The 110,971-nt window shown below is 66.5% G+C and carries 114 protein-coding genes and 1 pseudogene (2 of these 115 only partly in view); 67 read left to right on the top strand and 48 right to left on the bottom strand.

Translation table 11 applies throughout. The annotated features are described in order from the left end of the window. From EJO66_RS21105 to EJO66_RS21090, 4 genes are all read right to left on the bottom strand, one after another. Positions 1 to 392, bottom strand: the 5' end (the start) of a protein-coding gene (locus tag EJO66_RS21105; RefSeq protein WP_124961259.1) for a TRAP transporter large permease. It extends 901 nt beyond the left edge of the window; only the first 392 of its 1,293 coding nucleotides appear in the window; the start codon lies at positions 390 to 392; its stop codon lies off the left edge, out of view. Beyond that, positions 389 to 901 carry a TRAP transporter small permease gene (locus EJO66_RS21100; protein ID WP_125965992.1) on the bottom strand — a complete coding sequence of 171 codons (513 nt, stop codon included), beginning with the start codon at positions 899 to 901 and terminating at the stop codon, positions 389 to 391. The genes EJO66_RS21105 and EJO66_RS21100 overlap by 4 nt, the downstream gene beginning before the upstream one ends. Positions 902 to 938: 37 nt before the next feature. After that, positions 939 to 1,934 carry a TRAP transporter substrate-binding protein gene (locus EJO66_RS21095; protein WP_125965991.1) on the bottom strand — a complete coding sequence of 332 codons (996 nt, stop codon included), beginning with the start codon at positions 1,932 to 1,934 and terminating at the stop codon, positions 939 to 941. Between the two features lie 98 nt (positions 1,935 to 2,032). Continuing rightward, entirely contained in the window at positions 2,033 to 2,863 is an 831-nt protein-coding gene (locus tag EJO66_RS21090) for a phosphogluconate dehydrogenase C-terminal domain-containing protein (RefSeq protein WP_125965990.1), read from the bottom strand. Between the two features lie 292 nt (positions 2,864 to 3,155). On the opposite strand from EJO66_RS21090, the gene EJO66_RS21085 reads away from it, so the two are divergent. After that, positions 3,156 to 4,142, top strand: coding sequence for a serine hydrolase domain-containing protein (locus EJO66_RS21085; RefSeq protein WP_125965989.1), 987 nt, complete (start codon positions 3,156 to 3,158; stop codon positions 4,140 to 4,142). Positions 4,143 to 4,356: 214 nt separating this feature from the next. Continuing rightward, positions 4,357 to 4,788 (top strand): DUF3592 domain-containing protein, encoded by a 432-nt coding sequence (locus EJO66_RS21075; protein WP_125965988.1) that lies wholly within the window; start codon positions 4,357 to 4,359, stop codon positions 4,786 to 4,788. A 105-nt stretch (positions 4,789 to 4,893) separates the two neighbouring features. On the opposite strand, the gene EJO66_RS21070 is transcribed toward EJO66_RS21075, so the two are convergent. From EJO66_RS21070 to EJO66_RS21050, 5 genes are all read right to left on the bottom strand, one after another. Continuing rightward, positions 4,894 to 5,355 (bottom strand): anthrone oxygenase family protein, encoded by a 462-nt coding sequence (locus EJO66_RS21070; RefSeq protein ID WP_125965987.1) that lies wholly within the window; start codon positions 5,353 to 5,355, stop codon positions 4,894 to 4,896. A 23-nt stretch (positions 5,356 to 5,378) separates the two neighbouring features. Then, on the bottom strand, positions 5,379 to 5,786 hold the full coding sequence (locus tag EJO66_RS21065; RefSeq protein WP_125965986.1) for a nuclear transport factor 2 family protein: 408 nt from the start codon (positions 5,784 to 5,786) through the stop codon (positions 5,379 to 5,381). Positions 5,787 to 5,865: 79 nt separating this feature from the next. After that, positions 5,866 to 6,843: a Bug family tripartite tricarboxylate transporter substrate binding protein gene (locus tag EJO66_RS21060; RefSeq protein ID WP_125965985.1), complete on the bottom strand. Its 978-nt coding sequence runs from the start codon at positions 6,841 to 6,843 to the stop codon at positions 5,866 to 5,868. Between the two features lie 58 nt (positions 6,844 to 6,901). Then, positions 6,902 to 7,885, bottom strand: a complete 984-nt coding sequence (locus tag EJO66_RS21055) for a Bug family tripartite tricarboxylate transporter substrate binding protein (RefSeq protein WP_125965984.1) — start codon at positions 7,883 to 7,885, stop codon at positions 6,902 to 6,904. Between the two features lie 43 nt (positions 7,886 to 7,928). Next, positions 7,929 to 8,882 (bottom strand): 2-hydroxyacid dehydrogenase, encoded by a 954-nt coding sequence (locus EJO66_RS21050; RefSeq protein WP_125965983.1) that lies wholly within the window; start codon positions 8,880 to 8,882, stop codon positions 7,929 to 7,931. A 112-nt stretch (positions 8,883 to 8,994) separates the two neighbouring features. Here EJO66_RS21050 and EJO66_RS21045 point away from each other — a divergent pair, with 112 nt between their 5' ends. Further along, positions 8,995 to 10,149 (top strand): citrate/2-methylcitrate synthase, encoded by a 1,155-nt coding sequence (locus tag EJO66_RS21045; RefSeq protein ID WP_125965982.1) that lies wholly within the window; start codon positions 8,995 to 8,997, stop codon positions 10,147 to 10,149. Here EJO66_RS21045 and map read toward each other — a convergent pair. From map to EJO66_RS21030, 3 genes are read right to left on the bottom strand one after another with little or no spacing between them, the layout of a single operon-like run. Further along, positions 10,113 to 10,925, bottom strand: a complete 813-nt coding sequence (gene map, locus EJO66_RS21040) for a type I methionyl aminopeptidase (RefSeq protein ID WP_125965981.1) — start codon at positions 10,923 to 10,925, stop codon at positions 10,113 to 10,115. The genes EJO66_RS21045 and map overlap by 37 nt on opposite strands. Then, positions 10,925 to 11,179 carry a ParD-like family protein gene (locus EJO66_RS21035; protein ID WP_125965980.1) on the bottom strand — a complete coding sequence of 85 codons (255 nt, stop codon included), beginning with the start codon at positions 11,177 to 11,179 and terminating at the stop codon, positions 10,925 to 10,927. Before EJO66_RS21035 ends, map begins: the two co-directional genes overlap by 1 nt. Next, on the bottom strand, positions 11,179 to 11,373 hold the full coding sequence (locus EJO66_RS21030) for a hypothetical protein (protein ID WP_125965979.1): 195 nt from the start codon (positions 11,371 to 11,373) through the stop codon (positions 11,179 to 11,181). The genes EJO66_RS21035 and EJO66_RS21030 overlap by 1 nt, the downstream gene beginning before the upstream one ends. Between EJO66_RS21030 and EJO66_RS21025 the strand changes: the two genes are divergently transcribed. Further along, positions 11,372 to 12,013, top strand: coding sequence for a dihydrofolate reductase family protein (locus EJO66_RS21025; RefSeq protein ID WP_125965978.1), 642 nt, complete (start codon positions 11,372 to 11,374; stop codon positions 12,011 to 12,013). The genes EJO66_RS21030 and EJO66_RS21025 overlap by 2 nt on opposite strands. Positions 12,014 to 12,083: 70 nt before the next feature. On the opposite strand, the gene EJO66_RS32825 is transcribed toward EJO66_RS21025, so the two are convergent. From EJO66_RS32825 to EJO66_RS21000, 5 genes are all read right to left on the bottom strand, one after another. Continuing rightward, entirely contained in the window at positions 12,084 to 12,665 is a 582-nt protein-coding gene (locus tag EJO66_RS32825; RefSeq protein WP_206168872.1) for a hypothetical protein, read from the bottom strand. Continuing rightward, the gene (locus EJO66_RS32820) at positions 12,580 to 13,491 is read right to left on the bottom strand and encodes a GAD-like domain-containing protein (RefSeq protein ID WP_206168871.1); all 912 of its coding nucleotides are present in this window, start codon (positions 13,489 to 13,491) and stop codon (positions 12,580 to 12,582) included. Before EJO66_RS32820 ends, EJO66_RS32825 begins: the two co-directional genes overlap by 86 nt. Positions 13,492 to 13,596: 105 nt before the next feature. Then, the gene (locus EJO66_RS32615; protein WP_164547874.1) at positions 13,597 to 14,139 is read right to left on the bottom strand and encodes a hypothetical protein; all 543 of its coding nucleotides are present in this window, start codon (positions 14,137 to 14,139) and stop codon (positions 13,597 to 13,599) included. Positions 14,140 to 14,190: 51 nt separating this feature from the next. Continuing rightward, complete coding sequence (locus tag EJO66_RS21005) at positions 14,191 to 15,456, bottom strand: MFS transporter (protein ID WP_125965975.1); 1,266 nt, start codon at positions 15,454 to 15,456, stop codon at positions 14,191 to 14,193. A gap of 258 nt (positions 15,457 to 15,714) precedes the next feature. After that, positions 15,715 to 16,149, bottom strand: coding sequence for a Cif family virulence factor (locus EJO66_RS21000; RefSeq protein WP_240648650.1), 435 nt, complete (start codon positions 16,147 to 16,149; stop codon positions 15,715 to 15,717). A 139-nt stretch (positions 16,150 to 16,288) separates the two neighbouring features. Here EJO66_RS21000 and EJO66_RS20995 point away from each other — a divergent pair, with 139 nt between their 5' ends. The 17 genes from EJO66_RS20995 (at position 16,289) to EJO66_RS20915 (ending at position 32,162) form a co-directional block, all read left to right on the top strand. Continuing rightward, positions 16,289 to 17,470, top strand: coding sequence for a CaiB/BaiF CoA transferase family protein (locus tag EJO66_RS20995; RefSeq protein ID WP_125965974.1), 1,182 nt, complete (start codon positions 16,289 to 16,291; stop codon positions 17,468 to 17,470). Positions 17,471 to 17,535: 65 nt separating this feature from the next. Continuing rightward, the gene (locus tag EJO66_RS20990) at positions 17,536 to 18,549 is read left to right on the top strand and encodes an AraC family transcriptional regulator (protein WP_125965973.1); all 1,014 of its coding nucleotides are present in this window, start codon (positions 17,536 to 17,538) and stop codon (positions 18,547 to 18,549) included. 98 nt (positions 18,550 to 18,647) lie between these two features. Then, on the top strand, positions 18,648 to 20,150 hold the full coding sequence (locus EJO66_RS20985; RefSeq protein ID WP_125965972.1) for a class I adenylate-forming enzyme family protein: 1,503 nt from the start codon (positions 18,648 to 18,650) through the stop codon (positions 20,148 to 20,150). After that, positions 20,150 to 20,569, top strand: a complete 420-nt coding sequence (locus EJO66_RS20980) for a PaaI family thioesterase (protein ID WP_125965971.1) — start codon at positions 20,150 to 20,152, stop codon at positions 20,567 to 20,569. Before EJO66_RS20985 ends, EJO66_RS20980 begins: the two co-directional genes overlap by 1 nt. A 46-nt stretch (positions 20,570 to 20,615) precedes the next feature. After that, a complete protein-coding gene (locus EJO66_RS20975; RefSeq protein WP_125965970.1) occupies positions 20,616 to 21,596 on the top strand; it encodes a tripartite tricarboxylate transporter substrate binding protein in 981 nt (326 codons plus the stop codon). Between the two features lie 17 nt (positions 21,597 to 21,613). Then, positions 21,614 to 22,432, top strand: a complete 819-nt coding sequence (locus EJO66_RS20970) for an SDR family oxidoreductase (protein ID WP_125965969.1) — start codon at positions 21,614 to 21,616, stop codon at positions 22,430 to 22,432. Beyond that, on the top strand, positions 22,429 to 22,863 hold the full coding sequence (locus EJO66_RS20965; protein WP_125965968.1) for a PaaI family thioesterase: 435 nt from the start codon (positions 22,429 to 22,431) through the stop codon (positions 22,861 to 22,863). The genes EJO66_RS20970 and EJO66_RS20965 overlap by 4 nt, the downstream gene beginning before the upstream one ends. A 109-nt stretch (positions 22,864 to 22,972) precedes the next feature. Next, the gene (locus EJO66_RS20960; protein WP_206168875.1) at positions 22,973 to 24,157 is read left to right on the top strand and encodes a lipid-transfer protein; all 1,185 of its coding nucleotides are present in this window, start codon (positions 22,973 to 22,975) and stop codon (positions 24,155 to 24,157) included. Then, positions 24,154 to 24,597, top strand: a complete 444-nt coding sequence (locus EJO66_RS20955) for a MaoC family dehydratase N-terminal domain-containing protein (RefSeq protein WP_124961282.1) — start codon at positions 24,154 to 24,156, stop codon at positions 24,595 to 24,597. Before EJO66_RS20960 ends, EJO66_RS20955 begins: the two co-directional genes overlap by 4 nt. 8 nt (positions 24,598 to 24,605) lie before the next feature. Continuing rightward, positions 24,606 to 25,034 (top strand): MaoC family dehydratase, encoded by a 429-nt coding sequence (locus tag EJO66_RS20950; protein ID WP_240648647.1) that lies wholly within the window; start codon positions 24,606 to 24,608, stop codon positions 25,032 to 25,034. 22 nt (positions 25,035 to 25,056) lie between these two features. Beyond that, a complete protein-coding gene (locus EJO66_RS20945; protein ID WP_124961284.1) occupies positions 25,057 to 25,896 on the top strand; it encodes an SDR family NAD(P)-dependent oxidoreductase in 840 nt (279 codons plus the stop codon). After that, a complete protein-coding gene (locus tag EJO66_RS20940; RefSeq protein WP_124961285.1) occupies positions 25,893 to 27,059 on the top strand; it encodes an acyl-CoA dehydrogenase family protein in 1,167 nt (388 codons plus the stop codon). The genes EJO66_RS20945 and EJO66_RS20940 overlap by 4 nt, the downstream gene beginning before the upstream one ends. After that, positions 27,056 to 28,747 carry a long-chain-fatty-acid--CoA ligase gene (locus EJO66_RS20935; RefSeq protein ID WP_125965965.1) on the top strand — a complete coding sequence of 564 codons (1,692 nt, stop codon included), beginning with the start codon at positions 27,056 to 27,058 and terminating at the stop codon, positions 28,745 to 28,747. The genes EJO66_RS20940 and EJO66_RS20935 overlap by 4 nt, the downstream gene beginning before the upstream one ends. Beyond that, entirely contained in the window at positions 28,744 to 29,547 is an 804-nt protein-coding gene (locus tag EJO66_RS20930; RefSeq protein WP_124961287.1) for an enoyl-CoA hydratase/isomerase family protein, read from the top strand. The genes EJO66_RS20935 and EJO66_RS20930 overlap by 4 nt, the downstream gene beginning before the upstream one ends. Continuing rightward, positions 29,544 to 29,933 (top strand): Zn-ribbon domain-containing OB-fold protein, encoded by a 390-nt coding sequence (locus tag EJO66_RS20925; RefSeq protein WP_124961288.1) that lies wholly within the window; start codon positions 29,544 to 29,546, stop codon positions 29,931 to 29,933. The genes EJO66_RS20930 and EJO66_RS20925 overlap by 4 nt, the downstream gene beginning before the upstream one ends. After that, a complete protein-coding gene (locus EJO66_RS20920; protein WP_125965964.1) occupies positions 29,930 to 31,111 on the top strand; it encodes a thiolase in 1,182 nt (393 codons plus the stop codon). The genes EJO66_RS20925 and EJO66_RS20920 overlap by 4 nt, the downstream gene beginning before the upstream one ends. Positions 31,112 to 31,157: 46 nt before the next feature. Beyond that, entirely contained in the window at positions 31,158 to 32,162 is a 1,005-nt protein-coding gene (locus EJO66_RS20915) for a tripartite tricarboxylate transporter substrate binding protein (RefSeq protein ID WP_125965963.1), read from the top strand. Between the two features lie 27 nt (positions 32,163 to 32,189). On the opposite strand, the gene EJO66_RS20910 is transcribed toward EJO66_RS20915, so the two are convergent. After that, the gene (locus EJO66_RS20910; protein WP_124961291.1) at positions 32,190 to 33,002 is read right to left on the bottom strand and encodes a class I SAM-dependent methyltransferase; all 813 of its coding nucleotides are present in this window, start codon (positions 33,000 to 33,002) and stop codon (positions 32,190 to 32,192) included. Between the two features lie 93 nt (positions 33,003 to 33,095). Further along, complete coding sequence (locus EJO66_RS20905) at positions 33,096 to 34,181, bottom strand: alpha/beta fold hydrolase (RefSeq protein WP_125965962.1); 1,086 nt, start codon at positions 34,179 to 34,181, stop codon at positions 33,096 to 33,098. Positions 34,182 to 34,292: 111 nt separating this feature from the next. Here EJO66_RS20905 and EJO66_RS20900 point away from each other — a divergent pair, with 111 nt between their 5' ends. Next, a complete protein-coding gene (locus tag EJO66_RS20900; protein WP_124961293.1) occupies positions 34,293 to 34,940 on the top strand; it encodes a glutathione S-transferase family protein in 648 nt (215 codons plus the stop codon). 125 nt (positions 34,941 to 35,065) lie between these two features. Continuing rightward, positions 35,066 to 35,596, top strand: coding sequence for a cytochrome c (locus EJO66_RS20895; RefSeq protein WP_223262437.1), 531 nt, complete (start codon positions 35,066 to 35,068; stop codon positions 35,594 to 35,596). A gap of 39 nt (positions 35,597 to 35,635) precedes the next feature. Here the strand turns inward: EJO66_RS20895 and EJO66_RS20890 are convergent, their stop codons facing one another. After that, complete coding sequence (locus EJO66_RS20890) at positions 35,636 to 36,526, bottom strand: NmrA family NAD(P)-binding protein (RefSeq protein WP_164547873.1); 891 nt, start codon at positions 36,524 to 36,526, stop codon at positions 35,636 to 35,638. A gap of 110 nt (positions 36,527 to 36,636) precedes the next feature. Between EJO66_RS20890 and EJO66_RS20885 the strand changes: the two genes are divergently transcribed. The 3 genes and pseudogenes from EJO66_RS20885 to EJO66_RS33390 form a co-directional block, all read left to right on the top strand. Continuing rightward, the gene (locus tag EJO66_RS20885) at positions 36,637 to 37,560 is read left to right on the top strand and encodes a LysR family transcriptional regulator (RefSeq protein ID WP_125965961.1); all 924 of its coding nucleotides are present in this window, start codon (positions 36,637 to 36,639) and stop codon (positions 37,558 to 37,560) included. Positions 37,561 to 38,195: 635 nt separating this feature from the next. Beyond that, on the top strand, positions 38,196 to 38,552 hold the full coding sequence (locus EJO66_RS20875) for a hypothetical protein (RefSeq protein ID WP_125965960.1): 357 nt from the start codon (positions 38,196 to 38,198) through the stop codon (positions 38,550 to 38,552). 1 nt (position 38,553) lies between these two features. Next, positions 38,554 to 38,786 (top strand): annotated as a pseudogene (locus tag EJO66_RS33390) (hypothetical protein); the annotation flags it as partial. Between the two features lie 148 nt (positions 38,787 to 38,934). On the opposite strand, the gene EJO66_RS20870 reads toward EJO66_RS33390, so the two are convergent. Next, a complete protein-coding gene (locus EJO66_RS20870) occupies positions 38,935 to 39,834 on the bottom strand; it encodes a LysR substrate-binding domain-containing protein (protein WP_124960068.1) in 900 nt (299 codons plus the stop codon). A gap of 105 nt (positions 39,835 to 39,939) precedes the next feature. On the opposite strand from EJO66_RS20870, the gene EJO66_RS20865 reads away from it, so the two are divergent. Continuing rightward, positions 39,940 to 41,106, top strand: a complete 1,167-nt coding sequence (locus tag EJO66_RS20865; protein ID WP_124960067.1) for a mandelate racemase/muconate lactonizing enzyme family protein — start codon at positions 39,940 to 39,942, stop codon at positions 41,104 to 41,106. Positions 41,107 to 41,133: 27 nt separating this feature from the next. Next, positions 41,134 to 42,111 (top strand): tripartite tricarboxylate transporter substrate-binding protein, encoded by a 978-nt coding sequence (locus EJO66_RS20860; protein WP_124960066.1) that lies wholly within the window; start codon positions 41,134 to 41,136, stop codon positions 42,109 to 42,111. Between the two features lie 30 nt (positions 42,112 to 42,141). Here the strand turns inward: EJO66_RS20860 and EJO66_RS20855 are convergent, their stop codons facing one another. Beyond that, positions 42,142 to 43,125: a tripartite tricarboxylate transporter substrate-binding protein gene (locus tag EJO66_RS20855; RefSeq protein ID WP_124960065.1), complete on the bottom strand. Its 984-nt coding sequence runs from the start codon at positions 43,123 to 43,125 to the stop codon at positions 42,142 to 42,144. A 187-nt stretch (positions 43,126 to 43,312) separates the two neighbouring features. Here EJO66_RS20855 and EJO66_RS20850 point away from each other — a divergent pair, with 187 nt between their 5' ends. Beyond that, complete coding sequence (locus EJO66_RS20850) at positions 43,313 to 43,873, top strand: MarR family winged helix-turn-helix transcriptional regulator (RefSeq protein WP_125965959.1); 561 nt, start codon at positions 43,313 to 43,315, stop codon at positions 43,871 to 43,873. Positions 43,874 to 43,983: 110 nt separating this feature from the next. Continuing rightward, complete coding sequence (gene yccS, locus EJO66_RS20845; protein WP_124960085.1) at positions 43,984 to 46,143, top strand: YccS family putative transporter; 2,160 nt, start codon at positions 43,984 to 43,986, stop codon at positions 46,141 to 46,143. Positions 46,144 to 46,156: 13 nt separating this feature from the next. On the opposite strand, the gene EJO66_RS20840 is transcribed toward yccS, so the two are convergent. Continuing rightward, complete coding sequence (locus tag EJO66_RS20840; protein ID WP_124960063.1) at positions 46,157 to 47,065, bottom strand: amidohydrolase family protein; 909 nt, start codon at positions 47,063 to 47,065, stop codon at positions 46,157 to 46,159. A 203-nt stretch (positions 47,066 to 47,268) separates the two neighbouring features. Here EJO66_RS20840 and EJO66_RS20835 point away from each other — a divergent pair, with 203 nt between their 5' ends. The 7 genes from EJO66_RS20835 to EJO66_RS20805 all read left to right on the top strand — a co-directional run bounded on the left by EJO66_RS20835 (position 47,269) and on the right by EJO66_RS20805 (position 55,291). Then, the gene (locus EJO66_RS20835) at positions 47,269 to 47,919 is read left to right on the top strand and encodes an aspartyl/asparaginyl beta-hydroxylase domain-containing protein (RefSeq protein ID WP_124960062.1); all 651 of its coding nucleotides are present in this window, start codon (positions 47,269 to 47,271) and stop codon (positions 47,917 to 47,919) included. Positions 47,920 to 47,961: 42 nt separating this feature from the next. Beyond that, on the top strand, positions 47,962 to 49,710 hold the full coding sequence (locus tag EJO66_RS20830) for a hypothetical protein (RefSeq protein ID WP_125965958.1): 1,749 nt from the start codon (positions 47,962 to 47,964) through the stop codon (positions 49,708 to 49,710). Between the two features lie 62 nt (positions 49,711 to 49,772). Next, positions 49,773 to 50,861 (top strand): hypothetical protein, encoded by a 1,089-nt coding sequence (locus tag EJO66_RS20825; RefSeq protein ID WP_125965957.1) that lies wholly within the window; start codon positions 49,773 to 49,775, stop codon positions 50,859 to 50,861. A 48-nt stretch (positions 50,862 to 50,909) separates the two neighbouring features. Then, the gene (locus EJO66_RS20820) at positions 50,910 to 51,281 is read left to right on the top strand and encodes an HAD family hydrolase (RefSeq protein ID WP_124960059.1); all 372 of its coding nucleotides are present in this window, start codon (positions 50,910 to 50,912) and stop codon (positions 51,279 to 51,281) included. After that, positions 51,278 to 52,837, top strand: a complete 1,560-nt coding sequence (locus EJO66_RS20815; RefSeq protein WP_124960058.1) for a phosphotransferase — start codon at positions 51,278 to 51,280, stop codon at positions 52,835 to 52,837. The genes EJO66_RS20820 and EJO66_RS20815 overlap by 4 nt, the downstream gene beginning before the upstream one ends. 3 nt (positions 52,838 to 52,840) lie before the next feature. Further along, positions 52,841 to 53,557: a glycosyltransferase family 2 protein gene (locus tag EJO66_RS20810; protein ID WP_124960057.1), complete on the top strand. Its 717-nt coding sequence runs from the start codon at positions 52,841 to 52,843 to the stop codon at positions 53,555 to 53,557. 33 nt (positions 53,558 to 53,590) lie between these two features. Further along, entirely contained in the window at positions 53,591 to 55,291 is a 1,701-nt protein-coding gene (locus tag EJO66_RS20805) for an AGE family epimerase/isomerase (protein ID WP_125965956.1), read from the top strand. 8 nt (positions 55,292 to 55,299) lie between these two features. Here the strand turns inward: EJO66_RS20805 and EJO66_RS20800 are convergent, their stop codons facing one another. From EJO66_RS20800 to EJO66_RS20760, 9 genes are all read right to left on the bottom strand, one after another. Beyond that, complete coding sequence (locus tag EJO66_RS20800; RefSeq protein WP_125965955.1) at positions 55,300 to 56,877, bottom strand: amidase; 1,578 nt, start codon at positions 56,875 to 56,877, stop codon at positions 55,300 to 55,302. Positions 56,878 to 56,932: 55 nt separating this feature from the next. Then, positions 56,933 to 57,625: an urea ABC transporter ATP-binding subunit UrtE gene (gene urtE, locus EJO66_RS20795; RefSeq protein WP_047786803.1), complete on the bottom strand. Its 693-nt coding sequence runs from the start codon at positions 57,623 to 57,625 to the stop codon at positions 56,933 to 56,935. Further along, positions 57,619 to 58,377 (bottom strand): urea ABC transporter ATP-binding protein UrtD, encoded by a 759-nt coding sequence (gene urtD / locus EJO66_RS20790; protein ID WP_125965954.1) that lies wholly within the window; start codon positions 58,375 to 58,377, stop codon positions 57,619 to 57,621. The genes urtE and urtD overlap by 7 nt, the downstream gene beginning before the upstream one ends. After that, entirely contained in the window at positions 58,374 to 59,498 is a 1,125-nt protein-coding gene (gene urtC / locus EJO66_RS20785) for an urea ABC transporter permease subunit UrtC (RefSeq protein ID WP_125965953.1), read from the bottom strand. Before urtC ends, urtD begins: the two co-directional genes overlap by 4 nt. 3 nt (positions 59,499 to 59,501) lie before the next feature. Then, positions 59,502 to 60,395: an urea ABC transporter permease subunit UrtB gene (urtB, locus tag EJO66_RS20780; protein WP_124960052.1), complete on the bottom strand. Its 894-nt coding sequence runs from the start codon at positions 60,393 to 60,395 to the stop codon at positions 59,502 to 59,504. Positions 60,396 to 60,465: 70 nt separating this feature from the next. Next, positions 60,466 to 61,713 carry a transporter substrate-binding domain-containing protein gene (locus EJO66_RS20775; protein WP_164547872.1) on the bottom strand — a complete coding sequence of 416 codons (1,248 nt, stop codon included), beginning with the start codon at positions 61,711 to 61,713 and terminating at the stop codon, positions 60,466 to 60,468. Between the two features lie 266 nt (positions 61,714 to 61,979). Then, on the bottom strand, positions 61,980 to 62,579 hold the full coding sequence (locus EJO66_RS20770) for an ANTAR domain-containing response regulator (protein ID WP_047786799.1): 600 nt from the start codon (positions 62,577 to 62,579) through the stop codon (positions 61,980 to 61,982). An 11-nt stretch (positions 62,580 to 62,590) separates the two neighbouring features. Further along, entirely contained in the window at positions 62,591 to 63,736 is a 1,146-nt protein-coding gene (locus EJO66_RS20765; protein ID WP_124960051.1) for a transporter substrate-binding domain-containing protein, read from the bottom strand. Between the two features lie 148 nt (positions 63,737 to 63,884). Next, positions 63,885 to 64,838, bottom strand: coding sequence for a GlxA family transcriptional regulator (locus EJO66_RS20760; RefSeq protein ID WP_124960050.1), 954 nt, complete (start codon positions 64,836 to 64,838; stop codon positions 63,885 to 63,887). 108 nt (positions 64,839 to 64,946) lie between these two features. Between EJO66_RS20760 and EJO66_RS20755 the strand changes: the two genes are divergently transcribed. After that, positions 64,947 to 65,945: an SLAC1 anion channel family protein gene (locus EJO66_RS20755; RefSeq protein WP_124960049.1), complete on the top strand. Its 999-nt coding sequence runs from the start codon at positions 64,947 to 64,949 to the stop codon at positions 65,943 to 65,945. 52 nt (positions 65,946 to 65,997) lie between these two features. On the opposite strand, the gene EJO66_RS20750 is transcribed toward EJO66_RS20755, so the two are convergent. Then, a complete protein-coding gene (locus EJO66_RS20750) occupies positions 65,998 to 66,924 on the bottom strand; it encodes a protein NO VEIN domain-containing protein (RefSeq protein ID WP_124960048.1) in 927 nt (308 codons plus the stop codon). Between the two features lie 84 nt (positions 66,925 to 67,008). Continuing rightward, positions 67,009 to 68,007 (bottom strand): LysR family transcriptional regulator, encoded by a 999-nt coding sequence (locus EJO66_RS20745; protein ID WP_124960047.1) that lies wholly within the window; start codon positions 68,005 to 68,007, stop codon positions 67,009 to 67,011. 102 nt (positions 68,008 to 68,109) lie between these two features. Between EJO66_RS20745 and EJO66_RS20740 the strand changes: the two genes are divergently transcribed. The 4 genes from EJO66_RS20740 to EJO66_RS20725 all read left to right on the top strand — a co-directional run bounded on the left by EJO66_RS20740 (position 68,110) and on the right by EJO66_RS20725 (position 71,581). Next, positions 68,110 to 69,315: a pyridoxal phosphate-dependent aminotransferase gene (locus tag EJO66_RS20740; protein WP_124960046.1), complete on the top strand. Its 1,206-nt coding sequence runs from the start codon at positions 68,110 to 68,112 to the stop codon at positions 69,313 to 69,315. 17 nt (positions 69,316 to 69,332) lie between these two features. Then, positions 69,333 to 70,325 carry a Bug family tripartite tricarboxylate transporter substrate binding protein gene (locus EJO66_RS20735; RefSeq protein WP_125965952.1) on the top strand — a complete coding sequence of 331 codons (993 nt, stop codon included), beginning with the start codon at positions 69,333 to 69,335 and terminating at the stop codon, positions 70,323 to 70,325. A 10-nt stretch (positions 70,326 to 70,335) separates the two neighbouring features. Beyond that, complete coding sequence (locus tag EJO66_RS20730) at positions 70,336 to 71,025, top strand: RraA family protein (RefSeq protein ID WP_125965951.1); 690 nt, start codon at positions 70,336 to 70,338, stop codon at positions 71,023 to 71,025. Positions 71,026 to 71,305: 280 nt separating this feature from the next. Continuing rightward, on the top strand, positions 71,306 to 71,581 hold the full coding sequence (locus tag EJO66_RS20725) for a hypothetical protein (RefSeq protein WP_125965950.1): 276 nt from the start codon (positions 71,306 to 71,308) through the stop codon (positions 71,579 to 71,581). A 481-nt stretch (positions 71,582 to 72,062) separates the two neighbouring features. Here EJO66_RS20725 and EJO66_RS20715 read toward each other — a convergent pair whose 3' ends face one another. Further along, positions 72,063 to 72,386 (bottom strand): hypothetical protein, encoded by a 324-nt coding sequence (locus EJO66_RS20715; protein WP_240648638.1) that lies wholly within the window; start codon positions 72,384 to 72,386, stop codon positions 72,063 to 72,065. Positions 72,387 to 72,431: 45 nt separating this feature from the next. Between EJO66_RS20715 and EJO66_RS20710 the strand changes: the two genes are divergently transcribed. Continuing rightward, positions 72,432 to 72,635, top strand: a complete 204-nt coding sequence (locus tag EJO66_RS20710) for a type II toxin-antitoxin system VapB family antitoxin (RefSeq protein WP_125965949.1) — start codon at positions 72,432 to 72,434, stop codon at positions 72,633 to 72,635. Then, positions 72,632 to 73,012, top strand: coding sequence for a type II toxin-antitoxin system VapC family toxin (locus tag EJO66_RS20705; RefSeq protein ID WP_124960041.1), 381 nt, complete (start codon positions 72,632 to 72,634; stop codon positions 73,010 to 73,012). Before EJO66_RS20710 ends, EJO66_RS20705 begins: the two co-directional genes overlap by 4 nt. A 91-nt stretch (positions 73,013 to 73,103) precedes the next feature. Here the strand turns inward: EJO66_RS20705 and EJO66_RS20700 are convergent, their stop codons facing one another. Then, on the bottom strand, positions 73,104 to 76,706 hold the full coding sequence (locus tag EJO66_RS20700; protein WP_125965948.1) for an indolepyruvate ferredoxin oxidoreductase family protein: 3,603 nt from the start codon (positions 76,704 to 76,706) through the stop codon (positions 73,104 to 73,106). 92 nt (positions 76,707 to 76,798) lie between these two features. Between EJO66_RS20700 and EJO66_RS20695 the strand changes: the two genes are divergently transcribed. From EJO66_RS20695 to EJO66_RS33030, 6 genes are all read left to right on the top strand, one after another. Further along, positions 76,799 to 77,317, top strand: a complete 519-nt coding sequence (locus tag EJO66_RS20695; protein WP_124960039.1) for an Lrp/AsnC family transcriptional regulator — start codon at positions 76,799 to 76,801, stop codon at positions 77,315 to 77,317. A gap of 175 nt (positions 77,318 to 77,492) precedes the next feature. Further along, a complete protein-coding gene (locus EJO66_RS20690; RefSeq protein ID WP_124960038.1) occupies positions 77,493 to 77,726 on the top strand; it encodes a hypothetical protein in 234 nt (77 codons plus the stop codon). A 365-nt stretch (positions 77,727 to 78,091) separates the two neighbouring features. Beyond that, positions 78,092 to 80,290, top strand: a complete 2,199-nt coding sequence (gene pabB, locus EJO66_RS20685) for an aminodeoxychorismate synthase component I (protein ID WP_124960037.1) — start codon at positions 78,092 to 78,094, stop codon at positions 80,288 to 80,290. Continuing rightward, complete coding sequence (locus EJO66_RS20680; RefSeq protein ID WP_240648635.1) at positions 80,283 to 81,146, top strand: DMT family transporter; 864 nt, start codon at positions 80,283 to 80,285, stop codon at positions 81,144 to 81,146. Before pabB ends, EJO66_RS20680 begins: the two co-directional genes overlap by 8 nt. A gap of 171 nt (positions 81,147 to 81,317) precedes the next feature. Continuing rightward, the gene (locus tag EJO66_RS33035) at positions 81,318 to 81,716 is read left to right on the top strand and encodes a nucleotidyl transferase AbiEii/AbiGii toxin family protein (protein ID WP_223262338.1); all 399 of its coding nucleotides are present in this window, start codon (positions 81,318 to 81,320) and stop codon (positions 81,714 to 81,716) included. Continuing rightward, complete coding sequence (locus tag EJO66_RS33030; protein ID WP_240648633.1) at positions 81,682 to 82,227, top strand: nucleotidyl transferase AbiEii/AbiGii toxin family protein; 546 nt, start codon at positions 81,682 to 81,684, stop codon at positions 82,225 to 82,227. Before EJO66_RS33035 ends, EJO66_RS33030 begins: the two co-directional genes overlap by 35 nt. On the opposite strand, the gene EJO66_RS20670 is transcribed toward EJO66_RS33030, so the two are convergent. Further along, positions 82,224 to 83,108 (bottom strand): type IV toxin-antitoxin system AbiEi family antitoxin domain-containing protein, encoded by an 885-nt coding sequence (locus EJO66_RS20670; RefSeq protein ID WP_124960036.1) that lies wholly within the window; start codon positions 83,106 to 83,108, stop codon positions 82,224 to 82,226. The genes EJO66_RS33030 and EJO66_RS20670 overlap by 4 nt on opposite strands. A gap of 738 nt (positions 83,109 to 83,846) precedes the next feature. On the opposite strand from EJO66_RS20670, the gene EJO66_RS20665 reads away from it, so the two are divergent. Further along, on the top strand, positions 83,847 to 84,509 hold the full coding sequence (locus tag EJO66_RS20665; protein ID WP_124960035.1) for an acyl-homoserine-lactone synthase: 663 nt from the start codon (positions 83,847 to 83,849) through the stop codon (positions 84,507 to 84,509). On the opposite strand, the gene EJO66_RS20660 is transcribed toward EJO66_RS20665, so the two are convergent. Next, positions 84,486 to 85,193 (bottom strand): autoinducer binding domain-containing protein, encoded by a 708-nt coding sequence (locus EJO66_RS20660; protein ID WP_124960034.1) that lies wholly within the window; start codon positions 85,191 to 85,193, stop codon positions 84,486 to 84,488. The two genes, EJO66_RS20665 and EJO66_RS20660, sit on opposite strands and share 24 nt — an antisense overlap. Before the next feature lie 310 nt (positions 85,194 to 85,503). On the opposite strand from EJO66_RS20660, the gene EJO66_RS20655 reads away from it, so the two are divergent. Then, entirely contained in the window at positions 85,504 to 86,487 is a 984-nt protein-coding gene (locus tag EJO66_RS20655; RefSeq protein WP_124960033.1) for a helix-turn-helix domain-containing protein, read from the top strand. 54 nt (positions 86,488 to 86,541) lie between these two features. On the opposite strand, the gene EJO66_RS20650 is transcribed toward EJO66_RS20655, so the two are convergent. Both EJO66_RS20650 and EJO66_RS20645 read right to left on the bottom strand, forming a co-directional pair. Continuing rightward, on the bottom strand, positions 86,542 to 87,441 hold the full coding sequence (locus tag EJO66_RS20650) for a ParB/RepB/Spo0J family partition protein (protein WP_124960032.1): 900 nt from the start codon (positions 87,439 to 87,441) through the stop codon (positions 86,542 to 86,544). Continuing rightward, positions 87,438 to 88,226 (bottom strand): ParA family protein, encoded by a 789-nt coding sequence (locus EJO66_RS20645; protein WP_124960031.1) that lies wholly within the window; start codon positions 88,224 to 88,226, stop codon positions 87,438 to 87,440. The genes EJO66_RS20650 and EJO66_RS20645 overlap by 4 nt, the downstream gene beginning before the upstream one ends. Before the next feature lie 237 nt (positions 88,227 to 88,463). Between EJO66_RS20645 and EJO66_RS20640 the strand changes: the two genes are divergently transcribed. The 14 genes from EJO66_RS20640 to EJO66_RS20575 all read left to right on the top strand — a co-directional run bounded on the left by EJO66_RS20640 (position 88,464) and on the right by EJO66_RS20575 (position 102,595). Next, positions 88,464 to 89,024, top strand: coding sequence for a hypothetical protein (locus EJO66_RS20640; protein ID WP_223262336.1), 561 nt, complete (start codon positions 88,464 to 88,466; stop codon positions 89,022 to 89,024). 4 nt (positions 89,025 to 89,028) lie between these two features. Further along, positions 89,029 to 89,361: a TrbC/VirB2 family protein gene (locus EJO66_RS20635; protein ID WP_124960030.1), complete on the top strand. Its 333-nt coding sequence runs from the start codon at positions 89,029 to 89,031 to the stop codon at positions 89,359 to 89,361. Between the two features lie 12 nt (positions 89,362 to 89,373). Beyond that, on the top strand, positions 89,374 to 89,742 hold the full coding sequence (locus EJO66_RS20630) for a VirB3 family type IV secretion system protein (RefSeq protein WP_124960029.1): 369 nt from the start codon (positions 89,374 to 89,376) through the stop codon (positions 89,740 to 89,742). Between the two features lie 14 nt (positions 89,743 to 89,756). Next, positions 89,757 to 92,264, top strand: coding sequence for a VirB4 family type IV secretion/conjugal transfer ATPase (locus EJO66_RS20625; RefSeq protein ID WP_125965947.1), 2,508 nt, complete (start codon positions 89,757 to 89,759; stop codon positions 92,262 to 92,264). Then, positions 92,257 to 92,991 carry a TrbJ/VirB5 family protein gene (locus EJO66_RS20620; RefSeq protein WP_124960027.1) on the top strand — a complete coding sequence of 245 codons (735 nt, stop codon included), beginning with the start codon at positions 92,257 to 92,259 and terminating at the stop codon, positions 92,989 to 92,991. The genes EJO66_RS20625 and EJO66_RS20620 overlap by 8 nt, the downstream gene beginning before the upstream one ends. Positions 92,992 to 93,010: 19 nt before the next feature. Continuing rightward, positions 93,011 to 93,253, top strand: coding sequence for a hypothetical protein (locus EJO66_RS20615; protein WP_125965946.1), 243 nt, complete (start codon positions 93,011 to 93,013; stop codon positions 93,251 to 93,253). Positions 93,254 to 93,271: 18 nt separating this feature from the next. Then, entirely contained in the window at positions 93,272 to 94,324 is a 1,053-nt protein-coding gene (locus EJO66_RS20610; RefSeq protein WP_124960025.1) for a TrbL/VirB6 family protein, read from the top strand. A gap of 154 nt (positions 94,325 to 94,478) precedes the next feature. Continuing rightward, positions 94,479 to 95,201, top strand: a complete 723-nt coding sequence (locus tag EJO66_RS20605) for a VirB8 family type IV secretion system protein (protein ID WP_124960024.1) — start codon at positions 94,479 to 94,481, stop codon at positions 95,199 to 95,201. After that, complete coding sequence (locus tag EJO66_RS20600) at positions 95,198 to 96,040, top strand: TrbG/VirB9 family P-type conjugative transfer protein (protein WP_124960023.1); 843 nt, start codon at positions 95,198 to 95,200, stop codon at positions 96,038 to 96,040. Before EJO66_RS20605 ends, EJO66_RS20600 begins: the two co-directional genes overlap by 4 nt. After that, positions 96,037 to 97,374 (top strand): type IV secretion system protein VirB10, encoded by a 1,338-nt coding sequence (gene virB10, locus EJO66_RS20595; RefSeq protein ID WP_124960022.1) that lies wholly within the window; start codon positions 96,037 to 96,039, stop codon positions 97,372 to 97,374. Before EJO66_RS20600 ends, virB10 begins: the two co-directional genes overlap by 4 nt. Next, positions 97,343 to 98,491 carry a P-type DNA transfer ATPase VirB11 gene (gene virB11 / locus EJO66_RS20590; RefSeq protein ID WP_124960021.1) on the top strand — a complete coding sequence of 383 codons (1,149 nt, stop codon included), beginning with the start codon at positions 97,343 to 97,345 and terminating at the stop codon, positions 98,489 to 98,491. Before virB10 ends, virB11 begins: the two co-directional genes overlap by 32 nt. Then, positions 98,484 to 100,412, top strand: coding sequence for a type IV secretory system conjugative DNA transfer family protein (locus EJO66_RS20585; RefSeq protein WP_240648630.1), 1,929 nt, complete (start codon positions 98,484 to 98,486; stop codon positions 100,410 to 100,412). Before virB11 ends, EJO66_RS20585 begins: the two co-directional genes overlap by 8 nt. A gap of 67 nt (positions 100,413 to 100,479) precedes the next feature. Next, positions 100,480 to 101,688, top strand: coding sequence for an LPD7 domain-containing protein (locus EJO66_RS20580; RefSeq protein WP_240648628.1), 1,209 nt, complete (start codon positions 100,480 to 100,482; stop codon positions 101,686 to 101,688). Between the two features lie 220 nt (positions 101,689 to 101,908). Continuing rightward, positions 101,909 to 102,595, top strand: coding sequence for a TraX family protein (locus EJO66_RS20575; protein ID WP_223262333.1), 687 nt, complete (start codon positions 101,909 to 101,911; stop codon positions 102,593 to 102,595). A 75-nt stretch (positions 102,596 to 102,670) separates the two neighbouring features. On the opposite strand, the gene EJO66_RS20570 is transcribed toward EJO66_RS20575, so the two are convergent. The 3 genes from EJO66_RS20570 to EJO66_RS20560 all read right to left on the bottom strand — a co-directional run bounded on the left by EJO66_RS20570 (position 102,671) and on the right by EJO66_RS20560 (position 105,452). Continuing rightward, positions 102,671 to 103,777: a relaxase/mobilization nuclease domain-containing protein gene (locus EJO66_RS20570; RefSeq protein ID WP_124960018.1), complete on the bottom strand. Its 1,107-nt coding sequence runs from the start codon at positions 103,775 to 103,777 to the stop codon at positions 102,671 to 102,673. After that, positions 103,770 to 104,351 carry a hypothetical protein gene (locus EJO66_RS33025; RefSeq protein WP_223262332.1) on the bottom strand — a complete coding sequence of 194 codons (582 nt, stop codon included), beginning with the start codon at positions 104,349 to 104,351 and terminating at the stop codon, positions 103,770 to 103,772. The genes EJO66_RS20570 and EJO66_RS33025 overlap by 8 nt, the downstream gene beginning before the upstream one ends. 528 nt (positions 104,352 to 104,879) lie before the next feature. After that, positions 104,880 to 105,452 (bottom strand): helix-turn-helix domain-containing protein, encoded by a 573-nt coding sequence (locus EJO66_RS20560; protein ID WP_124960017.1) that lies wholly within the window; start codon positions 105,450 to 105,452, stop codon positions 104,880 to 104,882. Between the two features lie 254 nt (positions 105,453 to 105,706). Between EJO66_RS20560 and EJO66_RS20555 the strand changes: the two genes are divergently transcribed. Continuing rightward, positions 105,707 to 105,973: a helix-turn-helix domain-containing protein gene (locus tag EJO66_RS20555; protein ID WP_124960016.1), complete on the top strand. Its 267-nt coding sequence runs from the start codon at positions 105,707 to 105,709 to the stop codon at positions 105,971 to 105,973. On the opposite strand, the gene EJO66_RS20550 is transcribed toward EJO66_RS20555, so the two are convergent. From EJO66_RS20550 to EJO66_RS20530, 5 genes are all read right to left on the bottom strand, one after another. After that, a protein-coding gene (locus EJO66_RS20550) for an IS5 family transposase (protein WP_206168869.1) occupies positions 105,970 to 106,780 on the bottom strand; the annotation gives its coding sequence in 2 pieces (ribosomal slippage) (positions 105,970 to 106,441 and positions 106,440 to 106,780; 813 coding nt in all). The genes EJO66_RS20555 and EJO66_RS20550 overlap by 4 nt on opposite strands. Before the next feature lie 570 nt (positions 106,781 to 107,350). Then, positions 107,351 to 108,319 carry a Bug family tripartite tricarboxylate transporter substrate binding protein gene (locus tag EJO66_RS20545; RefSeq protein WP_124960015.1) on the bottom strand — a complete coding sequence of 323 codons (969 nt, stop codon included), beginning with the start codon at positions 108,317 to 108,319 and terminating at the stop codon, positions 107,351 to 107,353. A 145-nt stretch (positions 108,320 to 108,464) separates the two neighbouring features. After that, positions 108,465 to 109,502, bottom strand: coding sequence for a 4-hydroxy-2-oxovalerate aldolase (gene dmpG / locus EJO66_RS20540; protein ID WP_125965944.1), 1,038 nt, complete (start codon positions 109,500 to 109,502; stop codon positions 108,465 to 108,467). A gap of 13 nt (positions 109,503 to 109,515) precedes the next feature. Then, complete coding sequence (locus tag EJO66_RS20535; protein ID WP_125965943.1) at positions 109,516 to 110,475, bottom strand: acetaldehyde dehydrogenase (acetylating); 960 nt, start codon at positions 110,473 to 110,475, stop codon at positions 109,516 to 109,518. A 266-nt stretch (positions 110,476 to 110,741) separates the two neighbouring features. After that, positions 110,742 to 110,971 carry the 3' end of a glutathione S-transferase family protein gene (locus tag EJO66_RS20530; protein WP_125965942.1) on the bottom strand. It continues 382 nt past the right edge of the window, so the window shows 230 of its 612 coding nt (coding positions 383-612); the start codon falls outside the window, past its right edge; the stop codon is at positions 110,742 to 110,744.

Raw genomic sequence — 110,971 nt, 5'->3', positions numbered from 1 at the left:
CCGGCCTTGTCCATCATCTTGATGAGCATCGAGCCCGGGCCCGCGGCGTCGGCCAGCGCCGAGCCCGAGATGCCCGAGAAGAAGGTCAGCGACACCACGTTGGTATAGCCCAACCCGCCGCGCTTGTGGCCGACGAACTGGCCGGCAAAGCGCAGCAGCACCTCTGTGAGCGAGCCGCCGCTCATGAGCTCGGCCGCGAGGATGAAGAAGGGCACGGCCATCAGCGGAAAACTGTCCATGCCGGTGAACGTTTCCTTCAGCAGCACCATCAGCGGAAAGTTCTCGGCCAGCACCAGCGCGGCGGCCGTGGCCAGACCCAGCGCAAAGGCCACGGGCACGCCGATGGCCAGGAAGAAGCAGGCCGACAGCACCAGGACGAGGGAAGCGCTCATAGCGAGGCACTCGCGTTGGCGTCGAAGTGGCCGTCCGCCGCGAACTCGCGCCGCAGCGCATAGCCGCGCACGATGAACAGCAGGTGCACGGTAAGCAGCACGCCGCCGATCACCATGGCGCTGTAGACGTAGGCGAACGGAATTTGCGTGACCGGCGTGAGCTGGAACATGGTGCGCTCCATGTACAGCCAGCCGTACCAGACCATGAAGCCGAAGAAGGCGAACAGCAGCAGGGCCACGAGCGCGCGCAGCGCCACGGCGGCCGGGCGCGGCAGCGCATCCTGCAGGTTCTCCACGGCGATGTGGCCGCCGTAGCGCAGCACCGGGCCCGCGCCGAGGAAGGTCAGCCAGATCATGAGGTAGCGCGCGACCTCCTCCGCCCATTCGAGCGAGGCGTTGGTGAGGTAGCGCAGCGCCACGTTGACGAAGATGATCACCGACATGGCGGCCAGCAGAAGGATCAGCGCCCAGCGGTTGGCACCGAGCAGGTAGCGTTCGAATGTTTGCATGGTTTTGGCGAACGTAGGCGCGGCGCGGCCGGTGGCGTCAGTGCACGTCCTGGATCTTCTTGATGTTGTCGGCGCCGAATTCCTTCGCATAGGCGGCGTAGGCGGGCTTGAGCGCATCCTGGAAGGCCTTCTTGTCGACGTTGCGCACGACCTGCATGCCCTCTTTCTCGAGCTGGGCCACGCCGGTGGCGTCGTCCTCGTCGACCTTCTTGCGCTGCGCGGCCACGCTCAGGCGCGCGGCCTCGGCAAACACCTTCTTGTCGGCATCGCTGAGCTTGTTCCAGACCTTCGGGGTGAGCAGCAGCAGCGCGGGCGAGTACACGTGGCCGGTGAGCGAAAGGTGCTTCTGCACCTGCGAGAACTTGGCCGTGGTGATGATGGGGATGGGATTCTCCTGCCCGTCCACCGTGCCCTGCTGCAGCGCGCCGAACACTTCGGGGAAGGACATGGGCGTGGGCTGCATGCCGAAGGTGCGGTAGCCGTCCATGTGCACCTTGTTCTCCATGGTGCGAACCTTCAGGCCCTTGGTGTCCTCGGGCTTGAGGACCGGGCGCTTGCTGTTGGTGAGGTGGCGAAAGCCGTTCTCCGTCCAGGCCAGCGCGACCAGGCCCTTGCTCGGGAACTTGGTCAGCATGTCCTGGCCGATCGGGCCGTCGAACACCTTGCGCGCATGCTCGTAGTCGCGAAACAGGAAGGGGATGTCCACCACCTTGATCTCGGGCACGAAGTTGCCCACGGGGCCGGTGGAGGTGATCACCGCGTCCTGCGTGCCGAGCTGCACGGCCTCGATCTGCTCGCGCTCGCCGCCGAGCGCCGAGCTCGGGAACTGCTGGCACTTGTAGCGCGCCTGCGTGCCCTTCTCGATCTCGGCACAGAAGGTGGTGGCGCCCACCCAGTAGTGCGAGCCCTGCGCCGGCGTGTAGCCGATCTTGAGCACGGTCTGCGCCTGCGCGCCGGCGGCTGCGGCCAGGGTCAGGAGCGCGGCGGCCAGGGGCGCAGCCAGGGTACGGCGAAAGCGGAAGCGATGGGTCACGGTGTCTCCTCGTGGGGTTGTCGATCGGGTGGATGCGGCCGCGCGCCCGTGTCGGCGCTTTGCGGCGGGTGCCGGAAAAACCTGCGGCGCGCGTGCGCTCAGGTGATGCGCTCGATGCTCTTTGCGATCTCTTCGCGGTCGAACACCTTGAGCCAGTCGTCCCGCAGCAGGCGCGGCTTGCCGAAGGTGATGGCCTTGTTGCAGGCATCGGAGAACACGCCGGGGATCTCCTTGAAGATCACGGCGGCGAGGATCGTCATGTGGCCCAGCAGGAAGTCGCGTGCGCAGTCGTGCGGCACGCCGCGCGCGACCACCGCGTCCATGGCCTCGCGCATGGTGTCCAGCAGCGTGGCGCAGACGGTCTCGGACAGGCCGGGCTCCAGCAGCGCCATCTGCTCGACCGTGACGCGGTACGAGCGCAGGATCGGCGCGTAGATGGTCCTGGCGATCTCCTCGCCCAGGTCGAAGTCGGCCGGCGCGCCCTGCATGAGCGCGCTCACCACCGATTGCGGTGCGTGCGCGCCGCCGAAAAAGTCGGGCTGGCCGCTCTGGTGCAGCGCGTCGCTGAAGATCGGCGGGTGGCAGGGATGGGCGACGAAGTACACCAGGTCGGGCCGCTGCGGCAGGTGCCCGGCAAAGGGCGCGGCCGCATCCAGCGTCATCACCATGGTGCCGGGGGCGAGCTGCGGCGCGATCTGCGCGGCGACCTTACCGATGGCGGTGTCAGGTATGGCGAGGATCACCACCTGCACGTTGTCCAGCGCGCGCACCGGGTCCGCGCATTCCACGCCCAGTTCGTCGCGCAGGCGCTGGCGCCCGACGTCGCTGACCTCCACGTGGCGCACCTCGAAGCGGGAGTTGCGCAGGTTCTTCGCGAGCCGAACGCCCATTTTTCCGCCGGCGCCCAAGAGGGCGATGGAAGTCTTCATACCGAATTTCTCCTGAGGGGTCATATAGTGGTGTGATGGTATGATGACCTCATGAGTTGATGAGACGGGACTAACCCGTAGCCGTCGGGCACTCGGCAGCAGTGCTGCCGCTGGAGATGGCAAGATCCCGGCCACGATCCGGCTCGACATGGCAGGTCCCAAGCAATTCCACAGCCAGCGAAGACGCAGCGTGCTCATGACGGGCGGCGCCGCAGCTGCACTTGCCTGCATGGGACGGGGATTCGCAGCAACGCCATTCCAATGGACGCGAGGCAGTCCGGAGTCCAGCGGAATGGCGCCGGATCTTGCGGCGCGCCTGGACCAGGGCGTGAAAAGCGGCGAGTTCGCGAATCTGCATGCCGTCTTCATTGCGCGCAAAGGCCGGGTCGAGATGGAGCGCTACTTCGAAGGCCCGGACGAACGCTGGGGTACGCCGCTGGGCACGGTTGCATTCAGCGCCGACACCTTGCACGACCTTCGTTCCGTCAGCAAGAGCATCGTAGGCTTGCTCTACGGCATCGCACTCGCCGAAGGCAAGGTTCCCGCGCTCGATGCGCCGCTGCTGGATGCCTTTCCCGCGTACCCCGACCTGGCCAGCGACGAACGCCGGCGCGCGCTGCGCATCTCCCATGCCCTCGCGATGACGATGGGCCTGGAATGGAACGAGGACCTGCCCTACACCGATCCGCGCAACAGCGAAATTTCGATGGAGCGCAGCAAGGATCGCTACCGCTATGTGCTGGAGCGCCCCATCGTTGCCAAGCCGGGCGAGCGGTGGCGCTACTCGGGCGGCGCAACGGCCGTGCTGAGCCATCTCATCGCCAAGGGTGCGGGCGTGCCGCTGCTCGATTACGCACGCGACAAGCTGTTCTCGCCCATGGGCATCGAGAACGTCGAGTGGACCCGTGGTTTCAACGGAGAAGCGGCCGCCGCATCGGGTCTGCGCATGCGCGCGCCGGATCTGGCTCGCGTTGGCCAGCTGCTGCTCCAGCGCGGCGAGTGGAACGGCCGGGCGCTGGTTCCGAAGGATTGGATCTCCGAGTCGCTGACGCCGCGCGCCGACGCTTTCGAAGGCCTCCGATATGGCTACCACTGGTATGTGATCCAGCGCCAGGATGGCTCGCCAGCCTACATGGCGATCGGACTCGGAGGCCAGCGGCTGGTCGTCATTCCAGCGCTCGAACTGGTGTATGTCATCTTCATGGGCAACTATTACCGGGAAGACCAGCTCAAGCCGCTCTTTGCGGTGCAGAAGCTGATCCACGCGTCGCTGCGCTGAAGAACACGGAGAGCCCCGGAGAAAGCTGGCGCCGGTTGGCGTAGTAGAGGTGGTAGCCCGGGAAGGTCGGTCACCAGTCCTGCAGGACCGGAACCAGCCGCCCCTCCTTGATGGCCAGGCGCGCTGGAGGCTGAAGGGGGACGTTCGCTGCGGCCACATAATTGCATGCGTCTTTCCCGACGCAGAAAATCAGAGTGCCCGCACCCTCCATCGAATGAAGATCGAAACCTGCGCCAAGTTTGTTCTTTCCCTCATCGGCATTGCACTGCTCACGCTGTCGGGATTTCTGTTCTATCAGCGGCTCGCTTTCATCGCCTCTGCCGATCGTGCCGAGGGCGAGGTGACGGACCTGGAGCACGTGCGAAGCAGCAGCAAGAACAACCCCGACGGCACCTGGCGGCCGCGCGTGCAGTTCCGGGAGCCGTCCGGCGCGCTCATCGACTTCACATCGTCGAGCAGCAGCGGCACGCCGCGCTACGAGGTCGGAGAATCCGTCGGCGTGTTCTTCCAGCCCTCCGATCCGCGCGACCTGCTGCTCGACGATTGGTTTGAACTGTGGGGCGGCACGCTCATCGCGGGTGTCATCGGCGCGGTCTTTAGCGGGTTTGGCTGGCTGGTCCACAGGGTGACGAGCCAGGCCGCGTGATTCAAGAAGGGCCTTGCCTCGAAGCCCGCTGGCGAGACCGCGCGGACATCGGGATGCCCCGTCGAGTGGAAGCGCTAGGGATTTCAGTTCGACGCAGCGATGGCTTCAACGCCTGCGGTCACCAAGCACCGCGAGCAGGACCAAGCCGAGGCTGGCAATGCCAGCCGACGCGCGCACCATGTGCCATCGCCACCAGACGTCGCGCAGCTGCGCCCACTCCGCCGGCGGACTCTGCGGGTTCCAGGTCATGACAATCGCGTTGATCGGCTGGTTGCCGAAGCGCGTGACCAAGGCGGCGGCCAGCAGGCAGACGACAGCAGCAACCAGCAGGTAGCGGGCACGCGCATCATCCTTCGCCAGGATCGCAAGCCAGACGGTGAGAACGATGCACGCGGCGCCGATGGCGGGCATCAAGGTGTTGAGCGACCGGATCGCGTTCTGCTGCTGTTCGACGTAGGCCGACGCCGAGAGCGCCGCCGGGCTGTAGCCGGCCCAGATGCCGAACATCGTGCCGACGAGCAGCGCCAGCAGCAGCAAGAGAATGAAGCGTAGGGCGTTCGCTGTCATGATTCCTCTTTTCGGGGCAAGCGTCACCGCGGCGGCGCCGCCGCAGCGGGCGGACGGTTCTTGCGATAGGAGTTCTTCAGAAGAATCTTGCCGGCACGAAAAGTAAACAGATCGCAGCCTTGGACTTCGATGCGGGCTCCGTCCGTGCGTGTTCCCGTGAACGTCCACTCCGACACGCCGCGGTCCCCATGGACAAAATGGCGCGCGCTCCCCCAGTGGGCATCGGGAAAGACAGCCCAGACTTCCGCAAAGGCAGCTCGCACCGCCGCACTGCCGACGTATCGGGTGCCGCAGGCCTCGGCGCCGGCGGAGGCTTCGAAGACGCAGTCGGCTGTCATGAACGACATGAGCGCATCGACATCGTGCCGGTTCCATGCATCGGCAAATGCCTGCAACACTTCCGTGGTCACTTCGGGATTCACCGTTTGCATGATGGGCACCTCCGGCCGGCGGGCGGCTTGAAGGCCGAGATTAGTCCGATCGAATCCGGCCATCAAGCTCTCGGGGCCCTCACTCCGCCTGGATCCCCGCCTCCTTCACCACCCTGCCCCACTTGACAAGGTCGGACCTGATCAGTGCGGCGTATTCCTGCGGCGTGCCGCCCTGTATCTCGATGCCGGCAGCCTCCAACTTCGCCCGCACATCGGGCAGCTTGAGCGCCGCGTTGATCTCGGCATTCAGCTTGGCGATGACGGCCTTGGGCGTGCCGGCCGGCGCCAGGAAGCCGCCGTTCGTGTTGGCGTCGTAGCCCTTCAATCCCTGCTCGTCCGCGGTCGGCACATCGGGCAGCGAGCTTGTCCGCTTGCGCGTCGACACCGCCACGGCGCGCACGTTGCCGGCCTTCACCTGCGGCTGGATGGCACTGATGGTGTCGATGAAGAGCGCCGTGCGTCCGGCCAGCAGGTCCGGGTGCGCGGCGGACGAGCCCTTGTAGGGCACCAGCAGCATCGGCGCGCCGCTGGCCATGCGGAACATCTCGGCCGCCATTTCCTGCGCGCTGCCGCGCCCGGAGGTGGCAACCTTGGCCTCGTCCGGATGGGCCTTCATCCACGCCACCAGCTCGGGCAGCGTCCGGGCCGGAAGCTGCGGGTAGATGGCGAACACCAGCGGAACCTCGTGGCTGTAGACGATGGGCTCAAAGCTTTTTTCCGGATCCCAGCCGAGGTTCTTGAACAGGAACTTGTTGATGTTGTGGCTGCCGCCGACGATGCCGATCGTGTAGCCATCGGGCGCCGACTTGGCGAGAACGTCGGTGCCGAGGTTGTTGGAAGCGCCGGGCCTGTTGTCGACGATCACCGGCTGGCCCATCGACACCGCGAGCTTGTCGCCGACGACGCGGGCAATGGTGTCGATGGCGCCGCCCGGCGGCGCGGGCACGACGATCTTGATGGCGCGCGCCGGATAGGCCGCCTCGGCCGATGCGGCGATCGGCATTGCCGCGAGCGACGCCGAGACGGCAAGGATCTTGACCAGGGATGTGAGCTGCATGGATGTCTCCTCTTCGGGGTGGGTCTGTCGTCTCTTTTGAAAGGCCGGCTCGCCGCGCTCACTCGATCGTGATCTTGCGGCTGCGGATGATCTGGGCGTAGCGGCGCTTGTCGTCGTCGATCAGCCGCGCGAACTCCTGCGGCGATGTCGCGCGTGGCACGCCGCCCAGCCCGACGAAGCGCGCCTTGACCGATTCGTCGGCCAGCACGGCGCGCAGGTCGGCGGCGATCCTGTCCACCACCTCGGGCGGCGTGCCCGCCGGTGCGAGCAGGCCGATCCAGGAGATCGCGTTGAAGCCGGGCGCCACGCTTTCGGCGAGCGTGGGCACTTCGGGAAACGCCGGCACGCGCTTGTCGCCGGTGACGGCCAGCGCACGCAGCTTGCCCGCCTTGATGTGGCCGGAGGCCTCCAGCACGGTCATGAACGACAGCTGCACATGGCCCGCGAGCAGGTCGGCGACGGCCGGCCCGCCGCCGCGGTAAGGCACATGCAGGACGAAGGAGCCCGTCTGGTCCTTGAACATCTCGGCCGCCAGGTGCGGCGCGCCGCCGGCGCCCGAGCTGCTGTAGCTCATCTGGCCCGGCCTGGCCTTGGCCAGCGCCACGAATTCGGCCGCCGTCCTCGCCGGGACCGACGGATTCACCATCATCGCCAGCGGCAGCTCGGCCACCAATGAGACTGGCGCAAAGGCCTTGTCGGCGTCGTAGGGCAGCTTGGGATACAGCAGGGGATTGATCGCCTGTGTCCCGATATTGCCCAGCAGCAGCGTGTAGCCGTCCGGCCTGGACTTGGCGACGAAGTCGGCGCCGATCTGCCCGGCGGCGCCGCCCTTGTTCTCCACGATCACGGGCTGGCCCCAGCGCCGGCCCAACTGCTCGGCGATGACGCGGCCGCCGGTGTCCGTCCCGCCGCCCGGCGGGAACGGAACCACCAGCGTGACGGGGCGCGAAGGAAAAGTCTGCGCGAAGCCCGGCGCCTGGATGGCGCAGAGGGCAAGGGCAAGGGGAATGGCAAGGCGTCGAATGAACAAAGTTGTCTCCATTTATAGGTTTGATGTGCGGCCGCTGCGCCGCGAAGGCAGGTACTCAGGTGGTCAGGCTCATGGCCGGTCGCTCGCCGGCCAGGGCCTGGGCGACGCTCGCCATCACCATCTCGGCCATGGCGGTGCGGGTCTCCCAGGTGGCGCTGGCGCGGTGGGCCTGCAGGGTCACGCGCTCGCACTGGCGCAGCGCCGGCGGCACGCGCGGCTCGTCGACGAACACGTCCAGCCCCGCGCCCGCAATGCGGCCGTCAAGCAGCGCTTGCGTGAGGTCGGCTTCGTTCACGAGCCGGCCGCGTGCGACGTTGACCAAGAAGCCGCGCGGCCCCAGCGCGTCGAGCACGGCCGCGTCGACAATGCCTTCGGCCTGGTCCGCGGCTGCGCACAGCACCAGCGCATCCGATTCGCGCGCCAGGTCCACCAGGCTCGGCATGAAGCTGTACGCGACATCTTCCATCGCGCGCAGGTCGGTGTAGTGGATGGCGCAGCCGAAGGCACCCGCCCGCACCGCGACGGCGCGGCCCACCCGGCCCATTCCGACGATGCCGATGCGCATGCCGCTGAAGCGGCGGGCAAGCGGAATGGCGCCGGGCTGGGGATGGAGCTCCCACTGGCCGTCCCGCACGAAACGGTCGCCCGCACACAGGTTTCGGCAGGCCGCGATCAGCAAGCCGATGGCCAGATCGGCCACGTCTTCGGTGAGCGCACCCAGTGTTGCGGTGACGGGCAGGCCGCGCTCCCGGCAGTACGCCAGGTCCACCGCGTCGGTGCCCACGCCATTGACGGCCACCACCTTGAGGCTGGGCAGCTGCTCCAGCATGGCACGCGAAATGCCGGTGTGCCCGCCGGTGATCACGGCGTCGATCGACGCGCCGTGTTCACGCAGCCAGCCCTCTGGGTCGGGCAGCTCGAAGTGCTTGTGCACGGCGTAGAGCGAGGCGAGCTTGTCGTTGATCGCGGGGATCAGGATCGGATTGAGTTGAAGGACTTGGGGTTTCATATCGCTGTTCGGGAACGCTCTTCACGGAGCTGGGCCCATGCTATGAATAGATTGACATGCTGGTCAATCTTGATACATATAATCAATAGAAATTGACTCTGATGACCCGCCCATGGCTTCCTGGATTTCAATGACCGAGGCGTGCAAGCTCCTGGGCGTGCAGCCCCAGACGATCTACGCCTACGTGAGCCGCGGCAAGCTCGAGGTCATGCCCGACCCGGCCGACACGCGGCGCCGGCTCTACCGCGCCGAGGACGTGGCCGGCCTGGCCAAGCGCAAGCAGGCCGGCCGCAAGCACGAGACGGTGGCCGCCAACACGCTGTTCGGGTCGGAGCCCAGCATTCCCACGGCCCTGTGCGCGTTCTCCCGCGGGCGGCCGTACTACCGGGGCCGGGATGCGGTGCGCATGGCCCGGACCGCCACACTGGAAGACGCGGCGCAACTCTTGTGGGGCGCCGAGCCTGCCGTCGATTTCTCCTGCACGGCATCCCTGCGTTCCGGCAAGCCCGGGCGCGGCGCGGCCTTCGTCGCCTTGGCCAGCCTGGCAGCCGCCGGGCATTCCACCGGTGGGCGCCTGACCCGCGTGCTGCATGCCGAAGGCCAGGATCTGGTGGGCCGGCTGGCCAACGCGTTCGGCGCGTCGCCGGGCCACGAAGCGCTGCATCTGCGCTTTGCGAAAGGATGGAAGCAACCTGCCAGGGTGGCCGATCTGCTGCGAACGGCCCTGGTGCTCCTGGCCGATCACGAACTGACCAGTTCGGCCTTTGCCGCGCGCATTGCCGCTTCGACGGGCGCCTCGCTGCCCGCATGCCTGCTGGCCGGATTGACCACCCTCTCCGGCCCCTTGCACGGCGATGCCTCGGGCCGCGTGCGCGCGCTGTTCAGCGAGGTGGAACGGCTGGGCGAGGACCAGGTGCTGGCCCACCACCTCTCGAACGGCTTGCCGCTGGCCGGATTCGGCCATCACCTCTACCCCGACGGCGACCCGCGTGCGGCCGCGTTGCTGGCCTTGTTCGAGCCGCCCAGGGTGATCGCGCGCTTCATCGCAAAGGTGACCAAGCTGACCGGCTTGCAGCCCAACATCGACGTCGCGCTGGCCGCCATGGCCGCTCACCATCGGCTTCCCGTCGATGCGGCCTTCGGCCTGTTCGCAACCGCGCGCAGCGTCGGACTGCTGGCGCACAGCCTGGAACAGCTGGGCACGGCGCAGGTGATCCGCCCGCGCGGGCGCTATGTGGGGCCGGTGCCCGAGGCGGCTGGCGCGTAGCTGCCCGTGCCTCCCGGCCAGGCCGTCAGCACTTCATACCCCTCGGGCGTGACGGCCACCATGTGTTCCCACTGGGCAGACAGCGACCGGTCCCTGGTCACGACGGTCCACCCATCGGGCAGTTGCCTGGTTTCACGCCTGCCTGCGTTGAGCATCGGCTCGATGGTAAAGACCATCCCCGGCTCCAGCTCGAGACCTTCCCCGCGCTGCCCGTAGTGCAGCACCTGCGGTTCATCGTGGTAGATCCGCCCGATGCCGTGCCCGCAGTATTCGCGCACCACGCTGAATTGCTCCCGGCGAGCGACCGACTGGATCGCATGGCCGATATCGCCCAGCGTCGCTCCAGGCCTGACCTGCCGGATTCCGGCCAGCATGGCCTCGTACGTCGTCTCCACCAGGCGCCGAGCCAGCACGCTGGGGGCTCCGACGAAGTACATGCGGCTGGTGTCGCCGAACCAGCCATCCTTGATGACCGCGACATCGATGTTGACGATGTCGCCCTTCTTCAGGATCCTGGTCGAAGATGGGATGCCATGGCAAACCACCTGGTTGACGGAAGTGAGGATGGTCTTGGGATAGCCCTGGTAGCCCACGTTGGCGGGAATGGCGCCCTGCACGTTCACGATGTGGTCGTGGCAGATCCGGTCGAGCGCCTCCGTGCTCACCCCCGGCACCACGTAAGGCTCGACCATGTGCAGCACCTCCGCGGCAAGCCTGCCGGCGCGCCGCGCCATCTCGAGTTCCTCGGCGGACTTGATGGGAACGCCGTGCGCCACTAGTGTTTTCCCGTCGCGGATCCGCGGGGCTTGCCAGGCTGGCTGGTGACAGCCGCGGCAATGTCCAGGCCGCCCGCGAGTTCAGCCTGTATCAGCAGCTGGCAGATTTCACGGTAGTCCAGTTCCGGATGCATCTCGGTCAGCATGCCGACCCGCATCCAGTGCTCTGCCTGTGCATTGATGGACCTGCTCAGGGCGTTCCCCGCCACCCGCAGGTTCTCATGCATCAGGTCCGAAATTTTCACGATGCCCATCACTTGCCTTTATATGAAATGTGCGTGAATTGTATATGTTTCGTATTGTCCCCGGAAGTATCCACGCGGATGAGCTCGACGAGGCCCGCGGGCGGTGCGTCCTTGGCAGAAACCGCGGCTTCATTGGCATTGCCGCGCGGCCCTGCAATTCCTAGACTCGCTCTCTTCGGCCACGCCTGCAGGAGGCGCAGCATGTCAAGGCTTCGATTCAGGATCTCGATGTCGCTGGACGGTTTCGTCGCCGGTCCGAACCAGAGCCTGCGGGAGCCGCTCGGCGTCGGCGGCGAGCAATTGCACGAGTGGGTGTTCCCGCTCGAGGCCTGGCGGCGTCCACATGGCCTGGAGGGCGGCGTGGTGAACGAGAGCACGCCGGTGGTGGAGGAAGAGCTCGCCGGCATCGGCGCGACCATCATGGGCCGCAACATGTTCGGCGGCGGCCCGGGACCGTGGAGCACGACCGCCCCCTGGAACGGCTGGTGGGGCCGCAATCCGCCGTTTCACCACCCGGTGTTCGTGCTGACGCATCACGCGCGCGACCCGTTGGTCATGGAAGGCGGCACGAGCTTCAGCTTCGTGACCGACGGCATCGAGAGCGCGCTGGACCAGGCCCGCCGCGCGGCGGGCGGGAAGGACGTGGCGCTGGCAGGCGGCGCACGCGCTGCGCAGCAATACCTGAAGGCCGGCCTGGTCGACGAAATGCAGCTTCACCTGGCGCCCATCCTGCTCGGCGGTGGCGAGCGTCTGTTCGACGATGCCGAGGCCCTGCGCGCCCTTGCGCTGGTGAAAACGGTCGCGGCGCCGGACGTGATTCACATGAAATTCGTGAGAAGGTGAAAGCGTGCCATGACGCTGCGTCGTTCCGGGGCCGCCAGTGCGACGGCTGTCCAACATCGGTTTGCACGCTTCAATCCGCCCGGCTGACAAGGACGTCGCCTGTCTCGGGCCCGTTGACGATGGCGCCTGCCGCGTCGCGCTGCACCTTGATGCCAACGCCGCAACGCTCCGGGTCCATTTGCCACACCCAGCCGTAAAGAGCACGCGGGCTGTCCTTGGGCGACATGAGCGGCATGTTCATTCGCAGCCCGCCGTTGCTTCCCAGATCCACCCAGGCCATCACGGTGGAGTCTTCCGGGTCGCTGTCGGCGCCGACCTCGACGATCGTGGCCCTCAGCGGCTCGCGGTGCACCAGGGCCTGCAGCGCAGCCGGCAGGTCCTCGAACGGTGGCGCGTCCATCCCGTCGGAGTTCTCGACGGGAAAAGGATCGTCCAGCCGCACGGGCCGGAAATAGTGCTCGGAGCTGCCCATCGTTGCGCGCCCGCCGATGGCCGTTGCCATGTCCTCGAGGCGGGTGGCCTGCAACAGCAGTGGCTGTCCGCCGCAGCGCATCAGGTACAGGCCATCATCGTCGGCATCGCTGCCCAGCGACTTGCTGGTGAACACCAGGTCGAGCCGCAGCAGGCAGTCGCCTTCTTCGGTATCGAGCACCCGATACCGCCCGCTGTAGTGCCGAATATCCGATGCTTCGCCCGTCTTGTGATCGTTCTTCCAGAAGAGCAGCTGATAGCTGCCCTGCGCGTCGAGCGCGATCAGTCGGCGCCAATCGATGTAAGTCGACAGATAGAGCCCCCCCCGGGTGGCCGTCTTTTCTCTCCACGTCCTTGAAGGCCGCGCGATATTTGTCGGGCAAGGCTGCCCGGATGCTGTCCGGGGGCGGCGCTGGCGGCGCCTGCTCGTGGTCGACCTGTGCGCGAAGCTTCTGGTGAAGCGCGAGCGCATCCGTCCTGGCGATCTTCAGCATCTGCATGGACAACAGCATCGGGTCGACGTGGTACGCCTCACCGGGAGCGAGCGTGCCTGCTTCTTGTTGCGCGGTTTCGAGCATGGCCGGTTGGATGAATTCATCGGCCTGACTCGGGTCGCTCAGAACCTTGTTGAACAGATCCGCCAGGTCCCAGCTCAGGATGCTGACGCTGCGGGTCACCGGATTCAGCGCCGCAACGTCCTCGTCCGAAGCCGTGAGCTTCCTGTAAAAAAGAAGTGTGCCGAATGGTGTCAGCGCAATGGGCACACGCAAGGTGGCATCGGGTGGCGACACGATCCATCGGTCCAGCGTGGATTGCCAGGCCTGCGGATCGATCAGGCAGATCTGCCGACGGCCGTAGCGCCCGAGGCCGTGCTTGCGCCACAACTCGAGCAGCGCGGCGGGCAGCTGCCCCTCGTATCGGCCCAGCAGTCCCTTCGTCGCCGGTGCGCAGTCCGCGTGCGGAGGGTTCGCCTTGATGAATGGATGGAGCTTGATACGGCCGAACATGGATTTCTATTTCGGTAAGAAGGTACGAATTTTTCGCAGAGGCACACGCCTCTTGGCGAGGGGAGGCGCAGGTCGGCCAGAAACGGCCGACGGGCATCGCCGAATTCAGAAGCCGTTGGCTTCACCGCCGGGCAGATTGAAGGAGTCGGGTCCCGGGAATTTCTTGTCAGGCTTGTGAATCGGGCGCCTGTGAAGGGACGCGAAGCTCATGCAGCATGCGGCCCCGATCACAGGAATCAACCACACCAGAGCCAACTGGAGCCTGCGTTGCAGCGGCGAATAAAAACCGCTGCGCAATACAACGACCGTTGCGATCAGATTTCCCGCGAGCACTGCGATGGCAATGAAAGCAAGTACGACGTACACATGTCTGGGCAATGTGGATTCTCCAAGAGCTGAATGAATGTAGCCAGGGGTGCTGGCGGACGTCAACCGATGAAATTCCTGAGGAAGTAAAAGCAGTGCGGGAGCGCCTCGCTCGCGCCTTCCCGGCCCGCAGGAAACCCGTCCGGCGCACGGGCATTCGAGGCGGGCCGAAAGCTTGAAAACCGACGGTCCGAACCAGATCGGGCGCGAGAACGGGCGGCGGCGCATCGTGGTGTACGCGAACACCGGCGGCTCGGACATGGTCCGCGTGATCGCGGACATCCGCGCGGTGATACACGGCACTGTTGCAGCAAACGCTCCCGCCTCGGGCGGCTATTCCCCGTCCACGCGGTCCCGGCGCATGGCGCGCCAGAGTGCCAGGTCGTAGCTGATCTTCAGCAGCCCGCAGGCGATGAGCGGCAGCGAGATCCATCCGGCCGCGAACAGCGCGCCGCTGATCGTCGGGCTGATGGCTGCCGCCAGGCTCCGCGGCACGGCGGTGAAACTCGCCGCGGCGCTGCGCTCCGCCGGCGTCACGACCGCCATCACGTAGGCCGTCCGCGTGGGCACGTCCATCGACGACAGCGCACTGCGCACCATCAGCAGGCCGAGCGCGATCGGCAAGCTCGGCGCCAGCGCGGCCAGCACCAGGCAGACGTTGGCCGGCAGGTGCGTGAAGACCATGGTGTTGAGAAGGCCGATGCGCCGGGCAACCACGGGTGCGGCGAGCTGCGACGCCGCGCCGAGCAAACCGGTCCAGAAGAAGAACACGCCCGCCTGGGTCAGCGAGAAGCCGAATCGCTCCAGCAGCCACAGCGACATCAGTGCGTTGATGGCCAATCCGCCGGCAAACGAATCGACGCTGAAGAGCGCCGCCAGCCGCATCACCACGCGGCGGGATGGTCCGAGCGGCGCCGGTGCGACCGGCGCGCTGTCCGTGCTGTCGCTGGCGCCGGCGTGGGTGGGAAGATTCCGGTAAAGCCAGAACACAGCCAGCCCGATGGCCGCGTAGACCGCGAACATCCCGCGCAGTGCGTCGGGCCGCGTGAACTCGCTGTGCCGAACCAGCCAGTCGGGCACGGCGGCCGCCAGCGCACCCAGCGCTGCGCACAACGCACCCAGCAGGCTGTAGCGCGCGAACAGCGCCGTGCGCGCATGGCCCTGCGCCGCCGCGGCCAGGCGCGCGTGCTCGAGCGGAAGGAACACGCTGACGTCGCCGGAACTGGGATTGAGCGTGCCCACCAGTGCAACCACCAGCAACGGCCAGAACGACGTCAGGCCCGCAAAGCCCAGGCCGGTGGCCGCCATCAGCAAGGCGGCGCCGCGGAGCAACCGCCCGCCCGCGAAGCGGAACCCCCAGGCGCCGACGGCCAGCGTGGCCAGTGCCGAGCCCAGCATCGTCGCCGTACTGACGATGCCGACCTCCAGCGTATCCAGCCCGATCGACAGCAGGTAGGCCGGCAGCAGCACCGCCATGTAGCCGTCGCCGAAGGCGCGCAGCCCCCGCGCGGCAAGCAAGGGCACGGCGCACGGATCGACCCCGGCGGGCAGCAGCCGCGCGAGACCGCTCGGCGGCCGAGTCGAAGGGGTCGCGCTCATCGGTTTTGCCCGGCAGCGTCCATGGTCGGACCGCCCAAGCTGATGAAGCCGAGTTGGAGCCGCAAGCGAAGCGCTTCGGCGAAGGAAACAGGCTGGGAGAGCGCAGGAAGCGCAGAAGGTGCATCAGGCAAGGCGGTGTCCACGGAAGGCTCCGTTGTGAGTCACCAGCACTTGGACGGGACACCGTCTGACTTTGCAGAACGGGAGGCTGTTTTCCCGATGCCGCCATCGTAGCACCGAGCGGAAGGCATGGGCGGCTCACGCGATGCCGTGCTTCTTCAACTCGGCATTTTCATCCCCGGTGATCCAGCCAAACACCTTGCCCCTGGCATCGTCGATCCGCACCAAGTACGCGCTGGTGAAATCGATCAGCTTCCCTGCACCGTCGACGTCGTACGTGGCGCGCCAGTCGACGTGCGCCAGTCCATGGAGCTCATCGATCGGCGTCACGCGCAGGCCGCGCACCTCCATCTTCTTCGTGCCCATCCCTCGATAGCGCGCGAAGCCGTCGGCCATCACCTTCCTGAGTTCGTCGTCGTTCTTGCCCGACATGATCCCGGCGGGCGAGGCAGCGATGAAGGTCTCGGTGTACAGGCCGGCAATGGCTTCGAGATCGGGCTCGGCCGTCAATGCCGCATTGAAATTCCGTGCATAGCGCTCGAACAATTCTTTCACCGCTTGCTGCATTTGCATGATTCGTGCTCCTTGGGTTAGTGGCATGCAGTCGGATTCGTGCCTCGGCCGGCCGGACGCGGCCTGACGCTTTTCGCCAATCGCCGGGAGCAGTGCTGCCATTGCCGCGGCGCCCCGCGCCGCCTAGATTGCAGCCCACATGACCTCTTCCCCCGAACCCATGGCAGGCGCAGCCAAAGGCGCGCCGCTCGCAGGCGTGCGCGTGCTCGACCTGACCCGCCTGCTGCCCGGTCCGCTCGGCGCCATGCACCTTGCCGACCTTGGCGCCGACGTGATCAAGATCGAAGACACCGGCGCCGGCGATTACGCGAGCCCCAGTGTGCGCGCGCTCGTCAACCGCAACAAGCGCGCGATCCGCGTCGACCTGAAGCACGCGCAGGGCGTGGCCACGCTGCTGCGCCTGTGCCGCGAGGCCGACGTGCTGATGGAGGGCTTCCGGCCCGGCGTGATGCAGCGGCTCGGCGTCGGCTATGAAGCGGTGGCGGCCGCGAACCCGCGCATCGTCTACTGCAGCATCAGCGGCTTCGGCCAGACCGGGCCGCTGTGCGACACGCCGGGGCACGACCTGAACTACGCGGCGCTCGCCGGCGTGGCCGACCAGATCGGCAATGCCGCGGGCCCGGCCCTGTCGAACCTGCCCGTGGCCGATCTGCTGGGCGGCACCATGACCGCGGTGGCCGGCATCCTGGCCGCGCTGTTCGATGCCGCACGCAGCGGGCGCGGGCGGCATGTCGACATCGCGATGGCCGACGGCGTGCTGGCCCATGCGGTGCTGCCGCTGGCCGGCCTGCACCAGCATGGCGAGGTGCCGCGCATCGGCCACAGCGCGCTGACGGGTTCGCTCGCCTGCTACGGCTACTACCGCACCGCCGATGGCCGGCAGCTGGCGGTCGGTGCGCTGGAGCCCAAGTTCTGGAACGACCTGTGCCGCCTGCTCGAGCGCCCCGACCTCGCGCCGCTGCACCGCAGCGGCAATGCCGCCACCGAGGAACGCCTGCGCGCGGAGCTGGCCGCCATCTTCGGCGCGCGGCCGCTCGCGCACTGGCGCGGCCTGTTCCACGACGGCACGGGGTGCGTGACGCCGGTGCTGCGCATCGACGAGACGCTGGCGCATCCGCATTTCCGCGCGCGCGGCATGCGCGTTGCGACCGATGACGCGGCCCCGCCGCAGCTCGGCTGCCCGATCAAGATGACCGGCTTCGAGCCGGCCGTGGCGCGCCCCGCCCCGCGCGCCGGCGAGCACACCGACGAGATCCTGCGGCAGGCCGGGCTCGACGCATCGGCCGTGGCCGCGCTGCGGGCGGCCGGTGCCATCGATTGAGGCACTGCCTCCCCGGGGCGCTGCCTACAATCCCACCGGCCGAGTTGCAGCAGCGGCCGCCACCGATGACGCTCACCCACCACACCGTTGCCATCCAGCAGGTGCACAGCATCCTGATGGGCGCGCGCCACCGCGGCGTCGATGCGGCGCGCGTGCTGGCCCGCGCAGGCATCGCGCCGTCGCTGCTGGAGTCGCCGCTGGCGCGCATCTCGCAGCGCCAGTACGCGCTGCTGATCCGCGCGCTGCGGCGCGAACTGCGCGACGAGATCTGGGGCCTGCTGAGCGGCCCGCTGCCGCCCGGCAGCTTCGGCCAGTGCATGCGACAGCTGGTGCGCTGCGCCACGCTGGGCGAGGCCCTGCGCGAAGGCTTCGCCTCCTACCACCTGCTGCTGCACGACTTCGTGCCGCGCCTGGCGGTGCAGGGCGGCAGCGCGCATGTGCAGTTCGTGCTGCGGCGCGCCTCCGATGCGCGGCTGGACTACGCGGTGAAGGCCTTCATGCTGTTCGCCTTCAATGCCTCGTCATGGCTGGTGGCGCGCCGCATTCCGCTGCTCGAGGTCGACTACACGGCGGAGCAGACCAACACCGAGACCTCGCGCGTCTACCAGGTGCCGATCCGCTACGGCCAGGCGCACGTGGGCATGTCGTTCGAGGCGCGCTGGCTCGACCTGCCGGTGGTGCAGTCGCCGCAGAGCCTGCGCGAATTCCTCGCGGGCTCGCCGGCCAACCTGATCGTGAAGTACCGCGACACCAGCAGCCTCACCGAACGCATCCGCCGGCTAATGCGCAAGGGCCTGGGCAGCGAGTTGCCGTCGCTGGAGGAAGTGGGCGAGGCGCTCGCGGTGACGCCGCAGACGCTGCGCCGGCGCCTGCGCGACGAAGGCCGCGGCTTCCAGCAGATCAAGGACGAGCTGCGGCGCGACGCCGCCATCGACTACCTGCTGCACACGCCGCTGCCGCTGCTCGACATCGCCAACCGCGTGGGCTTCTCGGAAGCCAGCACCTTCCACCGCGCCTTCAAGCAGTGGACCGGCGTGGCGCCCGGCGAGTACCGGCTGACGCACGGCCCGGAACGCTGAGCGGTTTCGCCAAGCCCTTTGGCGCTTCCCGCCATGGGTGCAGCTCGCGGTGCGGCCTAAGCTGTGCCGCATCTTCGTTAACCGTCGGTGGCTTCATCGTGTACCTGACCCAAGGCCTGCATCGCGCGCTCCAGCGCCACCCCGGCATGGCGGCGCTCACCCACGTGGGCGACGCCGGCGTGCACCGCCAGACGCATGCGCAGATGGCGGACGGCATCGCGCGCCAGGCTGCCGCGCTGGCCCGGCGCGGCATTGCGCGCGGCGACCGCGTGGCGCTGCTCGCGCCCAACAGCGACCAGTTGGTGCGGGCCGTCCTCGCATGCTGGTGGCTCGGCGCCGTCGCCTGTCCCTTGAACATCCGCTGGAGCACGCCGGAGCTCGCGCATGCACTGCACGACAGCGAAGCCTCGCTGCTGCTCGTGCACGAAAGCCTGCAGGCGCTGGCACCGGCCGATGTGCCCGCGCGCGCGCAGATGGATGCGCTCGAAGACGAAGGCGTGGCGCTGGAACCCTTGCCCGACACGCGCACCGGCGGCGACGCGCTCGCCGCCATCCTCTATACCGGCGGCACCACTGGCCGCTCCAAGGGCGTGATGCTGAGCCACGCCAATTTCTGGACCGCATCGATGGCGCGCGGCGCCGAGCTCAACAACGCGCCCGATTCGGTCTCGCTGCTGGTGGCGCCCCTGTTCCACGTCGCCGGGCTCGGGCGGCTGGTGGGCCAGCTGATCGTCGGCGGCGGCTGCGTGACGATGGCGCAGTTCCGGCCCGCCGCGGTCATCGACGCGATCGAGGAGCACCGCATCGGCGACATCGTCGTGGTGCCGAGCATGCTGCAGTCGCTGCTCGACGACCCGTCGTTCACGCCCGGGCGCGTGCGCAGCCTCACGCGCATCGCCTTCGGCGCCGCACCGATGCCGCCCGACCTGCTCGACCGCGCACTGGCCGCCTGGCCGCACGCCGAGTTCTTCCAGGCCTACGGCCTCACCGAAACCGCCGGCGCCGTGTGCATCAACCTGCCTTCGAACCACCGGCCCGAGGCGCGCGCGCTCGGCCGGCTGAACTCGGTCGGCCGCGCCGGCCTGGGCGCCGAGATCATCGTTGCGGACGAGAGCGGCCGCGAGCTGCCGCGCGGCCAGGTCGGCGAAGTGCTGGCGCGCGGGCCGATGGTGATGCAGGGCTACTGGCGCAACCCCGAGGCCACGGCCGCCGCGCTGCAGGGTGGCTGGCTGCGCACCGGCGATGCGGGCCGCATGCTGCCCGACGGCCACCTGTTCATCGTGGACCGCCTGAAGGACATGATCATCAGCGGCGGCGAGAACGTCTACTGCGCCGAGGTGGAGGCCGCACTGCGCAGCCATCCGCAGGTGCGGCAGGCAGCGGTCATCGGCGTGCCCGATGCGCGCTGGGGCGAGGCGGTGCATGCGGCGGTCGTGCTGGCCGACGATGCCCGCGCCGATGCCGATGAACTGCGCGCCTGGTGCCGCGAGCGCCTGGCCGGCTACAAGTGTCCGCGCGGCATCAGCTTCTTGCGCGAGCTGCCGTTGTCGGCCGCGGGCAAGGTGCTGAAGAACGTGCTGCGCGAGCGGCTGCAGGCGTGATGCAACCCGTCACCGGCGCGGACCACCGCCACCTGTTCGGCCAGGTGCCGTTCATGCGGCTGCTGGATGCGCACCGCGAATTCTCCGAAGGCGGCCGCGCGCGCCTCGTCATCGACGCGCGGCCCGAGCTCGGCAACGTCATCGGCGCCGTGCACGGCGGTGTGCTGGTCACGCTGCTCGATGTGGCCATGGCGAGCGCGGCCGTGTCGCTGTTCGACTTTGCGCGCACCGCCGTCACGCTCAATCTCAACACCAGCTTCCACGCGCCCGGCCGCGGCCGCCTCACGGCCGACGGCGAAGTGGTGCAGCACGACGCCAGCGTGGCCTGGTGCCGCGCCACGGTCAGCGACGAGGCCGGCCGCCTGGTCGCGCAAGCGCAGGGCTCCTTCCGCTACCTGCCGCTGCCGCAGGCCGCCTGAACCGCATGCGCCGCCGCCAATTTCAAACGACAGGAGACATGACACCATGAACCGCAGCTTCCGCCCGCTTAGCCGGCGCGCCGCGCTGGGCGCACTGATCGCCCTCGGCGCCAGCGCGGCCGCCCCGGCCTTCGCCGCCGACCCGTATCCGAGCAAGCCGATCCAGCTCGTGCTGCCATTTCCGCCGGGCGGCTCCTTCGACCCGATCTTCCGCACGCTGGCCGAGGCCGCCTCCAGGGACCTGGGCCAGCCCATCGTTCTGATGCACAAGCCGGGCGCGGGCGGCGTCACCGGCACCGCATCGCTGGCGACCATGAACGAAGCCGACGGCTACACGATCGCGGTGATGCACAACTCGGTGATCCGCGCGCCGCTGGTGCAGAAGGTGAGCTGGGACCCGCTCAAGGACTTCAGCTACCTGATCGGGCTGGCCGGCCTCACCACCGGCATCGTGGTGGCCACCGACGCGCCCTGGAAGTCGCTGCCCGAACTGCTGGCCGACGCCAGGAAGCGCCCCGGCGCCGTCAGCTGGGGCAACGTCGGCGCGATCAGCATCAACCGCATCTACGCCGAGCGGCTCGCCAGGCAGGCAGGCACGTCCTTCAACCTGGTGCCCTACAAGGGCGGCAGCGAGGCCTTCCAGGCGGTGATCGGCCGCCATCTCGACGTCTACGGCGACCCCGGCTTCGGGCCCCAGGTGCAGGGCGGCAAGGTGCGCCTGCTCGCCACCTTCACCGCCGAGCGCCTGAAGCGCTACGACGCGCCGACCGTCAAGGAGCTGGGCCACGACATGGTGATCGATTCGCCGGTGGGCCTGGTGGCGCCGAAGAACCTCGATCCGAAGATCGCCGCCAGGCTGCACGCGGCCTTCATCAAGGCTGCGGCGGACCCGGCCTACCTCCAGCAGCTGGAACTGTTCGACATGCAACCCAAGCTGATGACCGGCGAGAACTATGCCGACTACGCCCGTGCGCAGTTCGAGCGCGAGCGCAAGATGCTGGCCGAGATCGGCTTCAAGCCGGAGTGATCGGGGCAATGAACACCATGGACTTTTCCGCCTTCGATTTCTCGGGCCGCCACGTGGCCGTGGCCGGCGGCTCCAGCGGCATCAACTTCGGCATTGCGCAGGCTTTTGCGCGCGCCGGTGCGCGCCTCACGGTGCTCAGCCGCTCGGCCGACAAGGTGGCCGCGGCGGCGCAGCAGCTCGAAGCGCTCGGCACGCAGGCACTGGGCATTGCGGCCGACGTGCGCCAGCCCGAGGCGCTGGAACGCGCCTTCGCGCAGGGCGCCGAGCGCTTCGGCCCCATCGACGTGCTGGTCTCGGGCGCCGCGGGCAACTTTCTTGCGAGCGCGCTCGACATGTCGCCCAATGCCTTCAAGACGGTGGTCGACATCGACCTGCTCGGCAGCTTCAACGTCGCGCGGCTCGCGCATGCGCACCTGCGCCGGCCCGGCGCCTGCGTGATCCAGATCTCGGCCGGCCAGGCCTTCACGCCCACGCCGTTCCAGGCCCATGTGTGCGCGGCCAAGGCCGGCGTCGACATGCTGACGCAGGTGCTGGCGCTCGAGTGGGGCCCGCAGGGCATCCGCATCAACTCCATCGTGCCCGGGCCGATCGCCGACACCGAAGGCCTGAAGCGGCTCGCGCCCACCGGCGACACCATGGCCGCGATGGCCGAGCGCGTGCCGCTCAAGCGCCTGGGCCGCATCGAGGACATCAGCCGCATGGCGATGATGCTGGCGAGCGACTGGGGCTCCTACATCACGGGGACCGTCATTCCTGTGGACGGCGGCCTTGCGCTGACCGGGCCGCGCGACTTCACGGCGGCGGCTGCCGCGTCGAAGCGGGGGTCCGCGCCATGAGCCTGCAGCTTGCGAGCGCGCCGCAGGAAGGCGACGGCCGGCCGAGCAGCGGACCGCAGCGCCATGTGCCCTTTTCCGAGCACCTCGGGCTCAGGCTCGAGCATGCGGAAGGCGGCAAATCGCTGGTTTCGGTGGCGCTGCGCCCCGAGCTGCTGAACAACCACGCAAGCGGCCATGGCGGCGTGCTGATGACCCTGCTCGACAGCGCGATGGCGCATGCCGCGCTCTCGCGCGTCGACTACGCGCGGGAGGTCGTCACGGTCGACATGCACATCGCCTTCATGCGGCCCGCGGGCGGGGTGCTGCAGGCACAGGGGCACGCCGCGGGTGGCGGCCGCTCGGTGTGCTTTTGCGAGGCCACCGTCACCGACGCGAGCGGCGAAGTGGCGGCGCGCGCGATGGGCACCTTCCGCTACCGCGATATTGCATGAGCGTTTCGGCCAATCGTTTTGGGCCGATCCGCGATTGCCCGAGCCTGTGCACCGGCGGAGACTTCCTTCCATCGTCACCGCGTCCCACTGAGGAGTTTCCATGACACGTATGCAGCGCCCCGTCCATGTGGTCGGCGTGGGCATGATCCCCTTCACCAAGCCCGGCGCCAGCGACCCTTACACCGTGATGGGCGCACGCGCAGCGAAGCTCGCGCTCGACGATGCCGGCGTCGACTATGCGCTGGTGCAGCAGGCCTATGTCGGCTATGTCTATGGCGACTCCACCGCGGGGCAGGCCGCCATCTACGGCGTCGGCCTGAGTGGCATTCCGGTGTTCAACCTCAACAACAACTGCTCCACCGGCTCCAGCGCACTGTTCCTCGCGCGCCAGGCGGTGGAAAGCGGCATGGTCGAATGCGCGATCGCGCTCGGCTTCGAGCAGATGCAGCCCGGCGCGCTCAAGGGCGCCTATGACGACCGCCCCTCGCCGATGGCGCGCTTCGCCGAGGTGATGGCCGAGAAGCAGGGCTACGTGCCCGAAGCGCCGCGCGCCGCGCAGTTCTTCGGCGGCGCCGGCCGCGACTACATCGCGCAGCACGGCATCCGCCGCGACACCTTCGGGCGCATCTCGGTGAAGGCGCGCCAGCATGCGGCGCGCAACCCGCTCGCGGTGTTTCGCCAGACGCTCACGCTCGACGAGGTGATGGCCTCGCCGCTGGTGTTCGATCCGCTCACGCGCTTCCAGTGCTGCCCGCCCACCTGCGGCGCGGCCGCGGCCATCGTCTGCTCGGCCGAGTTCGCAGAAAAGCACGGGCTCGACATGCGCGTGGTCATCGCCGCGCAGGCCATGACCACCGACACGCCCTCCACCTTCGAGAGCAGGGACATGCGCAAGCTGGTCGGCTACGACATGACCGCCGCCGCGGCCCGCCAGGTGTACGAAGACGCCGGCATCGGCCCCGAGGAACTCGACGTGGTGGAGCTGCACGACTGCTTCACCGCCAACGAGCTCATCACCTACGAGGCGCTGGGCCTCACGCCCGAGGGCACGGCCGAGCGCTTCATCGTCGAGGGCGACAACACCTATGGCGGGCGCGTGGTGACCAATCCGTCGGGCGGCCTGCTGTCCAAGGGCCATCCACTCGGCGCCACGGGCCTTGCGCAGTGCGCGGAGCTCGTGTGGCAATTGCGCGGCCGGGCCGAGCAGCGCCAGGTCGAAGGTGCACGGCTCGCGCTGCAGCACAACCTGGGCCTGGGCGGCGCCTGCGTGGTCACGCTCTACCAATCCAGATGATCGACCGCCGCCACATCGGCCACCAGCTTCCGCCCTTCCAGGTGGAAGTGGAAAAAGGCCGCCTGCGCTTCTTCGCCAAGGCCACGGGCCAGACCGATCCCGTCTACATCGACGAGGCCGCCGCGCGCGACGCCGGGCACCCGGGCCTGCCGGTGCCGCCCACCTTTCTCTTCTGCCTGGAGATGGAGGCGCCCAACCCGGCCGCCATCCGCGAGCTGCTGGGCATGGACTACCGCAGCCTGCTGCACGGCGAGCAGGGCTTCAGCTACCACGCGATGGCCTATGCGGGCGACACGCTCACGTTCCGCCAGCGCATCGAGGACATCTACGACAAGAAGAACGGCGCGCTCGAATTCGTCGTGCGCAAGACCGCCGTCAGCAACCAGCGCGATGAACTCGTGGCCGAGCTGCGCTGCGTGACCGTCGTGCGCAACTCATGAGCCTCGCAATGACCACCGCCACCCTCCCCGACTGGAACGCACTGCAGCCCGGCGACGCCCTGCCCCCGCTCGAATTGCCGCCGATCCGCCGGCTCGACCTGGCGCTGTACTGCGGCGCCTCTGGCGACCACAACCCGATCCACGTCGACAGCGACTTCGCGAAATCCGCCGGCATGCCCGACGTGTTCGCGCACGGCATGCTGTCGGCGGCCTGGCTCGCGCGGCTGCTGACCCACTGGGTGTCGCAGGCGGCGATCCGTTCGCTCGACCTGCGCTTTGCCGCCATCACCCATGTGGGCGAGCGCATCCGCTGCACCGGCACGGTGGCCGAGAAGTTCGAGCACGAGGGCCGGCGCAGCGTGCGGCTGAAGCTCATGACGGCCACCCATGAAGGCGCCGCCAGGCTGAGCGCCGAGGCACTCGTCGCCTGGCCCTGACACATCCCCGAGGAGACAACCCATGAACAGCAGCACCAACAGAAAACTCGAAGGCAAGGTCGCCATCGTCTCCGGCTCCGGCCGCGGCATCGGGCGCGAGATCGCGCTCAAGCTCGCGGGCGACGGTGCGCGCGTGGTCATCAACGACCTCGATGCCGAACCGGCCGCGCAGACCGTCAATGACATCGTGGCCGCAGGCGGCAGCGCCATCGCCTGCTCCGGCAGCGTGACGGACGCCGGCTTTGCCGACCGCTTCGTGCGCACCGCGGTCGACAGCTACGGCGGCCTGGACATCGTCGTCAACAACGCCGGCTACACCTGGGACAACGTGGTGCAGAAGATGAGCGACGAGCAGTGGGAGGCGATGCTGGCCGTGCACCTCACGGCGCCATTCCGCATCCTGCGCGCGGCCTCCAACTTCATCCGAGACGCGGCCAAACGCGAGGCCGACGAAGGCCGCGAAGTGTTCCGCAAGGTGGTCAACATCTCGTCCACCTCCGGCGTCTACGGCAACGCGGGCCAGGCCAACTACGCGGCCGCCAAGGCCGGCATCAACGGCCTGACCAAGGCCATGGCCAAGGAATGGGGCCGCTACAAGGTCACGGTCAACAGCGTGGCCTTCGGCCTGATCAAGACCCGGCTGACCGAAGCCGATGCCAGCGCGGGCGCGAGCATCGACATCGAGGGCCGGCAGATCAAGGTCGGCGTCAACCCGCAGATCCTGAAGAACGCCGAGGCGCTGATTCCGCTCGGCCGCGGCGGCACGCCGCAGGAGGCGGCGGGCGCGGTCTACCTGTTCTGCATTCCGGAGTCGAACTACGTGAGCGGCCAGGTGCTGGTCTGCGGGGGCGGCCGTCCATGACCGGCGGGGCCGTCGCCACGCGGCCGTGGATGAACGGGGAACTGGAGATGCTGCAGGGCAGCGCGCGCCGCTTCTTCGAACGCGAGTGCGTGCCCCACGAGCCGCGCTGGCGCGCGCAGCACCACGCCGACCGCGAGATCTGGACGAAAGCCGGCCAGGCCGGCCTGCTGTGCGCCAGCATTCCCGAAGCCTACGGCGGGGGCGGCGGCAGCTTCCTGCACGAGGCGGTGATCTGCGAGGAGCAGATGCGTGCCATGGCGCAGGGCTTCAGCAACAACGTGCACAGCGGCATCGTCGCCCACTACCTGCTGGCCTACGGCACCGAGGCGCAGAAGCAGCGCTGGCTGCCGCGCATGGCCAGCGGCGAGCTGGTGGCGGCCATCGCGATGACCGAGCCCGGCGCCGGCACCGACCTGCAGCGCATCAAGACGCAGGCACGGCGCGACGGCGGCCACTGGCGCATCAGCGGCAGCAAGACCTTCATCACCAACGGCATGCACGCGGGCCTGGTCTGCGTCGCGGCCAAGACCGACGCGGCGGCCGGCGGCAAGGGCATCTCGCTGCTGATGGTCGAGACCGAAGGTACGACGGGCTTCCGGCGCGGGCCGCTGCTCGACAAGATGGGCCAGAAGACGCTCGACACCACCGAGCTGTTCTTCGACGACGTGCGCGTGCCGGCCGACAGCCTGCTGGGCGGCGAAGAGGGCCGCGGCTTCGCGCAGCTCATGCAGCAGCTGCCGCGGGAGCGCCTGCTGATCGCAGTCGGCGCCGTGGCCACCATGCAGCGCGCCATCGGCGACACACTGGACTACGTGCGCGACCGCCAGGTGTTCGGCGAGCCGCTTTTGAAGATGCAGAACACCCGCTTCAAGCTCGCCGAGTGCGAGACGCAGGCGCAGGTGGCGCGCGCCTTCGTCGACGACTGCATCGCGCGCCTGATGCGCGGCGAACTCGACGTGCCGACGGCCGCCATGGCCAAGTGGTGGACCACCGACGCCTGCTGCCGCATCGTCGACGAATGCCTGCAGCTGCACGGCGGCTATGGCTTCATGAACGAATACCCGATCGCGCGGCTCTATGCCGACGTGCGCGTGGGCCGCATCTACGGCGGCGCCAACGAGGTGATGAAGGAAATCATCGCGCGGGCGCTGGAGCAGCAATGAACCCCAGGCCGCCGCACTTCCGCTTCTGGCCCAAGGGCGTGGCGCGCGAGCTGCGCGTGCCGCGCGCCACGCTTCTGGACTACCTGGACACCGCGGCGCGCCGCTATCCCGGCAAGCCGGCCATCGTCTACTGCGGCGCGGCCACTTCCTATGCACAGCTGCGCCAGCGCGTCGACGCGCTGGCCGGCTACCTGCAGCAGCGCCTGGGCGTCGCGCCCGGCGACCGCGTGCTGCTCGCGAGCCAGAACTGCCCGCAGTTCGTGACGGCCTTCTACGCCGTGCTGCGCGCAGGCGCCGTGGTGGTGCCGGTGAATCCGATGAGCAAGGCCGCAGAGGTGGAGCACTACGCGGCGGACAGCGGTGCGTGCATCGCCTTCGTCGCGCAGGAGCTGCTGCCCGCGCTCGCGTTCGGCGAAGGCGAGGGCGATCTGCGCGCCGCGCTCGTCCATGCCTATGCCGACGCGATCGATGCATCGGCGAGCGACGACACGCTGCCCGGCTGGGTCACGGCGCCGCGCGCGCCGCTGGCCGACGCGCGCCTGCACGGCTTCGAGCAGGCGATCGCGCGCGGCCTCGCGCCCGCGGCATTGCCCCTGTCGCCCGACGACCTGGCCGTGCTGCCCTACACCTCGGGCACCACCGGCCATCCCAAGGGCTGCATGCACACCCATGCGACGCTGCTGGCCTCGCTCGCTTCCTCGGCGGTGTGGAAGCAGCTGCATGTGGAGACGGTCACGCTGGCCGTCGCGCCGCTCTTTCACATGCTGGGCCTGCAGAACGGCATGAACCTGCCGATGTTCCTCGGCGCCACCGCGGTAATGATGCCGCGCTGGGACCCGGCGATGGCCGCGCGCCTGATCGAGCGCCATGCGGTCACCGCCTGGTCGGCGCCGCCGGCGATGGTGATCGACCTGTTCTCCCACCCGGAAGCCGAGCGGCGCGACCTCTCCAGCCTGGCGCTGCTCTCGGGCGGCGGCGCCGCAATGCCCGAGGCCGTGGCCGCGCTGCTCCTGCAGCGCCACGGCCTCTCGTACAACGAAGGCTATGGCCTGACCGAGACCGCCTCCTTCCTGCACGCCAACCCACCCGCGCGCGGCAAGCGCCAGTGCCTGGGCATGCCGACACAGGGCGTGGATTCGCGCATCGTCGACCCGGTCACGTTCGAGGAGCTGCCGGCCGGCGAAGTGGGCGAACTCGTCACGCGCGGTGCGCAGCTCATGAAAGGCTACTGGCGCAACCCGGAGGCCGACCGCGAGGCCTTCATCGAGATCGGCGGCCAGCGCTTCTTCCGCACCGGCGACCTGGCCTCGATGGACGAGGACGGCTACTTCTTCCTGCGCGACCGGCTCAAGCGAATGATCAATGCTTCCGGCTACAAGGTCTGGCCCACCGAAGTGGAGAACGCGATGTACGAGCATCCGGCCATCCACGAGGCCTGCGTGATCGCAGTGCCCGACGGCAGGCGCGGCGAGTCGGTCAAGGCGCTGGTGGTGCTCAAGCCCCAGGAGCGCGGCCGCGTCGGCGAAGAGGACGTCGTCGCCTGGTGCCGCGAGCGCATGGCCGTCTACAAGGCGCCGCGCGTGGTCGAGTTTCTCGACAGCCTGCCGAAGTCCGGCACCGGAAAGATCCTCTGGCGCGAACTGCAGGAAGCGCACCGCGCCGCCGCCCAGGAGCAACCACACCCATGAACGATTTCACCGCACTGCGCTGCAAGCGCCACGGCAGCACCGCGCTGCTGACGCTGGACACGCCCGCCAACCGCAACGCGCTCACCCCCGCCATGCGCGACGAGCTCGCCCGGGCCATCGCGCAGGTGCGCGGCGACGCCGAGGTGCGCGCACTGGTGCTGGCCGGCGCCAACGGCCAGTTCTGCTCGGGCGGCGACCTGCGCGGCATTGCCGATGCGAAGCTCGACAACGCCGGCTGGCGCGAGCGCATGCAGGCCACGCAGCGCTGGTTCAGCGAGCTGATCCTGCTCGACAAGCCCGTGATCGCGGCGGTCGATGGCGCGGCCTATGGCGCCGGCTTCAGCCTGGCCCTCGCGGCGGACTTCGTGCTTGCGAGCCCGCGCGCACGCTTCTGCATGTCGTTCCTCAAGCTGGGCCTGGTGCCGGACTGCGGCGCCTTCTACACCCTGCCGCGCGTGGTCGGCGCGCAGCGCGCACGCGAGCTGATGCTGTCGGCGCGGGAGGTTGGTGCGGCCGAGGCGCTCGAGCTCGGCATTGCGATGGAACTGCACGAGCCCGCGCAGCTGCTGCCGCGCGCGCTGGCGCTGGCCGAGAGCTTTGCCGGCGCCTCGCCGCTGGCCGTGAGCCTGGTGAAGCGCGCCACCGGCGATGCAGGCGCACTGGCTGCGCTGCTCGACACCGAGGCGAACGTGCAGGCGCTGGCCTTCGGCAGCGCCGAGCACCGCGAGGCGGTGAACCATTTCCTGGACAAGAAGCCGCTGCCCTTCCAGTGGCCGGCCCACAAGGAGCAAGCCCGATGAACGACCACAGCATCGGCGTGCAGGCCTTCCACCAGCGCGAGCTGGACGCCGGCCGCTTCCTGCTGCAGCGCTGCGGCGACTGCGGCCGCCACGTCTACTACCCGCGCGAGAGTTGTCTGCATTGCGGCGGCACGGCGCTCGAATGGAAGGCGCCGGACGGCCTGGGCACCGTGCATGCCGTGACGACCGTGCGGCGCAAGCCGGCCGATGGCGGCGACCTCAACGTGAGCCTGGTCGATCTCGACGAAGGCGTGCGGCTCATGAGCCGCATCGAGAACCTCGCGCCCGAAGCGGTGCGCATCGGCCAGCGCGTCCGCGCGCGGGTGCAGGTGAAGGACGGCCGCGGCCTGGTGCTGTTCGATGCCGTCGAAGGAGCCACTCGATGAGCGCCGGACTCGAAGCCTTGCGTGGCAGCGCAGCCATTGCCGGCGCCGCCACCTTCGGCTGCGGCGAGGCGCCGGGCTTCACCGACATGGAACTGCTGGCGCGCGCCGCGCGGGCGGCCGTGGCGGATGCAGGCCTCGAGATGCGCGACATCGACGGACTCTGCACCGCCAGCGCGTCGGCCGCGATGTGGGCCCTGCCGGTGGTCGAATACCTGGGCCTCAACCCGCGCTACATCGACGGCACCATGCTCGGCGGCAGCAGCTTCATCGCGCACCTGCTGCCCGCGATGCAGGCCATCCGTTCGGGCCAGTGCAGCGCGGTGCTCATCTGCTACGGCAGCGCGCAGCGCAGTGCCGCCTTCGGCCGGCGCAAGATCGTGGCGGCGCGCCGCTTTCTCGATCCGCAGCCCTACGAGCACCCGTATGAGCCGATGCTGCCGGTGTCGGCCTACGCGCTGGCGGCTTCGCGCCACATGCACGAATTCGGCACCACGCGCGAGCAGCTGGCCGACGTGGCGGTGGCCGCGCGCGCCTGGGCCGGGCTCAACCCCGAGGCCTTCATGCGCGAGCCGCTCAGGCGCGAGGAGGTGCTGGGCGCCCGCATGGTGTCGAACCCGCTGACCGTGCGCGACTGCTGCCTGGTCACCGACGGCGCCGGGGCCTGCGTGCTGGTGAGCGCCGAGCGCGCGAGGGACCTGCCGAAGAAGCCGGTCTATGTGCTGGGCAACGCTACGGCGGTGTGGAACCGGCAGATCTCCTCGATGGCGGACCTCACCGTCACGGCGGCGAGCCAGTCGGGCCGCGAGGCCTTCGCGATGGCCGGGCTCGCACCCAGGGACACGGACGTGGTGCAGCTGTACGACGCTTTCACCATCAACACGCTGCTGTTCCTCGAGGACCTGGGCTTCTGCCCCAAGGGCGAAGGCGGCCGCTTCGTGGCCGACGGCGCCATCGCACCGGGCGGCCGGCTGCCCGTGAACACCAACGGCGGCGGGCTGTCGTGCGTGCATCCCGGCATGTACGGCATCTTCGCGCTCATCGAGGCCGTGCGGCAGTTGCGCGGCGAATGCGGCGAGCGCCAGGTGAAGAACGCGCAGACCGCGCTCGCGCATGGCAACGGCGGCATGCTGTCGAGCCAGGCCACCGCGATCCTGGGCACGGCCGAAACGCTGCGTTGAGCCGAGTCGAGTCGAGTTATTCCACCCCCGAAGAGGAGACAAGCCCATGAAGACGACATCGATGCTGGTACGAAGGCTCTGCGCGGCCGCAGGCCTGGCGCTTCTGCTCGCCGCGCCGGCGCTGGCTCAAACAGCCACACAAACGGCCGCGCAGCCCGCCTATCCAAGCCAACCGCTCAAGCTGATCGTGCCCTACCCCGCCGGCGGCGCCACCGACTCCCTGGCGCGCACCATCGGCCAGAAGCTGCAGGAAGCCTGGGGGCAACCTGCGATGGTGGAGAACCGCCCCGGCGCCGGCGGCACCATCGGCAACGGCTTCGTCGCCAAGGCGCCGGCCGACGGCCACACGCTGCTCATCGCCATCACCGCGCTGATCCAGCAGCCGCCGCTCATGGACAAGCTTGCCTACGATCCGCTGAAGGACTTCGCGCCCGTCACCATGATCGCGCGCAGCCCCAGCATGCTGGCCGTGCCGCTCGACTCGCCCGCAAAGAACCTCAAGGACTTCATCGCCATGGTGAAGCAGAGCCCCGGCAAGTACAACTTCGGCAGCTACGGCGCCGGCACCTCGTCGCACATCCAGGGCGCGCTGCTGAACATGCAGGCCGGCATCGACCTGGTGCACGTGCCGTTCCAGGGCGCGGCGCCACTGGTCACCAACCTGGTGGGCGGCCAGCTCGCCTCGGCCTTCATCGACAGCGCCACCGCGCGGGCGCATCTCAAGTCGATGCGCCCGCTGGCCGTGACCGGCACGCAGCGCATGCCCGGCCTGCCCGACGTGCCCACCTTCGCCGAGCTCGGCTTTCACTCCTTCGACCCCTATGGCTGGTTCGGCGTGTTCCTGCCCGCCGCCACGCCCGCGCCGGTGGTGCAGAAGCTGTCCGACGAGATCGACCGCATCGTGCACCTGCCCGACGTGAGCGCCAAGATCGAGGCGCTGGGCCTGCAGGTCGCTGGCGGCAAGCCCGAAGCGTTCCAGAAGGTGGTGCGCGCCGATGCCGCCATCTACGCGAAGATCATCAAGGACGCGAACATCCGCCTCGCGCAGTGAGCGCGGATGCGGCGCGCGCCGCTGCGGCTACCCCGGCGCCGTGCCCTTGACGGCCCACGCGAGCGCGGCGTAGGAGCGCGCGCCATCGGCTTCGCCATCGAGGTAGGCCGCCTCGACCGCCTCGCGCAGCCTGGAGCGCGCGTCCGCATCGAGCGTGGCGACGTATTCCGCGCCGGGCCCGTCCTTGCCCTCGAAGGGCGCCCAGTAGTCGGCGAACGAGGCGAACTCCATGCGCATGGCGAGCGTCGTTTCTTCCACGCCCTTGAACCCCGCGTCGCGCCACGCCCGTCCCAGTTCGCCGGGCCGCGTGAGGGGCCGCGTGTAGTTGCGGGCGCGGCGGGCGCCGGCCTCCGGGTCGAGCACGGCGGCGGTGTCGAAGAACATGCGGTTGGCGACCCAGCCGCCACGTGCGTCCCACACCGCTGCGCCGACCACCGCGCCGGGCCTGGCGACGCGGCGCATCTCGGCAATGGCCTTGCCCGGCTCCGGCACGAAGTGCAGCACCAGCAGCGAGAGCACGCGGTCGAAGCTTTGCGCCGGATATGGCAGCGAACAGGCGTCGGCCACCTCGAAGACGATGCGCGCGTCCTCGTTGTGGCGCCGCGCGTGTTCGATGTAGGGCAGCGCGATGTCCACGCCCCGCATTTCGCCGGCGCCGGTGCGGCGGGCCACGGCGAAAGTGAGGTGGCCGGTGCCGCATCCGACGTCGAGGATGCGGTCGCCATCCGCAGTGCCGACAAAGTCGAGAAAAGGCAGCGCGAGGAGGCGGCTCCAGCGGCCCATCAGCCGTTCATAGCCATCACCGTCGGCGGCGACGAAGGTCGAGGACGTGGTGCTCATGGCAATCCCTCCGCACGGCCGGGCGCATGGAAGAGTGCCGTGCAGGCCGATGCTATGCCTCGGCCGATGGCTGCGTCAACGCCGGCGCGCCGGCTACAGCCCTTGTCTTGGCGCCTTTTGCAGCAGTTCCGCAAGCTGCGCCTTCCACCACGTTGCCTGCCCCGTGGTTCCGTGCCCGGTGGTCCGGTCGCTGGCCGGAATCAGGTAGTAGCGGCCATTCTTCACGCGCTTCATTTCACGTTCCATGATGCCGGTCTCGGGCGGGTTGCGCTCGTCGTCGGCCGCGTTGATGGCCAGCGCGGCAGCCCGGATGCGCTCCAGCCCGGGGGATGGGTTGTAGTCGGCGGATGCCTCCCATTGGTAGAGGATGTCGTTTGCATCCGCAGCGAAGGGCGCACCCAGGCGCGTCTCCAGCAGCTTGTCAGCCTGGGCACGCGTCGGCGCGGCCTTGTACATCGCGAGGTTACCGCCGTTGGTGGCGGTGGCGAAGAACACGGAAGCAAACTGGGCGCTGCGAGGCTGGGTGGTGTAGTTGCCGTTGTTCCACTCCGGATCCCTGCGAATGGACTCGGTCAACAGCCGGCGCATCATCCAGTTGCGGCTGGACATCTCGGTGGGCTGGCACGCCATCGGCACCAGTGCGTCCATGGCGCCGGGGTGCTTCACGCCCCACATCCAGGCATGCATGCCCCCCATGGAGTTGCCGATGATCGCCCGGAGGTGCTTGACGCCAAGGTGCTCAGTGACGAGCCGGTACTGTGCGTCCACCATGTCCTCGTAGTTGTAGCGGGGGAAGTTGGCGCGCAGGCCATCCGACGGGCGGGCCGACTTGCCGGTTCCCAGGCCGTCGGGAATGATGATGTAGTAGCGGGTGGCATCCAGCGGCTGGCCCACGCCGAACAGCTCGCCGGCAAATGCAGGCGTCAACATGCTTGCTGCCGAGCCGGTGGTTCCATGCAGGATCAGTACCGGCTCGCCGCTGGGCGCGCCAATGGTGACGTAGTTCAGGCGCAGCTCCGGCATGACCTGGCCGGTGTGGAAGCGAAAGTCCTTGGCGATCCAGCTGCCCTCCTTCGGCGCCGGGTAATCGGCGGCCCGGCTCGGCAAGGCGAGCATCGCGAGGCAGCAGTACAAGGCGGCTCGCAAGGCGAAGCGGTTGAAGTGCGGAATGGCGGGCATGTGTGTCTCCTATGGTTTGAGCACAATTTACCGTGAAAGCCGCGTTTGCCGCGCCATGAACTTTCTTCTGACCGGCATCGCTTGCCGCCGTACGCCGAAAGGACACTCGCCATGACCATCACCATCACCGCCTTTGAACGCTCGCCCGATGGTGGCAAGGGCCTGGCGCGCGACACGCGCGTGCGCTGGGCGCTGGAGGAAGCCGGCCTGCCCTACGAAGTGCGCCTGGTGTCCTTCCGCGCGATGAAGGAGGCCGCGCATCTGGCGCTGAATCCCTTCGGCCAGATCCCCACCTACGAGGAAGGCGACCTCGCGCTGTTCGAGACCGGCGCCATCGTGCTGCACATCGCCGAGCGCCACCCGGGCCTGTTCCCCGCCGATGCCAACGCAAGGGCGCGCGCCATCACGTGGATGTTCGCGGCGCTCAATACGGTCGAGCTTCCCATCCTCGAGCTCGTCACGGTCAAGCTGGCGGAAGGCGACAAGCCCTGGAAGGCCGCGCGCCTGCCCCTCGTCGAGGACCGGGTGCGCGCCCGACTGAATCAACTGGCCGCCCGCCTCGGCGACGGCGACTGGCTGGACGGCGGCTTCAGCGCGGGCGACCTGCTGATGGTGTCGGTGCTGCTGCGGCTTCGGCCATCCGGCCTGCTGAACGAGTTTCCCAGCCTGGACGCCTATGTTGCCCGCGGTGAAGCGCGGCCGGCCTACCAGCGGGCGTTCGCCGCGCAGTTGGCGATCAACGCCGCTCCTTCTCCATAGCAGGCATACCCATGACAAAGCGCCTAGGCAGAAACGGGACAAAGCGCCCATGCGCGGGCCGGAACCGATCGCTACCGTGGTGCCATGTCTACTTCGACATGAGCGCCGAACCTGGGAGCCAGCCAATGAAGAATCGCATGAGTCCACATGCCGCTCTGACGGCTCACCTGATTCGCCGCGTCGCGCGCACCAGCGCCGTGCTGACCGTCCTCCTGTCCTCAGCCTTGGCAGGGGCGCAAACAGGCAGCAGCCAGAAGGCGAACAAGGGCGAGATTCAGCGCGGCCGCTACCTGGTGATCATCGCGGGCTGCAATGATTGCCACACGCCCGGCTACGCCGCAAAGAACGGTCAGGTCGATGAGAAGCTGTGGTTGACTGGCGACGCCCTGGGCTGGTCCGGCCCGTGGGGCACTACGTATGCGGTCAATCTGCGCTTGGTCATGGCTGACATGAGCAAGCAGCAATGGGTGAAGCACGCTCGCACCATGACACCCCGCCCACCCATGCCATGGTTCAACGTACGCCCGATGACCGACGCGGACTTGAAGGCCATCTACGCCTACACCCGCTCGCTGGGTCGCGGCGGTGACCCGGCGCCCGCTTTTGTACCGCCGGGTACCAAGCCTGGCGGCCCGGTGGTGCAGTTCCCCGGCTGATCATGCAACGCGGTTCGCAGCGGCGTGCGAAGGACCCCCTCAGGTCTTCTCGAAAGCCGGCCTGAAGACCGTGGCCGCGAAATCCTCGAGCGTCGTCGGGGTGATCTCGGTCGGGCCCTTGTCGTACTCGCCATCGAGGCGTCCCGTGGAGAAGGCCGCACTCATCTCCATGAGCTGCGCGGCGGCATTCGCGGAGAAGCCCTGCTGTATCAGCGCTGCCCTGCCCTCTTCCGGATCGGCTTGGACATACGCGAGATCCGGCTTGCCGATGGCCGCGCCGAGCAGCGCCGTGGCTTCCTTCATCGTGTAGAGGCTTGGCGCGCGCAGATGGAGTACGCGCTTGCCCTTGCCTGAAGGCGTACGCAACTCGCGCGCCACGACTTGCGCGATGTCTGCGGTTGCCACCATCGGCAGCGGTGCATCGGGCGCAGTCATGTCCGCATACGCGCCGATGGTCCGGATCATCTCTATCGCGATCAGGTGGTTCTCGAAGAAGTAACCGGGCCGCAGGTGCAGCACGTCCACACCGGCGAGTTCATCCAGGCGCCGCTCCTGCCGATGCAGGCCCGCGATCGGGCCGTTCCCCGAGCCCAGGTGCGCGCCGACGCTGCTCAGATTCACGACGCGTTTCAGGCCAGCCGCAGCGATGGCGCGCGCGATTGCATTGCCCAGCCGATCCTGCTCGGCCGCCATGTCCTGCGCTGCGTAGTCGGTAGGGATCATCGTGTAGGCAGCCGTGGCGCCGGCGAATGCCTGGGCCAGGAAGCCCGCATCGCCGATGTCGCCAGCTGCGATACCCGCACCCGCAGCCTTGACGGAGGCGAGCGATCCCGCATTGCGACCGACAACGCGTACCGGCGTCCCTTGTCCGAGCAGCAGTGCCGCGACCTTGGATGTGATGTTGCCGTTGGAGCCGAGGAGCACGTACATGGCAGTTCCCTTCATGGGTGATGTTGCGATGGGTGCCATAGTGCGCGTCACGGTTGTTTTCAGAAAGCGCCTGCAGGAGAATTCATTGTCCAGTTCCGGAGAACAATCGCATGAAGGCTCCTGCCATCTCCTTTGCCCGCCTGGCAGCCTTCGTTGCAGTCGCCGAGGCTGGAACCTTCACTGCGGCTGCCGAACGCCTGAACACCACCAAGTCCGCGGTCAGCCAGGCGGTGGCGGTGCTCGAGCGGGAATTGGGCACGCAGCTGCTGCAGCGATCCACGCGCAGGCTCGCGATCACCGAAGCCGGCGAGGCATTTCTCTCCGATTGCCGCCAGCTGCTGGCCGGCGCCGAGGCTGCGATGGAGCGGGCACGCACCGGGCACGCGCAGCCTTCGGGGACGTTGCGGCTCACCAGCCCCCAGGGATCGGCCGGCATGGTGGCCAGCTGGATCGCGACCTACAGCAAACGCTATCCCGCAATGCGCGTGGACTATGTGCCTACCGACCGCAAGCTCGACCTGATCGCCGAGCACTTCGATCTTGCGATACGCGTCGGACCGATGGCCGATTCGGGCCTTCGCGCGGTGGTGCTCGAGGAACTCGGGCTTTGGACTGTCGCGGCAGCCAGCTACCTTGCCCGGCATGGCACGCCGCGCAGGCCTGCGGAGCTCGCGGGCCACGAGTGGATCGCGCTGTCGCTGCTGCCCGCCCCGTGGTCCATCGATTTCGAGCGCGGCGGCCGCAAGGTCCATGTGAAGCTGCGCGGTTCGATATCGGCGGCGAGCACGGACGCCGTGCTGCAGCTGGTGAGCCAGGGTGCAGGTATCTCCTTTTTTCCGAGTACAGCAGATCTGCGCGCCGAGGTGGAAGCCGGGCGCTTGGTTCGTCTTTTTCCCGGCTGGGCGTCGGGGCGCATGTTTCTCTATGCGGCGTACCCGGGCAATATCGCTCCTCCCGCGAAGACGCGCGCGTTCATCAATCTCGCGAAGGAAGCCGTGCGATCTGCGGGTTCGCAGGGTGCGGCAGGCGTGTAACGATGACGCCGAGCCGATGCAAGACTCCGCGCATCTGCTGGCCATGGACGATCGCGATTCCACGAACCGGCTCTTCCGAGAGCTGGGTGCTGGCGGGACAGTCACGACTCCCTAGGGCATTCAGCCTTGCGGTGACAATTGCGGCAAGTTGACCGACCGTTTCGGTGCTCAGTGGATGCTGAACCACGCGGAGTGAGAGCGTTGGCGGCGTGTCGTATCACCAACTGATATTGAATCGGGGCATCTTGGTCTGCGTCTGCTTCGGAGCAAATCGAAGGTCGACTCAGGATACCGCGCGGCAGCTCGGGCTTCGGCCACAGTCCGCCAAGAGCCGTCACTCGACGCTGACCTCCAGTTGTCGGCTTTAAGCGGAAGCGTGCCGTAAGGGACGTCGACGCATACGGCGGGCGAAGCTGACCTTCGCCATTTCTGAGCGCGTGGCCCTTGGCGAAGACCCTCAGCGCGATGCCCGGCGCTCGATGATGGTTTCGTGTGTAGTGCCAAGGGCGGATCGTCTCCTGACGGCCGGGTAGGCACCTGTGGTGAGTTCTGATTCCCGCCGGTAAATGCGCGCTCGTTGCTCGGATACCATCCTGTCGACGCACTTCCCCCTCACAGCACGACGACTCGATGACATGCGTACCGCCATTTACTACTCGCTGATGCTCCTGCTCGGATTTGCCTGGTACAAGTTCGGACAAAACTTACTTCGGAAGGGGCGTTGGGATGAGAACGGCGAACGCACCGAAGGACTTGTAGGGCCGGTGGGATTGCTCGTGACTACCGTCCTGACCTGCTACTTCTTGTTTGAGTTTTTGCGCGCGCTGGTTCGGGGTGAGGTGCCATGCGTCGGCAAGGCTTGCAGGATGCAGGTCTACACCCTGGCGGCAAATGCTGGCGACTACTGGGCCAACATGTTTTTCCTCGCTTGGATGGTGCTTGGCTTGAGCTATGCGGTGTACGTGACGCTCAAGATTTGGTTCCGAACGTAGAGCTGCTGGAGGGGTGGCAAACTGCGACGCGTGGTGGGCGGCGGCCCGTTTGCGACGGCCCGGCGCATCGAAGAGGACTGAGCAAGTCACCATCAGTGCCATCAACCGCAATTTCCCAGGTCGCTCAGTCCAGGGGCGCTGTGGCTGAGCAGTCCTTCCACCGTGGCAGCAAGCGCTCTCGCTGGCTACATCGTTTCGTTTTCTGGTCTTAAAGACGAGGTGGCTGTGGCCTGAAGCTGCCGAGACTGTCGTTTGCAGCGTCCGCTGTTGAGAGAGCCGAACGTCTCCTCAGGGCCACTGCTGCCTTACGGGTTGCCCAGACGGACGTCCGCAATGCAGTGCAAAGCGGCCTTACATTGTGGCTTCGTCCAACTGGCCGCGATCACACTCCAATCGCGGCATTCCAGAATGCGTTCGCGGCCTTCCCCAAAAGCTCGCTGTCGCGATAGAGCCTTATTTCCAAGGGAACTTCCCAATCGTTGCTCGCCGCGGCGACAAGCCGGCCCTGGTCGATATCGTCCTGCACCAGCGTCTGCGGCAACCACGCGATCCCCCTCCCGTCCAGCACCATCGTTCTGAGGACAGAGGCGAGATGGGCCGTGAAGACGGCCTGCGCCGGAACCGACTCCAGCCTGCGACCGATCACGGCGCGCATGATGCGTCCCAGCCCTGATTCCTCCGTGTACTGGAGCATGGGTACTGCAGGTCCGCCTTGGCGCGCGAGCCGATAGCGCGCGTGACCCTCCTCGTCCGGTGCCGACACCGCGATCAGCAGATCCTCACCGATCCGGGCCGACCTGTACGGCTCTGTATCCAGCGCCCCTTGCGCCTTGCCGTGCGCGTGGCTCAACACAAACTGGACCTTGCTTTGCAGCATCAGTGCTTCGCAACGCTGAAGCACGTCGGACATCAGTTGCACCGGCCCGAGCGTCGTATTCGATTCGAGGCCCCGCAACCATCGCGGCAGAAAAGTGAACGAGAGCGCATGCGTGGACGCGATGCGCAAGGTGATCGAACTGGCCTCGGCGACCTTCTTGGCGTCGCCCGGCACCCGCGCGACTCTGGCGATCAATTCCTGTGCCACGCCGGTGAACCATTCGCCGACTTCGGTCAGCTTGGCGGGTTGCGAACTCCTGTCGAAAAGCTCGGCACCGATCCACTCCTCCAGGGCACGAATGCGCCGGCTGAACGCGGGTTGGGAGCTGTGGCGGTCTTCCGCAGCGCGCGAAAAATTTCCAGTGGCAGCCAGGGCCACGAAGTCTTCAAGCCAGATCAGATTCATGTGCGGTTCGTCCAGTGCATGGAAGCAGCGAAAAGGAGCATTGGCCCAAACATCCCGCGCGGCGGACCATGGAGGCTCTCAGCCAAACACCCCCTGGAGCCAACCATGAAGATCGTCGAAATCCGCGAGAAAACCATTCCCATCAGCTCGCCCATCCGCAACGCCTACATCGACTTTAGCAAGATGACGCTGAGTCTTGTCGCGGTGATCACCGACGTGATCCGCGACGGCAAGCCGGTCGTCGGCTACGGTTTCAATTCGAACGGCCGCTATGGCCAGGGCAAGCTGATGCGCGAGCGGTTCATCCCGCGCATCCTCGAAGCAGATCCGGCTTCGCTCGTCGACGACACGGGCGACAACCTCGACCCGCACAAGATCTGGAACACGATGTTCACCAACGAGAAGCCAGGCGGCCATGGTGAACGCTCCGTGGCGATCGGCACGATCGACATGGCGGTGTGGGACGCCGTGGCCAAGATCGAAGGCAAGCCCCTCTTCCAGTTGCTGGCGGACCGCTACGGCGACGGAAAGCCGAACCGCAAGATCTTCGTCTACGCGGCGGGCGGCTACTACTACCCCGGGCAGGACCACAGGAAGCTCCAGGACGAGATGCGCAGCTACATCGACCGCGGCTACACGGTCGTCAAGAAAAAGATCGGCGGCGCCTCGCTCGACGAAGACCTTCGCCGCATCGATTCGATCATGGAAGTGCTGCAGGACGGCCAGAAGCTCTGCGTCGACGCGAACGGGCGCTTCGACCTCGAGACCGCCATCGCCTACGCCAAGGCGCTTTCGCAATACGACCTGTTCTGGTACGAAGAGCCGGGCGACCCGCTGGACTTCGAACTCCAGGCGGCGCTGCGCAACTTCTACAAGAACCCGATGGCCACGGGCGAAGATCTCTTCTCGATGCAGGATGCGCGCAACCTGATCCGATACGGCGGCATGCGCCCCGACCGCGACTGGCTGCAGTTCGACTGCGCGCTGAGCTACGGCCTGGTGGAGTACCTGCGCACGCTCGAGATGCTCAAGGAGCACGGCTGGTCGGCCAGCCGCTGCATCCCCCACGGCGGACACCAGATGTCGCTGAACATCGCCGCTGGGCTCGGACTGGGCGGCAACGAGTCCTACCCCGACCTGTTCCAGCCGTTCGGCGGATTCCCGGACGGCGTGAAGGTAGAGAACAGCCATGTGACCCTGCCCGACCTGCCTGGCATCGGCTTCGAAGGCAAGGCCGATCTGTATCGCGAGATGCGGGCGCTGTCGGCCTGACGCCCGAAAACCCAAGGAGACAAGACCATGATCCATCTTTGGCGCAGCGGCGCCAGCCTCGCCGTGCTCGGATTCGCTTCGTTGGCGTACGCAGAGTTTCCCGACAAGCCCGTCACGCTGGTCGTGCCTTTTGCCGCCGGAGGCCCGAGCGACAAGATCGCCCGGGACCTGGCCGAGGCGCTTCGCAAGCCGCTCGGCCAGACCGTCGTCGTCGACAACGCCGCCGGCGCGGGCGGCACGATCGGCTCGGCCAAGGTTGCCCGTGCCGCGCCGGACGGCTACACGCTGCTGGTGCATCACATCGGCATGGCCACCGCACCGGCCCTGTACCGCAAGCTCAGCTACAGGGTGCCGGAGGATTTCGAAACCCTGGGTCTTGTCAACGAAGCGCCCTCGGTGCTGATAGGCAAGCCGAGCCTCGCCGCCGGCAACTTCGCCGAGTTGCGCCAGTGGATCGCGTCGAATGGCGGCAAGGTGAACCTCGCCAACGCGGGGATCGGCTCCGCATCGCACCTGTGCGGCCTGATGCTCCAAAGCGCGCTGAAGACGAGCATGACGCCCGTGCCCTACAAAGGGACCGCGCCGGCGATGACGGACCTCATTGCCGGCCAGGTCGATGTGATGTGCGAACAGGCGACCAACGCGGTGCCGCAGATCGAGGGCAAGAAGGTCAAGGTCTACGGCATCACCAGCTTGCAGCGGCTACCACTCGCGGCGCTGAAGGACACGCCGACCCTGTCTGAAGCCGGACTGAAAGACTTCAACGTCCAAGTCTGGCACGGCTTGTACGCACCGCGCGGCACGCCTCCCGCAGTGCTCGCCAAGCTCAACGCCGCACTGCGCACCGCGTTGAAAGATCCTGATCTGATCAAGCGGGAGGAGGCGCTCGGCCTCACGGTTGTCAGTGACGACCGACTCGACCCTGCCGGCCACAGGAAATACCTTGAAGCCGAAAAGGCGCGGTGGTCGAAGGTGATCAAGGACGCCGGCGAATACGCCGACTGATGCGACGAGGGCAGCGGGCCGGTGAACCGCTCAGGGCTGGAAGCCCGAGCGCCGCACCACCGGCTCCCACTGCTGGCGGAAGGCCTTGAGCATCTGCACGGTCTCGGCCTGCGTGCTCACGATGGGCGTGATGTAGGCGGCGTTGGCGGCCTTCTGCAGCGCCGGGTCCTGCATGACCTCGCGGATCTTGGTGGACAGCAGCTGCACCTTGGCCGGGGGCATCGAGGCGGGAGCGAAGAAGGTGTTCCAGCCGTCGGCATCGATCTTCATGCCGGCCTCGCGGAAGGTGGGGATGGTCGGCGCGAAGCTCGCGCGCTTCTTGCCAGACACGGCCAGGATGCGGATCTTGCCGGCCACGTGCTGGCCGTAGAGCGAGTCGAGGGTGTCGATGGCGATCGGCAGGCTGCCGCCGCTCAGGTCGGCCGACAGCGGCGCCGAGCCGCCGTAGCCCTTGATCTGCGGCTGCACGCTCAGCGCGTCGCCCACCATCAGGCCGAAGAAGTGCGGCAGGCTGCCGGTGGCCGGTACGCCGAAGACGGCCTCTTCCGGATGCGCCCAGAGCCGGCCGACCAGGAACATCGCGCGGTCGAGCTGCAGCTTGTTGCCCACGGCCAGCGCGAAGTCGTAGCTGCTGACCTGCGACACCGGCACGAAGTCTTTCTCGGCGTCGTAGCCCGCGTCCTTGAAGACGAGCGGCGCCACCACCATCACCGCGGGGTTGCCGAGCATCAGCACGTTCTGCGCCGCGGGCGCGCGCTTGACCTCCTTGGCCGCGAGCCGGCCGCCTTCGCCGGGGCGGTTCTCCACCGTGACGGCCACGCCGAGCTTCGGGCCCAGCCGCTCGGCGACCATGCGCGCGATGCGGTCGGTGCTGCCGCCGGCGGTGTAGCCGACCACGAGCGTGAGCGCGCCATCGAGCGCGGGCGCCTGGGCGTGGGCCAGGGGAGCGGCGGCACCGGCGGCGAGCGCCAGGCACCATGCCGTGAGCTTGCGCCGGGAAAGGAATGCGGTCATCGGATCTTCCTGCTTGCAGTGGTGGCGACCGGGCGCGCGCAGGACTTCACGGCGACAATCGCCGGCCCACATTCGTTTCTTCCCGTGTCATTTGTTACATGGTTATACGCACGCAACAAACAGTTGATCTAATCCATCATTTCCGCGCGAGGCGCGCGAACGACACCGCCTTGACGGACCCGACCTGATGCACGACACGCAAGGCATGCAAGCCTTCCCCGACGCCAGCGCCCTGTGCGCGCCCCGCTCCCTGGACGAGCTGCTGCTGTACCGGCTTTCGCGCGCGGTGCGCACCGCCAGCGGCATGGCCACGCGCCTGGTCGAGGGCGGCTTCGGCATCACGCGGCGCGAGTGGGGAATGATCGGCACGCTCGCGCGGCACGGCGAGATGACATCCTCGGCGCTGGCCTCGCACCTGCAGCTGGACCGCGTGCGCACCTCGCGCGGCCTGCGCAGCCTGGTCGAGAAGAAGCTGGTCTCGCGCCGGCAGGACGAGGAAGACCGCCGCAGCGTGCATGTCCGCCTGAGCCCCTCGGGCCGTGAGCTCTTCGAGCGGGTGTTCCCGCGCATCGCGGCGCTCAACACCGATCTGCTCGCGGGCATCGCGCCTGCGCAGCTCGACGTGTTCCTGCAGTGCCTGCAGCACCTCGAACAGCGCGCCGGCGCGCTGAGCGCACAGGGCGTGGTGGCGGAGAAGGCCGACCGGCGCGCGGGCGGCACGCGCCACCGCTGGCCCGAGGCGGGCTGAATCCCGCGGACGCGGCCGCAGCACAGGCCGCGCGCTGGCACGCATCGTGCACAACGATGGCAATGCCTTTTCTTTTCTCCCTCGATCTTTTCCACCGGCGCCTTCGCTGGATGGCGGGCCGCGCCCAGCCGCTGCGAGTGTTGCTCACGCTCGGCAGCCTGATGGCCATCGGCAGCCTCTACGGGCATGCCGAAGCCATGACGCCGCTGTTCCTGGGTGCCATTGCAAGCGCACTGGCCGAGACCGACGACAGCGGCCCGGGCCGGCTGCGCGCGCAGGCCGTCACGCTGCTGTGCTTCGCGGCGGCGGCCTTCGCGGTCGTGTCGTGGATCGACCACCCCGTGCTCTTCGTCCCGGGGCTGGCGCTGGCCGCGTTCTCGCTGACGATGCTGGGTGCGATCGAGCCGCGCTACAAGGCCGTCGGCTTCGCCACGCTCATTCTGGCGGTCTACGCCATGCTGGGCATCGACGGCAGCGCGGCCGCACCGGGCGGCGCCGGCCGGCTCCACGAGGCCTTGCTGCTGCTGGCGGGCGCGGCCTGGTATGGCGTGTTCTCGGTGGCGTGGTGCACGCTCTTCCCGGCCCAGCCGGTGCAGGCGCAGCTGGCGGGGCTGTTCCGCGTGCTGGGCGACTACGTGTGTTTCAAGGCCTCGCTCTTCGAGCCGCTGCGCGGCATCGACATGGAGCGCAAGCGGCTGTCGCTCGCGCAGCTCAACACGCAGGTGGTGGCCGGGCTCAACGCCGCCAAGGAAGGCATCTTCCGGCGCATCGGCAGCACGCGCGCGCCCACCGGCCGCATCGTGCGCTACCGCGGCCTCTACCTGATAGCGCAGGACGTGCACGAGCGCGCGACCTCCTCGCACGACGACTACAACGCGCTGGCCGATGCCTTCTTCCACAGCGACCTGCTCTACCGCTGCCAGCGTGTGCTGACCCTGCAGGGCGAGGCCTGCCGGCGGCTCGCCCTGTCCATCGAGCGGCGCGAACCCTTTGCCGCCGATCCGGCCACCGGCCACGCGCTCGCGGAGCTGCGCAGCGCCATCGATCACGAGCGCGCACAGCAGCGCGAACCGCGCCGGGCGGCACTGCTCGCGTCCGTCGAGGCCATGGCGTGGAACCTGGCGCAGCTCGAGCGGCAGCTCGCCGGCGCCACCGAGCCCTCGGCCCGCGCCGGGCGCGCCGACATGGGCCTGTTCGACCGCTCGCCGCGTTCAGCGCGCGAGATGGTGGAGCGCGTGCGGGGCCAGTTCACGCCGCGCTCGGCGCTGTTCCGCCATGCGCTGCGGCTGGCGGCCGCGCTGGTGGCCGGCTATGGCGTGATGCTGCTGATCCATCCGGTGCGCGGCTACTGGATCCTGCTGACCACGCTGTTCGTCTGCCAGCAGGCCTGGGGCGACACGGTGTCGCGCGTCGGCCAGCGCATCGCGGGCACGGCGGTCGGCGTGGTGGCCGGCTGGGCGCTGCTGGTGCTTTTTCCCCAGCCCTGGGCGCAGTCGCTGCTGGCGGTGGCCGCAGGCGTTTTCTTCTTCGCCACGCGCGCGACCCGCTACCTGCTGGCGACCGCGGCCGTCACGGTGCTGGTGCTGATGTGCTTCAACCAGGTGGGCGACAGCGACGCGCTGATGGTGCCGCGCCTGATCGACACCGCCATCGGCAGCCTGATTGCCGCGCTCGCGATGGTGCTGGTGCTGCCGCACTGGCAGGCGCGGCGTTTCAGCGACCTGGCGGCAGCAGCGATGCGCAACCACGCACACTACCTGCGGCAGATCGCGGGCCAGTACCGCTCGGGCGCGCGCGACGACCTGGCCTACCGGCTCGCGAGGCGCAACGCCCACAACGCCGATGCGACGCTGTCCACCGCCGTGTTCGAGATGTTCCGCGAACCCGGCTTCGCGCGGCCGCGCGCGGGCACGGCGCTGCGCTTCCTGATCCAGTCGCACACGCTGCTGAGCTACCTCTCGGCGCTCGGCGCGCATCGCGTGGCGCTGCATGCGCCGCAGCAGTTGGAAGCGCTGCGCGCGGAAGCCGAGGGCGCCGCGGCGGCGCTGGATGCGCTGGCGTCGTACGTGGAAGGCGGTTTGCCGGAAGCCGTAGCCGAGCCGGTAGATCTTGCGCTGCCGGAAGCACTGCCCCAGGGGAGCGATGCCGGCGACCACGCCGCGCGACTGTTACGCAACGAGCTTGCGCTGGTCCGCCAGCAGATCGAGGCGCTGCGCGAACAGGCCGGGCGATGGCTGCAGCCGCAGCCCGAAGGCACCGCCGGCAACTGAGCGGCCGAACCGCTCAGCGCACGTCAAACAGCGCGGCCGCGTTGCCCCAGGCGATGCGCCGCGCCGCGTCGGGCGGCAGGTCGCCGAGCCAGGTGCGGTAGCCGCGCATGATCTCGTCGTAGGCGCTCCAGCGCTGGTTCACCCAGGTGTCGGAGCCGATCATGAAGCGCTCGGGGTACTTGAGGATCAACGCACGCCACTCGGGACAGAGCCTGCCGCCCTCGCAGGTCAGCCCCGGCCGGTAAGAGAGTTCGCCCATCAGCAGCGGGTAGCGCTCCAGCAAGGCCTGCACCCGCTCGATGGGCGCGCCGCCGATGCCCGTGTGGGCCCAGATCAGCCGAAGGTCCCGGCCCTTCGACGGCGCGTTGGCCATCAGGAGATCGATCGCCACGTCGTCGACATGCGCGAGCACCGCGAGCTTCTGCCGCTCCGCCAGCGCGATCAGCTTCCTGGCCACCGGGCCGTTGGCATGGGCGCTCTCGTACAGATGGAACTCGCCGAGCCCGCGGTAGGGCCCGCTCGCGGTGCCGCGCGCCAGCTCGGCCTGCACCATGTCGTGGATCGTCTCGTCACGGAACCAGTTGCTGTAGTCGTCGCGGTTGCGGTACAGCCGCACGAAAGGCACCACGGTCACGCCCGCGGCGCGGGTCTCGCGCGCAGCCGCCAGGGTTTGCGTGCCGGCGTTGGGACGCGAGTTGGCAATGATGGCCTTCACGTTGTTGCGCTGCATTCGCGCGAGTGCCTCGGCGGGCGGATAGGGCCCGGTGTTGCCGTCCCAGGCTTCCTGGTTGTAGTGCAGGTGCGTGTCGAACAGCGGGCCGGCGTAGGGCGGCGGGCTCTGGGCGGCCTGGCCGTAGGCCTGGGGCGCCACGGCAAAGAAGGTGGCCAGGACAAGGGCCGCGAGGGGCGGGATGGCTCTCATGGGTGTCGTGAGGGTGGAACCCCGCCTATTCTGAACCTGACGAACCGAACGGCGAGAGGAAGCGAAGGGCCTGGACCCGGCTCGCGGTTCCGTGATTTCCGGCATGCGCGCCTTTCGCAGCCGGTGCTAGTATGTGTATCAATTGTATAAATCGGCAAAGAAGATGGCTTTTTTGCTCGGGCATGGAAGGACGAGAAGACACCATGAAGCGCTCGAAAGACGTCATGTTCGCGAGATTGGCTGATTTCAAGGTCGATCCGGAAAAGCTTCGCGCCCACTTCCTGGACCACGTCAAGCAGCAGCCGGCCGTGCCCTACCGAGACAACCGGGTCGACTACATCGGCTGGGCCGTCACCAGCCGCGACGGCACCTTGGCGGACGGCATCCGGCGCATCGCCCCGACGCAGGCCGCCGCTCCCAGCCGGGGAGTCACGCCCACCGAGGTGTGCACGGGCTACCTCGCCGAGGTCATGGAGGGCCTGCATCATCGCGGCATCGAGCACTTTCGCGCCCGCATCATGCAGCTCGAGAGCGAAGGCGAAGAGATGCCGCTGCACACCGATGCGCTCAGGGAGACATGGCGGCTGCACATTCCGATCATCACCAATCCCAATTGCTTCTTCGAATGGCAGCGTGCCGATGGCAGCATCGAGAGCGTGCACCTGCCTGCAGACGGTTCTGCATGGCTGGTGCGGGTGGACCTGAGCCATCGCGCGGTCAATCGCAGCAACGAGCCATCGAATCGCGTCCATCTGTTGATGGGCCTGAGCCCCGGCCCCGATTTCTCGATGCTCGCCGAGCCCCGGCTGCCCGTGCTGCAGGAAGCGCCTGCCGCTGCAGAGCGGACCGCATGACCGGCGCCTCCGCCGGAACGCGCCGAGCCGCCGAGGCGTGAAATGGACAGCTTCAACGAATGGCGCTGCGTCGCGGACATGGACGCGGACCTGCAGGCCTTCAGCAAGTCGGACCAGCTGGAACTGAGCCTGTATCGCTTGCGCCGTGCCCTGGAAGAGGGCCATGACTTCGCGAAAGACATTCTCTCGAGATACCACGACGGCCTGATCCTCTCGGGCAACGCCAACGCTGCGCTCGAATTGAGATCCGGCGGGCGATGGAAGGACGCATTCGAGAAGAAGGACTCCGAAGCGATCGACATCGCATCCACGCAGTTGATCGTGGGACAGATCGGTCACTTTGCGCGAAAGCTGGAGGAAACGATCGACGCATCTCCCTTCGGCTTCGCCACCTACCTGGCGGGCCTCAAACGGCACCATGGGGCAACCTACACGAGTGCCGCGGGCATTGCCAGGCCGCTGATTGAAAACAAGGCCTTCAAGAACACGCGGGACAAGGCCGCCCTGATGCTGGCGATCGAGGGGTTTCGCGCTTACGGGGAAGACATCGGCAAGGAAACGCTGATCGATTTCCTCGAGCGGTACAACCACGAAGTCCTGTGCAAGTTCTTCCAGACCGTGCTTCCGAAGAATGTAGAGATCTTCAGGAATTTCGTCCTGGAGATGCTGCAGGACGACAAGGGGGTGCGCTGCCTGAACGAGGCCGCCATATGCCGCCTCCTGATCCTGGGCTATGCATTGCTGGACCATGCCGTCTATGACCGCGTGCTCAACCAGGTGCACGATCTTTACCCGGCGCCCGCCCCCGGCTATGCCGGGCCGGCGCAGTCCAGCGCAAGAATCGCGCGCGCCTTTTGCGTCGACGCCAGGCGCCCGATCACGGTTTCCAGAAGGCACCTGAATATTGCCGTTTGCGTTTCGGGCCAGTTGAGGGGATACGCCAAGGCTTTCGAGACCTGGAAAAATCTCCACCTTCACGAGCATCGCGTCAAATATTTTGTGCACACCTGGGAGGACACCGGCTGGCGGCTTCCCGACCCGATCTCGGGCAATGGTGTCGACAGGATATTCAAGTACACGCCATTTGCCGCGGCCTACAAGCAGGCGGGATTTCTATACGGCATGGAAGCCCTGAAGAAATCCTATCCAAACTTCTTCTCGCTGTTGGCCGTTTCCTCGACCGTGAGCGAATCGGACATCCGGGCGGTCTACGGGACCGATGCGAAGGTCGTGATCGAAAGCCATCAACGGCCTGAATTCGAGAACGACGCCAACAACCAGCGCAAGATGTTCTACAAGATCCAGGAGGCGCACCGCCTGATGGAAGAGGATGGGGAGGCCTATGACCTGGTGCTCAGGATCCGGCCGGACCGCGCCTTCCGGCCTGGAGAGAGCAAGCCCGACTGGATGAAGATGGCCGAGGAATGCCGCAAGCAGCGCCTGATCTACTTCAACAACCTGATGATCACGAAGACCCTCTATGCAGGGGATCAATTCGCCATCGGATCCGTCGATTCCATGCGCTGCTACGCCAATACCCTCGCGCTTCAGACACAGGCCGCCCAGGAAGGGTGGTTCGGATTTCCAAGGCGCCTGCGGTCTCATTGCTCCCTGGCGCATGCCCTGCTCTTCCAGGGCGTGCGGCGCGAGCCGCTGCAGGACATCCATCCGACCGAAGCCATGCCGGCGGCATCGTACGGCCGGGGGGAACTCAAGAGAATGTTGAGCGCCGACTTGCCTTCAGGGCCCCTGAGCGAGATGGACAAGTTGCTCTGGAATTCCCTGAACTGAAGAGTTGTCCGTCGATCGAGCCTCGCCTGGCGAGCCATGCAGGATATGCAACAGGAGCAGCAATGCCGGCCAAGAAATCGCCATGGAAGCAACTGATCGCGGGCGCAGCGATCGCCTGTGTACTGGGCTCTGCTTCCTCAGTTCTGGCGCAGGACCTGCAGGAGGCGCCCGCATGCAGAGCCTCGAGGAATCCGCACAGGCTGGAGCTGGAGCAGAAGTTCGAGTTCAACGGCATCCGGGTCTTCTACACCCAGTCAGGGCCGCACGCGCTGTACACCAGCGTGGATCTGAATCGCAACGGCGTGCCCGACATCGTCGAGGACGCGGCATTGCACCTGGACACGGTCCGGCAGATATTCAACCGGAACGGCTTTCGCGACCCGCTGCGCAGCACCAGGTTCCGGCGCGCCGAATCCATCGACATCGACTTCCTGGACTTCGGCACCTACAGCGAGGAGAACGCGAAGAAAAGGGGACTGTCGTTCTCCGGCGTGGTGCGCTACCCCGGCAGCCGCAACCGCGATGACAGATGCTCGATCTCCATCGGCATCAATTCCACAATGCGCGGAAATCATGAGCGGGTGAAGGACTACCTCATCCCGCATGAGCTGTTCCACCTGTACCAGTACGGCTACACCATGTTCCGCGCGAGCTGGTTCCTCGAAGGCATGGCGAAATGGGCGGAATGGGTCACGCTCGCAGAGAACGAGCGCAATCGCGAAATGTGGAGCACCCCGCTTCCTTCCTCGCAGAAGGAGCTCAACGAGCGGGTTTTCTTCAACCCGAATCCTTATGACGTGAGGCACTTCTGGAACCGGCTGGCCGAACTCGCCAAGAGCCAGGACGCGCCGATGATCGTCCCTGAAGAATTGCGCAGCAGAAGGTTTGCCGATGGAACGCCGGTGATCCGGGACCAGGTCTGGCGCGGACATTCCCTGATGCTGAAGATTCTTCAGGAACTCGATGAAGACGACGACAAGGTCACGCGGGAAAAGAACCGGCAGCCGAACCAGTGGACCAACGAAGACCAGCGTTCGACCGCGAACAACCCGATCTTGATGAAGGCCGTTCAGCGCGCCGTGGGTTCCTTCCGGATCTCCACGCCGGAGGTCGTGCGGTTTCTGGCCCTCGATCCGGCATCGCCGGGCTGAAGATGCCGTCGACCGCAAAGCCATATTCCGAGAACAGAGGCAAATGAATTGAAGCGATTGATCTTCGATCTGGACCATACCTTGTGCATCGCGGAGGCCAAGGACTATGCGAACGCCCGCCCGCGGCTGGAGATGATCGATCGGCTCCGCAGCTATCAGGCGATGGGGTTCTCCATCGCGATATACACCAGCCGCAACGTCAACAGCTTTGCCGGCAACATCGGAAAGATCAACGCCCACACCTTGCCGATCATCATCGACTGGCTGGGCCGCCATGACGTGCCCTACGACGAGATCCACGTGGGCAAACCCTGGTGCGGCGAAGAAGGTTTCTATGTGGATGACCGCGCCATCCGTCCTTCGGAGTTCCTGAAATACAGCCAGGAAGAAATCGCCCGATTGCTGGAGCATGAGAAGTGATCATCATCACTTCCGCCGCCTACGTCGATTCAGAACTGCAATCGGAATTCGGCCGCCTGCCGCCGGCCTTCCTGCCCGTTGGCAACCGCCGCCTGTTCCTGCGGCAGCTTTCGGTACTGCACACGCACTTTCCCGCCGAGAGCATCTATCTCTCACTGCCCGAAAGCTACGCCATCGCGCATCGGGATGCGCGCGCGCTGGAAGCCCAGGCGATCCAGGTGCTGCGGGTGCCCGACGGCCTGACCCTGGCCGATTCGCTGCTTTTCTCGATCAACACCGTCGGCAGCTACGACGAGGGGCTTCGCATCCTGCTTGGCGACACGCTGATCCTCGACCTTCCGGCCGCCTGGGACTGCCTTTGCGTGGCCGAGTCGGCCGACGACTACGACTGGCACGTCGACCAGGGTTCGGGCGCCGGGGCGCGGGTCTGGTGCGGCTACTTTGCGTTTGAATCGGTCAGCCGGCTGGCAAAGTGCCTCGTCGCCGCGCGCGGATCGTTCGAGAAGGCCGTGTCCGCCTATGACGAAGCCTGCTACCTGCAGCGCATCCACTCCGAGAAGTGGTCGGACTTCGGCCACGTCAACACCTTCTACCGCTCGCGAGCCCAGATCACCACGCAGCGCTCCTTCAACGACTTGATGATCGGCGACCGCCGCGTCCGCAAGACGGGCCGCCCCGCTGAAAAGATCAAGGCCGAGGCCCAGTGGTTCGACGCATTGCCTTCCCGCCTGCGCGTGTATGTGCCGCAATTGCTGAGCCACGGCCAGGTGGATCCGGACGGGTATGGCTACGAGCTCGAATACATGTGCATGGCGCCGCTCAACGAGCTGTATGTGCATGGCCGCAACTCCACGGCGTTCTGGTCCCGGGTGTTCAAGCACCTGGCCGACTGGCTCAGCGCCTGCCAGGCCGCCGTGCCCCTGACCGGGAACGAGCGGCAATTGGTGGAGGAGGACAGCCGGGGAATGCTGGGGGAAAAGACCCGCGAGCGCATGCATGCCTATGCCGCGAGCAGCGGCTTGAGCCTTTCGGCACCGACCCGCCTGAACGGGCGCCCACTGCCATCGTTGTCGGACATGCTGCAGCGCTGCGTCGAGGCTGCGGCGCGCGTGCCGCTGGTGCCGGGCGTGATGCACGGCGACCTGTGCTTCAGCAACATCCTGTTCGACACGCGCTCGGACTGCATCAAGGTGATCGACCCGCGCGGCCTCAATTTCCGGGGTGAACCGAGACTGCTGGGCGACCTGCGCTACGACCTCGCGAAGATCGCGCATTCGGTGATCGGCCTGTACGACTACATCGTCGCGGATGCGTTCGATGTGGACGATGGCACGGGGCTGGATTTCCACTTGCGCATCCACGCCGATGAAGACGCCGCTGCGATCCAGAAGCTGTTTGCCGGCCTGCCCCTGCTGAACGGCATGACGGCGCGCCATGTTGCGCCGGTCACCGTGATGCTGTTCCTGTCCATGCTGCCGCTGCACCAGGACAACCCGCGCCGCCAGCGCGCCATGCTTGCCAATGCATTGCGCCTGTTCGAGCAAATGGAGCACTGAAAGATGTTTGTCATTCCCATGATGGGCAAGAGCCGCCGCTTCACGGAGGCCGGCTATGCGCTGCCCAAATACCGCCTGCCGCTGCACGGCCAGACCGTTTTCTTTCATGTCGTGAAGTCGTTCGAGCACTACTTCCAGGACGACCTTTTTCTTTTCGTGGTGCGGCGCGATCACGAGATTGCGGAGCACCTGAGGCAGGAGCTGAAGAACCTGGGCGTCAAGGAATTCCGCATCGTCGAGCTGGAAGGAGACACCCTCGGCCAGGCCGACTCCGTCTACCGCGGGCTGCAGCAGCTTCGGTCCGATGAGCCCGTGTACATCTTCAACATCGACACCATCAGGCCGGGGTTCAGAAAATCCGAGCTGGCCGCCGATGCGCTGGGCTACCTGGAGGTATTCGAAGGCGACGGCGATCACTGGTCGTTCGTCGAACCCGGCCCCGGCCATGCGGTGCTCCGCACGACCGAGAAGGAGCGCATCTCCAACCTGTGCAGCGACGGCCTCTATCACTTCGCCGACGCCCGCACCTTCAACGAAGCCTATGAGCACCAGCTGGCCAACAAGCTCGTGAATCGCGGCGAATACTACGTCGCGCCTTGCTACAACATGCTGATCCAGAACGGCGGACGCGTTGCCTACGAACTGATCGACCGAAGCGAGATCGTCTTTTGTGGAACCCCGCAGGAATATGAAGAAGCTGCCGCAAGAAAATGGGCATGAAGCCGCCGTTCGAAACGGCCAAAGGAACACGCAATGAGCCTGGGTGAACTGCTGGCCTGCGCCAAGCCGGCGCTTGCCGCCACATGGGTCGAGTGCATGGAGGCTTCCGCCGCGGGGGTGCTCTTCATGTCGGTGTGCCATGGAAAGGAGCGCGCCCATGTCGTGACGGTCCGCGGCAAGAACTTCGAAGAGGTGTGGCGCCGCGGCGCGCAGCTGCTGCAGGCGTGGCTGCGCAAGCAGGGCAGCGCGCCCATCTGGCTGCGCGTGGACGTGGTGCACACGGTGCACGTCATGACCTGGCAGGCGCTGAAGCAGGCCCTCGCGACAACCAAGCGCAACTACTTTCGCCATGGCATCGCATTCGACGCCGAGCTGTCGGTGGCCATGCTCGAGGAAGAGATCGGCGCGCATGCCGTGCTCTACGACGGCAATTTTTCCGAAGCGACGCCGAACGCCGTCAACCTCGCGCTGTATGGCAAGCACCGCCACGGGCGGGAACTGCATTGGCCCACGGAGGCGCAGCAGCCGGTCTGGCTCTTCGACACGCGGGCCGTGTTCATCGATGGCAAGGGCCTTCACGCCATCGAACACCAGGGGCGCAACCGCGGCTACCGGCGCCTGCCGGCGTGGGACGCCGAGCGTGTACGCGACATCGCCGCGACCAGCACCGCCTACCTGGCGCGCCAGGTCAAGTCGTCCGGCGCGTATCACTACGGCTGGTTTCCCTGCTTCGATCGCGCCATCCCCACGTACAACGCCTTGCGCCACGCCAGCTCGACCTACGCGCTGCTCGAAGGCTGGGAGCTCACGCGCCAGCCCGAACACAAGGCCGCCATCGAGCGCGCGCTGGCCCACCTGACCGGCAAGCTCATCCAGCGCACCACCCTGCCGGGCGGCGAGCAAGCGGCTTTTCTTGTCGACATCGACGACGAGATCAAGCTGGGCGGCAATGCCGTGTGCCTGCTGGCCATGGTCAAGTACACCGAGCTCACCGGCGACACGCAGTACCTGCCGCTGCTGGAGCAACTGGCACTGGGGATCGTCCACATGCAGGACCCGGCAACGGGCCGCTTCGTCCACGTGCTCAACCATCCCGAGCTCAGCGTCAAGGAAGAGAACCGCATCATCTACTACGACGGCGAAGCCGCCTTCGGCCTGATGCGGCTGTACGGGCTGACGCGCGATCCGCGCTGGTTGCGAACGGTCGAGAAGGCCTTCGAGCATTTCATCGCGGCCCGGCATTGGGAAGCCCACGACCACTGGCTGAGCTACTGCGTCAACGAGCTCACGCTCTACCGGCCCGAGGAGCGCTACCTGCGCTTCGGCCTGGACAACGTGCGCGGCCACCTCGACTTCGTGCTCGACCGCATCACCACCTTTCCGACGCTGCTCGAGCTGATGATGGCGGCGCAGAAGATGATCGTTCGCCTGCAGGCCGATGCCGCACATGCGCACCTGCTGGAAGGCTTCGACATCGAGAAGTTCTACCGCGCACTGGAGCAGCGTGCGCGCTACCTGCTGACGGGGCACTTCTGGCCGGAGCTCGCGATGTTCTTCAGGAACCCGTCACGCATCGTCGGCAGTTCGTTCATACGCCATCACAGCTTCCGCGTGCGCATCGACGACGTGGAGCATTACCTGTCGGGCTATGTCGCGTACTGGAAGTACCTGGAAAGCGGCGGCCGGCCGGCCGAACTGCAGGCCATGCGGGAAGACGCTGTGCCGGCAAAGTGAAGCGGGGCCTACGCCGCCGAGAGACTCGGTGAGCGGCGATGCTGCGTGCCGGTTTCGTAGCTGTGCGCAAGGGCGAGGAGTTCGGCTTCGCTCCAGAGCTTTCCCACGAAGATCAGGCCGAAAGGCGAACCGGAGCCGTAGTAGCCCGCAGGTACAGTGACACCCGGCACGCCGGCGATGTTGATTTCGCCGACCGTCGTTTCCTGGATGGTGTGCCCCTGCCCGGCCAGCGGCAACTCCTCGCGCATCTGCGGGAAGACCAACGCGTCGAGCTGGTGCCGCTCGAAAACTTCTTCGATGATCCGAAGGTACGCTTCCTTCAGCGCAATGAACTCGGAGAGATCCGGCGGGACCGTGGGTGATTGCAGCGAGGCGACGAACTGCGGCAGCGTATGCATGAAGTCGAGCACACCGCCCCGATCGAAGGCCGACTGTTTCGCCGTGGCAGCGGCAAATTCATTGAAACTCTTCAGGGCCGCGTCGGGCCCCAGGCGCTGGAGGTACTTGTGCAGGTCGTACGGAACCGACTCCATGCCTCGCGCATCGAAATTCGGCAGCGGCGCGGTCGGCTTGCGCAGCGCTGCAAAGCCGGAACCGTGGAATGGATCGTTCACCAGGACCGCACCCAACTCCGCCAATTCCCTCTGCGCGCGTTTGTAGAGTCTTTCGGTTTCCGGCGCGAGCGGCTGGTCGCGCCAGCCCTTGCCGAAGAGGCCGAGGCGCGCCCCCTTGAGCGCGTGGGCGCTCAGCTTCGACGTGTAGCCGAGCCGGGGCTTCTTTCCCACCCCGGCGAGCGTCTTCGGATCCTCGGCCGTGTAGCCCGCCAATACGTCGAGACACAGCGCGGCATCGCGAACGCATCGCGCGATCGGGCCCACGACATCGCGATTGCCAGACAAAGGCATCACCCCTGCATTCGGCACCAGCCCGATCGTCGGCTTGATGCCGACAAGGTCCTGCGCCGAGGCCGGATTCTGGATCGAACCGCCCGTTTCCTCGGCCAGGCCCAACACCGCCATGCCTGCGCTGACTGCGGCGGCGGTTCCGGCGCTGCTGCCGCCGGGCACCCGGTCCGGCACCACGACGTTCAACGTGGGGCCGGCCCAGCTGTCGTCGGCATGCGTCCCCGTGTGACTCAGCACGGGCACATTTGTCTTGCCCAGGATGACCGCACCCGCGGCTCGCATGCGTGCGACCACGGGCGAATCGGTCGCCGGCATGAGATCGACGCCCCCCGTCTTGCTGTAGAGCAGCGACCACCCCGCCGTGGTCGGGAACCCCACCATGTCCATGGGATCCTTGACGACGACAGGCACACCCGCAAGAGGTCCCAGCGGTTCGCCGGCCAGGCGCCGCCGGTCGATGGCGCGCGCATCCTCGATGGCCTCTTCGTTGATGAAGACGATCGCGTTGTAGCGTGTGTTGAAGGCCTCGATCTGCTTCATGCAGTCTGCGGCGAGGCTTTCCGCGGTGAACGCGCCGGTTCGAAAACCGTCCTGGACCTGCGCCACGGTCAAGGCGCCCAAGTCCAGCACCGCCGCAACTTCCGCGGCCGTGGTCTTGATACCCGATTCGACATTGCTCATTCTTGAACTCCTGGTGAAATGATGTGTTGAAGCGCTGCTCCTGCGAGGGAGCAGTTCAGAAGGTCATGTGCCTGTCCACGACTTCGTTCGTCAGCCGGTCGATCGGACCGCTCTCGACGATCGATCCCTTCTCGAACATGGCGAAATGGCTCGCCACGCGGCGGGCGAAATCGATGTTCTGCTCCACCAGCACCATGGTCATGCCGAACTCGCGGTTCAGGCGGGTGATGGCGGATTCGATCTCTTCGACCACGGAAGGCTGGATGCCCTCGTTCGGCTCGTCGAGCAGCATGACCTTGGGATGGGCTGCGAGCGCCCGCGCCAGCGCGAGCTGCTGCTGCTGGCCGCCCGACAACACGCCGCCGGGCCGATGCAGGTTGGCCGCGAGGTACGGGAACAGCTCCAGCGCCAGCGGCGGGATCGCGCGTGGCCCGCGGCCGGCGAACGCACCCATCAGGATGTTCTGCCGCACGCTGAAATCCGCAATGATCTCGCGTCCCTGCGGCACATAGGCAATGCCGCTGCGGGCGCGCAGGTGGGTCGGCAGGCCGTCGATGCGCACGCCCTCGAGTTCGATCGCACCTGTGGAGCGGACCATGCTGCCCATCAGGGTGCGAAGCAAGGTGGTCTTGCCCATTCCGTTGCGCCCGAGGATCGCCGTGACCTTGCCTGCCGGTATGGTCAGATCCACATCCTGCAGGGCATGGCTGCGCCCGTAGAAGCCGTTGATGTTCGATAGTTTCAGCATGGCGAGGCAATTCCGTGAGAGCCGAGGTAGGCCTGCCGCACACGGGGGTCGCGCTCGATCTCCGCGACACTGCCTTCGGCCAGCACGCGGCCGAGATGAAGCACCGTGATGCGCTCTGCGATGTCCCGCACGAATGCCATGTCGTGCTCGACCACCAGGATGGTGTGGCGGCCGCGCAGCGCCTTCAGGATCTGTGCCGTCTTGCGCGTTTCCGCCTGCGTCATGCCGGCCGTCGGCTCGTCGAGCAGGATCACCTTGGGGCGCTGCGCAATCAGCAATCCCAGCTCCAGCCACTGCGTGTGGCCATGGCTCAGGTCCGCCGCCTGCCGCTGCTGCACGCTCTCGAGACCGGTCAGCGCGAGGATCTCGTCAACCCGGGTCCCGTCCTGCCTGTCGAAGCCCCAGCGCAGGTTGCGAACGATCGATGGCTCCCTGGTTGCCGCGACGCACAAGTTCTGCCGCACGCTCAGTTCCCTGAAAACGCTGGGTATCTGGAACTTGCGGCCGATCCCGGCGCGCGCCACGCGGTATTCGGGCCAGTTGGTCACGTCGGCGCCGTACAGCTCGACGCGCCCTTCGGAGCTTCGCGTCTTTCCCGAAACGAGATCCATCAGGGTGGTCTTGCCCGCGCCGTTGGCACCGAGCAGCACACGCAGCTCGCCTTCGGCGACCTGCAGCGACACGCCGTCCACCGCCTTGAAGCCCCCGAAGCTGACGCCCAGCGATTTCAGTTCAAGTGCCATCGCGCTCATCGGGCACTCCCGAGTTCGCGCGGCGCGGGCCGGCTGCTCCAGCGCGCGAGCATGTCGTGCATCCAGCCACCGATTCCCTTCGGCAGATAGAGCACCACCAGCACGAAGGTCAGTCCCACGATCACGCGCCAGGCTTCCACCAGCGACTGCGTTTCGCTGGCCGTTGCCTCGAGAATGTTGATCAGGATGGCGCCCACGCACGCGCCGAGCAGCGACGCGCGCCCGCCAACGGCGGCCCACACCACCATGGTGATCGAGAACGCCAGGTCCATGAAGGTCGGCGACGCAAACTCGGCCACCACCACGTAGAGCATGCCGGCCAGTGCCGCGATGCCCGCCGACAGCGCGAAGAAGAAGGTCTGGTAGTGCGCCACGTCGAAACCGAGGTAGCGCGCGCGCTGCGGATCGCCCGACGTCGCCCGCAGGATCAACCCCGCGCGCGTGGCCAGCAGCAGCCGCGCACCAACCAGCACCACCGCCAGCACGCCAGCAATCAAGTAGTAGGTCGACGTGCCGTAGGGATCGAACTCCAGCGCGCCGACGCGCAGCCAGGCCAGGTCGGACAATCCGTTGAAGCCGTTGGTCAGCGGCTGGGCATCCACCAGCAGCAGCCGCACCAGCAACACCAGCGCGAGCGTGATGATCGACACGAACACACCCGCGATGCGCTTTCGGAAAACCACCGCGCCCAGCACGAACGCGACCACCACCGGCAGCACCACGCCCATCAGGATGCCGAACCACTGGTAGCGGAACGGCAGCCAGAGAAACGAGCCCTGGTTGATGCAGCACAAGTCGACGACCGCGCCCGGCTCGGCATTCGACAGCATGAAGTCGGGCACAGGTCCCTGGCCGCCATGCCGGAGACTCGACGGACTCGCCATCTTCAGCGACATGGCCAGCATGTAGGCCCCCAGGCCGAAGAACAGGCCCTGCCCCAGGTTGAGAATGCCGGCGTAGCCCCAGCACATTGCAATGGCGATGCCGAGCATGCCGTACACCAGGTACTTCGCGAGCCGGTTGAGCCAGAACCCGTCGAGCACCAGCGGCGCGGCGGCCACCAGGACGAGAAAGATCGCATAGGCGGCGAAGGTCGCACGCCGGTCCAGTTGGGAAACCATGTCTTACCGTCCCTTGAACGAGAACAGGCCCTGCGGGCGGATGACGATCAGAAGAATCACGAGGCCGAACACCGACGCGCGCGCCACGATGTCGTTGGTGACGGCGGCGACGATGCCGTTGACTTCGCCCAGGCCGATGGCGGTCACGACGGCGCCGAGCAGGCTGCCCACGCCGCCTGCAACCACCACGAGAAAGCTGTCGACGACCAGTGCCGTCCCCATGTCGGGCGACACGGTCTTGAAGCCCGCGACCAGCACGCCCGTGATGCCCGCCAGCCCGGCGCCGAAGGCGAAGGTCAAGGCGTTCACGCGTTCGACGTCGATGCCGCAGGCCGCAGCCATGCGCGGATTGCGGATGATCGCGCGAACCTGCATGCCGATGCGGGTGCGGTAGAGCAACAGCCAGGTGGCCAGCGTCAGCACGATCGTGCTCGCGACGATGAATGCGCGGTAGGCATTGATCGATGTGCCGGCGATCTGGAACGCACCCTGCAGTTCCGCAGGAACGGGCATGTTCTGGAGTCCCGGGCCGAGGCCTTCGATGTGGATGCCGAAGAACGCCAGTCCACCTTCGAGCCGCACGAACTGCTGCACGAGGATGGCCACGCCCCACGTCGCGAGCAGGGTGTCGCCCAGCCGTCCGTAGAGGCGGCGCACCACGCAGCGCTCGATCAGGAACCCCAGCAGCGCCGTGAGCACGAAGGCGATGGGAATGGCCGCGTACAGGCCCCATCCGAGCCAGATCTGCGTCATGACCGCGGCGTAGGCGCCCACCATGATCATCTCGCCATGGGCCATGTTCACGACCCCCATGGCGCCATAGATGATGACGAGGCCGAGCGCGGCCAGCAGAAGGATCGAGCCCACGCTCAGGCCGATCAGAAGTACATCCAGCATGTCGGAAATTCCTTGCGCGGCGCGGCCCCCCGGCGCGCCGGTGCGCGCGACGAGATAGGCCGCAGGGGCCTCAGATCTTGGCGGTGACTGCGCCCTTGCGCGTGCAGATCAGGTTGCTGTCGGTCTCGCCGTACGCCGAGTAGGGCAGCGGTCGCAGCGGCTGCGGGTTCGCATCGACCACCTTGCTCTGGCCGTCGGCCTGCCACTGCCCGATGCGCGGGGTGACCCATGCGTGCAGGCTGTCGGGATCGATGCGCACCCTGCCGCCGGGCGCGTCGAAGGTCTGTCCGCCGATGTTGGCGCGAATCGCGTCGGCCGTCGTGGCCTTGCCGGCCTCGACGGCTTGCTTCCACAGGAACACCTGGAAGTAGGCCGCCTCGAGCGAGTGGTACGTGACGGCCTTGGGATCGTTCACGAACTTGCGGTAGCGCTCGATGAAGGACTTGTTGGCGGGCGTGTCGATCGACATGAAGTACGGCACCGAGGTGTAGCTGCCCGCCGCATATTCGGCGCCCATGGCGGCGATCTCGATCTCGCTGGTCACGGTGGCGCAGATCGGCACCGCGGCCTGCGACATCCCCTGGTTCTTGTACTCGCGGTAGAAGGCCACCAGCGAATCACCGACGACGTTCGACAGGACCACGTCGGCGCCGGACTCCTTGATCTTGCGCACCATCGTTGCCCATTCGGAATGCCCGAGTTCGAGGTATTCGTCGGCCACCCACTTCGCGCCCGACTCTTCGATCAGCTTCTTGCTGACCTTGGCCATTTCGCGCGGGTAGACGTAGTTGGAGCCGACGATGAAGAACTTCTTCTTGCCGAGCTTCCGAGCGATCCAGGGAATGTAGTTTCCAAGCTGCTGGTTGGCGACGGCGCCGCTGTAGACGACGTTCTTCGAGCATTCGTAGCCCTCGTAGTGCGTCTGGTAGAAAAGCATCGCATTGCGCCGCTCGAAGACCGGCAGCACGGCCTTGCGGCTGGCCGAGGTATGGCAGCCGAACACCGTCTCGATGCGGTCGCGCGTCACCAGCTTCGACGCCTTCTCGTTGAAGGTCTTGGGGTCGGACGCCCCGTCCTCCAGCACGACTTCCACCGTGCGGCCCATCACGCCGCCCGCGGCGTTGATCTCCGCCACCGCCATGCGCACCGCGTTGGCGAGCATCTTCTCCACGATGGAGAGTCCGCCGGTCTGGGAGTACAGGGCACCGACCTTGATGGTGTCGGCAGCGAAAGCGGATCGCATCCACGCGGGAGATGCGAGCGCGGCGGCCGATGCGGCCGAGGAAACGAGGAGGCGGCGACGTGAAGTAGTCAGCATGGCGGAACCTTAAGACGTGAGGCAGCACTGCATGGCAGCCGAATGGTTGATGAACCGTGTCAAAGCGATACCAGCCGACGGCACTGTCGGGTGCGGGCAAAAAAAAACCCACTCCGCAGCGATGGACTGCGGTGTGGGCTTCATTGCCAGCATCCAGAAGAACACACATGGTTCCCTGGAAGAACCGCACCAGCGCCTGATGATCAAGGGTGGTGCAGCCACTGTGCCAACGGATTCCGCCGACACAGTGCATTCATCGTATCCGGTTAATTTGCGGCTTGCAACAGTGTTTCCATGTTGATGATCGAACTCGCGATCTGCTCCATCGAGAGCCGCTTCGACATCGCTTGCGCACGGATGGCCTGGTAGGCCTCGACCTCGCTGATGCCCTTCGACGCCATGAGGATCGTCTTGGCACGGCTCATCGCCTGGTCGCTCGTGATCTTTCTGCGCAGCTTGCGGTTCTCCTTCAACAGCGCCTGGCGCTCCATCCAGTTGCTTCGCGCCGCGACCAGGTTGGCGAGCAAGCCGAACGGCTTGATGGGTTTCTGCACGACGGCAAAGGCGCCGCTTTCGAGAACGAGCTGAAGCGTTGTCGGGTCCTCGTAGTTCAAGATCGCAATGACCGTCGGCTCGGGCTTGGGCAAGGACTTGAGCAGTGCCTCGATCGCATGCCGGGCCTCGCCCTCGATGAGCAGAAACAGGACATCGGCATTCGACACCAGACTCACCGGCACCGGCCAGACGACACTGACCATGCACCCGACCCGGCGCAGATGGCTGACCAGGGCATCCCCCTCTTCATCGGGCGGATGCACAACGACGACCTTCAGTTCGGGCAGCTCGCGCAGCAGGGATATCGCCATGGAGCCTCCGGTCAGGCCGAACGGCCCGCAAGCGGATCGAACCGGCTCTCGTACATGTAGGGGTCGGGCTTGACCCGTATGCCTGGATCGTCCACCACCTGGAACGTGCCGCTGGCATCGACCCTGGCGACGCGCGGCCAGAGATAGGTGTGATGGTTCTCCTGATCGATCCTCACCTTGCCCTGCGGCGCATCGAACTCGTGCTCGTGCAGGTGAGGCAGCATCATGTCCAGCCGGTCGTCGCCCGCGCGCTCCAGCGTTTGCGCATAGAGCTTCACCTGGAAGTAGGCGGCCTCGGCGCAGGCCGTGATCGGCAGTTCGGGGCCGAACCGCTTGCGGTAGGCCGCCACGAACCTCAGGTTTGCGGGACTCTGCAGCGTCGAGAAGTACGGTGCCGCCGTGATGCTGCCCTCCGCCACGCCTTCGGCCATCTGGGCGATCTCCGCTTCCTGCGTGGACTGGCTCGCAATGGGATGGGTGCGCTGGTCGAAACCGGCTTCGCGGTACGCACCGTAGAAATGGGCGATGCCATCGCCCACGACGGTCGAATAGACCACATCGGGCTTGGCCGCCTTGATGCGCCGGATCACCTTTGCCATGTCGATGTCCGCCACGCGCAGCGGCACGTACATCTCGTCGAGCACCTCGCCGCCCGCCTGGCGGAACAGGTCGGCGATGATCCGGTTCGACTCGTAGGGGTAGACGTAGTCCGATCCGACCAGGAAGAGCCGCTTGCCGAAATGCTGCGTCAGATAGCGCACCAGTTGCACCGAGTTCTGATTGGGCGCCGCGCCGGTGTAGACGCAGTTCGGCGAATACTCGAAGCCTTCATAGAGCGTCGGGTAGAACAGCAGCGCGCGATGGGCCTCGACCACCGGGAGCACCGCCTTGCGCGTGCTGGACATGTAGCCCCCGAAGATGACCGCCACGCCATCCCTGTCGCACAACTGCTTTGCCAGTTCGCGGTACCGCTTGGGACGGGACGCCGGGTCGTAGATCACCGGTTCGATCGGCCGTCCGAGCACGCCACCGCTCTCGTTGATCTCCTCGATCGCCAGCAGGGTGGCCGCCTGCTGCGTCCGCTCCACCGCCGCGGTGACCCCCGTGGTGGAGAACAGGACGCCGACTCGCCAGGTTCGCGCTGTGAATGTGCTCACGATGGGTCTTTCAAAAGAAAAAAAGCTCCCAACGGTCACGCGTGGACCGTTGGGAGCTTCACTGCTCCGAGTTTCATTGGACGATGCGCCGCATCGCCGATGCGCCGCACTTTACCAGTACTGCGCGAAGGACGACCGCACCCGGCCGTCATTTCGCGAACCGCCTCCGATACTCCACGAGGCTCACGCCGAGGCGCCGGCCGAATGCGCGCCTGAAGCCGTCCACGTTGGCATAGCCCACCTCGCCCGCCAGGCGCTTGGCCGGCAGTTGCGACTCCTCGGCCAGGCGGCGGGCGGCATCGATGCGGGCGTTCTCGACGAATTCGGCCGGCGTGGTGCCGGTCTCGCTTCGAAACACCCGCGCGAAGCTGCGCTCGCTCATGCCCGCCAGCGCGGCCAGCGCCGGCACGGACAGGTCGTCCTTCAGGTGCGAAAGCACATGGTCCTGCACCTGTCGCATGCTCGAGCGCTCGGAGGTCTGGGCCGCCAGGTGGGCGCTGAACTGGCTTTGGCCGCCCGGGCGCTTGAGGAACATCACCAGCTCGCGCGCGACGCGCAGCGCGAGTTCGCGGCCGTGGTCCTCCTCCACCATGGCGAGCGCCAGGTCCATGCCCGCGGTCACCCCGGCCGAGGTGAAGAGCTTGCCGTCCTTCACGTAGATCGCGTCCGGTTCGACACATGCCAGCGGATAGGCCGTGGCCAGGCGCGCGGTGGAGTTCCAGTGGGTCGCCACGCGCTTGCCGTCCAGCAGCCCGGCGGACGCGAGCACGAAGGCGCCGCTGCACACCGAGCCGTAGCGGCGCACCGTGCGCGATTGGCGCCTGAGCCAGTTGTGCAGCACCGCATCGCCGACCATGTCATCCATGCCGGGGCTGCCGGCCACGAGCAAGGTGTCGATCGGCCCGCGATGCGTACCCACCGTGGCATCGACCGCCAACCTCACCCCGCTGCTGCTCTTGAGCAACCCCGTCTCGGTGCCGATCACCTGCACCTGGTAGGCGCGCGGCTGCCCGAGCTGGCGGGCCGCCTCGGCGAACACGTCGGCAGGGCCGGCGACGTCAAGCAGCTGGACACGGGGAAAGGCAAGGATCGCGACACGCATGGCGGTGAAGGCTCGGTGATTGGCGGAAAACGTCGCGCCGCGGCGCCCACGGCCCAGGCAGTTTGGCAGAAACTATCCACACCAGCAAATTCAGCCAACGAGGCCATCATGCAGAACGAGTCATTGAATCCGCCGTTTCCGGTGTTCCACCCCTCCAGCGAAGCTTCGCTGCGCAACCTGCCCGTCAACCTGTTCGGCTCCGTCATGGGGCTTTCGGGGCTGGCCCTGGCCTGGCGGCTGGCACACGGCAGCCTGGGCGCGCCGGCCGTCATCGGCGAGGCCATCGGCGCCTTTGCGCTCGGCGTCTTCGTGCTGCTGGCGCTGGGCTATGCGGCGAAGCTGGCCAGGCATCCGCAGGCCGTGCATGCGGAATTCCATCACCCGGTGACCGGCAACTTCTTCGGCACCATCGTCATCTCGATGCTGCTGCTGTCGGCCGTGATCGCGCCCTACAGCGCGTCCGCCGCGCACGCGCTGTGGACCCTGGGCGCGATCGCGACCTTCGTGCTCGGCTTCGTGGTGGTCTCGCGCCTGCTCAAGGGACAGGTCGATGCATCGCATGCGGTACCCGCCTGGCTGATCCCGGGCGTCGCCACGTTGGACATCGCAGTGACCGCCGGGCACGAGCCGTCCACGGCCTGGGCCGCGGAACTCAACCTGCTGGCGATGGCCGTGGGCGCGGTGCTCGCACTGGTGCTGTTCGTGCTCATCGTCGGCCGGCTGGTGCACCAGGCGCCGCTCGCGCCCGCAATGACGCCCTCGCTGATGATCCTCGTGGGGCCCTTCGCGGTCGGGTTCCTCGCCTACACGAACATCACGGGCAGCATCGACCGCTTTGCCGCGCTGCTCTTCTACTTCGCGCTCTTCATGTTCGCGGTGGTCGCGCCGAAGGTGTTCCGGCCCAGCGTGAAGTTCTCCCCGGCGTGGTGGGCGATCGGCTTCCCGATGGCCGCACTGGCCAACGCGGCGCTGAAGTACGCGCAGCTGCGGGAAACCGCGCCGCTGCGGACCATCGCGGTCCTGCTGCTCGGGATGCTGACCGTGGCGCTGGCGGTGCTCACCGTGCGCACCCTGCGCATCGCGTTCAACGGAAAGCTGTTGACCTGAGCCAGGCGCTTGGCCAGCCCGCTGCCGCCCCGAAGGCAGGGGTGCCCGCCCGCTAATCCAGCGGCTCGAACCCCGGCGCCTGCTCCATTTCGGAAGGCTTGTAGATCTTGTGCTGCGCCGCGGTGCCGATGGCATCGGCAACCACCAGCAGCCGCCAGAGCGGCTCGCGCGCCGAGCTTGCGCGTTCTTCGCTCGTGAGCCGGAAGCTGGGCACCCCCGTGGACGTGCCCTTCACCACCACCCTGAGCAGCTTGGCCCCCTTCGCGTTCGACACTTCGAGGTCGTAGCCGAGCTTCTGGCTGCTGACGTCCTCGGCGTTGTAGCCGTAGCCCTTGAAGTGGCGCATCACGTAGTCCATGGCGGCGGCCTGGACTTCCTCCCGCGAGGCCGACCTCTCCGCAGCCGCCGCGGCCGGATCGCCGGCCGCAGCGACCGGCACGCTGCCCCGCGCCTTGGCCGCCTGTATGTCGGCTTCGCCGGGCACCCAGCCGCGCGCACCGCGCACCAGGATCGCAAGCTGCTGGTCGGAATCCCAGCTGGCGACGTGCCATTCGGCGTCGTCGCGCACCCGCGTGGAGACCTTCGCGCTCTTGTTGCTCTCGAGTTCGGCAATGGCGACGCGGTTGGTCTGCAGCACGGCACGGAAGCCCTGGCCTGCGTCGACGGTGCGCTTGAGCAGCGCACGGCGGTCCTTGGCGCGCTGGATCTGCTGGGGGCTGCGCACGCCGCCGCCGACGCGGTGCTGCGTGTCCAGCGACTCGAGGCAGAACCAGCGCCCGCCGTCGCCGATGTTCACGAATTCGGCCCAGATGGTGGCAATGACGTTGTCGCCCGTCGCGAGCCAGGCGTGATCGAACGGCTTTTCCCGCGCATCGAAGACGCCCATCTTCGCAACGATCTCGACCGGCGTGAGCCGTGGTCCGGAAAGCCGCATCTCATCGATGACGGCGAGCACTTTGGGGTCGACTTCCTTGTCCATTCAGCGGGGTCTCTGGCGAGTTGGGGGGTGGGAGTATGCCGCATCGGGGGAGGCCCGGCTCTCGCGCCGGCCAATGCCACGACGCTAGCTTCTTGCCGGCTTCTTCTTGACGCTCTTGCGTACCGGCCGTTGCCGCAGGCCCGAACTCGAGCCCCGCAACGGCCGGGCCGGGGCCACGTCGTGCTGGCTCGCCCGCAACTTGAAATCGCAGGTCTTCACGGCCAGCTCGACGATCCGCGCCAGCGCGGGACTGGAATTGTCGCTCCGATAGACCGCGCTGTAGACCAGCGGTGGCGGCATCGGGTCGCTCTTGACGATACGCAGCAGGCCGCTTTTGATGTCCGGGCGCACGTAGTCGAGCGCTTGCTGGCTGATGCCGAAGCCGCTGATCGTCAGCTCGCGCAGGACGGTCGTGCTGTTGGTGAGCATGACCTTGCCGAAGCGGAACCCGTGCTCAGCGCGCCAGGCCTCGTAGAACTTGTTCTTCGAAGCGCCCGCGGGCTGCTCGATCACCGGATAGTCGGCGAACTCGTGCGGCGCCAGGGCACGTTGCGGAAGGCCGAGCCGCGGGCTCGCGATCCAGGCCTGGTCGACCTGCCCGACCTTGATCGATTCGAACGCCTGGCCCCAGAAAGTGCCCGGCATGATGGACAGGTCGAGCTTGTTGGCTTCGAGGCGCTCGAAGAGCGTCAGCCCCGCGTCCACCACCGGCTCGAGCGTCACCTGGGGGTGCAGCTTCTGAAGCAGCTGGATCAGCCGCGTGAGCCATGTCATCGCAATCAGTTCCGTCACGCCCACGCGGAAGGTGCCGCGCAGCGTCTTGTCCACGCTGATGTCGTGCTGGATGCGCTGCCACAGGCGATGGGCTTCCTCGGCCAGCGGCAGCAATTCGCGCCCGGCCTGGGCCAGTTCCAGCCCATGGGAGGTGCGGTGCAGCAGCGTCCCGCCCAGCGACTCCTCGAGTTCGGCCAGGCGCTTGGAGATGGCCGACTGCGTGGTGTGCAGCTTCACCGCCGCCGCGCTGAAGCTCTGGAGCTTGGTGCTGAAGAGAAAGGCCTCCAGCTGCTTGAAGGTGAAGTTCATTCCGATGGAATGTAAGCCCAATGCTCCTCAGGAAAAAAAGGAATACCCAGATCCTCCGATTTCTCGTTTGTCCCGCAGCGCATGGCCTTTGATACTGCGCCCATGCTCCATATCGCCCCCCGGCTCCACCGCATCAAACCCTCCCCCAGCTCCATGGCCGGCCAACGTGCGCGCGAACTGCGCGCCTTGGGCCGGGACATCCTGAGCCTGACCGCCGGCGAGCCCGACTTCGAGACGCCCGAGCACATCAAGGAGGCGGCAACCCGCGCCATGGCTGCCGGCCAGACCCGGTACACCGACGTCGGCGGCACGCCGGCGCTGAAGGAGGCCATTGCCGCCAAGCTCCAGAACGAAAACGGCCTGAACTACGCGCCGGGCGAAATCATCGTCGGCACCGGTGCCAAGCAGGTGATCTTCAACGCTCTCATGTGCACCGTGGCGGCGGGCGACGAGGTCATCGTGCCCGCCCCCTATTGGGTGTCGTACCCGGACATCGCCCTGCTGGCCGGCGGCGTGCCGGTGTTCGTCGACTGCCCGGCCGCCAACCGATTCAAGCTCCAGCCCGCGGATCTCGAGCGCGCCATCACCGGCAAGACACGCTGGCTGATGCTCAACTCGCCGAACAATCCGAGCGGCGCCACCTACACGCGCACCGAACTCCAGGCGCTGGCCGAGGTGCTGAGGCGCCACCCCCAGGTCTGGATACTGACCGACGACATCTACGAGCATCTGATCTATGGCGACGTCGAGTTCGCCACCATGGCCCAGGCGGCGCCCGACCTCAAGGACCGCACCCTCACGGTGAATGGCGTCTCCAAGGCCTACGCGATGACGGGCTGGCGCATCGGCTACGGCGCGGGTCCTTCGGAGCTGATCAAGGCGATGGTCAAGCTCCAGTCGCAAAGCACGTCCGGCCCCAACTCGATCGCCCAGGCTGCGGCCATCGCGGCGCTCGCGGGCCCGCAGGACATCGTTGCCGCGAACCGGAGGGAATATCAGCAGCGCCGCGACACGGTGGTTGCGGCGCTCAACGCCATCGACGGCATTCATTGCCAGGTGCCCGAGGGCGCCTTCTACGTCTTTGCTTCATGCAGCGCGCTGTTCGGCCTCTGTACGCCCAAGGGGGTGGAGATCGGCAGCAGCGACGACTGGATCATGCATTTGCTCGATGCGCAGGATCTGGCCGCGTTGCAAGGCAGTGCCTACGGCGTGCCGACGCACTTCCGGCTCTCTTTTGCCGCCAGCACCGAACAGCTGCTGGAGGGTTGCCGCCGCATTGCGCGGGCGCGCAACGAACTTGTCGTCTGAATGAACCAGGAACAGCCATGAACGTCCGATCGCTTCCTCACAAACTCCTCTTGCCGTGGCTCGTCGCCGGCACCGCCTGGCTGTGCGCCGCCCACGCGTTCGCGGCCGATCCCTTTCCGTCGAAACCGGTGAAGATCCTGGTCGGCTTTTCGCCCGGCGGCTCCAACGACGTCGTGGCGCGCCTGATCGCACCGAAGTTGGCAGAGGGGCTCGGTGCGCAAGTGCTGGTCGACAACAGGCCCGGCGCCGGCGGCAACATCGCGGTCTCGGCCATGCTCACGGCGCCCGCGGACGGGCACACGCTGCTGATGTGCACCACCGGAACCCTGTCGATCCAGCCGCACGTTCTGAAAAGCATGCCCTTCGACCCCGAGAAGGACATCGTGCCGGTCACGCAGGTCACCAACGCGCCCTACATGCTGATGGTCAACTCGACGCTGCCGGTGACCAGCGTCAAGGAGCTCGTCGCCTACGCCAAGCAGAAGCCGGGCGAACTCAACTTCGCTTCGTCCGGAACCGCGACGGGCGGCCACCTGGCGGGCGAGATGCTGAAGACGCGCGCAGGCATCGACATCGTTCACGTGGCCTACAAGGGGACCGGCCAGGCGATGACGGACCTGCTGGCGGGTCAGGTCTCGATGATCTTCGACCAGCCCGTGAGTTCGATGCAGTACGCGCGTTCGGGCAAGCTGCGCGCGCTGGCGGTGGCCAGTTCGCGCCGGCTGGCGGCGTTCCCCGATATTCCGACCGTGACGGAAGCCGGCATTCCCGACTTCGAACCCGTGACCTGGGCGGGCATCTGCGCCGCAAGGAATACGCCGCCGGCCGTCGTCGAGCGCATCCAGCGCGAAGTCGCCAGGGTGCTCGCGACGCCCGAAATCGCCAAGCGGCTCGCCGCCGACGGCCTGGAGCCCGTGGGAAGCACGCCCGAGCAGTTCCGTGCGTTCCTGGCGGCCGACAAGCGCAAGTGGGGCCGCGTGGTGAAAGACGCCGACGTCAAGGCCGAGTGAGAACAGCGACATGAAGAGCCCCTCTCCCGATATCGTGCGCGACTTCCCGCGCATTTCCCCTGAGCTGGTCGCACAGGCCTCGGCGTTCCAGCCCGCCATCCTGGCCGACGTCGCGGGCCGCCGCGGCGCCCTGCACGGCCGCATCGCGGCCCTGCGCCACCGCATGAAGCTCGCCGGCAGCGCGCTCACGGTGGAAGTGCGGCCGGGCGACAACCTGATGATCCACGCCGCCATTGCGCTGGCCAGGCCGGGCGACGTGCTGGTGATCGACGGCAAGGGCGACCAGACCGCTGCCCTCATGGGCACCATCATGATGAACGCCTGCCGGCAGGTCGGCATCGCCGGCGTGGTGGTCGACGGCGCGGTGCGCGACAGCCTCGAGATCGACGAGATGGACTTTCCCGTCTTTTCGGTCGGAACCAATCCCAACGGCCCGACCAAGCTGGCTTCAGGGCGGATCGGGCACCCCGTGTCCGTCGGCGGCGTGACCGTTCGTTCCGGTGACCTCGTGGTCGGCGATGCCGACGGCGTGGTCGTCATCGAGCGCGAAAGCGTGGAAGCGCTCCTCCAGGCCGCAGGCAGGAAGGTCGAGGACGAGGCCGCGCGGATCGAGGCGATCAAGAAGGGCAACACCGCCGCCAAGTGGCTGGACTCCGCGCTGCGCAGCGCGGGTGTGCTCAAGGAAAACGAGACGCTCTAGCAAAGCGCAGGGGGAACTATCGGCAGCCGAACGCCACGGCCCGCACCGCCCTTGAACCCGGCGGTGAACGATCTTCAACCTCCCTGCCGAGTGCCGCATCGATCGGCATCGCCGAAAGAAAAAGTGGGTCGGACACTTCATCAGATCGTGATGGATTTGGCAGAACTGATTTCAAATCATAACGAGACAGTTGCAACTGAGCTGTATACAAAGCTACATTTTGTCGACCAAAAACGGCCGGCATTTTTGGCACTGCAAGAGTCGGCAATCGGAGAATCGAATGCCCCTCTTGTTCCTGATGAGGCTGCAGCATGTGCAGCTTCCAGTCCGAGTTGCTGACCGTCGGGAAGTCCGGTATGTGTCGGTGCTTGTGGCCACTGGTCTGATCGAAGCCGAGATCACGACACTCAAGGCGACCGCCCGATACGCCGCATCCCAAGTGGCAACAGTGATTCGTATCACGGAGGACGGCCTTGCCGAAATCGCGAAGATGGGCGATGTACCCCAGTTCGTGAAAACCTCCATGCGATTCGCCCGAGGATTGCGCCTGATGTGACCTCGGGCGCAACCGCTGCATGAGCCCATCTTTGGCAATCCAAATCCGAAACCAAGACAGAACCGATCCTGTGGGCTTTCCTCGGCTCGGACTCATCCTTTCTTGGGACCGATGTCGAGATCCTCGACCCTCTTCTGCAGCTCGAGCAGACCGGCCGCCATGGCTGCCTTGGAGCTCGTCATGGAGTTCGACTGCGGGTGGAGGACGTCCCAACCATCGCCTTCGAGTTCGACCAAGCGCCAGCGGGAGGCGCCCTCTTCCCCTTCGATCCGGTGACGGCGATGCTGCGAAGTGGCTGCATGGCCTGATGGCCAACGGGATCCCGACCTCGGCAAGTCGGACGATCTCGTCTGTCTCGGCGCGCCAAGGATAACAAGTCCAGCGCACGGCTGGGCGGAATCGCTGACGGTGTCGCCCAAGAGCCCCGCAAACCAAGATTCGGGGCAACTGCCGGTCAGGTTTCGAGCGCCTGTTCGAGGTGTCAGGTGTGGCCGAGTTCCAGGCTGGCGACCACCCGGTCAACAGATCCAGGTCGCTCGGTGATTGGTTTCAGCCACTCCACGGCTGCAGCTTTCGGCGGCATCGATCGCAGGCGTTCGTCGCGCCACAGATCGCGGGCGGCATCCTCCAACTCGAGCGGGTCGACTGTGTGCCACTGCTGCTGCAGCCGATGCGTGCGCCCCCGATCCGCACTCACCTCGGGCGCAGGAAACGCGGCGTCCAAGCCGACGCGGTCTCGAAAGGGCTCGACCGTGGCGATTGCATCGCTCGTCACAAAGTTGGCCTTGTGCCAAGCGCGAGCCACGGCATGCGCCTTGGATAACATCAATATTGACGACGGAAATTAGCCATGAGAACTACTGTCACCATTGAAGACGCTCTCTACGAGGAAGCGCTCGCAGTTGCGGACCCCGGCATGGACAAAGCAGACCTCTTCAGGGAAGCGATCAAGACCTTCGTGAGGGTGCAAGCGGCCAAGCGACTTGCAGCCCTCGGGGGGCATGCTCCCGAGATGCCCGATGTGCCTCGCCGTCGCGAAGGCACGGGTTCGTGAAAACTGTCCTGGTCGACACCTCGGTCTGGGTTGACCACTTTCGCGCCCGCAATACCGCCTTGGAGCAATTGCTCGGACTGGATAAGGTATTGATGCATCCGATGGTTCTGGGGGAGCTTGCGTGCGGCACTCCGCCATCGCCCAAGCAGACGCTTGGCTATCTCCAGCACCTGCGGCAGATGCAGCAGGCGACCTTGCGGGAAGTGCTCGTCCTGATTGAGACGGAACGCCTGTTTGGAGTGGGGTGCAGGCTCGTCGACCTGACTCTGCTGGCATCCACGCTCATGACACCAGGGGCCGTGTTGTGGACCTTGGACAGGCGCCTGGGCGACTTGGCACAGCGATTTGCAGTGGCCCACCGCCCGGTCGGGCATTGAGCCCACGCTCGCTGATGTCGCCTTTTACCATCCGCAGCAAGATGCGCCGAACGTTGGCACAGCCGCGGCGCGCTCTGCGCTCGACCCGGGATCACTGCGACACGACCGCGATCCCTCTGAACTGCCCCGCCTTCGTCTTCTTCTCCGGCCGGGGATAGCGCTGCGGCGCGAAGCGGTGCAGCAGCTCCGCCTCGCGCTCGGTGGCGAGCGCAAGGTTGGCCAGCTTCACATGACCGAAGCCGCGGACCGAGAGCGGCAGCGCCGCGATCTGCGCGGCGAGCTGCTGGTTCGCCGGTGAAAGCTCGGCGACCAGCTCATCGAGCCGATGGTCGAACTGGATGATCATCGCGCGCTCCGTCCGGCGCTCCTGCGTGTAGCCGAACAGGTCGAACTTCGTGCCGCGCAGCCGCTTGCCGTGGGCCAGCCACTTCATCACTGGCAACATCCATGCGCCCAGGCGGATCTTGGCGGGCGCCTGGCCGTGCGCAGGGCGCGAAAGCAGCGGCGGGGCCATGTGGAATTCGAGCTTCAGCTCGCCTTCGAACTGATCTTTCAGCTTCTGCAGGAACGCGCCGTCGGTGTAGAGGCGCGCGACCTCGTACTCGTCCTTGTAGCTCATGAGCTTGAGCAGGCTGCGCGCCGCGTTGCGCGCGAAGGGCAGGCGCGTATCGCCGCCCGGCAGCGCGGACTCGGCCGCCTGCAGCGCGCGAATGCGCGTCTCGAAGCGGGCCGCCCAGGCGGCGTTCTGGTAGCCGGTGAGATGGCGGCGTGCATCGGCGAGCAGCGCGTCCAGCGGGCGCTCGTCGGCTTGCTGTGCCTGCGCGTCCAGCGGCGCGGCGCGCAGCTGGTCGAGCGCCGCGGGGTTCCCCGCCGCAAGCCGGCCCAGCGAGAACGCCGACTGGTTGGCCGCCACGGCCACGCCGTTGAGCTCGATCGCATGCATCAACGCCTCCAGGCTCAGCGGCACCAGGCCGCGCTGCCACGCATAGCCGGTCGCGACGATGTTCGCGGCCAGCGTGTCGCCGAGGAACTCCTCGGCCAGGCTCTGCGCGTCGAAGGTCTCGACCTGTGCCTCGCCCGCGACGAAGCGCATCTTCTCGAGCAGCAGATCCACGTGCAGCTCGGCATCGGGGTTGCGCAGCGACTCGGCCACCGGAATCTCGTGGATGTTCGCGAGCACGCGCGTGCGCCCGTGCCGCACGGTCTGCAGTGCGTCGGGCGAGGCGCCCACCACCACGTCGCACGCGAGGATGGCGTCGGCCTGCTGCGTGTCGATGCGCACCTGGTTCAGCCGCTCGGGCCTGTCGGCCAGCCGCACGAAGCTCAGCACCGAGCCGCCCTTCTGCGCGAAGCCCATGAAGTCGAGCACGCTGGCCGACTTGCCTTCGAGGTGCGCGGCCATCGCGATGACCGCGCCGACGGTCACCACGCCAGTGCCGCCCACGCCGGTCACCAGCAGGTCGTACGGGCCGGTCCACGCGTGCGGCGCCGGATGCGGCAGCGCAGCCACGCGGTGCAGGAAGGCATCGCGGCCGGCCGCGAGCGCCCCGCTCTTGCGGCGCAGCTTGCCGCCGGTGACGCCCACGAAGCTGGGGCAGAAGCCCTTGGCGCAGGCGTAGTCCTTGTTGCAGCTGGTCTGGTCGATCTTGCGCTTGCGGCCCATCGGCGTCTCGTTCGGCAGCACGGCCACGCAGTTGCTCTGCACGGTACAGTCGCCGCAGCCTTCGCATACCGCTTCGTTGATGAAGAGGCGCTTGGGCGGATCGGCCAGTTCGCCCTTCTTGCGGCGGCGGCGCTTCTCGGCGGCGCAGGTCTGCTCGTAGATGAGCACGGTCACGCCGGGCATCTCGCGCAGGCGCCGCTGCACCTCGTCGAGCGCGGCGCGGTCGTGGAATTCGGTGCCGTGCGGAAAGCGGCTCCTGATGGTGCCGTACTTGTCGATGGCATCGCTCACGACCACCACCTTGGTGACGCCTTCGGACTCCACCTGCCGCGCGATCGCGTCCACGCTGATGACCCCGTCGACCGGCTGGCCGCCGGTCATCGCGACCGCGTCGTTGAACAGGATCTTGTAGGTGAGCGTGGCCTTGGCCGCGACGGCCTGGCGGATCGCGAGGTAGCCCGAGTGGTAGTAGGTGCCGTCGCCGAGGTTCTGGAACACATGCGGGGTCTTCGTGAACATCGCGTGCGAGATCCAGTCGACACCCTCGCCGCCCATCTGGATGAGACCGGCCGTGCTGCGGTCCATCCAGTTGGCCATGAAGTGGCAGCCGATGCCCGCGCGCGCCGTCGATCCCTCGGGCACCTTGGTGCTGGTGTTGTGCGGGCAGCCGGCGCAGAAGTACGGCAGGCGCTTGACGGCGTCGCTCGCGTTGCCCAGCAGCTCGGGTGGGGTGAAGTCGCGCACATGCTGCAGGTGGTCGCCCAGGTCGTGGTTGTCGGGAAAGTGCGCGGCCAGCCAGTGCGCGACCAGCTCGATGAGACGCGAAGGGCGCAGCTCGCCGAGCGCGGACACGAGCGGCCGGCCTTCGCGGTCGTGCTTGCCCACGAGGACCGGGCGCGCGTCGGCGGGGGCGTTGTAGAAGATGTCGCGCAGCTGCGTCTCGACCACCGCGCCCTTCTCTTCCACGACGAGGATCTCGTCGAGCCCTTGCGCGAAGGCCTTCAGGCGCGTCTGCTCGACCGGAAAACTCAGCCCCACCTTGTAGAGCCGCACACCGGCGCGCGCGAGCTGCCCGGGCGTGAGCTCGAGGCGCCGCAGCACCTCCATCAGGTCGTGGTGCGCCTTGCCGCAGGTGACGATGCCCACCTTCGCATGCGGGCTCACGATGACGTGGCGGTCGATGCTGTTGCGCCTGGTGAACGCGGCCACCGCGGCGAGCTTGTCCTCCAGCCGCGACTCGATGCGCAGCGACGGGAGGTCGGGCCAGCGGTAGTGCAGGCCATCGGGCGGCGCGCGGTGGCCGGTGGCGGCGCGCACGGCGTCGGCGTCTTCCCAGGCGGCCACACGCGCATTCACCGCACCGAGGTCCACGGTGCCCGCGCTCTCGACGATCTCGGACAGCGCCGCCATGCCAACCCACGCGCCCGAATAGCGCGACAGTTCGTAGCCATACAGGCCGAACTCCAGGTACTCGGCCACGCTCGCGGGCTGCATCACGGGCATGCGCCATGCCATGAAGGCGTGGTCGCTCTGGTGCGGCATCGACGACGACACGCAGCCGTGGTCGTCGCCCGCCACCACCAGCACGCCGCCGTGCGGCGACGAGCCATACGCATTGCCGTGCTTGAGCGCATCGCCCGCGCGGTCCACGCCCGGGCCCTTGCCGTACCACATGGCGTACACGCCGTCGACGGTGCGCTCGGGGTCAGATTCCACGCGCTGCGTGCCCAGCACCTGCGTGGCCGCGAGCTCCTCGTTCACGGCGGGCACGAAGCGGATGCCGGTTTCCTTGAAGCGGTCGCCGGCCTTCCAGATGGCCTGGTCGACCATGCCCAGCGGTGAGCCGCGGTAGCCGCTGACGAAGCCCTGCGTGTGCAGGCCGCGCGCCGCGTCGCGCCGTCCCTGCATCGCCAGGATGCGGATCAGCGCCTGTGTGCCGGTGATGAAGACGGAGCCGGCATCGGCCCAGAGGTTGTCGGAAAGCTGGTAGTCGGGCCGTCGGAGCGCGGTCGTCTTGTGGGGGGCGTTCATGCCCGGAATTGTTCTGCCGCCCCCCAAGTAAGTGTTTCTTCAATACACTGGCGCAGACCCTTGTTTGAAGAAGAATCCTCTCGGAAATCGCGATGAAAGTTGATTCTGTTTCTCTTGACGAACATTGCCTCAAGATCCTTTCTGCACTGCAGCACGACGGGCGACAGACCGTGCAGCAGATTTCCGAGGTCGTCGGGCTCTCGCCCACGCCCTGCTGGAAGCGCATCAGGGACATGGAGGCCGCCGGCGTCATCCGCGGCTACACGGCCTTGATCGACCCCGAACTGGTGGGCTTGCATGTCTCGGCCGTGGCGGAAGTGAACCTCGACCGGCACAGCGAGGCGATGGTGCAGCGCTTCGAAGCGGTGGTGGCCGCGTGCCCGCAGATCATTCGCTGCGTGTCAGCCACCGGGCCGGCGGACTACATCCTCCACGTGACCGTGCCGGACATGAAGCACTACGAGCGCTTCCTGCACGAGGTGCTTTTCAGCCTGCCAGGCGTGACGCACGTGCGCTCGAGCATCGTGCTGCGCGAGATCAAGTCGGAGGTGGCGCTGCCGCTGGGCCACCTGCTCGGCACGAAGACGGGCGCGGCGGCTTCGCGGCGCTAGACGGCGTGTGCGCCCGGCAGCCCGCCGGGGCCGCCCTGCACCACCGGCGGTCGACGCAAGCACCCTGGGGCGCGCCGCGCGTTCGTCACCGGGGCGCGGTCCGTGCGGAACGTGCACTTCGCACCATGTAGATTCCGCCTCAGCCGCCCTCGACACCTCATCCTCATCCGCTGACATGGCTTTTCCGTCCTCCGTTCAAGGCCTGCGTCGGCTCAGGCGCAATTCCAGGACCCTGCTGGCATCGCCGCAGCGCCCGGGCTGGATCGGGACATCGGCGCCTCGGCTGAACGACTACGCTGTGCGCAACCCGGTCGCATCGCTCAGCGCGGCGACGCTGACGGTCGGCGGCTGGGTGGTCTTGCGCAAGGATGCCGTGGTCCTCTGGACCCCGGGTTCTCCCACGCGCTAGACCGGCGCCGTGCGGCCGCCGGCCACGGCGGCCGGCGAGCGCAGAACCCGCCGCGCGCCGGCCCCCTCGTGGGCTTTGGCGGCGGACCATCGGAACTCGCGCTTGCGCGGGATCGCGGGTCCTCACGCCGACCCGCGCCTTCCGAAGGCGCCGTCCCAGCGGCAGGCCTTCGCCGCTCCCCTTCCCTCCAAAAGCCCCGGGCACGGACCGGAACACCGCGGAAATGCGAGCGACCGGACATGCGGGCGGTGAGCGCGCCGCATGCACAGGCGCTGCCGGCCTGCGCAACTAGCACATTGCGCAGTGGCGACATCCGCCTGATTCTTCAACGATGCACAGCCCCGCTTTCCGCCGAGGAGCCTTCCATGCGCACGCTGTTGATCGACAACTACGACTCGTTCACCTACAACCTCTACCAGTATCTGGCGGCCTGCAACGGCGAGCCCCCGATCGTGCTGCGCAACAACGAAATGCACTGGGACGAGGTCGAGCGCATGCACTTCGACAACATCGTGATCTCGCCGGGCCCCGGACGTCCGCAGCGGCGCGCCGACCTCGGCATCTCGGCGGACGCGCTGCAGCGTTCGCGCAAGCCCGTGCTCGGCGTCTGCCTGGGCCACCAGGCCATCGCCCACCACTGCGGCGCCCGTGTCGACCTGGCGGTGCGACCGATGCACGGACGCCTGGACCGTGTCTCGCACGCGCAGCGCGATCTCTTCGCCGGCATCCCGGACCGCTTCGAGGCGGTGCGCTACCACTCGCTCGCAGTCACGCAGCTGCCTTCCACCCTGGAGCCGCTCGCCTGGACGTCCGACGGCACATTGATGGGACTGCGTCACGTCTCCCTGCCCTGGTGGGGGGTGCAGTTCCATCCGGAGTCGATCTGCACCGAATTCGGCGCACGGCTGCTGCGCAACTTCAGGGACCTGACGCTGGAGTGGCTCGCACAGGCGCCCCGGCGCGAGGCACGGAATCGCTTCGGACTCCCGCTGCGCTTCGAAGGCCCGCAGGCGTTGTCGCTGCATGCGGAGTGCATCGACACCGCAGCCGATGCCGAGGCCGTGTTCATGGGAACGTTCGCGCAGCGCGACTGCGTTTTCTGGTTGGACAGCAGCCTCGCCGAGCCCGGGCGGGCGCGCTTCTCCTTCATGGGCGACGCGAGCGGCCCGCGCGCCCAGGTGCTGAACTACCGCACCGCCCCGCGCGAACTGATGGTGCGCCGGGGCGACGTCGTCCAGGTGCGCGACGAGAGCATCTTCGACTACCTGCGCGACCACCTGCCGGGCCAGCCGCCTGCGGGTCCCCCGCTTCCCTTCGACTTCGCGTGCGGCTTCGTGGGCTACTTCGGCTATGAGCTCAAGCGGGAGCTGGACGGCACGCACGCCCACGACGCGGACACCCCGGACGCGATGTGGATCCTCGCCGACCGCTTCCTCGCCTTCGACCACGCCGAGCAACAGGTCTGGATCGTCTGCCTGGATGAGGCGACGCCGTGCAACGAGAATCGCCGCTGGATGCAGACCATGCGCGCGCGGCTGGCAGGCGCACAGGCGACCGCGCCGGACGACAGCGCGGCCGCGGCCCGCGATCTGCAGCCACTGGCCTGGCGGATCGACCTGGCGATCTACCGGGAGCTGATCCTGCGCTGTCAGCACGAGATCCTGCAGGGCGAGACCTACGAGGTCTGCCTCACGAACCAACTGGTCGGCGAAGGGCGCATCCATCCGCTGGAGATCTACCGGATCTTGCGCAGGCACAACCCTGCCCCCTATGCGGCCTACCTGCGCATCGGCGGCTATGCCGTGCTGTGCGCCTCGCCCGAACTCTTCCTGCGCATCTCCAGCGCCGGCGATGTGGAATCGAAGCCCATCAAGGGCACCGCGGCGCGCGGCGCGACGCCGGCCGAGGACCAGGCGATCGCGGACGCCATGGTCGCCGACGAGAAGACCCGCGCGGAGAACCTGATGATCGTGGACCTGCTGCGCAACGACCTCAACCGGGTCTGCGAGATCGACAGCGTTCACGTGCCGAGCCTGTTCGCGGTCGAGACCTATGCCACCGTGCACCAGCTGGTCAGCACAATCCGGGGGCGGCTGCGCGCGGACCTCGGAGCGGTCGACTGCATCCGCGCCGCGTTCCCCGGCGGCTCCATGACGGGTGCGCCGAAGGTGCGCACGATGAAGATCCTGGACGAACTCGAGGCGGCGGCCCGCGGCATCTACTCGGGCAGCATCGGCTATCTGTCGCTCAACGGCGCGGCCCAGCTCAACATCGTGATCCGCACCCTGGTGTCGGCCAACGGCCGCGTCTCCATCGGCGCCGGTGGCGCCATCGTCGCCATGTCCGATCCGGACGCCGAGGTCGAGGAGATCGTTCTGAAGGCGCAGGCGCTGTGGGACGTCCTCAGGCGTTGCGGCGCACCGCTCGGTCCGCGGCCGGGGACGGCGCCGGATGCCCGCGCCGCGGGCGATCCCGGCGTTCCGCCGCTCCCCGAGCCGCCGTCGGCGCCCGCGATCCCGCAGGCCACCCCCGCGCCGTCCCCGCCCGCTTCCGGCAATGGCTAGCGCACAGGCCAACCGCCGCGGAATCCTGCTCATGCTGGTGGCCATGGGCTGCTACGTGCTCAACGATGTTTTCGTGAAGCTGGCAGCGCAGAGCCTCCCACCCGGGCAGGTCCTGGCCGTGCGCGGCGCCTTCGCCACCCTCTTTGTCCTGGCCCTCGCCCGCGGGACACGCGCCGGCTGGCGCACGGCACTGCGGCCGATCGTCGGCGTGCGATGCGGGCTCGAGATCACGACCGCCCTCAGTTCCGTCGTCGCCCTGTCGCTCGCGCCGCTCGCCACGGTCAGCACGCTCATGATGACCGCGCCGCTGATGATTGCCGCCACTGCGATGGCGCTGCGATGGGAGTCTTGGCATGGGGGCCGACTGCTCGCCACCGCGGCGGGATTCGCCGGCGTCCTGCTGGTGATCCGGCCGTCCGCGCGGTCCGAGGTCCCTGCAGCCGGCCTCGCCTGCGCGTTGTTGTGTGCCGCCTCGCTCGCCGCGCGCGACCTGGTGACGCGGCGCATTCCCGCCACGGTCCCGTCGTCGATCATCGCCGTGGCGACCACGCTCGCGGTGTGCCTGGCGGGCCTGCTGCTGGGACTCGTGGAACGCTGGGCGCCGCTCACGCGCCACGAGCTCGGCATGCTCGCTGCGGCGGCGGGTTGCGCGGCACTGGGCAACTACGCGCTCATCGTGGGCTGCCGCGGCGTCGATCTCTCGGTCGTCACGCCCTTTCGCTACAGCCTGATCGTCTGGGCCCTGCTGTTGGGATACGCGATCTGGGGCGACATGCCGCGCCCCGAGGCCGCTGTGGGCGTGATCCTGATCGTCGCGGCCGGTGCCTTCACCGTCTGGGCAGCACGCCGTCCGTGAGCGAACCACCCGGATCCTTCGCCTGCGGCGGGGCGGCCCGGAAAATTGGTTTGCACCACGAGTGCTTGGGAGCCGAGTGTTGAGAACGCCCGCCGCTACGATCCAGAGTCGTTCACCTGCAACGGACGGTTTCACCGGTTCGGTTGTTTCCCACGAAAAGGACCCACAGCCATGGCGAAGAACAAGGTCGAGAAGACTGCAGAGGCAACAGCCGTCGAAAAAATCAAGCGGCTGGCCGTCATGGCCATGTTTTCGGACGATGAGTTGCTGGAGGAGCTGGTACTCAAGGGCGGCAATGCCATGGCGCTGATCCACCGGCTCAGCGCACGAGCCTCGGTGGATCTCGATTTCTCGATGAAACTCGATTTCCCTGAGGGCGTGGAAGCCACTCTCAAGCGCCTCAGCGCAGCGCTGGAAAAAACTTTCAGGGCTGCGGCCTACGAGGCCTTCGACATCAAGATGGAAGAGAGGCCTGGCACCATGTCCGAAGACTTGGCGGGCTTTTGGGGGTGGGTACGCGGTCGAGTTCAAGCTTGTGGATGCGGCCTTTTTCGGCGAGCACAAGGGTGACCTGGAGGCACTGCGTCGCAACGCCGTCACGATCGGGCAAGGCAAGAAGTTCCTGATTGACATCAGCCGCTTCGAGTGCACCGATGGCAAGCAGGAGGCTGATCTCGATGGCTATCGAATCTACGTGTACTCACCGACCATGATCGTGTGCGAGAAGCTGCGAGCGCTTTGCCAACAGATGGACGAGTACATGCCCATCATTAGACGGTCCAGGCCGGGAAGTCCTCGAGCACGGGATGTCATCGACATCTACACATTGATGGAGACGTTGAAATTGAACGTTTGCTCGGGCGAGGCGATCGACATGCTGGTTGAAATGTTCCGCCTCAAGCGCGTACCGACCGAATGGCTCGGTCTGCTCCAGAACTACAGAGAGTTTCACCGCCAGGACTTCCCGGCGGTGGTCGCCACCGTGAGTCCCGATGTTGAACTCGAAAGCTTCGATTTCTACTTCGACTACGTCGTGCGCATCGCAGTGAGCGTGTCAGATCGACTGGCCGCCAAGGGCTAGAGGCCGCGCGGAACGTGAAGTCGCCACTGCTTCACATATTCCGAATCCGTCATCTCGTGCGTCAGATAGAAGTCGTACTCCATGGGGAAGCTTCTTACCAGGTCGAGTTGCTTGGGGCGGTATCCAGCGCGCTCCATGTAATAGCCAATTGCCTGGTGATAGGGGTAGATGAAGCCCAATTTCCTCAGCATGGCACACAGACCATTGACCGACACCTGTTCTTTGGCCAGTTCGAAGGCCTTGGCAACCTCGAAGACGCCTCCTGTGTAGATGGGCCTCACGACTGCATCGATGAGTGTTCGCTCCACGTTGGTCAGGCGAACAGTCGCGTCTTCTGCAGCGCCATATTTCACGGTCTGCGTCACGACACCGAGTTGGAGGGTCTTTGCGCTGTTGACAAGAACGATCCGCCGGTCACCGAAGGTCACCGCATTTTGAGTCGCCCTGGCGGGCTTCGCGAAGGCCTCATCGATCGCTGCTTGGTCGACATCCGCGCGAGGGGTCTCGGTGGAGCGCTCGTGGCTGATGTAGATGCTCGTTGGAATCTGCTCCGTAAGGCCGTGCATGCGGGCCGCGGTGTAGTGGCTGAAGTAGCTGTTCGCCTTCAAGTGAAGCAGCATTTCCAAGGTCGGCACGCTTCCCCAGACGTAGAGTTTTTCCACCCTGTTGGGGAAGTCGAACTCGAACACTTGGAGATCGGCGCTTTTTGCCAGGAAGCCGATGAACTCGTCGATGGTCGTCTTCTGTGCCAACCTCCACCCGCGCCGCTCGGCAGAAAGAATCGCGCCGATCTCGCGATACTTGAGAACGTGTGGCCCTTTTTCGTTGAAGCGCGCAACGATGTCTGCCTTGGCGATCTGGATGCGCGAGCGATTTACCACGCAGGACCCCCTCGGGTTGTATGCGAGACAGAAAAACGCAGTCTTGATGTGCTACGGAGCATTTATGCTCCGTAGCATACATCTCCATGATTTGTCTGTCAAATCCCTCTCCCACCGGGAAAGGACTTGCGTATGGCAGGATTTTTGCTATGCTATGGAGCATAAATGCTCCATAGCACGGCTTTTTGATATTTATATCGATAGCAGCCCCTTCTCTGCACCAGTCAGGACCGAACAGGAGGGCCGCACACCCCGCCTCGAAGCGAAGCTTCTGCCTCGAAAAGGTTATAATAAGTAGCTTATAAGCTACTTATTACGAAATACTGAGCCAGCGGGCGGCTGCGAAAGAGTTGCCTGGACAGCTCTGCCTGATCAAGACAACTCATGCTTCCAGCAGCGCGAGCGCCGGCGGCTCGTCCATGAGCATCTGCTTGGGCAGTGCCCATTGAAGGAAGCTCCCCTGGTTCGCGACTGCCTGCCGACAATCAGGCTCACCGGCTCCTCGGGGCGGATGTCTATGCCTTGGCGACATGCCGGCTCCTTTCCTCCAGCGCCCGCGAATATCGCGTCGAACGCTTGCACGAAGCGGCCTTATTCGTGGAAGCGATCATGCACGGAACGCGAGCAACTGCACCGCAACAACGACGCCCTCGAACGTCGCCAACCCTATCAACTCTGACAGTGTCCCCGGTGTGCGTCATCAGGCTGTAATGCGGCCTCATTCAGCGAGGTGACCTCATGGAGATCATTGCGGGAACGATCGATTCTTTCTCAGCGGACGTGCTGTTCGACATGGCGCGCTACCGCTACGAGGTTTTCGTCGAGAAGCTGGGCTGGAAACTCCATACGCGCGGCCGGCTGGAACTCGACGAATTCGACCGGAAGGACACCATCTATCTGATCGCACGCAATCCGGACGGCGAGATCGTCGGCACGAGCCGCCTGTTGCCCACGCACCGGCCCTATCTTCTGGCCAGCCTCTTCCCGCAGCTGCTCGGCGACACGCCGGCGCCGTGCTCGCCCGACATCTGGGAACTGTCGCGATTCGCCGCCGGCGACGGCACGCGGCTCGGGATGGGCGGGGATCCCCATGGATGGTCGCTCGCGCTGGACATGCTGAGCGCCGCGATGCGGACCGTCGCCAAGGAGGGCGGACGACGGCTCATCAGCGCCTCGCCACTGGGCATCGAGCGCATCCTGCGTCGCACGGGCCTGTCCGCGCACCGTGCGGCACCGCCATTGCGGGTCGACGGCCAGCTTCTGTTCGCCTGCCTCATCGACGTGGACAAGAACTGGTGTCCGCGCCGGGACTGCCAGGCCGATGGGATCGGCCGAGTCGCCCGCCGGCCTGCGGACGAAGGGGTCGCTGCCACCCGTTCAGTTCAGGATCCCGAGACGTGAAGCGAACGCCGCGGCCGAGCTCTTGGTGGCGGCATCGAATCTCGCCATTGCGTTCCTCAGATGGAAATCGACCGTGGGCTTCGAGATGCAGAGGATGGCCGCGATTTCGTCGCTCGTCTTGCCGTCGCCCGTCCAGCGCAGCACCTCCACCTGCCGCTTCGTCAGCGGTTCAATCCCCGCGAGCGGGCCGCTCAGGAGGCGGCAGAACGCGCGGTGGGCTTTATTCACCAGCCACTGGAGCGAGGGGTCCTTGGCGCGCATCTCCGCGGCCGTCAGCGGTTCGCCCGAGCGGGCAAGCGACAGCATGCCGACTCGCGCGTCGGGCTCGAAGACCGATTGCGCCCAGCCGACACGCAGGCCGAAAGAGCGCGCCTCGTCCCACATCTGCGGCGCGTCCCGGAAGACTTCGTTGCTCCAGACCACGGGCGCCCCGCTGTGCACGCCGTGGGCGACGGTGGGATCCACTTGGAGATATCCCGCACTGATGTACCGGCGGCTCCATCGTTCATCGTAGGTGCTGAACATCAAAGTCTTCGGCCGGGTGAAGGGCACAAGGGTGCGCAGCCCGTAGGCGCAATGCTCGAAGCCGAGCTGCCTGGCTGCCACGCTGACCTGCGCGAGCACCTGGGATGGTTCGCTGGCCTCGTTCAACCGACCGAGAACATCTTGGGTCCACTTGTTCATAGGTGCACTTCCTGCGTCGTCGGCACCCCCACCTTCTTCGCGGGCGCGGTCGACGCTCCCGCGGCGCAGCCCGGCGGGCGGCCCAGCCGCCTGAACCGACCCGCGCTGCGCCTGCCTGCGGCGTGCGCGTGGCGGGTCGTTCAGCGCGTGATGGAGGCAAGGGTGCGACAGTCTAGGAGCGCCTCGCGGAGCCCGGAGGCAAAATTCACCACCATTTCTGCCAATTTCGCGAGCCTGCCTTCGCGCACTGGCGCGGTGCGGCCCAGGGTCAGAAGATTGCGGATCGATCCCCCTACGTTGGCTTCTCACGATGCACAAGGTCTGGCTGCTGCTGCTTCCCGGCTTCCTTCTTCTCGACGTTCTCCGCATGCTCGCGGTCTTCAAGGCCGCCAATGCCTCCTTGCGCCGGACGCGCAACAAGAAACTCGCCGGCTACGACGTGCGGCTGGCCTCCGCCGCGGGCGGCCAAACCCTGAGTTCAAGCGGTGTGGCACTGTCGACGGATGCATTGCCGCACCGGCTCGCCGGGCGGGCGAGCACGCTCTTTATCAGCGGCGAACCCATTCCGGGCGCGGCCGAGGCGGCAGGCGTGCAGCGCCTGCGCGAATGGCTCTCCAGGAACCGACGGCGTCTGAGCCGCTGCGCCGTGCTGGGCGCGCAGGCATTGCTGCCGCCTGCGCCGGAGGCCCGCGTCGTGCAGCGACAGGGGCGTGCCACGCCGCCGGCGCTGCGCTGTGGCGGGCAGGGACCGGACCTGTTCGCGGCCGGCATGAGAACGCGCAGCTGGCGCATCATCGAACCGGGCCAGGGCGCCGATCTGGCGCTGTCCTGGATCGAGGAGGACCGGGGCGCCGCGTTTGTCGAAACGCTTGCCTCCCGCCTGCCCGGGCCGCGCAGCCGTCGCTGCGGCATGCTGCGCCGCCGCCGCTTACCGCTCGAGCCGCCCGCGCCCGACGCGCGGATCGGCGCGCTGCACCAGTGGATCGCGGCACATCTGCAAGAGAAGCTCAGCGTCGCCCGATTGGCGCAGGAGGTCCACATGTCCACGCGCTCCTTCGCGCGCTTTTATGAACGCGTGACGGGTCTCTCGCCAGGGCGGGGCGTGCAGCAGATCCGCCTTGATACCGCCTGTCGCCTGCTCGAGACGAGCACACGCCCCCTCAAGGCCATCGCCGCGCAGTGCGGCTATGGATCTCAGGAAGTAATGCGAAGAGCCTTCGTTCGCGACCTGCAGATGACGCCGCGCGAATACCGGCGCCGCCACGCGACGATGAAAGCTGCCGACGCGGCCTAGCAGGACCCTGTCCCGCCACCGGGTCTCGAGCCTCGCCGGCCAGCGCCGCCATTGCTATTCCTCCGTGGCCCAGCACACCAGCCGCAAGTCCGCCAGCGCCAGCATGGCGCGCGTGCCGTCGCCGAAGCGGACCTCGCCGACGTTGCCGTCCTTCGCCTTGATGCGCAAGGACCCGCGCCGTCCACCATGCTCGACCACCAGCACCGTACGGCCGCCGCTGATGGTCCTCGGGATCCCGTTTCCGGGCGGCGCCGCCGCCGAGCCGGCGACGGGCTCGGGCGATTGCGGGCGACTTCTGGTCTGGACACGTCCGATCGGGCCGCCCCGCGCGATCAGTTCCTGGAGTTCCTGCGGACGATCTCGCGCGACGGCCACCAACTGGTAGAGCACCCGCACATCCGCGCCGAGCCGCCCTTCCTCCACCGCTTCCCGCAACTGCGCCGGTGCGTCGCTGAGCCGCGCGGCCTCGGTGATGAAGGAACGCGGTTTGCCCAACCGGCGCGCGATCTCGGCGCGCGAATGGCCTTCTCCTTCCCGCTCGGCGATGAAGGCGGCCAGATCGAACGGCGACATGTCCTCGCGGTGCAGGTTCTCCGCCGCCTGCGCGAAGGGATCGACCCGCGGGTCCACGAACGCCGGAACGCAGGACAGGCCGGCCCGGCGCGCCGCGCGCACCCTGCGTTCGCCGCGGTTGACGATGTACCGGTCCGCGTGCTCGGGATGGCAGCGCAGGGACACCGGCTCCAGCACGCCATGCTCGCGGATCGATTCGGCGAGTTCCTCGATGCGTTCGCCCCGCATGCGACGGCGCGGCTGGCCGGGGTCGAAGTCGATGCGTTCGAGCGCCACCTGCGTCGGTGCGCCTGGGCCCGCAGGGGCGGCTTCGCCCGTGAGCAGATCGGCCGCCCTGAACCGCGACAGCGCACTCAGGTCCAGGCCGTCGGGCGCCTTCATGCCTGCGTATCCGCCGAAGTCGGCGCGTCCGAGCCGTCGATGCGTTGCTGCAGCAACTCGAACACCCTCATCACCTCGAGGCTCGCCTCGCGTGCCGCGCTCTTGGGCAGCCGCCACACGGGCACTCCCGCGGCCAGCGCCTCGGGAATGGCCGAACGGGTCGAGATCCGCGCCGGTATCACGAACTCCCGGAAGTTCAAGGCCAGGTCCTGCATCGCAGCCTTCTGCCGCAGCGAATGCGGATTGAACCGGTTCAGCACGATGGCCGCCATCCGCAATTGCGGGTTGTAGCGCCGCCTGACCCCGAAGACGGTCCGGAGCATGTCGGCGACGCCGTCGATGCTGTACTCCTCCAGCTCGATCGGACAGGCCACCGCATGGCCGGCAATCAGCGCCGCGCTCATGCGCAAGCCCAGCGCCGGGGGCGTGTCGATCACGACCGCGTCGAAATCCTGCGCCAGGCGCCTCACATTCCCGCGGAACAAAGGAATCACGAGGTCCGCCCTCGCGAGTTCGACGTCGGCCAGCTTTCTGCTGCCCGCCGCCAGCGCAATGGTCCGCTCGCGCGGCGGGGCGATCGGGCCCAGGTCCTGACCGAACAGTTCCACCGCTTCGGCGATCGCCGAGGACCGGCCCAGCGATTTCGAGCTGTTCGCCTGCGCGTCCAGATCGATCACGCACACCGACCGGCGTCGCACATCGGCCAGCCAGTATGCGTACAGCACCGCCAGCGTGGACTTGCCGACGCCGCCCTTCTGGTTGCCGAAGATGACCACGTTGCCCATGACTTGCTCCTCAGGCCTCGGCGCGGGACGCGCGTCTATCGCACCCGAACGGCGCGCTTCGCGGGCTGCCGCTGCAACTTGCAACAGGGCCCCACAGATGGCCGGAGCCGCCTCACTGGCCCACGATCGAACCGCCCTGCCGCGTCGCTCACGAAATATCGCCGCCTCGCGCTTTGCGACACCACTGTCAAAAACAATAGTCGACACACGCACGGGCAGAGGCGGACATTGCGCCCCATGCAAACAAACGACACTCAACGCGGGCATCCGACCGATGAAGGCCGACGCTCAGCCTGGCTTTCCATGCTCATGTTCGCCGGCTTGATGGCGCACGCGCGCCCCCTGTGGGCCCAGGCAGAGTCCAGCGCATCGCAGGGCGCCGGACCACAGCAGCAGGCGGCGCGCGACAACGATCGCATCGAGATCCTTCGCGAGGAGCTCAGGAAGTCGGAGGCGCAATTGGAAGGTCTCATGCGCCGCAAAGCCGAGCGGCTCGCCGCATCCGACCTGAAGACAGCCACCGAGGCCGAGGAACAGCGCGTCCGCACGCTCGGCGACATCGCGGCCATCCGGCGGGAGATCGCTTCGGCCTCTCATGTCGCCGCCCAGGCTACGGGGGTCAGGCCCATGGCCATTCAGGCCGCCAAGCACCCTTCCGCCGCCGGCAAGCGCGCGGCGCCAGCACCGTGGTGGGACGTCTACGGCAGCGGTCGGCGCATTGAATCGCCTGCTTCACTTTCTCCTGCGTCCCCGCCTGGGCAAGCGCCCGCGGGATCAGCCCCCGGCCCAACGGAGTAACGCCATGACCGCATGCTCGATCCACATCCGGCGCGCAGCGGCAGCCGGCATCCGTGTCAAATGGATCGGATGGCTGCTCATCGCCTGGCTCATCGCCGCCGCTCCTGCCGAAGTCGCCTGGGCGGGGAGCCCGTTCGCGACCGGTGCGAACGCGACCCAGCAACAGCTCGTCGCCATCCTGACGCCGCTGGCCGCGGTCGCCGTGATGGTCTCCGGCGCGATGGCCTGGTTCGGGCGCCTGAGCTGGTGGTGGATGGTCGCGGTCGTGATCGGCACTGTGCTTGTCTTCGGCGGCCCGCAGATCGTGTCCTGGATCCGGGGCCTGTTCGGGGTCTGAAGGGAGCGGTCCATGAGTCGCAACCAGGGCATTGCCGCGGATCCCCTGTTCGTCGGCATGACGCGGCCTTCGATGGTCTGGGGCGTCACCTACTCGGCCATGATGTTCAACATCGTCGTCACGACCGAGTCGTTCATCGTGACCAAGAGCCTCGCGTGGCTGCTGGCCTTCGTGCCGATCCACGGCGTGCTCTACCTGGTCTGCCTGTACGAGCCGCGCTTCTTCGACCTGCTGCAGCTCTGGGGCCGCACGCGCCTGCCGGCCATGCTCGGCGGCAACCTGCGGTTCTGGCGTGCGAACTCGTACAGCCCCCTGGCGCTGGACATGCCTGACTGGCGGGGGCGCCGCCGCATGCGCACGCCGCCCGTGACCTGGGTCTGACGCCGTACCGCACCATGAAGCTGCTGTCACGCTCCGAGCACACGCTGCGCCGCGAAGTCGGCGCCGCGACCATGATTCCGCTTTCGGTGCATGTGGACGAGCATGTGGCCCTGACACGTGCCGGCGACTATGTGCAGACACTCCGCCTGGCCGGCACGAGCTTCGAAAGCGCGGACGACGAGGACATCAACAGCTGGCACGAGCGCCTCAATGTCCTGCTGCGCAACATCGCGTCGCCCAACCTGGCGCTCTGGACCCACGTGATCCGCCGTCGCGAGACGGCCTATCCGGCCGGGCGGACGACGCCCGGCTTCGCCGACGAGATCGAGCAGCGCTATCGCCGCAAGATGGCTGGCGAGCGGCTGATGGTCAACGAACTGTACCTGTCGGTCGTCTTCCGGCCGCAGCCCACCCGCATCGGCAATGCCGCATTGCGGCTGTTCAAGCGCGCCGACCCCGAGGGCGCGCGGGCGGAGCTGCGCGATGCGCTGGACGCCTGCAGCAAGCTGCGCCAGGAACTGCTCGCCGCCCTGGAACGCTACGACCCCGAAGCACTGGGCATCTATCGGCTGCAGGGGAACGACGGGCTTTTTTCCGCCCTCATGGAATTCCACGGCCTGCTCGTCAACGGGGAGTGGCAGCGCATGCCGCTGCCGCGCGCCCCCCTCAACGAGGTCCTGGCGACCACCCGGCCCTTCTTCGGCAACGAAGCCATGGAATACCGGACCGGCACCCAGATCCGTATCGGCGCCTTCCTCGGCATCAAGGAATACCCCACTCCCACGGCGCCGGGCATGTTCAGCGCCCTGCTGACTGCGCCCTTCCCCTTCGTGCTCACGCAAAGCTTCACCTTCCTGGCCAAGGGCACGGCCACCGACATGATGAGCCGCCAGCATCACCGGATGGCCGCCGCCGGTGACCTGGCGGTGTCGCAGGCCGAGGAACTCAAGGACGCGCTGGACGACCTGATGAGCAATCGCTTCGTGGTGGGCGACCACCATTTCAGCCTGCATGTGCTGGCCGACACCTACGACGGCGTCAGCGAGGCCGAGGGCCGGCCCCGTCTGAAGCAACTCAACGACAACGTCGCACGCGCCCGCTACCTGCTGGGCGACACCGGAATGGTGGTAGCCCGCGAGGACCTCGCGCTGGAGGCGGCCTTCTGGGCGCAGCTGCCGGGAAACTTCGGCTACCGCAGCCGCAAGGCGCCCGTCACCAGCCGCAACTTCGCCGCCATGTCGCCCTTCCACAATTTCCCGACCGGCCGGGCAACGGGCAACTACTGGGGTGATGCGCTGACCATGTTCACCACGCGCGCGGGCTCGCCCTACTACTTCTCGCTGCATGCGAGCGACCCGCGCAGCCGGGACGGCGGCAGCCGCCGCGACGTCGGACACATCACGGGCGTGGGACCGGTCGGGACCGGCAAGACCACGCTGCTGGGCTTCTGCATGGTGGCGATCTGCAATCGCCTCGATGCCACACAAGTGGTCTTCGACAAGGATGAAGGGCTGCATATCCTGGTGCGGGCCCTGGGCGGCCAGTACCTCCCGCTCAAGAACGGCGCACCAACCGGCTGCAATCCGCTGCAGCTCGACGATTCGATCGCCGACAACGTCGAGTTCATGCGGCACTGGCTCAGGCGCCTCGTGATGCGCACGCCGGGCGAGACACTGACCGTCCGTCAGGAAGACGATCTCGACCAGGCACTGCGCGGCACCCTGAAGCTCGCACCCTCTTTCAGGCGCCTGTCCCGGCTCGCCGCCTTCCTCGACATCACGGATCCGGAGGGGATGCACGCGCGCCTTCGGCGGTGGTGCGCCTCGGAGCACGGCGACTATGCCTGGGTCTTCGACAACGATCACGACCACGTGGCCCCGCTGCTTGCCCGGCACGCCCTCGTTGGCTTCGATGTGACCGACTTCCTGGACAACGAGGTCGTGCGCGCCCCGCTGACCCTGTACCTCTTTCATCTCGTGAACCGGATGGTGGACGGCCGCCCGCTGGTGTGCTGGATGGACGAGTTCGCCAAGCTGCTGAGCGATCCGGCCTTCGCGAAGTTCGCCAAGAACGGCCTGGAGACCTGGCGCAAGAAGAACGCGAACATCGCCACTTTCACCCAGAGCACCAGCCACGTGCTCGATTCCGGCATCGCCCGCGCGATCGTCGAGCAGACGCCGACGAAGATCCTGTTCCCCAATCCGGAGGCGGACTACGACGAATACACCCGGGGCTTCAACCTGACCGACCGGGAGTTCGCGCTCATCAAGCAGGAGATCGAGCCTGGCTCTCGCCAGTTCCTCATCAAGCAGAACCATGTCAGCGTGGTCGCGCAGCTCGATCTCCATGGATTCGACGACGCCTTGCACGTCATCTCCGGGCGCACCGGCAACGTCCGCCTCATGCGCGACCTCCTCGCGATCTGCGGACCGGATCCCGCCCAGTGGTTGCCGCCTTTCCGCAGGGCGCTCGCGAATGACCCTTCCCGTTCATCCTCTCACCAGGAGATCTCCCATGCGTAGATTCCTTGCTGCTCTCTTCCTCGCGGCCACAGCTTCGCTCGCACCGCCGCACGCGAAAGCCGGAATCCCGGTGATCGACATCACGGCCGTCGCCAACCTGATACAGCAGGTCATGTACTGGCAGCAGCAAATCGCCGGGATGCAGAAGCAGTACGACCAACTGAAGGAATCGAAGGACCAGCTGACTCGAACCCACAACGCCATGACGGGAAGCCGAGGCATGGAGCAGTTGCTGCCGACCTCGGACCTCGCACGCAACTACCTGCCTCCCAGCTATGGCGAACTAATGGGCACGCTCAACGGCTCGTCGGCCAGCTATGCCGGGCTGGCCAGCCAGGTCCAGTCGATCATGAAAGCCAACAGCGTCCTCTCGGGCACGCAGTTGGAGGGGCTCAGTCCGGAGTTGCGCCAGGTCGTCGAGCAAGGGCGGCAATCGGCAGCGCTGCTCAACGGAATGACCCAGAACGCGTACCACAACACCAGCCAGCGCTTCTCGGCCCTGCAACTGCTGATCGATCGCATCGCTTCCGCACAGGACCCCAAGGCGATCCAGGACCTGCAGGCAAGAATACTGGCCGAGCAGAACATGCTCACCAACGAGCAGACAAAGCTGCAGAGTCTTTATCAGATTGCAAGAGCCGAGGAAGCTGCCCATCAGCAGCGCCTCCGAGAGCGTGCGACCACAAACGTAGGCACTGTGAAAGCCATGTCGGCTGTGACCTACTAAATCAGCAGAGGAGGGATAGATGTACAAGATCACATGGGCATACATGGCGCTCAGTGCCATCCTTGCCGCCGCCGGTGTCGGGGCGTACCACTACATCATTCGTGCCGCGATTGGACAATCAGGGCCTCCCAGTGCGACCGCTCCCCGGGAAGTAGCGCCATCGGCGCCTCGGGACGAGGATGTAGAGCGCAAGATCTTGAATGGCATTGGCAGCATCAGGGATCTGAAGCCGGTTCCGCAGCAGCCTGCGCTGCGGCGGTAGCTGGTACTGGGGGCTTGTATGGGATTCTTCGAGCAATTCTTCACTTGGCTCCACGGGCAATTGGCCGCCTATGTGAGTGCGAATGCCGCTCGGGTCGCATCCGCAATCGAACCTGTAGCGGTAACGCTCGCAACCATCTACATAATGATGTGGGGCTATCTCTCGCTTACTGGACGGATCCAAGAACCGATCTGGGAAGGTGTGAGGCGAATCCTTGTCATCGGCATCGTTCTCGGCATTGGCCTACGACTCTGGATATACAACGATGTCGTCGTCGATACCTTCACCCATGGACCTGACCAACTCGCTGTCGCGATTCTGGGATCTTCTTCAACCGTGTCTGTGGTCGACCAAATCTGGATCGACGGGAACTTAACAGCGGAGCAGTTGCTTAGCAAGGGAAGCGTCCTCAACGCAAATTTTGCGTACTACCTCGCGGGCTTCCTCGTCTATCTTCTCGTTGGCTTAACCGTCGTCACGACTGCATTCCTGTTGGCTTTGTCGAAAGTCGCCCTCGCCTTGATCCTCGCATTGGGCCCGATCTTTGTCGTGCTGCTGTTCTTTGATGCTAGCAAGCGCCTCTTCGAGGCTTGGGTAGCACAACTCGCCAACTACGCCCTCATAACCATTCTTGCAACGCTGGCGGCAGCCCTTTTGCTGAGCGTTCTTCGTTCGTATACCAAGAACACGGCCTCGCTTGGCGGCGCGATCACCATTGCTGAAGGCGCCAGAGTGTGCATCGCCTCGGCACTGGTTTTTCTGATAATGCGCCAAGTGATGTCTATCGCTGCAGGATTGGCAAGCGGAATAGCGTTGAGTTCGTTCAACGCAGCTAGCGGCCTTGTCAACTGGGCAATGGGCGGCGCCAAGCGCACCAGCTACGAACTCGGACGCGGCGTGCTGGACGGCCTGCGGCGAGAGCCTGGCAGTCGCTGGGATTCGTTCCGCCGCTTGGCGGGCAACCGCGTCGGCGCCGGTGTGGCTTCCATCAGAGGGATCGGTAGCTCGCGTCGCGGTGGCACCGTGCTTTCCAGGGAGCAGGTCATGCCGAGCCTCTCGCGCAGTCGCTAGCGGCGGAGTGTGCAGATGAAGCCCTCGATCATCCTTTCTCTGCTTACCCTTCTCCTGGCGGCATGCGGCACTCGCCCGCCCGCACCGCCGGACTGCGAAGGGCCACTCACACCGATCAACATCTCGGGCGGTGTTTCCCCATCAGGAGCGGTCAATGCGCCGGGACGCCTCCCTTGAGAACTACCTGCACGAAGCCCAGAGCTGGGAACTCGACCGTGCACGTCAGGCGGAGCGATCGACCAGGATCGCCTGGGCCGTCGCCACATCGGCGGCACTGATCGCGGTTCTCGCCGTCGCCGCCGTCAGCGGGCTCGCGCCGCTGAAGGAGCCAGTTCCCGTTCTCATCCGGGTCGACAGCAGCAACGGCATCGTCGACATCGTTCCCGCCTACGAAGGCACGACCGACATCGAGCAGGTCGTGACACGCAACCTGCTGCAGAACTACGTGATTGCGCGTGAGCGTTATTTCTACGGCACCGCGGAAGCGGACTACGAATTGGTCGCCTCTCAGAACTCTCCCCGTCTCAACCAGGAGTGGGCGGCCCTGTGGGCCGCCGACAACCCGGCCTCGCCTCTGACCGTCTACAAGGATGGCACTTCCATCCGCGCGCAGGTGCGATCGGTCACTTTCCTCAAGCTAGAGAGCGGGAAGGACAAGCTGGCACAGGTCCGCTTCACCCGTTCGACGCGCGCAGGCGGCACCGGGGACGAGCAGACCAGCCACTGGGTCTCCACGATCGAGTTCGCCTATGTCCCGCCGTCGGCGGACAACAAGACGCGTTCGCTCAACCCGCTGGGCTTTCGCGTTGTCGAATACCGCCGCGAGCCCGAGGTCGCCCCGGCTAGCGTTACACCCGGCAGGCAGGATGCACGATGAGGCCCCGGCGCGTGCACCGCGGCTTTCGGCTGGCGATCGGACTGGCGGCAAGTGTGGCGCTCGCCGCGCAATACGGCCGAGCCGCGACCGTGCCGGCTGCCGGAAAGGTCGATGCCCGGGTACGGGTGGTTGCCTACAACCCGGCGGACGTCATCAGCTTGCAGGGGTACGTGGGCTACCAGATCCATCTGCAGTTTGCCGAAGGTGAGGAGTTCGTGAACCTCGGCTCCGGCGACAACGGCGCCTTCGATATCGGTGCCGAGCGCAACCACTTCTTCATCAAGCCCAAGGAAGCGCGCGCCGCGACCAACTTCACTGTCCTCACGAACCGTCGGACCTATCATTTCGACTACACCGTCTCCTCCATCACGCCGGTAGGCGCTGCCACCAGGCGCATGGTTTATTCGATACGTTTCACCTACCCAGAAGACGAGGCCCGGAAGGCAGCCGAGGATCAGGAACGGCGCCGGGCCGAGGCGCGCATGAGCGAAGGGGCGACCGATCGGCCACGCAACTCCGACTACTGGTTCTGCGGGAACGATTCGCTCAAGCCCGTGAGCGCCCATGACGACGGGGCGCAAACGCGTCTGCGTTTCCACGCGCGCTCCGACTTCCCGGCGATGTTCGTCCAGAACGACGACGGGTCCGAATCGCTGTTGAACTTCAACGTCGACGCGGACGAGGTAGTGATTCACCGCGTGGCGCACCGCATTGTGCTGCGGCGGGGAGGGCTGGTCGGTTGCGTGATCAACCGGTCCTTCGTCGGCGGCGGCGCGCGCACCCCCACCAACACCAGCGCAACAGGTGTGCGGCGCATCACTGCAGGAGAGGGGCCATGACCTGGATGAGCGAGCCCCGCCGCGCGTCCCGGACCGATCCCCAGGAGCATGGCGACGCGCCCGAGATCGACCCGGACACCGGAGAGATCCTGTCAACGCAGCGAGCCGCGGCCTCGGGAAACGGGACGTTCCGGGCAGCCGAAGAGCGCCCGACGATCCAGGGCGAGCGCGCCATTCCATCGGTCAATCGCGAGCGCTCCATCCAGTCGCGCATCAGCGGGTTCCTGGCGCTGACAGCGATCATGCTGCTGGGCGCCGGATTCCTGTTCTGGTACTACAACACCCAGTACGCCAAGACCCAGGAGGCCGAAGAGGCTGCGAGAAAGGCGGCTGCTGCGCGCGCCGGTGGCGAGATGAAGGTTCCGCCGCTCGGCCGCATCCATCCGCCCAGAGCGGCGCCGGAAGCAGCAGCGACTGCCGCCCCTCCCTCCCCGCCGCCTCCGTCGGCGAACGGCGCCAACACGGGACCGCCGCAGAAGACACCCGAGCAGATCGCACTGGAACGACAGCTGGGCGCCCCGGTGCTTCGGCGCGCCCAAGCCGCTCAGGCGCGCAGCGCCACCACGCCGCACACGTTCGCGGATCCGGCGATGCCGCCTGCCGGCGGCGTGCCAAGCATGGCCCAGCTGATCGGTGCGCTGCAGCCTCCCTACGCCGGTTCGGCGGCACCCGGCGGCGGTCAGCTCGCCGCCAGCCTTCGGCCCACGCCGACCCCGGCGGTCGTCGCCCAGACCCTGCCGACACGGCGCATGCTTTTGCCCAAGGGCGCATTCATCGACTGCACGCTGGAAACCGCCATCGATTCCACCTATGAGGGCATGGCCACCTGCATCGGCGCGAGCGATATCTACGGGGCAGACGGCAAGGTCGTGCTGCTGGAGCGTGGCACCAAGTACGTCGGCGAACAGCGTGGAACGCCGCGACAGGGACAGGGCCGCGTCTTCATCGTCTGGAACGAAGCGCGCACGCCGACCGGCGTCGTGGTCCAGCTGGCTTCCCCGGGCACCGACGAATTGGGGCGCAGCGGCCTCCCCGGCTTCGTCGACACCCATTTCTGGGATCGCTTCGGTGCCGCGGTCTTGATCTCGGTGATCGACGGCACGATGCAGACGATCGCCGCCCACCAGCAAGGCGGCACGTCTGTCGGCAGCAGCGGCGACGTGGTGCTCGCCCCCCAGGGCAGTCGCGACGTCATCACGGAGGTGCTGCGCAGCACCGTGTCGATCCCGCCGACCGTGATCAAGAGCCAGGGCGAGCGGATCCAGATCCTGGTCGCCCGCGATGTGGATTTCAGGAGCGTCTATGCGCTTCGAACCGAACCGGCCATGCCTTGATGGCGAGCCCGGCGCCGCCACAGGCGACTGGCAGCCGGTGCGGGCGCACGCGCATGACGAAGCCTCCGCAGAGCCACCGTCGTCGCTTGCTCTCTTTCTTGGTCCGCTCGGCCACTTACTGGGTGATCCCGCGGTGACCGAGATCTGCATCAACGAGCCCGGTGCAGCCTTCGTGGAACGGCAGTCCGGCTGGGCACGCGAGGCGTTGCCGTTCGCGACCTTCGACTGGTGCATGTCCATCGCCAAGCTGGTGGCCAACTTCACGCGACAGCGCATCTCCGCCAACGAGCCACTCCTGTCCGCCACGCTTCCGGGCGGCGAAAGAATCCAGATCGTGCTGCCGCCCGCGACCCTGGACCGGACCGTCTCGATCACGATCCGGCGTCCCTCGAACACGCTCTGGACCCTCGAAGAGCTGGGGAATTTGCACATCTTCGAGACCACGTGCAGCGCTCCCGCGACTCCGGCGCGCCAATCTGAACTGGCGTCCCTGTCACCCGCAGACCGGGAGCTGACAGATCTCCTCGCACGCCGGCAATTCGTGCCCTTCCTGCGACGCGCCGTCCGGTTTCGCAAGAACATCCTACTGTCCGGCGCCACCGGCTCCGGCAAGACCACGGTCGGCAAGGCGCTGATCCTCGAGGTGCCGTCCGAGGACCGCTTGATCACCATCGAGGACGTGAAGGAGCTGTCGCTGCGCAACCAGCCCAACCACGTGAGGCTCTTCTATTCGCAAGGCGCCCAGGGGCAGGCCGAGGTCACGCCCGGCCAACTGCTCGCCAGCGCCAAGCGGCAACGTCCCGACCGGGTGTTCGTGTCCGAGCTTCGCACCGGCGAAGAGGTCTACGACTATCTGGTGTCCGTGAACACCGGCCACCCAGGCTCGATCACCAGCGTGCACGCGGACAGCGCGGAGATGGCCTTCGTGGCGCTGGCGCAGCTGATGAAGCGCAGTCAGGCGGGCCACGGCATGACCACGCGCGACGGCGTGGAACTGGCGCAGATGAGCGTGGACATCGTCGTGCAGTGCGCGCGAGAGCGTCGGGACGGCCTGCTGCGGCGCATCGTTCGGGAGATCTGGTATGACCCTGGCACCAAGATCCGAAGGCTTGCCTAGCCCCTTCAGAATCGCGGTCGCGCTGCTGGCGGCGGCGCTCGTCGGCATGTACGTAGCCGGCCAAGCGTTCCTGATCGCGATGAATCTGCCGCCACAGCGCGCCACGCTGCTGACCCTTCACGAGTACTGGCAAGCCTACGGCGAGCGGCCGGACGTGCGCCGTGTCCTCATTGCGTCGCTGGCCGGCTCCCAGGGGCTGATGCTCGGTTTGATCGGAATTGCCATGCTGCCCCGCCGCCGGCCGCTGCATGGCGATGCCCGATTCGCGAGCCGTCGCGAGATCGCCCGATCGGGCCTCCTGAACGAGCACGGCATCATCCTGGGGCGGCTCGGCAATCGCTACCTGGTGCTTCCCGGCCAGCAGGGCGTCGAACTCGAGGCGCCGCCGCGCAGCGGCAAGGGCGTCGGCGTGGTCATCCCCAATCTGCTGAACTGGCCCGGCTCGGCCATCGTCAGCGACATCAAGGGCGAGAACTTCACGCGCACCGCCGGCTTCCGTGCGGCCCATGGGCAGCAGGTGCACCTGTTCGATCCCCTGTCCGAGCGCGAGCGCTCGGCACGCTGGAACCCGCTCGGCTACGTCTCCGAGACGCCCTACCGCTGCATCGACGATCTGCAGCGCATCGGCACGATGCTCTTTCCCGATCCACAGGCCGGCGATCCCTTCTGGACCTCCTCGGCCCGATCTCTGTTCCTGGGCATCGCCCTCTATCTCTTCGAGACCAAGGGTGCCACGCGCACCTTGGGCGAGATCCTGCGTCAAGGCATGGCCAGCGACGCCGAGGGCTTTCAGAAGCACTGGAAGCGCGTGATCGACGCCTGCGAGCGCACCGGGTACCCCTTGTCGCAGGAAGCGGTGCAGAGTCTCTATGACGTGATCGACCTGGCACCGACCACGGCCTCCAGCATCCGCAAGACCTTCACCAGCCGCCTGGACCTGTGGCTCAACCCGATGATCGATGCGGCCACCTCGGCCAACGATTTCGACCTGAGGGAACTGCGCAAGCACCCGATCTCGATCTATGTCCAGATCAACCCCGACAACATCGCCCGGCTGCAGCCGCTGCTGAACCTGTTCTTCCAGCAGGCGATCGGCCTGCAAACGCGGGAACTCCCCGAGAACAATCCCGAGCTTCGCCACCAGGTGCTCCTGATGCTCGACGAATTTCCGGCGCTCGGGCGCATTCCCGTCATCGCCGACTCCACGGCCTTCCTGCCCGGGTATAACGTGCGCGCCGTGGTCATCGTCCAGTCCAATTCGCAGCTGATCGAGAAGTACGGTATCGAGGGCGCCAAGTCGATCCGAAAGATGCTGGCCGCACGCATCGTGTTCCCGCCCAAGGAGTACGAGGACGCCGAGGCCATCTCGCGCGAGCTGGGGACCTACACCGTCCGACAGAAGAACGTCAGCCGCCCGATGTGGGGCGGGACGAACAAGGAGCCGACCGTGAGCATCAGCGAGCAGCCGCGCCGTCTGCTGCTGCCCCAGGAGGTCAAGGAACTGGGACCGGACCGGATGATCCTGTTCTACGAAGGCCTGCGGCCGGTGCTGGCGCACCGGATCCTCTACTTTCGCGACAGGTTTTTTGCCCCGCGCGAACTGCCACCACCACCGGTGCCGAAGCTGAACATCGACAAGTCCGGCTGCGTCGCCGCAACCGCGCCGGCGGCAACGCCCGATGACAGGAGAGACACGCCCGGCACGGGTCCCGGATCCATCTCCAACGCCACGCCTCAGGACGGTGGCGCCGCGCTGACGGCCAGGCAGGCCGGTACCATGGCCGGCGATGTATTGAACGACGACTTGAAGCTGGACGACTTCTCGTTCGACTTCGACGACGTGGAGATTCCCACCGAGAAGCTCAGCGACGAGGACCTGAAGCGCCACGCCGATGAGTTCATGGCGCGAATCCTGGACTGATGCCACATCGAGACGGTCCGGACAGCCCGGATCGCCCTGCCTGACAGCACACGTGAAAGGAGCCGCAATGTCCACAGACCATTCTTCCGGAAACCAAGCTCCGAACGGGACCGAGAGCACCGCACCTTGGAATGGCGCGGGCTCCATCCAGTGGGATGCGCCTGCTGCGGGCCGCGGTCATTCCCGGGTGCCCGATGCCATCGAGCGCCGCTACCTGCGCATCGACAATCGCTACTTCTTCCCGGACCGCACCCTCGCGTTCATCGACGACGGCGGCCGTCTCCGCGTGCAGACCGAGAACCGCGAGGTACTGCACAGTGTCGTGGCGATCGCCGAAGCGCGCGGCTGGCGGGTCATCGAACTCACGGGCACCGAGACCTTCCGCCAGGGCATGTGGCACGAAGCCGCACTGCGAGGCATCGAGGCCCGAGGCTACGAACCGACCTCGACTGAAATCCTCCAGGTCCAGCATGCGTTGAAGAAAAGAGGGTCGCCCTCGCACGAGAGCGGACGGAGTCCGATACCTACGTCGCTGGACCGCGAAGCAGCAACCATGCACCAAGGCGCCGTACCCGCCGAAGCCGGTCCCAGTGCCGGTCTTCGTCCGCACGAAGAAGAACCGCAAGACCGCCGATTCGAGCGCGGAGGACCAAGATCGCCTGTCAGGGGGATGCTCGTGGCGGCCGCCGCCGCACCCTATCAATTCGATCCGGCGCAGCGCATGTCCTTCTACGTGATGGTTCGCGCGGAGACCGGGGCTCGCACCATCTGGGGTACGGACCTCGAGCGGGCCCTCGCAGAGTCGGCCTCGCAACCGCGCATCGGCGACCCGGTGGTGCTCACGCAACTCGGCACCCGTCCGGTCAACGTCCGGGTGGCGGCCCGCAATGCGGAAGGTGAGCTGGTCGGCGAAAAGAAAATTGTCGCGCAACGTGCGCGGTGGAGCATCGAGACATCCGATCACCTTCGCGCGATGGAACGCCACGCCATGCGCATACGCACCGGGGAATTGCTGTCCGATGCGGCCCAGGGTCGGCACCCCGAACTGGCCACGGCGGCGGCGGATCTCAAGCTGGCAGAGCAGTACGCACAGCGCGTGACCAGCGATCCGTCCACCCAGCAGCGCCTCGTACAGCTGATTCGCGAGCGGATCGCCGAGGCAGTGGCGCAAGGCCGCGCCATCCACCTTCCGGATCGACTCCCGCGCCCCGCACGCATGCATGCGCGCCAACGCACGGCCCGAAGCCGGGAGGCGTTGAGCCACGAGCGCGTCTAGAAATCGTTGGAAACCGGAGTTGAAGCTTGCAGCTTTTCGTCCAGCCTTGCGTGCGCGTTGTTCGCGCCTCTCTCCGGTCCTGCGCTGGCGCGGAACACCTCGAAAGCACAGGCCCTGCGACTCGGAGTGTCGTGGTATTGAACCGCCCCCAGCGTCCTGATGCACGAGGGATTCCACCGGTCCCGCCGCCATGTCCCGAAGGCTCCAGATACGCAACCGAGTGAAAACTCAGCCGCCCGTCAGCGCCTGGTCGATCTCGAACGACTCGCTCGAAGCGCTCAAATGGGTCGGTCTGTTGCTCATGGCGGGCGATCACATCAACAAGTACCTGCTGCATGAGTCGAGCCCGGCTCTCTACGCATTGGGTCGCATGGCGATGCCGCTCTTCGGCTTCGTGCTCATGGTCAACCTGACACGCCCCGGAGCGCTCGAGAGCGGCTTGCACCTGCGCGTCATGAAGCGACTGGCGATCTTTGCCCTGCTGGCGACACCCGCTTTCGTTCATCTGGTCGGCTGGTGGCCGTTGAACATCCTCGCCACCCTTTTCCTGGCAACGCTGATCGTCTGGCTGCTGGAGCGGGACGGCTGGGCCGCGCGCTGCACGGCCTTGATCGCCTTCCTCGTTGGTGGCGCCGTGGTGGAGTTCTGGTGGCCGGCGCTGCTCTGCTGCCTGGGCTCCTGGGCGTTCCTGCGCAGGCCCAATGGTCTGCGAATGCTGTTGTGGGCCTTGGCAATGGCTTCACTCACTGCCATCAACGGCAACTTCGCCGCAGTGGCCGCCCTGCTCTTGATCGGGGGAGCTCGGCAGGTCGAGATCCCGTTGCCGCGCAGTCGGTGGGTCTTCTACGCCTTCTATCCAATTCACCTCTCGCTGATCGCCCTGGTGTTGATCGTCACCGAAAATTGACCCCCGGGGGGGATGCTCCGATACCGATCCAATGCCGCGGCATGGGGTCGGTCTGCGTTCGAGTGCGCATCGCGTTCACCGGGTGCGCGTTCCGGGCGGCTGAGCATTGTCGCGGTCTGGAGTTCGGCGTCTGATCTGCTCTTTCCAGTGGTCGGCCAGTCGCTGCGAGTCGGTTTGCATGTCCGGCATTCTTTCGACGAAACGATCCACTTGGTCTGCAAGATCTGCCTCGCCCCGTCTTCGAAGCGCGTCTGCCGTGGCGCGCCAATCTGCGACCACCTCCCGCCGGGTGTTTCGCATCTTCTCTTGCCCGTCATCCGCGGCGCCTCGCCCCGAACTCAGAGCCTGGAGCAGGCTCTCCAGCTTGGCGCGCATGAAGGTCGAAGTCTTCGGCGGCCGTCGACCTAACCGTTCGCCCATCGGTTGTTGCCCGAATGCCCGAAGCGCGCGCAGCCGATGATGGATCGCATCCCTGTAGGGCTTGCGGGTCTGCCCTCGCACCTGTCGTGGTGTGGCATTCGCCGCCACGCCCTGCTCCCGCATCAGCGTGGCGAACTGTTCGCGCCACTGGCGCAGCGTGTCCTTGCGGATGTAGAGGCGCTGGCCAGGCTCGAACTCGTGCTCGCACTTGACCACCAGGTGCACATGCGGGTGTGGCTGATCGGTGTGCAGCACCATGGCGTAGCGATATTGCAGCGCGAAGTTCTCGCGCGCAAAGACGCGGGCGGCCGCCAGTACCTTGTCCGGTGGCGTGCCGGCAGGCATGGACAGGACGATGTTGTGCGCCAGCTTCGCACGCGTGTCTTTCTGCCCCAGCGCGGGTCTGGGCTTGTACTGGCTTCTGCAGAGCACCAGCTGCCAGTCGGCCGTGATCTCCTTGGCGGCACCCCGGCCCTGCGGCGCCAGCCCCTCATCGGTTTCCAACTCCAGCTTGCCGTGCCGGCCGATGTAGCGCAGATGGGCCTCGACGCCGCCGACGTCCCGTCCACCGCCGGAAACCTTCACCATCACCTCGGGCGTGCGCCCCACCGTGCGCTGGATCTGCGCGATCTGGTCGGCGCCGAGGCGCAGCGTGCCGCCGGGTCCTCGCCGACCGTGGCTCACGATGTCCAGTTCCATGTCGCGCGGCCCATCGGCTGCGCCGCGGCCGCGTCGTCCGAGGCGCGCCGTCTGTTCAGGCATGGCGGCTCCCGGCGCCTGTCTCCCAGCTGATGAGGTTGCGGTGCACGATGGCTGCCGTGGCTTCGCGTGCCGCCTCGACTTCCCGCCGGACCAGCGCGATCGCTTCGCCGAGGTCCGACGCCACCGACTCCGACAGCGTGTTCGGCATGCCGAACATTCGAAGCTGCCGCCCCAGCGCGGCCAGTCGGGCGCCGGTCACTTTGATCTGGTCCAGTTCGTTCGGCGGCAGCACGGCCGCGTCACGCACATGGTTGTGGATCAGCAGGGCCAGGTAGCTGCCTGTCTTCATCCCACGGGAATGGGCTCGCTGGGCCGCGAGCGCTCGGTCGCCCTTGCGAAGCCGCAGCGTGAGGCGGTCCGCCAGGCCAGCGCTGTTTTCCGGTTCGTTGGGGGATCGCTGTCCGGCCGAGCCTGGCGAGATGTCGGCGTGGGTTTTGAGCACTTCGTCGACCATCTTCGCAAGCAGGCTCGACGCACTGAGGTGATGACGCGCGGCCAGCGCGACGAAGTGCACCTTCGTTTCGGGTGACACCCGGGTACCTATCACGCGGCTGGGTCGAGAGGTCTTGGTCATTGCAACGCCATGGCTGTTAACAATGTCTGACGTCAGTCTATCCTGCCCTCATAGCCGCACAAGGACTTTGCCCTCGGAATTCCAGCGTCGAACTCCCCTCGCCGCTTCGCGGCTCCGGAGCGTTGCGGTCGATCGGCAGTTCGGAGCCCTCCATCGATGTTCGGCATGCCGAACATCGATGGAGCGAACTAGCACGGTCCAGCGGCAGCGAATTCACGAGCAAACATCCAACTCAGCCTGCCCTCATAGCCGCACGAGGACTTTGCCCTTGAAGTTTTGACGTCGTTCTGCGACCGCCGCGTCCAGGCTACCGAACCCGAAAATTCTTCCCGCTCGCAGAGCGAGCCCACCGGCTGCCGCGAAATTTTCCTCATGGCTCCATCAAGCAGAAGACCTCCGCTGTTGCTACCGTTCGAGAATTTCTCGGTGTTCGGCATGCCGAACACCGAGAAATAGAGTAGCGAATTCGGGGGACATCGAATTGGCATCCGCGTCGTCCCGCTGCGCGCCAGTGCCGCCAAGAACAGCCTACTCTCGCAGCGTGAACACCACTGACAGGTAAGAGACCGGCTGAGCCTGAATGGCCTCGATCCCATGCAGTGCGGTCGCATCGAACAGCAGCGAGTCCCCTGCCCTCACCTCCACAGTCCTGCCGCCATAGCGGTAGCTGACCTCCCCGGACAGAAAGTACAGGAACTTGAGGCCCGGATGCTGAAAGGTCACATACGGATCGGCGTCGGGCAGCAGCGTGACCAGGTAGGGCTCGACGAACAGATTGCCCGACAGCAGATGGCCCAACAGCTCATAGCGGTAGTCCGCCACCGCGCCGATGCGATCGACCAGGACACCATGCCCTGCACGCACATGGCAAAAGTCAGTGCGCCGCGCCTGATCACTGAAGAAGCGCGAGACCGGCACCTGTAGGCCCTGCGCGAGGCGCTCCAAGGTCTCCACCGAAGGCGAGACCAAACCGCGCTCGATGCGCGAGAGCATCGAGGAAGAAATCCCCGAGGTCTTGGCCAGCGCGCCGCCAGACACCTCGGCCGCCATGCGAAGCGCCCTCACCTGCGTCCCAATGCGTACAGCGGACAGGCTGCGCACGACAGGAGCGGATTGCCGCGGTCGGGCTCGCGTGACCGAGACCGGCAACCGCAGGGGTCGGGCCATTGGCAGAGGCGAAGCGACTTGTCGACGCGTCATTTGAACTCGTTGGCAGCGGTAAAGCTGGGGAGCTTGGCAACTGAGGCAACCGGCACGAGAAGCGATCCATTCATAGGCTTAAAACGCAGCGGCGCAACTCATTATGTACCATACAAGCGGGTGCATAAAGAAGTCCATGCAGCGAGATTCGTTGCATGCGATCGACGCAGGATCCCGCACTACTGAAAGCCTTTGCGGCCGAGCTGAAGGCTCGGCGGGCAGTGCGCGGGTTCAATCAGGAAGAGCTCGGTTTTGCGTCGGGCCTCAATCGCACATTCATTGCCAAATTGGAGACGGCCACTACCAGCCCTTCATTGACCAGTCTCATCTTCTTGTGCAATGGGCTCGAGGTAGAGCCGTCGGAACTCATGAGTTCCTTGATGAAGCGCTACAAAAAGGAGCTGCGGATTAAGAGCGGCTAACAAAACGTGGCAAGAGTCCGAACACAGATGACGCAACACGCCAGGGAAAGCAGCGCGACATGAACGTCGATGCGACGCTCGAAGCGGGTGCGCAGCTTGCCGAAGGCAGCCAGCCAGGAGTGAGTGCGCTCGACCACCCAGCGCTGGCGCCCGAGCCGATCATTGTGTTCGATGCCTCTGCGGGCGATGCGATCCTTGATCCCGCGGCGTTTGAGATGGGCACGGCATCGCGCGTAGTCGTAACCCTTGTCCGCATGCAATTTCCCGGGCCTTCGACGCAGCCTGCCCCGCTTGCCACCCACCGCCGGCAGGGCGTCGACCAACTCCTCGAAGACCACCGAATCGTGGCAATTGGCCCCGGTGACGCAGAAGATCAGCGGGATGCCCTGGCGGTCCGTGATGAGGTGGCGCTTGCTGCCGAGCTTGCCCCGGTCCGTGGGGTTGGGCCCCGTGTGCGACCCCCCGGGGGCTGGGCACGCTGGCCCCGTCCATGCTGACGCGACTGAAGTCGAGCTTGTCGGCGCTGCGCAGTTCCCCCAGAAGTGCCAGATGCAGGCCATGCCACACCCCTGCAGCTTGCCAGTCGCGAAGTCGCCTCCAGCAGGTTATGCCGCTGCCAAAGCCCAACTCTTGGGGGAGGTCTTCCCAGGGGATGCCCGTGCGCAGTACGAAGAGGATGCCGTTGAGAGCTTGCGCGTCGCTCAGGCGTGGCCGCCCGCCCTTGGCTGAAGGTGTCATCACGGGCAGCAATGGCGCAATCTTCTTGTACAGCGCCGCGCTGATTTCTTTGTTTCTGATTCGTCCCATCGCTCGTCAAACGCATGCCCCGCGCTTGGCGATGACAGGGTTTTGTTAGCCGCTCTAAGTCGGCGGCCGAATAGAGAAATCGCCGATCATCCAGGGCAATCGCTCCTCTGATTGAAGCCATCTCTGTAGATGCCGCTGACCGGCTCCGAAGTCAGAGCGCGTCGGCGTTCTGCCCCAAGACACGCTCAGCAGGCAAGGCACCGAGAGGCGATCTGGCCAGCCTAGTTGTTGAACGGAAAGTTATGAACCCTGGGATGTCGATGTCATTGGCTCTCAAAATGGGAGGAGGCTTCGCGCTAATATGCTCAGTGCTTCTGAGTGTTGCGCTGCTGGTGGCATGGCAGCTACGTGCTGCATGAGCGCTCGGTGAAGGCGCAGGTTTAGGAATCGACTTGATCCTGCCCTTCTTACCCCCTGTAGTCATCCGATCCGTGTTGTCAAGTCACAGATCAGGAACAAAGTCGATGACTTCTTCCGCAACCAACTTGCATCGGATTGGGACGTGAACTCGGCCTTCAACGAGAAGGTCGCACACATCGGCCGCTGCGAGCAGCATTGTCCAGGACGCACTCAGTCCAAGGTGATGTTCTTCGCCTTGATGAGTGCACCCCACTGCTGCGACTCACGCTGAATAGCCGCTTTCATTTCCTGCGGACTGGAGCCCATCGGCGTTGACGCGAAATCGGCGATGCGCTTTTGCATCTCCTGCGTCTTTGTGATCCGGACAAATTCCAGGTTGAGCCTGGCGACGATGTCAGGCGGCGTGCCAGCAGGCACCCATACGCCTTGCCATCCGACGAGGTTCAGGTCGGGGACCGCCTCATTCATCGCGGGAACGTTGGGTAGCTCTGCCACGCGGTGCTCCGAAGTCACGGCTAGGCCTCGCACCCTGCCCGATTTGGCGAGTGGGACGCCCGAAGGGAACGGCTCGACCAGCATGGTGACCTGACCGCCCATCACGTCGGCTACCGCGCCTTGCTTGTAGGGCACGTGCAGCATCTTCACACCCGTCTGCTCCTGAAGAACTTCGAAGATTAAGTGTCCGGCAGTACCCGGGCCATAGCTCGCATACGCAACCTTCTCAGGATTCTTTCGGGCATAGTCGATCACGCCAGCCAGATCTTTGGCCGGGAAGTCGTTGTTGCCGAGAACCACGTAGGCCGTGGACAGTGTCTGCGTGACCGGCGCCAGATCCCGCGCCATGTCATAGCTCAGTTTACGGAAGAGGTGCGGGTTCATCGTCGGGATCTGGTTGTAGGCGTAGAAGATGGTGTAACCATCCGCTGGCGCCTTGGCCACGAAATCCGCCGCGATGTTCCCGGAAGCGCCAGGTTTGTTTTCTACAGTTACCGGCTGGCCGAGTGAGCGGCTCAATTGATCGGCATACAAGCGTGCCATCACGTCCGGCGCCACGCCGGCAGGCACGGGCGAGATGATTCGGATAGCGCGAGTTGGAAAGGCGGATTGGGCGACGGCGGCGCTGTTGACCACGGCCAGGACGCTGAGACCGATGATGAGATGGCGGATGATGGAATGCATGATTTCGTCTCTTGAGTAGTTATTGAATGGCCGCCATCAGGCGGGTGCTAAGCGCTGGCGCGCGTGGCCGATTGATTGCGTCCCTGGGAACCGATGCGAACAATCAAGCGCCGCAAGAGCACACGCCCACGCGCCCGATAGGTGCTCAGGCTATTTCGTGCTCACGCTGACGCAGCAGGTCCAGTGCGACATCGACGATCATGTCTTCCTGGCCGCCGACCATACGACGCTTGCCCAGTTCGACCAAAATATCGACGGTCCTTAGGCCGTATTTCTTGGCCGCGATTTCAGAGTGGCGCAGGAAGCTCGAGTACACACCGGCGTATCCGAGGGCCAGCGTTTCGCGGTCCACGCGCACCGGGCGATCCTGCAGTGGACGCACGATGTCGTCGGCCGCATCCATGAGCTTGTAGAGGTCCGTACCATGGCTCCACCCCAAGCGGGCCGCAGCAGCGACGAAGACCTCCAGCGGCGCGTTACCCGCCCCCGCCCCCATGCCGGCCAGGCTGGCATCGACCCGGTCGCAGCCTTCCTCGACGGCGACGATGCTGTTGGCCACGCCCAGGCTCAGGTTGTGGTGGGCATGCATGCCCGTGTGCGTCCCGGGCAGGAGCGTGTCCTTGAAGGCACGGAAGCGATCGCGCACTTCGCTCATGTTGAGCGCGCCCCCCGAGTCCACCACGTAGCAGCAGGTCGCGCCGTAGCTCTCCATCAGTTTGGCCTGTTGGGCCAACGCCTGCGGCGTGGTCATGTGACTCATCATCAGAAAGCCGACGGCCTCCATCCCGAGATGGCGTGCGTACTCGATGTGCTGTCTCGCGACATCCGCCTCGGTGCAGTGCGTAGCCACCCGCACGATACTTGCGCCAGCATCGCAGGCGGCCTTCAGGTCGTGGACGGTTCCGATGCCGGGCAGCAGCAGCGTGGCGATCTTGGCGTGCTTGACCACGCTGGCTACCGCTTCGATCCACTCCACGTCCGTGTGGGCGCCGAAGCCGTAGTTGAAGCTACCCCCCTTCAAGCCGTCACCGTGGGCGACTTCGATGGAGTCGACCTTGGCCTCGTCGAGCGCCTTGGCGATCTGCCTAGCCTGGTCCACGCTGTACTGATGGCGGATAGCGTGGCTGCCGTCGCGCAGCGTCACGTCGGAGATGTAGATCTTCTTGTGGAGTGAGTGGTTCACTGAATGCTCTCCTTCAGGCGTATGCAGCCACACGTTCGAGCACCCGCTCAGCCATCGATTCGGCGGTGCGCAGGGCGGCGCTGGTCATGATGTCCAGGTTGCCGGCATACGAAGGCAAGTAGTGCGCCGCACCTTCGACTTCCAAGAAGATGGAGGTCTTCAGGCCATGCATACGCGCGCCCACACCGGGGATGCGGATGGGACCGCCGGCCTCGATGCGGTCGAATTGCACCGCCTGCTTCAACCGATAGCCGGGGACGTAAGCCTGAACGTCCGCGGCCATGCGCTCGACTGACGCGGCGATCGCCGCCTCGTCGGCGAACTCGCTGAGCGTGTAGACCGTGTCGCGCATCATCAGCGGCGGCTCGGCCGGGTTGAGCACGATGATGGCTTTGCCCTTGGCGGCGCCGCCAACGACCTCAATGGCCTTGGACGTTGTCTCGGTGAACTCGTCGATGTTGGCCCGCGTGCCAGCTCCTGCGCTCTTGCTCGCGATGCTGGCCACGATCTCGCCGTAGTGCACCTTGGCCACGCGCGAGACCGCCGCCACCATAGGAATGGTCGCCTGGCCGCCGCAGGTCACCATGTTGACGTTCAATGCTTCCAGATGCGCCTGGCCGTTGATCACCGGGATGCAGTAAGGGCCGATGGCCGCAGGCGTGAGATCGATCAGCCGGATGCCGGGCTTCAGGTTGCGCAGGAACGCGTCGTTCTTGACGTGCGCGCCGGCCGAAGTGGCGTCGAAGATGATGTCGATCTGATCGAACACGGGCAGACGCGCGAGCCCGTCGACGCCTTCGTGCGTGGTGGCCACGCCCATGCGAGCGGCACGTGCCAGGCCATCGGACTTGACGTCGATGCCGACCATGGCACCCATCTCGATGTTTCGTCCGTGGCGCAGGATCTTGATCATCAGATCGGTGCCGATGTTGCCGCTGCCGATGATGGCAGCCTTGAACTTTGTTATCGTCATGCCGTGTGTCCTAGGTCTGGGTGATTGGGTGGCGCTGTGCCATGAGCGCGGGCGCCCGAATGTCCTTCGCCACATGCTGGAAGGCCGCACCGATGGGCGCGAAATTCACCCCGGCGGCCGGCTGATCCCGTCGACGCCGGCAAGTGCGCCCTGTTCCATGGTGTGCACGGCCGCAACGGTCGAGAACATGGAGCGGGTTGGGAATCATGGTGGGCATACTTCATGGCCAAGGCCGCCGCGGGGAAGCACCGGCGTCCACTGGCAGGTCAGTAGTTCGCACTCGGCCTCGCGCGAAAGCGGCGGTACCAGGCGTCAAGCTTCGGGTGGTCGGTGCCGAATGGCTGATCAAACCGTTCGCGCGCGGTCTGGAAGATGGCAAAGTTCGTGAAGTCCGCGACCGTCGGAGCGGTCCCCGCGAGGAACTCGTCATCTCCAACGGCCACTTCGAGGTAGTCGAGAAGTTCTTCCACATAGCGCCAGTTCTTGGCCGCGACGA

Source organism: Variovorax beijingensis (genome assembly GCF_003951285.1).
Classification (GTDB): Bacteria; Pseudomonadota; Gammaproteobacteria; order Burkholderiales; family Burkholderiaceae_C; genus Variovorax; species Variovorax beijingensis.
This window is presented reverse-complemented; position numbering and strand designations above follow the sequence as displayed.

Coding starts and splice junctions, on each gene's coding strand:
- EJO66_RS21100 (WP_125965992.1), bottom strand. CDS start 901: ATGCAAACATTCGAACGCTACCTGCTCGGTGCCAACCGCTGGGCGCTG.
- EJO66_RS21090 (WP_125965990.1), bottom strand. CDS start 2,863: ATGAAGACTTCCATCGCCCTCTTGGGCGCCGGCGGAAAAATGGGCGTT.
- EJO66_RS21085 (WP_125965989.1), top strand. CDS start 3,156: ATGGCGCCGGATCTTGCGGCGCGCCTGGACCAGGGCGTGAAAAGCGGC.
- EJO66_RS21075 (WP_125965988.1), top strand. CDS start 4,357: ATGAAGATCGAAACCTGCGCCAAGTTTGTTCTTTCCCTCATCGGCATT.
- EJO66_RS21070 (WP_125965987.1), bottom strand. CDS start 5,355: ATGACAGCGAACGCCCTACGCTTCATTCTCTTGCTGCTGCTGGCGCTG.
- EJO66_RS21065 (WP_125965986.1), bottom strand. CDS start 5,786: ATGCAAACGGTGAATCCCGAAGTGACCACGGAAGTGTTGCAGGCATTT.
- EJO66_RS21060 (WP_125965985.1), bottom strand. CDS start 6,843: ATGCAGCTCACATCCCTGGTCAAGATCCTTGCCGTCTCGGCGTCGCTC.
- EJO66_RS21055 (WP_125965984.1), bottom strand. CDS start 7,885: ATGGAGACAACTTTGTTCATTCGACGCCTTGCCATTCCCCTTGCCCTT.
- EJO66_RS21050 (WP_125965983.1), bottom strand. CDS start 8,882: ATGAAACCCCAAGTCCTTCAACTCAATCCGATCCTGATCCCCGCGATC.
- EJO66_RS21045 (WP_125965982.1), top strand. CDS start 8,995: ATGGCTTCCTGGATTTCAATGACCGAGGCGTGCAAGCTCCTGGGCGTG.
- EJO66_RS21035 (WP_125965980.1), bottom strand. CDS start 11,179: ATGGGCATCGTGAAAATTTCGGACCTGATGCATGAGAACCTGCGGGTG.
- EJO66_RS21025 (WP_125965978.1), top strand. CDS start 11,372: ATGTCAAGGCTTCGATTCAGGATCTCGATGTCGCTGGACGGTTTCGTC.
- EJO66_RS21030 (WP_125965979.1), bottom strand. CDS start 11,373: ATGCTGCGCCTCCTGCAGGCGTGGCCGAAGAGAGCGAGTCTAGGAATT.
- EJO66_RS32820 (WP_206168871.1), bottom strand. CDS start 13,491: ATGTTCGGCCGTATCAAGCTCCATCCATTCATCAAGGCGAACCCTCCG.
- EJO66_RS32615 (WP_164547874.1), bottom strand. CDS start 14,139: ATGTCCGCGATCACGCGGACCATGTCCGAGCCGCCGGTGTTCGCGTAC.
- EJO66_RS21005 (WP_125965975.1), bottom strand. CDS start 15,456: ATGAGCGCGACCCCTTCGACTCGGCCGCCGAGCGGTCTCGCGCGGCTG.
- EJO66_RS21000 (WP_240648650.1), bottom strand. CDS start 16,149: ATGCAAATGCAGCAAGCGGTGAAAGAATTGTTCGAGCGCTATGCACGG.
- EJO66_RS20995 (WP_125965974.1), top strand. CDS start 16,289: ATGACCTCTTCCCCCGAACCCATGGCAGGCGCAGCCAAAGGCGCGCCG.
- EJO66_RS20990 (WP_125965973.1), top strand. CDS start 17,536: ATGACGCTCACCCACCACACCGTTGCCATCCAGCAGGTGCACAGCATC.
- EJO66_RS20980 (WP_125965971.1), top strand. CDS start 20,150: ATGCAACCCGTCACCGGCGCGGACCACCGCCACCTGTTCGGCCAGGTG.
- EJO66_RS20975 (WP_125965970.1), top strand. CDS start 20,616: ATGAACCGCAGCTTCCGCCCGCTTAGCCGGCGCGCCGCGCTGGGCGCA.
- EJO66_RS20970 (WP_125965969.1), top strand. CDS start 21,614: ATGGACTTTTCCGCCTTCGATTTCTCGGGCCGCCACGTGGCCGTGGCC.
- EJO66_RS20965 (WP_125965968.1), top strand. CDS start 22,429: ATGAGCCTGCAGCTTGCGAGCGCGCCGCAGGAAGGCGACGGCCGGCCG.
- EJO66_RS20960 (WP_206168875.1), top strand. CDS start 22,973: ATGCAGCGCCCCGTCCATGTGGTCGGCGTGGGCATGATCCCCTTCACC.
- EJO66_RS20955 (WP_124961282.1), top strand. CDS start 24,154: ATGATCGACCGCCGCCACATCGGCCACCAGCTTCCGCCCTTCCAGGTG.
- EJO66_RS20950 (WP_240648647.1), top strand. CDS start 24,606: ATGACCACCGCCACCCTCCCCGACTGGAACGCACTGCAGCCCGGCGAC.
- EJO66_RS20945 (WP_124961284.1), top strand. CDS start 25,057: ATGAACAGCAGCACCAACAGAAAACTCGAAGGCAAGGTCGCCATCGTC.
- EJO66_RS20940 (WP_124961285.1), top strand. CDS start 25,893: ATGACCGGCGGGGCCGTCGCCACGCGGCCGTGGATGAACGGGGAACTG.
- EJO66_RS20935 (WP_125965965.1), top strand. CDS start 27,056: ATGAACCCCAGGCCGCCGCACTTCCGCTTCTGGCCCAAGGGCGTGGCG.
- EJO66_RS20930 (WP_124961287.1), top strand. CDS start 28,744: ATGAACGATTTCACCGCACTGCGCTGCAAGCGCCACGGCAGCACCGCG.
- EJO66_RS20925 (WP_124961288.1), top strand. CDS start 29,544: ATGAACGACCACAGCATCGGCGTGCAGGCCTTCCACCAGCGCGAGCTG.
- EJO66_RS20920 (WP_125965964.1), top strand. CDS start 29,930: ATGAGCGCCGGACTCGAAGCCTTGCGTGGCAGCGCAGCCATTGCCGGC.
- EJO66_RS20915 (WP_125965963.1), top strand. CDS start 31,158: ATGAAGACGACATCGATGCTGGTACGAAGGCTCTGCGCGGCCGCAGGC.
- EJO66_RS20910 (WP_124961291.1), bottom strand. CDS start 33,002: ATGAGCACCACGTCCTCGACCTTCGTCGCCGCCGACGGTGATGGCTAT.
- EJO66_RS20905 (WP_125965962.1), bottom strand. CDS start 34,181: ATGCCCGCCATTCCGCACTTCAACCGCTTCGCCTTGCGAGCCGCCTTG.
- EJO66_RS20900 (WP_124961293.1), top strand. CDS start 34,293: ATGACCATCACCATCACCGCCTTTGAACGCTCGCCCGATGGTGGCAAG.
- EJO66_RS20895 (WP_223262437.1), top strand. CDS start 35,066: ATGAAGAATCGCATGAGTCCACATGCCGCTCTGACGGCTCACCTGATT.
- EJO66_RS20890 (WP_164547873.1), bottom strand. CDS start 36,526: ATGTACGTGCTCCTCGGCTCCAACGGCAACATCACATCCAAGGTCGCG.
- EJO66_RS20885 (WP_125965961.1), top strand. CDS start 36,637: ATGAAGGCTCCTGCCATCTCCTTTGCCCGCCTGGCAGCCTTCGTTGCA.
- EJO66_RS20875 (WP_125965960.1), top strand. CDS start 38,196: ATGCGTACCGCCATTTACTACTCGCTGATGCTCCTGCTCGGATTTGCC.
- EJO66_RS20870 (WP_124960068.1), bottom strand. CDS start 39,834: ATGAATCTGATCTGGCTTGAAGACTTCGTGGCCCTGGCTGCCACTGGA.
- EJO66_RS20865 (WP_124960067.1), top strand. CDS start 39,940: ATGAAGATCGTCGAAATCCGCGAGAAAACCATTCCCATCAGCTCGCCC.
- EJO66_RS20860 (WP_124960066.1), top strand. CDS start 41,134: ATGATCCATCTTTGGCGCAGCGGCGCCAGCCTCGCCGTGCTCGGATTC.
- EJO66_RS20855 (WP_124960065.1), bottom strand. CDS start 43,125: ATGACCGCATTCCTTTCCCGGCGCAAGCTCACGGCATGGTGCCTGGCG.
- EJO66_RS20850 (WP_125965959.1), top strand. CDS start 43,313: ATGCACGACACGCAAGGCATGCAAGCCTTCCCCGACGCCAGCGCCCTG.
- yccS (WP_124960085.1), top strand. CDS start 43,984: ATGGCGGGCCGCGCCCAGCCGCTGCGAGTGTTGCTCACGCTCGGCAGC.
- EJO66_RS20840 (WP_124960063.1), bottom strand. CDS start 47,065: ATGAGAGCCATCCCGCCCCTCGCGGCCCTTGTCCTGGCCACCTTCTTT.
- EJO66_RS20835 (WP_124960062.1), top strand. CDS start 47,269: ATGAAGCGCTCGAAAGACGTCATGTTCGCGAGATTGGCTGATTTCAAG.
- EJO66_RS20830 (WP_125965958.1), top strand. CDS start 47,962: ATGGACAGCTTCAACGAATGGCGCTGCGTCGCGGACATGGACGCGGAC.
- EJO66_RS20825 (WP_125965957.1), top strand. CDS start 49,773: ATGCCGGCCAAGAAATCGCCATGGAAGCAACTGATCGCGGGCGCAGCG.
- EJO66_RS20810 (WP_124960057.1), top strand. CDS start 52,841: ATGTTTGTCATTCCCATGATGGGCAAGAGCCGCCGCTTCACGGAGGCC.
- EJO66_RS20805 (WP_125965956.1), top strand. CDS start 53,591: ATGAGCCTGGGTGAACTGCTGGCCTGCGCCAAGCCGGCGCTTGCCGCC.
- EJO66_RS20800 (WP_125965955.1), bottom strand. CDS start 56,877: ATGAGCAATGTCGAATCGGGTATCAAGACCACGGCCGCGGAAGTTGCG.
- urtE (WP_047786803.1), bottom strand. CDS start 57,625: ATGCTGAAACTATCGAACATCAACGGCTTCTACGGGCGCAGCCATGCC.
- urtD (WP_125965954.1), bottom strand. CDS start 58,377: ATGAGCGCGATGGCACTTGAACTGAAATCGCTGGGCGTCAGCTTCGGG.
- urtC (WP_125965953.1), bottom strand. CDS start 59,498: ATGGTTTCCCAACTGGACCGGCGTGCGACCTTCGCCGCCTATGCGATC.
- urtB (WP_124960052.1), bottom strand. CDS start 60,395: ATGCTGGATGTACTTCTGATCGGCCTGAGCGTGGGCTCGATCCTTCTG.
- EJO66_RS20775 (WP_164547872.1), bottom strand. CDS start 61,713: ATGCTGACTACTTCACGTCGCCGCCTCCTCGTTTCCTCGGCCGCATCG.
- EJO66_RS20770 (WP_047786799.1), bottom strand. CDS start 62,579: ATGGCGATATCCCTGCTGCGCGAGCTGCCCGAACTGAAGGTCGTCGTT.
- EJO66_RS20760 (WP_124960050.1), bottom strand. CDS start 64,838: ATGCGTGTCGCGATCCTTGCCTTTCCCCGTGTCCAGCTGCTTGACGTC.
- EJO66_RS20755 (WP_124960049.1), top strand. CDS start 64,947: ATGCAGAACGAGTCATTGAATCCGCCGTTTCCGGTGTTCCACCCCTCC.
- EJO66_RS20750 (WP_124960048.1), bottom strand. CDS start 66,924: ATGGACAAGGAAGTCGACCCCAAAGTGCTCGCCGTCATCGATGAGATG.
- EJO66_RS20745 (WP_124960047.1), bottom strand. CDS start 68,007: ATGAACTTCACCTTCAAGCAGCTGGAGGCCTTTCTCTTCAGCACCAAG.
- EJO66_RS20740 (WP_124960046.1), top strand. CDS start 68,110: ATGCTCCATATCGCCCCCCGGCTCCACCGCATCAAACCCTCCCCCAGC.
- EJO66_RS20735 (WP_125965952.1), top strand. CDS start 69,333: ATGAACGTCCGATCGCTTCCTCACAAACTCCTCTTGCCGTGGCTCGTC.
- EJO66_RS20730 (WP_125965951.1), top strand. CDS start 70,336: ATGAAGAGCCCCTCTCCCGATATCGTGCGCGACTTCCCGCGCATTTCC.
- EJO66_RS20725 (WP_125965950.1), top strand. CDS start 71,306: ATGCCCCTCTTGTTCCTGATGAGGCTGCAGCATGTGCAGCTTCCAGTC.
- EJO66_RS20710 (WP_125965949.1), top strand. CDS start 72,432: ATGAGAACTACTGTCACCATTGAAGACGCTCTCTACGAGGAAGCGCTC.
- EJO66_RS20700 (WP_125965948.1), bottom strand. CDS start 76,706: ATGAACGCCCCCCACAAGACGACCGCGCTCCGACGGCCCGACTACCAG.
- EJO66_RS20695 (WP_124960039.1), top strand. CDS start 76,799: ATGAAAGTTGATTCTGTTTCTCTTGACGAACATTGCCTCAAGATCCTT.
- EJO66_RS20690 (WP_124960038.1), top strand. CDS start 77,493: ATGGCTTTTCCGTCCTCCGTTCAAGGCCTGCGTCGGCTCAGGCGCAAT.
- pabB (WP_124960037.1), top strand. CDS start 78,092: ATGCGCACGCTGTTGATCGACAACTACGACTCGTTCACCTACAACCTC.
- EJO66_RS20680 (WP_240648635.1), top strand. CDS start 80,283: ATGGCTAGCGCACAGGCCAACCGCCGCGGAATCCTGCTCATGCTGGTG.
- EJO66_RS33035 (WP_223262338.1), top strand. CDS start 81,318: ATGGCGAAGAACAAGGTCGAGAAGACTGCAGAGGCAACAGCCGTCGAA.
- EJO66_RS20665 (WP_124960035.1), top strand. CDS start 83,847: ATGGAGATCATTGCGGGAACGATCGATTCTTTCTCAGCGGACGTGCTG.
- EJO66_RS20660 (WP_124960034.1), bottom strand. CDS start 85,193: ATGAACAAGTGGACCCAAGATGTTCTCGGTCGGTTGAACGAGGCCAGC.
- EJO66_RS20655 (WP_124960033.1), top strand. CDS start 85,504: ATGCACAAGGTCTGGCTGCTGCTGCTTCCCGGCTTCCTTCTTCTCGAC.
- EJO66_RS20650 (WP_124960032.1), bottom strand. CDS start 87,441: ATGAAGGCGCCCGACGGCCTGGACCTGAGTGCGCTGTCGCGGTTCAGG.
- EJO66_RS20645 (WP_124960031.1), bottom strand. CDS start 88,226: ATGGGCAACGTGGTCATCTTCGGCAACCAGAAGGGCGGCGTCGGCAAG.
- EJO66_RS20640 (WP_223262336.1), top strand. CDS start 88,464: ATGCAAACAAACGACACTCAACGCGGGCATCCGACCGATGAAGGCCGA.
- EJO66_RS20635 (WP_124960030.1), top strand. CDS start 89,029: ATGACCGCATGCTCGATCCACATCCGGCGCGCAGCGGCAGCCGGCATC.
- EJO66_RS20630 (WP_124960029.1), top strand. CDS start 89,374: ATGAGTCGCAACCAGGGCATTGCCGCGGATCCCCTGTTCGTCGGCATG.
- EJO66_RS20625 (WP_125965947.1), top strand. CDS start 89,757: ATGAAGCTGCTGTCACGCTCCGAGCACACGCTGCGCCGCGAAGTCGGC.
- EJO66_RS20620 (WP_124960027.1), top strand. CDS start 92,257: ATGCGTAGATTCCTTGCTGCTCTCTTCCTCGCGGCCACAGCTTCGCTC.
- EJO66_RS20615 (WP_125965946.1), top strand. CDS start 93,011: ATGTACAAGATCACATGGGCATACATGGCGCTCAGTGCCATCCTTGCC.
- EJO66_RS20610 (WP_124960025.1), top strand. CDS start 93,272: ATGGGATTCTTCGAGCAATTCTTCACTTGGCTCCACGGGCAATTGGCC.
- EJO66_RS20605 (WP_124960024.1), top strand. CDS start 94,479: ATGCGCCGGGACGCCTCCCTTGAGAACTACCTGCACGAAGCCCAGAGC.
- EJO66_RS20600 (WP_124960023.1), top strand. CDS start 95,198: ATGAGGCCCCGGCGCGTGCACCGCGGCTTTCGGCTGGCGATCGGACTG.
- virB10 (WP_124960022.1), top strand. CDS start 96,037: ATGACCTGGATGAGCGAGCCCCGCCGCGCGTCCCGGACCGATCCCCAG.
- virB11 (WP_124960021.1), top strand. CDS start 97,343: ATGCGCTTCGAACCGAACCGGCCATGCCTTGATGGCGAGCCCGGCGCC.
- EJO66_RS20580 (WP_240648628.1), top strand. CDS start 100,480: ATGTCCACAGACCATTCTTCCGGAAACCAAGCTCCGAACGGGACCGAG.
- EJO66_RS20570 (WP_124960018.1), bottom strand. CDS start 103,777: ATGCCTGAACAGACGGCGCGCCTCGGACGACGCGGCCGCGGCGCAGCC.
- EJO66_RS33025 (WP_223262332.1), bottom strand. CDS start 104,351: ATGACCAAGACCTCTCGACCCAGCCGCGTGATAGGTACCCGGGTGTCA.
- EJO66_RS20555 (WP_124960016.1), top strand. CDS start 105,707: ATGCGATCGACGCAGGATCCCGCACTACTGAAAGCCTTTGCGGCCGAG.
- EJO66_RS20545 (WP_124960015.1), bottom strand. CDS start 108,319: ATGCATTCCATCATCCGCCATCTCATCATCGGTCTCAGCGTCCTGGCC.
- EJO66_RS20535 (WP_125965943.1), bottom strand. CDS start 110,475: ATGACGATAACAAAGTTCAAGGCTGCCATCATCGGCAGCGGCAACATC.